104 protein-coding genes, 2 tRNA genes, 1 other RNA gene and 1 riboswitch (1 of these 108 only partly in view) are annotated in these 114045 nt (G+C 57.2%); of the genes, 53 read left to right on the top strand and 54 right to left on the bottom strand.

The features are described from left to right. Positions 1–132: 132 nt before the first annotated feature. Positions 133–209: transfer RNA gene (locus tag HWX89_RS08875), tRNA-Met, on the top strand. A gap of 62 nt (positions 210–271) precedes the next feature. Here the strand turns inward: HWX89_RS08875 and HWX89_RS08880 are convergent. Then, positions 272–1504: an ROK family transcriptional regulator gene (locus HWX89_RS08880; protein WP_138794136.1), complete on the bottom strand. Its 1233-nt coding sequence runs from the start codon at positions 1502–1504 to the stop codon at positions 272–274. A gap of 266 nt (positions 1505–1770) precedes the next feature. On the opposite strand from HWX89_RS08880, the gene HWX89_RS08885 reads away from it, so the two are divergent. The 8 genes from HWX89_RS08885 (at position 1771) to nrdF (ending at position 9818) form a co-directional block, all read left to right on the top strand. Beyond that, the gene (locus HWX89_RS08885; protein ID WP_138794137.1) at positions 1771–2793 is read left to right on the top strand and encodes a sugar ABC transporter substrate-binding protein; all 1023 of its coding nucleotides are present in this window, start codon (positions 1771–1773) and stop codon (positions 2791–2793) included. A gap of 119 nt (positions 2794–2912) precedes the next feature. Beyond that, complete coding sequence (locus HWX89_RS08890) at positions 2913–3995, top strand: ABC transporter permease (RefSeq protein ID WP_138794138.1); 1083 nt, start codon at positions 2913–2915, stop codon at positions 3993–3995. Further along, complete coding sequence (locus tag HWX89_RS08895; RefSeq protein ID WP_138794139.1) at positions 3995–4777, top strand: ATP-binding cassette domain-containing protein; 783 nt, start codon at positions 3995–3997, stop codon at positions 4775–4777. The genes HWX89_RS08890 and HWX89_RS08895 overlap by 1 nt, the downstream gene beginning before the upstream one ends. Further along, the gene (locus HWX89_RS08900) at positions 4774–5403 is read left to right on the top strand and encodes a nucleoside triphosphate hydrolase (RefSeq protein WP_138794140.1); all 630 of its coding nucleotides are present in this window, start codon (positions 4774–4776) and stop codon (positions 5401–5403) included. Before HWX89_RS08895 ends, HWX89_RS08900 begins: the two co-directional genes overlap by 4 nt. A 133-nt stretch (positions 5404–5536) precedes the next feature. After that, positions 5537–5759: riboswitch (cobalamin riboswitch) on the top strand. A 250-nt stretch (positions 5760–6009) separates the two neighbouring features. Next, positions 6010–6231, top strand: a complete 222-nt coding sequence (gene nrdH, locus HWX89_RS08905) for a glutaredoxin-like protein NrdH (protein ID WP_138794141.1) — start codon at positions 6010–6012, stop codon at positions 6229–6231. A 9-nt stretch (positions 6232–6240) separates the two neighbouring features. After that, the gene (gene nrdI, locus HWX89_RS08910) at positions 6241–6639 is read left to right on the top strand and encodes a class Ib ribonucleoside-diphosphate reductase assembly flavoprotein NrdI (RefSeq protein ID WP_138794142.1); all 399 of its coding nucleotides are present in this window, start codon (positions 6241–6243) and stop codon (positions 6637–6639) included. Next, entirely contained in the window at positions 6627–8816 is a 2190-nt protein-coding gene (gene nrdE, locus HWX89_RS08915) for a class 1b ribonucleoside-diphosphate reductase subunit alpha (protein WP_138794143.1), read from the top strand. The genes nrdI and nrdE overlap by 13 nt, the downstream gene beginning before the upstream one ends. Before the next feature lie 15 nt (positions 8817–8831). Further along, positions 8832–9818 (top strand): class 1b ribonucleoside-diphosphate reductase subunit beta, encoded by a 987-nt coding sequence (gene nrdF, locus HWX89_RS08920; protein WP_138794144.1) that lies wholly within the window; start codon positions 8832–8834, stop codon positions 9816–9818. A gap of 89 nt (positions 9819–9907) precedes the next feature. Here nrdF and HWX89_RS08925 read toward each other — a convergent pair whose 3' ends face one another. Beyond that, positions 9908–11014: an alpha/beta hydrolase gene (locus HWX89_RS08925; RefSeq protein WP_138794914.1), complete on the bottom strand. Its 1107-nt coding sequence runs from the start codon at positions 11012–11014 to the stop codon at positions 9908–9910. 156 nt (positions 11015–11170) lie between these two features. On the opposite strand from HWX89_RS08925, the gene recF reads away from it, so the two are divergent. Genes recF through HWX89_RS08940 form a run of 3 tightly spaced genes read left to right on the top strand, consistent with a single transcriptional unit; the run spans position 11171 to position 13554 of the window. Further along, the gene (recF, locus tag HWX89_RS08930; protein WP_138794145.1) at positions 11171–12298 is read left to right on the top strand and encodes a DNA replication/repair protein RecF; all 1128 of its coding nucleotides are present in this window, start codon (positions 11171–11173) and stop codon (positions 12296–12298) included. A gap of 15 nt (positions 12299–12313) precedes the next feature. After that, the gene (locus HWX89_RS08935; protein ID WP_138794146.1) at positions 12314–13081 is read left to right on the top strand and encodes a molybdopterin-synthase adenylyltransferase MoeB; all 768 of its coding nucleotides are present in this window, start codon (positions 12314–12316) and stop codon (positions 13079–13081) included. Continuing rightward, positions 13078–13554, top strand: a complete 477-nt coding sequence (locus tag HWX89_RS08940) for a GNAT family N-acetyltransferase (RefSeq protein WP_138794147.1) — start codon at positions 13078–13080, stop codon at positions 13552–13554. The genes HWX89_RS08935 and HWX89_RS08940 overlap by 4 nt, the downstream gene beginning before the upstream one ends. Before the next feature lie 5 nt (positions 13555–13559). On the opposite strand, the gene HWX89_RS08945 is transcribed toward HWX89_RS08940, so the two are convergent. Continuing rightward, on the bottom strand, positions 13560–14564 hold the full coding sequence (locus HWX89_RS08945; RefSeq protein ID WP_138794148.1) for a 2-hydroxyacid dehydrogenase: 1005 nt from the start codon (positions 14562–14564) through the stop codon (positions 13560–13562). Between the two features lie 173 nt (positions 14565–14737). Between HWX89_RS08945 and HWX89_RS08950 the strand changes: the two genes are divergently transcribed. Beyond that, positions 14738–15280, top strand: coding sequence for an SH3 domain-containing protein (locus HWX89_RS08950; protein ID WP_138794149.1), 543 nt, complete (start codon positions 14738–14740; stop codon positions 15278–15280). Here the strand turns inward: HWX89_RS08950 and HWX89_RS08955 are convergent. Continuing rightward, positions 15273–16265, bottom strand: coding sequence for an adenosine kinase (locus tag HWX89_RS08955; RefSeq protein ID WP_138794150.1), 993 nt, complete (start codon positions 16263–16265; stop codon positions 15273–15275). The genes HWX89_RS08950 and HWX89_RS08955 overlap by 8 nt on opposite strands. A 431-nt stretch (positions 16266–16696) precedes the next feature. Here HWX89_RS08955 and HWX89_RS08960 point away from each other — a divergent pair, with 431 nt between their 5' ends. Beyond that, on the top strand, positions 16697–17641 hold the full coding sequence (locus HWX89_RS08960; RefSeq protein ID WP_138794151.1) for an AEC family transporter: 945 nt from the start codon (positions 16697–16699) through the stop codon (positions 17639–17641). 83 nt (positions 17642–17724) lie between these two features. Here HWX89_RS08960 and HWX89_RS08965 read toward each other — a convergent pair whose 3' ends face one another. From HWX89_RS08965 to rimP, 9 genes are all read right to left on the bottom strand, one after another. Next, positions 17725–18744, bottom strand: a complete 1020-nt coding sequence (locus HWX89_RS08965; RefSeq protein WP_138794152.1) for a class I SAM-dependent methyltransferase — start codon at positions 18742–18744, stop codon at positions 17725–17727. Positions 18745–18820: 76 nt separating this feature from the next. Next, on the bottom strand, positions 18821–20968 hold the full coding sequence (gene pnp, locus HWX89_RS08970) for a polyribonucleotide nucleotidyltransferase (protein ID WP_138794153.1): 2148 nt from the start codon (positions 20966–20968) through the stop codon (positions 18821–18823). A gap of 307 nt (positions 20969–21275) precedes the next feature. Continuing rightward, entirely contained in the window at positions 21276–21545 is a 270-nt protein-coding gene (gene rpsO, locus HWX89_RS08975) for a 30S ribosomal protein S15 (protein ID WP_027674538.1), read from the bottom strand. Between the two features lie 165 nt (positions 21546–21710). Next, entirely contained in the window at positions 21711–22658 is a 948-nt protein-coding gene (gene truB, locus HWX89_RS08980; RefSeq protein ID WP_138794154.1) for a tRNA pseudouridine(55) synthase TruB, read from the bottom strand. A gap of 9 nt (positions 22659–22667) precedes the next feature. Further along, positions 22668–23078, bottom strand: coding sequence for a 30S ribosome-binding factor RbfA (gene rbfA / locus HWX89_RS08985; protein ID WP_138794155.1), 411 nt, complete (start codon positions 23076–23078; stop codon positions 22668–22670). A gap of 274 nt (positions 23079–23352) precedes the next feature. Then, the gene (gene infB / locus HWX89_RS08990) at positions 23353–26106 is read right to left on the bottom strand and encodes a translation initiation factor IF-2 (protein WP_138794156.1); all 2754 of its coding nucleotides are present in this window, start codon (positions 26104–26106) and stop codon (positions 23353–23355) included. 102 nt (positions 26107–26208) lie between these two features. After that, positions 26209–26907 carry an RNA-binding protein gene (locus HWX89_RS08995; protein ID WP_138794157.1) on the bottom strand — a complete coding sequence of 233 codons (699 nt, stop codon included), beginning with the start codon at positions 26905–26907 and terminating at the stop codon, positions 26209–26211. Then, entirely contained in the window at positions 26904–28526 is a 1623-nt protein-coding gene (gene nusA / locus HWX89_RS09000; protein ID WP_138794158.1) for a transcription termination factor NusA, read from the bottom strand. The genes HWX89_RS08995 and nusA overlap by 4 nt, the downstream gene beginning before the upstream one ends. 62 nt (positions 28527–28588) lie before the next feature. Next, positions 28589–29185: a ribosome maturation factor RimP gene (rimP, locus tag HWX89_RS09005; RefSeq protein WP_138794159.1), complete on the bottom strand. Its 597-nt coding sequence runs from the start codon at positions 29183–29185 to the stop codon at positions 28589–28591. Between the two features lie 287 nt (positions 29186–29472). On the opposite strand from rimP, the gene HWX89_RS09010 reads away from it, so the two are divergent. Beyond that, positions 29473–31101 carry an MFS transporter gene (locus tag HWX89_RS09010; RefSeq protein ID WP_138794160.1) on the top strand — a complete coding sequence of 543 codons (1629 nt, stop codon included), beginning with the start codon at positions 29473–29475 and terminating at the stop codon, positions 31099–31101. Positions 31102–31138: 37 nt separating this feature from the next. Here the strand turns inward: HWX89_RS09010 and HWX89_RS09015 are convergent, their stop codons facing one another. Further along, entirely contained in the window at positions 31139–32404 is a 1266-nt protein-coding gene (locus HWX89_RS09015) for a lytic murein transglycosylase (RefSeq protein WP_138794161.1), read from the bottom strand. Between the two features lie 27 nt (positions 32405–32431). Then, entirely contained in the window at positions 32432–33037 is a 606-nt protein-coding gene (recR, locus tag HWX89_RS09020; protein WP_138794162.1) for a recombination mediator RecR, read from the bottom strand. A gap of 57 nt (positions 33038–33094) precedes the next feature. Between recR and HWX89_RS09025 the strand changes: the two genes are divergently transcribed. Continuing rightward, positions 33095–33709, top strand: coding sequence for an MOSC domain-containing protein (locus HWX89_RS09025; protein ID WP_138794163.1), 615 nt, complete (start codon positions 33095–33097; stop codon positions 33707–33709). A gap of 7 nt (positions 33710–33716) precedes the next feature. Here HWX89_RS09025 and HWX89_RS09030 read toward each other — a convergent pair whose 3' ends face one another. The 3 genes from HWX89_RS09030 to ffs form a co-directional block, all read right to left on the bottom strand. Next, entirely contained in the window at positions 33717–34040 is a 324-nt protein-coding gene (locus tag HWX89_RS09030; RefSeq protein ID WP_138794164.1) for a YbaB/EbfC family nucleoid-associated protein, read from the bottom strand. A 27-nt stretch (positions 34041–34067) separates the two neighbouring features. Further along, a complete protein-coding gene (locus tag HWX89_RS09035) occupies positions 34068–35921 on the bottom strand; it encodes a DNA polymerase III subunit gamma/tau (RefSeq protein WP_138794165.1) in 1854 nt (617 codons plus the stop codon). Between the two features lie 86 nt (positions 35922–36007). Then, positions 36008–36104, bottom strand: an RNA gene (gene ffs, locus HWX89_RS09040) — signal recognition particle sRNA small type. A 77-nt stretch (positions 36105–36181) separates the two neighbouring features. On the opposite strand from ffs, the gene HWX89_RS09045 reads away from it, so the two are divergent. Both HWX89_RS09045 and nudC read left to right on the top strand, forming a co-directional pair. Beyond that, a complete protein-coding gene (locus tag HWX89_RS09045) occupies positions 36182–36598 on the top strand; it encodes an HIT domain-containing protein (RefSeq protein WP_178340682.1) in 417 nt (138 codons plus the stop codon). Further along, positions 36598–37560 carry an NAD(+) diphosphatase gene (gene nudC, locus HWX89_RS09050; RefSeq protein ID WP_138794166.1) on the top strand — a complete coding sequence of 321 codons (963 nt, stop codon included), beginning with the start codon at positions 36598–36600 and terminating at the stop codon, positions 37558–37560. The genes HWX89_RS09045 and nudC overlap by 1 nt, the downstream gene beginning before the upstream one ends. Before the next feature lie 59 nt (positions 37561–37619). Here nudC and HWX89_RS09055 read toward each other — a convergent pair whose 3' ends face one another. Both HWX89_RS09055 and HWX89_RS09060 read right to left on the bottom strand, forming a co-directional pair. Beyond that, the gene (locus tag HWX89_RS09055) at positions 37620–38483 is read right to left on the bottom strand and encodes a prephenate dehydratase (protein WP_138794167.1); all 864 of its coding nucleotides are present in this window, start codon (positions 38481–38483) and stop codon (positions 37620–37622) included. A gap of 11 nt (positions 38484–38494) precedes the next feature. Continuing rightward, complete coding sequence (locus HWX89_RS09060; protein WP_138794168.1) at positions 38495–39250, bottom strand: 3-deoxy-manno-octulosonate cytidylyltransferase; 756 nt, start codon at positions 39248–39250, stop codon at positions 38495–38497. A 150-nt stretch (positions 39251–39400) separates the two neighbouring features. Between HWX89_RS09060 and HWX89_RS09065 the strand changes: the two genes are divergently transcribed. Further along, positions 39401–39979 carry a c-type cytochrome gene (locus tag HWX89_RS09065; protein ID WP_138794169.1) on the top strand — a complete coding sequence of 193 codons (579 nt, stop codon included), beginning with the start codon at positions 39401–39403 and terminating at the stop codon, positions 39977–39979. A gap of 75 nt (positions 39980–40054) precedes the next feature. On the opposite strand, the gene HWX89_RS09070 is transcribed toward HWX89_RS09065, so the two are convergent. The 3 genes from HWX89_RS09070 to HWX89_RS09080 all read right to left on the bottom strand — a co-directional run bounded on the left by HWX89_RS09070 (position 40055) and on the right by HWX89_RS09080 (position 43969). Continuing rightward, on the bottom strand, positions 40055–40783 hold the full coding sequence (locus tag HWX89_RS09070; RefSeq protein ID WP_138794170.1) for a sugar transferase: 729 nt from the start codon (positions 40781–40783) through the stop codon (positions 40055–40057). 260 nt (positions 40784–41043) lie between these two features. Then, a complete protein-coding gene (locus HWX89_RS09075; protein ID WP_138794916.1) occupies positions 41044–43362 on the bottom strand; it encodes a transglycosylase domain-containing protein in 2319 nt (772 codons plus the stop codon). A 148-nt stretch (positions 43363–43510) separates the two neighbouring features. Then, positions 43511–43969, bottom strand: coding sequence for a YbaK/EbsC family protein (locus HWX89_RS09080; RefSeq protein WP_138794171.1), 459 nt, complete (start codon positions 43967–43969; stop codon positions 43511–43513). Positions 43970–44448: 479 nt separating this feature from the next. On the opposite strand from HWX89_RS09080, the gene HWX89_RS09085 reads away from it, so the two are divergent. Continuing rightward, positions 44449–44658: a cold-shock protein gene (locus HWX89_RS09085; RefSeq protein WP_138794172.1), complete on the top strand. Its 210-nt coding sequence runs from the start codon at positions 44449–44451 to the stop codon at positions 44656–44658. 430 nt (positions 44659–45088) lie between these two features. On the opposite strand, the gene HWX89_RS09090 is transcribed toward HWX89_RS09085, so the two are convergent. Then, positions 45089–46480, bottom strand: coding sequence for a dipeptidase (locus HWX89_RS09090; RefSeq protein WP_138794173.1), 1392 nt, complete (start codon positions 46478–46480; stop codon positions 45089–45091). A 211-nt stretch (positions 46481–46691) separates the two neighbouring features. Further along, positions 46692–47126: a MarR family winged helix-turn-helix transcriptional regulator gene (locus HWX89_RS09095; protein WP_138794174.1), complete on the bottom strand. Its 435-nt coding sequence runs from the start codon at positions 47124–47126 to the stop codon at positions 46692–46694. A 413-nt stretch (positions 47127–47539) separates the two neighbouring features. Here HWX89_RS09095 and polA point away from each other — a divergent pair, with 413 nt between their 5' ends. The 10 genes from polA to HWX89_RS09145 all read left to right on the top strand — a co-directional run bounded on the left by polA (position 47540) and on the right by HWX89_RS09145 (position 59259). Next, positions 47540–50533, top strand: coding sequence for a DNA polymerase I (gene polA, locus HWX89_RS09100; protein ID WP_138794917.1), 2994 nt, complete (start codon positions 47540–47542; stop codon positions 50531–50533). 130 nt (positions 50534–50663) lie between these two features. Next, a complete protein-coding gene (locus HWX89_RS09105; RefSeq protein WP_138794175.1) occupies positions 50664–51383 on the top strand; it encodes a DUF1868 domain-containing protein in 720 nt (239 codons plus the stop codon). 191 nt (positions 51384–51574) lie between these two features. Further along, complete coding sequence (gene rpmF, locus HWX89_RS09110) at positions 51575–51760, top strand: 50S ribosomal protein L32 (RefSeq protein WP_138794176.1); 186 nt, start codon at positions 51575–51577, stop codon at positions 51758–51760. 150 nt (positions 51761–51910) lie between these two features. Beyond that, positions 51911–53737, top strand: a complete 1827-nt coding sequence (locus HWX89_RS09115) for a sensor histidine kinase (RefSeq protein WP_138794177.1) — start codon at positions 51911–51913, stop codon at positions 53735–53737. Continuing rightward, positions 53734–55080 (top strand): sigma-54-dependent transcriptional regulator, encoded by a 1347-nt coding sequence (locus HWX89_RS09120; RefSeq protein WP_138794178.1) that lies wholly within the window; start codon positions 53734–53736, stop codon positions 55078–55080. Before HWX89_RS09115 ends, HWX89_RS09120 begins: the two co-directional genes overlap by 4 nt. 197 nt (positions 55081–55277) lie before the next feature. Next, entirely contained in the window at positions 55278–56261 is a 984-nt protein-coding gene (locus HWX89_RS09125; RefSeq protein WP_138794179.1) for a tripartite tricarboxylate transporter substrate-binding protein, read from the top strand. A 97-nt stretch (positions 56262–56358) separates the two neighbouring features. After that, complete coding sequence (locus HWX89_RS09130; protein ID WP_138794180.1) at positions 56359–56820, top strand: tripartite tricarboxylate transporter TctB family protein; 462 nt, start codon at positions 56359–56361, stop codon at positions 56818–56820. Between the two features lie 9 nt (positions 56821–56829). Beyond that, on the top strand, positions 56830–58335 hold the full coding sequence (locus HWX89_RS09135) for a tripartite tricarboxylate transporter permease (protein ID WP_138794181.1): 1506 nt from the start codon (positions 56830–56832) through the stop codon (positions 58333–58335). Between the two features lie 144 nt (positions 58336–58479). Then, on the top strand, positions 58480–58692 hold the full coding sequence (locus HWX89_RS09140; protein WP_138794182.1) for a SlyX family protein: 213 nt from the start codon (positions 58480–58482) through the stop codon (positions 58690–58692). Positions 58693–58704: 12 nt separating this feature from the next. After that, positions 58705–59259: a DUF924 family protein gene (locus HWX89_RS09145; protein WP_138794183.1), complete on the top strand. Its 555-nt coding sequence runs from the start codon at positions 58705–58707 to the stop codon at positions 59257–59259. 75 nt (positions 59260–59334) lie between these two features. Here HWX89_RS09145 and dnaJ read toward each other — a convergent pair whose 3' ends face one another. The 3 genes from dnaJ to HWX89_RS09160 form a co-directional block, all read right to left on the bottom strand. Beyond that, positions 59335–60471 (bottom strand): molecular chaperone DnaJ, encoded by a 1137-nt coding sequence (dnaJ, locus tag HWX89_RS09150; protein WP_138794184.1) that lies wholly within the window; start codon positions 60469–60471, stop codon positions 59335–59337. A 90-nt stretch (positions 60472–60561) separates the two neighbouring features. Further along, the gene (gene dnaK / locus HWX89_RS09155; RefSeq protein WP_138794185.1) at positions 60562–62466 is read right to left on the bottom strand and encodes a molecular chaperone DnaK; all 1905 of its coding nucleotides are present in this window, start codon (positions 62464–62466) and stop codon (positions 60562–60564) included. A 329-nt stretch (positions 62467–62795) separates the two neighbouring features. Beyond that, positions 62796–62885 (bottom strand) — tRNA-Ser (locus HWX89_RS09160). Between the two features lie 220 nt (positions 62886–63105). Here HWX89_RS09160 and HWX89_RS09165 point away from each other — a divergent pair. From HWX89_RS09165 to deoA, 10 genes are all read left to right on the top strand, one after another. Further along, positions 63106–63423 (top strand): hypothetical protein, encoded by a 318-nt coding sequence (locus HWX89_RS09165; protein ID WP_138794186.1) that lies wholly within the window; start codon positions 63106–63108, stop codon positions 63421–63423. Between the two features lie 67 nt (positions 63424–63490). Continuing rightward, entirely contained in the window at positions 63491–64141 is a 651-nt protein-coding gene (msrA, locus tag HWX89_RS09170; RefSeq protein WP_138794187.1) for a peptide-methionine (S)-S-oxide reductase MsrA, read from the top strand. 213 nt (positions 64142–64354) lie between these two features. Further along, complete coding sequence (locus HWX89_RS09175; RefSeq protein WP_138794188.1) at positions 64355–65347, top strand: BMP family lipoprotein; 993 nt, start codon at positions 64355–64357, stop codon at positions 65345–65347. Between the two features lie 81 nt (positions 65348–65428). Next, a complete protein-coding gene (locus HWX89_RS09180) occupies positions 65429–66934 on the top strand; it encodes an ABC transporter ATP-binding protein (RefSeq protein ID WP_138794189.1) in 1506 nt (501 codons plus the stop codon). A gap of 7 nt (positions 66935–66941) precedes the next feature. Continuing rightward, positions 66942–68045 (top strand): ABC transporter permease, encoded by a 1104-nt coding sequence (locus HWX89_RS09185; protein ID WP_138794190.1) that lies wholly within the window; start codon positions 66942–66944, stop codon positions 68043–68045. A 6-nt stretch (positions 68046–68051) separates the two neighbouring features. Continuing rightward, on the top strand, positions 68052–69023 hold the full coding sequence (locus HWX89_RS09190; RefSeq protein ID WP_138794191.1) for an ABC transporter permease: 972 nt from the start codon (positions 68052–68054) through the stop codon (positions 69021–69023). 3 nt (positions 69024–69026) lie between these two features. Continuing rightward, the gene (locus HWX89_RS09195; protein ID WP_138794192.1) at positions 69027–69419 is read left to right on the top strand and encodes a cytidine deaminase; all 393 of its coding nucleotides are present in this window, start codon (positions 69027–69029) and stop codon (positions 69417–69419) included. After that, positions 69416–70216 (top strand): purine-nucleoside phosphorylase, encoded by an 801-nt coding sequence (locus tag HWX89_RS09200; RefSeq protein WP_138794193.1) that lies wholly within the window; start codon positions 69416–69418, stop codon positions 70214–70216. The genes HWX89_RS09195 and HWX89_RS09200 overlap by 4 nt, the downstream gene beginning before the upstream one ends. A gap of 2 nt (positions 70217–70218) precedes the next feature. Next, on the top strand, positions 70219–70992 hold the full coding sequence (deoC, locus tag HWX89_RS09205; protein WP_138794194.1) for a deoxyribose-phosphate aldolase: 774 nt from the start codon (positions 70219–70221) through the stop codon (positions 70990–70992). 4 nt (positions 70993–70996) lie between these two features. Then, entirely contained in the window at positions 70997–72307 is a 1311-nt protein-coding gene (gene deoA / locus HWX89_RS09210) for a thymidine phosphorylase (RefSeq protein ID WP_138794195.1), read from the top strand. Here the strand turns inward: deoA and HWX89_RS09215 are convergent. The 9 genes from HWX89_RS09215 to cyoA form a co-directional block, all read right to left on the bottom strand. After that, positions 72300–72809, bottom strand: a complete 510-nt coding sequence (locus HWX89_RS09215; protein ID WP_138794196.1) for a TIGR02281 family clan AA aspartic protease — start codon at positions 72807–72809, stop codon at positions 72300–72302. The genes deoA and HWX89_RS09215 overlap by 8 nt on opposite strands. A 133-nt stretch (positions 72810–72942) precedes the next feature. Further along, a complete protein-coding gene (gene upp / locus HWX89_RS09220; RefSeq protein ID WP_138794197.1) occupies positions 72943–73572 on the bottom strand; it encodes a uracil phosphoribosyltransferase in 630 nt (209 codons plus the stop codon). A gap of 99 nt (positions 73573–73671) precedes the next feature. After that, positions 73672–74649: an adenosine deaminase gene (locus tag HWX89_RS09225; protein WP_138794198.1), complete on the bottom strand. Its 978-nt coding sequence runs from the start codon at positions 74647–74649 to the stop codon at positions 73672–73674. Continuing rightward, the gene (locus HWX89_RS09230; protein ID WP_138794199.1) at positions 74646–75866 is read right to left on the bottom strand and encodes a phosphopentomutase; all 1221 of its coding nucleotides are present in this window, start codon (positions 75864–75866) and stop codon (positions 74646–74648) included. The genes HWX89_RS09225 and HWX89_RS09230 overlap by 4 nt, the downstream gene beginning before the upstream one ends. A 100-nt stretch (positions 75867–75966) precedes the next feature. Next, positions 75967–76734: an SURF1 family protein gene (locus HWX89_RS09235; protein WP_502707590.1), complete on the bottom strand. Its 768-nt coding sequence runs from the start codon at positions 76732–76734 to the stop codon at positions 75967–75969. A gap of 124 nt (positions 76735–76858) precedes the next feature. Further along, positions 76859–77269, bottom strand: coding sequence for a cytochrome o ubiquinol oxidase subunit IV (gene cyoD, locus HWX89_RS09240; protein WP_138794201.1), 411 nt, complete (start codon positions 77267–77269; stop codon positions 76859–76861). Then, the gene (gene cyoC, locus HWX89_RS09245) at positions 77269–77895 is read right to left on the bottom strand and encodes a cytochrome o ubiquinol oxidase subunit III (RefSeq protein WP_138794202.1); all 627 of its coding nucleotides are present in this window, start codon (positions 77893–77895) and stop codon (positions 77269–77271) included. The genes cyoD and cyoC overlap by 1 nt, the downstream gene beginning before the upstream one ends. A 4-nt stretch (positions 77896–77899) precedes the next feature. Next, positions 77900–79903: a cytochrome o ubiquinol oxidase subunit I gene (gene cyoB / locus HWX89_RS09250; protein ID WP_138794203.1), complete on the bottom strand. Its 2004-nt coding sequence runs from the start codon at positions 79901–79903 to the stop codon at positions 77900–77902. A gap of 71 nt (positions 79904–79974) precedes the next feature. After that, the gene (cyoA, locus tag HWX89_RS09255; RefSeq protein WP_178340683.1) at positions 79975–81054 is read right to left on the bottom strand and encodes a ubiquinol oxidase subunit II; all 1080 of its coding nucleotides are present in this window, start codon (positions 81052–81054) and stop codon (positions 79975–79977) included. 297 nt (positions 81055–81351) lie between these two features. On the opposite strand from cyoA, the gene HWX89_RS09260 reads away from it, so the two are divergent. The 3 genes from HWX89_RS09260 to HWX89_RS09270 all read left to right on the top strand — a co-directional run bounded on the left by HWX89_RS09260 (position 81352) and on the right by HWX89_RS09270 (position 90356). Beyond that, a complete protein-coding gene (locus HWX89_RS09260; protein WP_138794204.1) occupies positions 81352–82677 on the top strand; it encodes an MFS transporter in 1326 nt (441 codons plus the stop codon). Positions 82678–83088: 411 nt separating this feature from the next. Beyond that, positions 83089–88593, top strand: coding sequence for a glutamate synthase-related protein (locus HWX89_RS09265; RefSeq protein ID WP_138794205.1), 5505 nt, complete (start codon positions 83089–83091; stop codon positions 88591–88593). Beyond that, positions 88590–90356: a sulfite reductase subunit alpha gene (locus HWX89_RS09270; RefSeq protein ID WP_138794206.1), complete on the top strand. Its 1767-nt coding sequence runs from the start codon at positions 88590–88592 to the stop codon at positions 90354–90356. Before HWX89_RS09265 ends, HWX89_RS09270 begins: the two co-directional genes overlap by 4 nt. Before the next feature lie 25 nt (positions 90357–90381). On the opposite strand, the gene HWX89_RS09275 is transcribed toward HWX89_RS09270, so the two are convergent. The 5 genes from HWX89_RS09275 to fabA all read right to left on the bottom strand — a co-directional run bounded on the left by HWX89_RS09275 (position 90382) and on the right by fabA (position 94395). Then, on the bottom strand, positions 90382–90972 hold the full coding sequence (locus HWX89_RS09275) for a TadE/TadG family type IV pilus assembly protein (protein ID WP_138794207.1): 591 nt from the start codon (positions 90970–90972) through the stop codon (positions 90382–90384). Next, positions 90969–91565, bottom strand: coding sequence for a TadE/TadG family type IV pilus assembly protein (locus tag HWX89_RS09280; RefSeq protein ID WP_138794208.1), 597 nt, complete (start codon positions 91563–91565; stop codon positions 90969–90971). Before HWX89_RS09280 ends, HWX89_RS09275 begins: the two co-directional genes overlap by 4 nt. 202 nt (positions 91566–91767) lie before the next feature. After that, positions 91768–92574 (bottom strand): enoyl-ACP reductase FabI, encoded by an 807-nt coding sequence (fabI, locus tag HWX89_RS09285; RefSeq protein ID WP_138794209.1) that lies wholly within the window; start codon positions 92572–92574, stop codon positions 91768–91770. A 6-nt stretch (positions 92575–92580) separates the two neighbouring features. Next, entirely contained in the window at positions 92581–93804 is a 1224-nt protein-coding gene (gene fabB, locus HWX89_RS09290) for a beta-ketoacyl-ACP synthase I (RefSeq protein WP_138794210.1), read from the bottom strand. A gap of 75 nt (positions 93805–93879) precedes the next feature. Continuing rightward, the gene (gene fabA, locus HWX89_RS09295) at positions 93880–94395 is read right to left on the bottom strand and encodes a 3-hydroxyacyl-[acyl-carrier-protein] dehydratase FabA (protein WP_138794211.1); all 516 of its coding nucleotides are present in this window, start codon (positions 94393–94395) and stop codon (positions 93880–93882) included. Positions 94396–94700: 305 nt separating this feature from the next. On the opposite strand from fabA, the gene irrA reads away from it, so the two are divergent. Further along, the gene (gene irrA, locus HWX89_RS09300; RefSeq protein ID WP_138794212.1) at positions 94701–95120 is read left to right on the top strand and encodes an iron response transcriptional regulator IrrA; all 420 of its coding nucleotides are present in this window, start codon (positions 94701–94703) and stop codon (positions 95118–95120) included. 56 nt (positions 95121–95176) lie between these two features. Here the strand turns inward: irrA and HWX89_RS09305 are convergent, their stop codons facing one another. Continuing rightward, complete coding sequence (locus HWX89_RS09305; RefSeq protein ID WP_138794213.1) at positions 95177–95812, bottom strand: trimeric intracellular cation channel family protein; 636 nt, start codon at positions 95810–95812, stop codon at positions 95177–95179. Positions 95813–95888: 76 nt separating this feature from the next. Between HWX89_RS09305 and HWX89_RS09310 the strand changes: the two genes are divergently transcribed. Then, complete coding sequence (locus tag HWX89_RS09310; protein ID WP_138794919.1) at positions 95889–96407, top strand: hypothetical protein; 519 nt, start codon at positions 95889–95891, stop codon at positions 96405–96407. 10 nt (positions 96408–96417) lie between these two features. On the opposite strand, the gene HWX89_RS09315 is transcribed toward HWX89_RS09310, so the two are convergent. Beyond that, positions 96418–97128, bottom strand: coding sequence for a YoaK family protein (locus tag HWX89_RS09315; protein WP_138794214.1), 711 nt, complete (start codon positions 97126–97128; stop codon positions 96418–96420). 229 nt (positions 97129–97357) lie between these two features. Between HWX89_RS09315 and HWX89_RS09320 the strand changes: the two genes are divergently transcribed. From HWX89_RS09320 to HWX89_RS09355, 8 genes are all read left to right on the top strand, one after another. Beyond that, entirely contained in the window at positions 97358–98299 is a 942-nt protein-coding gene (locus HWX89_RS09320) for an ABC transporter substrate-binding protein (protein WP_178340685.1), read from the top strand. 62 nt (positions 98300–98361) lie between these two features. Beyond that, entirely contained in the window at positions 98362–99135 is a 774-nt protein-coding gene (locus HWX89_RS09325) for an ABC transporter permease (RefSeq protein WP_138794216.1), read from the top strand. Then, on the top strand, positions 99135–99920 hold the full coding sequence (locus HWX89_RS09330) for an ABC transporter ATP-binding protein (protein ID WP_138794217.1): 786 nt from the start codon (positions 99135–99137) through the stop codon (positions 99918–99920). The genes HWX89_RS09325 and HWX89_RS09330 overlap by 1 nt, the downstream gene beginning before the upstream one ends. Positions 99921–99954: 34 nt before the next feature. Beyond that, positions 99955–100692 (top strand): histidine utilization transcriptional repressor HutC, encoded by a 738-nt coding sequence (gene hutC, locus HWX89_RS09335; RefSeq protein WP_138794920.1) that lies wholly within the window; start codon positions 99955–99957, stop codon positions 100690–100692. A gap of 192 nt (positions 100693–100884) precedes the next feature. After that, complete coding sequence (gene exbB / locus HWX89_RS09340; protein ID WP_138794218.1) at positions 100885–102054, top strand: tonB-system energizer ExbB; 1170 nt, start codon at positions 100885–100887, stop codon at positions 102052–102054. A 6-nt stretch (positions 102055–102060) separates the two neighbouring features. Further along, a complete protein-coding gene (gene exbD / locus HWX89_RS09345; RefSeq protein WP_138794219.1) occupies positions 102061–102546 on the top strand; it encodes a TonB system transport protein ExbD in 486 nt (161 codons plus the stop codon). After that, positions 102543–103475: a cell envelope integrity protein TolA gene (gene tolA / locus HWX89_RS09350; protein ID WP_138794220.1), complete on the top strand. Its 933-nt coding sequence runs from the start codon at positions 102543–102545 to the stop codon at positions 103473–103475. The genes exbD and tolA overlap by 4 nt, the downstream gene beginning before the upstream one ends. A 139-nt stretch (positions 103476–103614) precedes the next feature. Next, on the top strand, positions 103615–104604 hold the full coding sequence (locus HWX89_RS09355) for an Ldh family oxidoreductase (RefSeq protein WP_138794221.1): 990 nt from the start codon (positions 103615–103617) through the stop codon (positions 104602–104604). Between the two features lie 288 nt (positions 104605–104892). On the opposite strand, the gene HWX89_RS09360 is transcribed toward HWX89_RS09355, so the two are convergent. From HWX89_RS09360 to HWX89_RS09405, 10 genes are all read right to left on the bottom strand, one after another. Continuing rightward, positions 104893–105138 (bottom strand): helix-turn-helix domain-containing protein, encoded by a 246-nt coding sequence (locus tag HWX89_RS09360; protein ID WP_138794222.1) that lies wholly within the window; start codon positions 105136–105138, stop codon positions 104893–104895. Positions 105139–105494: 356 nt separating this feature from the next. Beyond that, positions 105495–106535 (bottom strand): helix-turn-helix domain-containing protein, encoded by a 1041-nt coding sequence (locus HWX89_RS09365; RefSeq protein ID WP_138794223.1) that lies wholly within the window; start codon positions 106533–106535, stop codon positions 105495–105497. A 56-nt stretch (positions 106536–106591) separates the two neighbouring features. Beyond that, positions 106592–107221, bottom strand: coding sequence for a phosphonate metabolism protein/1,5-bisphosphokinase (PRPP-forming) PhnN (phnN, locus tag HWX89_RS09370; RefSeq protein ID WP_246705142.1), 630 nt, complete (start codon positions 107219–107221; stop codon positions 106592–106594). Beyond that, complete coding sequence (locus HWX89_RS09375) at positions 107221–108357, bottom strand: alpha-D-ribose 1-methylphosphonate 5-triphosphate diphosphatase (RefSeq protein WP_138794224.1); 1137 nt, start codon at positions 108355–108357, stop codon at positions 107221–107223. The genes phnN and HWX89_RS09375 overlap by 1 nt, the downstream gene beginning before the upstream one ends. Further along, positions 108354–109052 (bottom strand): DUF1045 domain-containing protein, encoded by a 699-nt coding sequence (locus tag HWX89_RS09380; RefSeq protein WP_178340686.1) that lies wholly within the window; start codon positions 109050–109052, stop codon positions 108354–108356. The genes HWX89_RS09375 and HWX89_RS09380 overlap by 4 nt, the downstream gene beginning before the upstream one ends. A 127-nt stretch (positions 109053–109179) precedes the next feature. Continuing rightward, positions 109180–110529 carry a phosphonate ABC transporter, permease protein PhnE gene (phnE, locus tag HWX89_RS09385; RefSeq protein WP_138794226.1) on the bottom strand — a complete coding sequence of 450 codons (1350 nt, stop codon included), beginning with the start codon at positions 110527–110529 and terminating at the stop codon, positions 109180–109182. After that, complete coding sequence (gene phnE / locus HWX89_RS09390; RefSeq protein WP_138794922.1) at positions 110529–111515, bottom strand: phosphonate ABC transporter, permease protein PhnE; 987 nt, start codon at positions 111513–111515, stop codon at positions 110529–110531. The genes phnE (HWX89_RS09385) and phnE (HWX89_RS09390) overlap by 1 nt, the downstream gene beginning before the upstream one ends. Before the next feature lie 70 nt (positions 111516–111585). Continuing rightward, positions 111586–112491 carry a phosphonate ABC transporter substrate-binding protein gene (gene phnD, locus HWX89_RS09395; protein ID WP_138794227.1) on the bottom strand — a complete coding sequence of 302 codons (906 nt, stop codon included), beginning with the start codon at positions 112489–112491 and terminating at the stop codon, positions 111586–111588. Positions 112492–112576: 85 nt separating this feature from the next. Then, positions 112577–113437, bottom strand: a complete 861-nt coding sequence (phnC, locus tag HWX89_RS09400; protein WP_138794228.1) for a phosphonate ABC transporter ATP-binding protein — start codon at positions 113435–113437, stop codon at positions 112577–112579. An 81-nt stretch (positions 113438–113518) separates the two neighbouring features. Then, positions 113519–114045: the 3' portion of a DapH/DapD/GlmU-related protein gene (locus HWX89_RS09405; RefSeq protein ID WP_138794229.1), read on the bottom strand. 112 nt of this gene lie beyond the right edge of the window; only the last 527 of its 639 coding nucleotides appear in the window; its start codon lies off the right edge, out of view — the gene reads right to left on this strand; its stop codon occupies positions 113519–113521.

A 114045-nucleotide genomic window follows, 5' to 3' on the forward strand; every position in this document is an offset into this window, starting at 1 on the left:
AAATCTTCTCATCACATAAGGGCCTCAAGCCCATAACAGAGGCCGCACATCGCGGCCTTTTTTGTTATAATATCAACTTCTCAGCAGACAAATCTGCTGAATGAGACTTCGCCAAAGGCAAAGTCATGGTGCCGCGGGGTGGAGCAGCCCGGTAGCTCGTCAGGCTCATAACCTGAAGGCCGCAGGTTCAAATCCTGCCCCCGCAACCAATATCTTTCCACCATACAAAGCTACAGAACAAATTGCCCTCAAAAGACCACCGAAGACCAAATCATCCGCCGGGGTCCTTGAACAAGACATTCTGGTCTATCAAATATCGCGAAAATAACGGCAAACTCGCACCACCAACCGCGCGAGCCTGGCTCCCAACTTCACCCTCGATGATCTCAGGGATCATAACACCCTGAAGATCGTGCAGACCAAGCGCAAGCTGCGTTGCAACCACGATCCGCTTGCGCACCCAGTCCGGAAAACCGCCATCGATGATGACGGAAGAGAAGTCGATGATAGATGCGGCGGCAATCACGGCTTGCGCCAATGCAGCGGCCGTATTCCTGATCCATTGCTCGAGCGGTTCACCAAAATCGATCCATTCATCCGGCGAAAACCACAGCGGTCGCGGATCGATGCCCTCTTCTCGCAACATGTTTTCCAGAACGAAGATCGAGGCGATTTTCAGAAGTTGAACTGGTTTGCCGTCCTGTCCCTGTACCGGCAACGGGCCGATTGCACCGGCAGTCCCGGTCCGCCCGGAAAACAGTGCGGAATTGAGGACGACCCCGCCACCGATAAACGAGCCTATGAAGATATAGAGGAAATCGGGGCAATTCTGACCTGCTCCAAAAACCAGTTCCGCGCCACAGGCACTTGTCGCATCATTCTGGAGGAACACCGGGTAGCTTATGCTTTCAGCGATATCAGCACGAATATCGACGCTGCGCCAACGTTCCATTTCTATTTGAGGCGCGCCCACTTCCTGCGCCCAATTCCAGAGCTCAAAAGGAGCCGCAATGCCCACACCGGCGATTTTCTCGCGCTCTGCGTCGGTCAGTTTTGATTCGATTTCGGCGATGCCTTCGATCACGAAAGGCATGATCCATTCAGGCATCGGGTAAGGATAGGTTCTGTGGAGCTTGAGCTTGATGCGACCAACAAAGTCCATCAGCACCAGATCAACACTGCGGCGGCCGATTTTGACACCGAAGGAAAACACTGCATCAGGATTGAGTCGCATGGGGGTGGACGGCTGCCCCACTTTTCCGCGAAGCCTTTCGCCGCGCACGAGAAGTCCGTCTTTTTCGAGAGACCGCATGATGACCGAGACGGTCTGCGCGGAAAGCCCGCAAAGCCTTGAAATCTCGGCTTTAGAAAGGCTTCCATGCCTGCGGACGAGCGACATCACGAGCCGCTCATTATAGGCACGAACGCCTATCTGATTGGCCCCTCCGCTCGAATCCGTAACGCTGCCCGGAGTTGACAACGCCGGGTCAACAGACTGTCTCATTCACACTTCCTCCCGCCAGCAGAGTTTACGATACACAACACCTGCCGGCCTCCTGGCAAGCCATACATCGCGATGTTTTTGAGTATTGCGACTTTCCTGCTTGCACGGATTTAGAATGCCACACCGAATTAATAATTCAATCGGATTTATTTATTGACAGAGTTTGCCTTTGATGGTTCCATTTGTTTCAGCGATTGTCAGTCTCGGAGGAGACGGGATCGTCGGGCTGCCGCAAAGGCGCCCACTTGTTCATTTGGGAGGATTAAATGAAGACCACTGTTTCCGCTCTTTTGGGCGCGCTTGCGCTTGGCGTTTCTTTTGCCTCGGTCGCATCTGCCGCCGACACGTCGGTGTGCCTCATCACCAAAACGGATACCAACCCCTTCTTCGTTAAGATGAAAGAAGGTGCGACGGCCAAGGCCAAAGAGCTTGGCGTGACCCTGAAGTCCTATGCCGGCAAGATCGATGGTGATTCCGAAAGCCAGGTCGCCGCAATCGAAACCTGCATCGCGGACGGCGCCAAGGGTATTTTGATCACCGCTTCCGATACCAAGGGTATTGTTCCGGCTGTCCAGAAGGCGCGCGATGCCGGCCTGCTGGTAATCGCCCTCGATACACCTCTTGAACCAATTGATGCTGCCGATTCGACCTTTGCAACCGACAACCTTCTGGCTGGCGAATTGATCGGCAAATGGGCCGCCGGTACGCTCGGTGACAAGGCAAAGGATGCGAAGATCGCTTTCTTGAATCTCACCCCCTCTCAGCCCACAGTGGACGTCTTGCGTAACCAGGGCTTCATGAAGGGCTTTGGCATCGACGTGAAGGACATCAACAAGATTGGTGATGAAGACGATCCGCGTATCGTTGGCCATGACGTTACCAACGGCAATGAAGAGGGTGGACGAGCAGCAATGGAAAACATGCTGCAGAAAGATCCGACCCTGAACGTTGTCCACACGATCAATGAACCTGCGGCCGCCGGCGCTTATGAAGCTTTGAAGGCAGTCGGTCGTGAAAAGGATGTGTTGATCGTTTCGGTTGATGGCGGTTGCCCGGGCGTCAAGAACGTCGCCGAAGGTGTGATCGGAGCCACGTCACAGCAATATCCGTTGATGATGGCAGCCCTTGGCGTTGAAGCCGTGAAGAAGTTCGCTGACACGGGTGAAAAGCCAAAGCCTACCGAAGGCAAGAATTTCTTCGATACCGGCGTGACGCTGGTGACCGACAAGCCCGTCAAAGGTCTTGATTCGATCGACACGAAGGACGGCCTGAGCAAGTGCTGGGGTTGATACCCGGATACTGAAATCTGCGAGGGGGCCTCTCGCCCCCTTGTTCAGTCATGAACCCGCCGCATCATGTTCGGGCGAGCGGGACACAAAACAGACGAGCGTGATCGGGAGGAACATTCATGAGCGATCAGCCGGCGCGTGCTCAGCCGCACAATGAATTCGAAAAGGTGCTTTCAGGAAGCTCGACGCAAGTTGCGGCTTTCGATACGCACGACAAAACTCCTCTGGAGAAGCTTCAGCACTTTCTGCATTCCAGTCCGGCGGCCGTGCCGCTGATCGTGCTGGTGATCTCGTTGATTATCTTCGGAGCAATCCTCGGCGGAAAGTTCTTCTCTGCCTTCTCGCTGACCCTCATTCTTCAGCAGGTCGCCATCGTCGGTATCGTCGGCGCTGCGCAATCTCTGGTGATCCTGACCGCCGGTATCGATCTCTCGGTCGGTGCTATCATGGTCTTGTCTTCCGTCGTCATGGGACAATTCGCGTTCCGCTACGGTCTGCCAGCGGAACTCGCCATCCTGTGCGGATTTGCTGTCGGTGCGCTCTGCGGCTTCATCAATGGTCTTCTCGTCTCGAGAATGCGCCTGCCACCCTTTATCGTCACTCTCGGCATGTGGCAGATCGTTCTTGCCAGCAATTTCCTTTACTCCGCCAACGAAACGATCCGGGCACAGGATATCGCGCAACAGGCGCCCATTCTGCAGTTCTTCGGTCAGAACGTTCGCTTCGGCAATGCAGTGTTCACCTATGGTGTTATTGCGATGGTCCTGCTGGTCGCACTCCTCTGGTACGTGCTCAACCACACCGCTTGGGGGCGCCATCTCTACGCCGTTGGCGATGATCCGGATGCTGCCGAGCTTGCCGGTGTCAACGTGAAGCGCATGCTGACAACAGTTTACACTCTCTCAGGCCTCATCTGTGCTTTCGCCGGTTGGGCGCTGATTGGCCGCATCGGCTCCGTTTCTCCGACTGCTGGCCAGTTTGCGAATATTGAATCCATCACAGCGGTGGTGATCGGTGGCCTCTCCCTGTTTGGTGGTCGTGGATCCATACTTGGAATGCTCTTCGGCGCCTTGATTGTCGGTGTCTTCTCGCTCGGCTTGCGTCTCATTGGCACCGATCCACAATGGACCTATCTGTTGATCGGCGTCCTCATCATCCTGGCTGTCGCAATCGACCAGTGGATCAGAAAGGTAGCAGGCTGATGACAAAAGAACCGATACTCACGGCACGCAGCCTCGTTAAGCGTTATGGTCGCGTCACCGCCCTGGATCAGGCTGATTTTGATCTCTATCCGGGTGAAATCCTCGCGGTCATCGGCGATAACGGTGCGGGAAAGTCATCGCTGATCAAGGCTATTTCCGGTGCCATCACGCCGGATGAGGGGGAAATCCAGCTTGAAGGTCAGACCGTGCAGTTCCGCTCGCCCATCGAGGCGCGCAAGGCTGGCATCGAAACGGTCTATCAAAACCTTGCATTGTCCCCCGCCCTTTCCATAGCCGACAATATGTTCCTCGGGCGCGAGATCCGTAAGTCAGGCATTCGTGGAAGCTTGTTTCGCGCGCTGGATCGCCCGGCCATGGAAAAATTCGCGCGTGACAAGCTGTCCGAACTTGGTCTGATGACGATCCAGAATATCAATCAGGCAGTTGAAACGCTGTCTGGTGGTCAGCGGCAGGGGGTTGCGGTGGCGCGCGCAGCCGCTTTTGGTTCGAAGGTTGTCATTCTCGATGAGCCGACGGCCGCCCTCGGCGTCAAGGAAAGTCGCAGAGTGCTGGAACTGATACTCGATGTCCGTTCCAGAGGGCTTCCGATCGTGCTCATTTCACATAATATGCCGCATGTTTTCGAGGTGGCTGATCGCATTCATATTCATCGCCTCGGCCGACGCCTGTGCGTCATCAATCCGAAGGAGTATTCGATGTCTGATGCCGTCGCCTTCATGACGGGCGCCAAAGAGCCGCCGCGGGAAACCCTGGCTGCATGACATTGAAACTTGAAACGATCGTTGAAGAGGTCCTTCAACGGGCCGGAAACAAACCCCGATTTATCGTTGCTATTGCCGGTCCCCCTGGGGCCGGCAAATCGACATTGGCTGAGGCCTTGTGCAGCGCTCTGATCGCGAAAGGCGAGATGGCTGCGGTGTTGCCGATGGACGGCTTCCATATGGACAATGGTATCCTGGAAGAGCGCAGCCTCCTTGCAAGAAAAGGTGCGCCGGAAACCTTTGATGTCCGTGGTTTCCTGGATATCGTTTCCGCCGTTCGCAAAAACGACGAGGAAGTTCTCGTCCCCGTTTTCGATCGCTCTAGGGAAATAGCCATCGCGTCCGCGCGCGCCATCTCACCGGAAACTCGTTTCATTCTGGCGGAAGGTAATTACCTGCTTCTCAATGAGGAGCCATGGACACGGCTGACGGACAGTTTTGATATGAGCGTTTTTGTCGGTCCGTCCGTGGCGGTGCTAGAAGAGCGCCTTCGTAACAGATGGATCGGTTACGGTTTGAACGAAAGCCAGATCGCAGCCAAGCTGTTTGAAAACGATCTTCCGAATGGAAGACGGGTGATCGGATCTTCACGCCCTGCAGATATCCACATCGATATCTGGGAGTGACTGTACTCCCATAAGGGTGGAAGAGCCTGAAATATAGCCTTCATAAGAATTTGCTAACCATAGGGTGAATCTTTTTGATCCACCATGGCGGGGATTTACACGTCTATCCGTTGACGGAAAAGATTCATGATATACTATATGTGGTGTTCAAGGTTCTCTCGATTCGCAAGGATTGGGAGCTAAGACGGGAATTCGGTGCGAGACGCCATGATGGCGAAACAATCCCGAGGCTGCCCCCGCAACTGTAAGCGGTGAGCGTCGTTCCATATTGTGCCACTGGGGTTTACGCTCTGGGAAGGTTGGAGCCGATGTTTAGACCCGCAAGCCAGGAGACCTGCCTTGAGCGTGTACGTCCACGGGCGGGGTGTCCGGAAGGAGGGTGTTGGCGCAAATGACTTGCGCACGCCGTTTTCCTGTATCCCGCAGAGATCAACTTCGGGGTGAAGTCATGCCATCGTATTTTTACAGTTTCCTGCGCTCGTCGGCGTAGGTTTTGGTTCGTCGCGGCATAGCCGCTCCAATTCATCAATGAACCCACCCGCCTGATGGTAATGAGCCGTCGGGACCGTTCGGCTGCGCGTATGAGCAGCTTTGAAAGAGGACACCATGACCGTCACCGTTTACAGCAAACCCGCCTGCGTTCAGTGCACAGCAACCTATCGCGCGCTTGATCGCATCGGAGTCAGCTACGAAATCATCGATATTTCGGAGGATGCGGATGCCCTCGATCACGTCAGGGGGCTGGGTTACATGCAGGTTCCGGTCGTCATTGCTGGCGAGCGCCATTGGGCCGGTTTTCGCCCCGATATGATCAGCGCAATTTCCTGAGAGCGGGCGATGGGACTGATCGTCTATTATTCCAGCCGATCCGAAAACACCCATCGCTTCGTTCAGAAACTGGGTGGCCAGGCGCTCAGGCTACCTATCGGCACCGCTGACGAAACCCTGCTCGTGTCGGAACCCTATGTCCTCGTCACCCCCACCTATGGGGGAGGCGGGACCAAAGGGGCTGTTCCGAAACCCGTAATCCGGTTTCTGAACGAGCCAGCCAATCGAAACCTCATTCGCGGCGTCATTGCTGCGGGAAACACGAATTTTGGCGCGGCATTCGCCTCGGCTGGAGAGATCGTCTCGCGCAAATGCGCGGTTCCCTTTCTCTACCGCTTCGAGCTTCTCGGGACCGAGGAGGATGTCGCCAACGTCACTCATGGATTGGAACGATTTTGGACACGCTGACTTCTGACGTCCTTCGGGACAAGAGCGCAAAACAGCCAGTTTCCGTTACCGCGAAACCGCTGGATACAGCGCTTGATTATCACGCGCTGAATGCCATGCTCAATCTCTACGACGAGAACGGCAAGATCCAGCTCGACAAGGATCGGCAGGCTGCGAAACAGTATTTTTTGCAGCACGTCAATCAGAACACCGTCTTCTTCCATAACCTCAGGGAGAAGCTCGATTATCTCGTGACGGAAGGCTATTACGAGCAGGAGGTGCTCGATCAGTATTCGTTCAACTTCGTCCGCGATCTTTTCGACCACGCCTATGCCAGGAAGTTCCGTTTCCCGACCTTCCTTGGCGCCTTCAAATATTACACCTCCTACACACTGAAGACGTTCGACGGCAAACGTTACCTCGAGCGTTATGAGGACCGCATTTGCATGGTTGCGCTGGCGCTGGCCCGTGGCAACGAGTCGCTGGCTCGCGATATGGTCGATGAGATCATTTCGGGCCGCTTCCAGCCTGCGACCCCAACTTTCCTGAATGCCGGCAAAAAACAGCGTGGCGAACTTGTCTCCTGCTTCCTGTTGCGCATCGAGGACAATATGGAGTCCATCGCGCGCGGCATCAATTCAGCGCTGCAATTGTCGAAACGCGGCGGCGGCGTGGCTTTGTCACTTACCAACCTTCGCGAGGCAGGCGCCCCGATCAAGCAGATCGAGAACCAGTCTTCAGGCGTTATTCCCGTCATGAAGCTTCTGGAGGATTCATTCTCTTATGCGAACCAGCTTGGCGCGCGGCAGGGAGCGGGGGCCGTCTATCTGAACGCCCACCACCCCGATATCATGCGGTTCCTCGACACAAAACGCGAAAACGCCGACGAGAAGATCCGTATCAAGACCCTCTCACTCGGCGTGGTCATACCTGACATCACGTTTGAACTCGCCAAGAACAACGAGGATATGTACCTCTTTTCGCCTTATGACATCGAGCGTGTTTACGGTGTGCCGTTTACCGAAATCTCGGTCACGGAAAAATACCGTGAGATGGTGGCTGACAGTCGCATCAAGAAAAAGAAAATCAAGGCGCGCGACTTCTTCCAGGTGATTGCCGAAATCCAGTTCGAAAGCGGCTACCCCTACATCATGTTCGAAGACACGGTGAACAAGGCGAATCCGATTGCCGGGCGCATCACCATGAGCAACCTCTGCTCGGAGATTTTGCAGGTCAGTGACGCGAGCACTTACAATGCCGATTTGACGTATGATCATCTGGGCAAGGATATTTCGTGCAATCTCGGTTCGTTGAACATTGCCGCTGCGATGGATTCGGGTGATTTCGGCAAGACCATAGAGACATCGATCCGGGCGTTGACCGCCGTCTCTGACATGAGCAACATCACATCCGTCCCTTCTATCGCGAAGGGCAATGCCGACAGCCATGCGATCGGCCTCGGACAGATGAATCTTCATGGCTATCTTGCCCGCGAACGGATTTATTACGGTTCGGAAGAGGGCATAGATTTCACCAACATGTACTTCTACACGGTCACGTATCACGCCATTCGTGCTTCGAACCGGTTGGCAGTGGAGCGCGGCCAGAGCTTCAAGGGTTTTGAAAACTCAAAATATGCGTCCGGCGACTATTTCGACAAATACACGGAAACAGAATGGAAGCCGGCGACCGAAAAAGTGGCAGGTCTGTTCGAAAAGGCTGGTATCGCTATCCCGACGCAGGAAGATTGGCTGGCGCTGAAGCAGGCCGTGATGAGTTCGGGCCTTTATAACCAGAACCTTCAGGCGGTACCGCCTACCGGCTCGATTTCCTACATCAACCACTCGACCTCTTCCATTCACCCGATCGTCTCAAAGATCGAGATTCGCAAAGAGGGCAAGATTGGCCGTGTTTATTACCCGGCTGCCTATCTCTCAGATGACAATCTCGACTATTATCAGGATGCCTATGAGATCGGGCCTGAAAAGATCATCGACACCTATGCGGCAGCAACGCAGCATGTCGATCAGGGGTTGTCGCTGACCCTGTTTTTCCGCGATACAGCGACCACCCGCGACATTAACCGGGCGCAGATCTATGCCTGGAAAAAGGGCATCAAGACAATCTACTACATCCGCCTTCGCCAAATGGCGCTGACCGGCACGGAAGTGCAGGGTTGCGTCTCCTGCACCCTGTGATTTCCGGTGACGAACATGAATATCCAAATCAAGACCAACGCAAAGGCTGCCTCCCGCCTGCGTGCCATCAACTGGAACCGTATTGAAGACGACAAGGACCTTGAGGTCTGGAACCGTCTGACGTCAAATTTCTGGCTGCCAGAAAAGGTGCCGCTGTCCAACGACATTCCCTCATGGGGAACGTTGCGACCTGAAGAGCAGAAGCTGACCATCCGTGTCTTCACCGGTCTCACTTTGCTCGATACCATTCAGAACGGTGTTGGCGCCGTTCGGTTGATGGAGGATGCGGTCACGCAACACGAGGAAGCGGTGCTTTCCAACATTTCATTCATGGAGGCGGTCCATGCCCGCTCCTATTCCTCGATTTTTTCGACGCTTTGCCTGACACCCGACGTTGACGATGCTTACCGCTGGTCTGAGGAAAACGAGTTCCTGCAGCGCAAGTCGGCGCTTATCATGCGGGAGTACGACAGCGGCAACCCGTTGAAAAAGAAGGTCGCGAGCGTCTTTCTTGAGAGCTTCCTGTTCTACTCCGGTTTCTACCTGCCAATGTTCTGGTCAAGCCGTGCCAAACTCACCAACACAGCCGATCTCATCCGTCTCATCATTCGCGATGAGGCTGTTCATGGCTATTACATAGGTTACAAATTCCAGCGCGCGGTGGAAAGGCTGAGTGAGGCTGAGCGGCAGGAGATCAAGGATTTTGCTTTCGACCTGCTGCTGGAACTCTACGACAACGAAGCAAAGTACACGGAAGACCTTTATGATGGCGTCGGGCTATCGGAAGATGTGAAGAAGTTCCTTCACTACAATGCCAATAAGGCCTTGATGAATCTGGGTTACGAAGCCCTGTTTCCTGCCGAGGCGTGCAAGGTCAATCCGGCGATCCTGTCGGCGCTTTCACCCAACGCCGATGAAAACCATGACTTCTTCTCCGGTTCCGGATCGTCTTACGTTATCGGAAAAGCGGTCGCGACAGAGGACGAAGACTGGAATTTCTGAAAAAATTCCGCCGAATTTGTGCTGCGGATTTGCGAAACCGCGATCCGGTTACCCGACTCAATACCGAGTTGGGGCAGGACGAACCCGCATCATTGCGGGTTCACGACCTTGCTTGCCAAATGGAACGGGCTCGAGATTGTCGCACCAATGGCATCGAAAACGAAGGCGCCCGCCCGTCCGATTTCGGAGCCATTTTGCTGCCTGTTGGCCTCCAGTTGTGGGATTAGGGCGGCCAGAGCCGCGTAGCGGTCATGATTAAGCGGATCAGATGCTTCCAGATTGGAAATATCGACAAACTGCACGCCCTCTTTCAGCGCAGCTTCCTGAACCTGCGGATCTTCGACATCCAGGGCGCCGATACGCGTTACGTCGGCACCGAGTATGGAGGATGCCTTGAGTGCTCGGTCGTCCTTGGAAACCAATACTGTCAGGGCTGGATTGAGGCGTCCGACCACCTGGACCTGTTTGCGAAACACGTCAGCGTCGATATCCGGAGCCGCCAGAACGACCTGCAGTTTGGCAATGACATCGTTCCGTCCTTGAAAACGCAACTGACGCAAGGCTTCCATCACCAGCCAACCGCCCATGCTGTGACCGAACACGACGATCTTGCCTTTGGGTGACTGGCGGGCGAGGTCCGTCATAAGTCCTGCCAGCGCATCGCGGGAATAGGTCGCCGATTCCTTGTCGGCGACATAGCCTGTAACATTTGCCTGCGATGGCCAGGAAAATACCAGCGGTACGCCATTGATATCCGCATCGGCAGCCATTTGCGCTGCACGGAACAAGGCTTCCTGATAGCTGTAATTGTAGCCGTGCACGAAAAGACCGATCTGTTTACCTGACTTGGCGATCTGTCCCAGATCAGTATTGAATTCCTGCTCCTTGAGCATGTTGGCGCGGGTCACCACGAAATCCGTTTTGGGATTTGGCTTGCCCCTTGCCCACTCGATTTTTCCCTTTTTGTGGCTGGGCGGAATGGAAATATCGAACCGGGCATAGTTCGGTGCCGTCGCGCGACCTGTACCGAAGCCTTTACCCGCTTCATTTTGATCGCGTGTGCTTGCCACATAAGCGGTGAGGGTTTTCGCACCGTTTGCTTTCGTATCGATCGCCTGCAGGACATCCGCTCCCGGTCGTCCCGCGCAGGAGGAAAGGAGGCTGAGAGCGAGAATAAGCGAGACAACAAGGCGCATGAAAAAGGTAACCGGTAAGATTGAACTGGCCATAAATAAACATCCGCCCGAAAAGTTGCCAGAGCAGAATAATTTCCTTTTGTTTCGTCACCCTTCAGCCAACGAGAAGTGCCCTCCGATCTTGCTATCGCGCGAGGTTCGTTTTAGGCCGTAACCATGACGAACAAGGTCTCTCTGACACGACTGAAACTGACTGACTTCCGCAATTATGCGGCGGCATCTCTTAGCCTCGACGAGCGTCACGTGGTGCTGACGGGCGACAACGGTTCAGGCAAGACCAACCTGCTGGAAGCAGTATCGTTTCTCTCGCCCGGTCGCGGACTGCGTCGTGCAGTCTTGTCGGATGTTACACGAGTTGGCGCGGAGCTATCTGGCTTTTCGATCTTCGCTGACGTCGAGGGAATGGATGGCGAGGTCGCGATTGGTACCGGTGTCGAAGGGGATGGTGACGTCGTTTCTCGGCGTTTGAGGCTCAACGGTACGGCTGTACGATCGGTCGATGAGTTGACGGATCATCTGCGTGTCCTTTGGCTGACACCGGCCATGGACGGCCTCTTTACGGGATCATCTTCGGATCGTCGTCGCTTTCTCGATCGCCTCGTTCTGTCGCTTGATCCGGCACACGGCCGTCGTGCGAGCGATTTCGACAAAGCCATGCGTGGCCGCAATCGCTTGCTGTCCGAAGGGCGCTTCGATCCTGTGTGGCTGGACGGCATTGAAAAGCAGATGGCCGAGCTTGGCATGTCCATGGCGATTGCGCGTCACGAGATGCTGGGGCTTTTGAAGAACCTGATCGACACCCGCAAGGGCGACGCCGCGTTTCCATCTGCCGCGTTGGCGCTGTCCGGTTTCATGGACAACGCGTTTAACCGACCGGCGGTCGATCTGGAAGATGAGTATGCGTCGATGTTGCGTGACGGTCGCTATCGCGACGCTGCCGCAGGCCGCACGCTTGATGGGCCACACCGGGTCGACCTTTTCGTGCGTCACGCGGAAAAGGACATGGAAGCCGAACGTTGTTCGACGGGAGAACAGAAAGCTTTGCTTGTCGGACTGGTATTGGCGCACGCACAGTTGACGGCAAACATGACCGGTTACGCGCCGGTGCTGTTGCTGGATGAAATTGCTGCTCATCTGGACGAGGGTCGGCGTGCGGCTCTGTTCGACCTCATCCACGCTCTTGGCGGTCAGAGTTTCATGACGGGTACGGATACCGGCATGTTTTCGGCACTCGGTGAGCGGGCGCAATTCTTCAACGTTTCGCATGGCAGCATTACTGGCTGAGGATAGGAGCGCGAGATGGAGCCTTTGAGTCCCGAGGAAATCGAACGCTACAAGCGCCATATCCTCTTGCCGGAAATCGGTGGCGTTGGGCAGCAGCGCCTGAAGGCGGCCCGCGCACTGGTTATCGGAGCAGGGGGGCTCGGCGCGCCCGTTCTGCTTTATCTTGCTGCCGCAGGTGTTGGAACGCTCGGCCTGATCGATGACGACGTCGTTTCGTTGTCCAACCTCCAGCGGCAGGTGATCCATGACAGCGGCACGATTGGCGAACTGAAAACGGAGAGTGCACGCAATACCATTGCCCGGCTTAATCCGCATGTCCGCATCCTTGCCTATGAGGACCGTTTCTCCGCTGTCTGGGCAGACACACACCTCAAGGGTTTTGATCTCATCATTGATGGCTCAGACAATTTCGATACGCGGTATGCCGCTGCCGACGCTGCCGAAAGCGCGAGGCGACCATTGGTGACAGGGGCCGTTGGCCGTTTTGACGGATCGGTCACGGTACTGAAACCCTACGAGACCGGGCCCGATGGGCGTTTACTGCCAGGGTACCGAGACCTCTTCCCGGCTCCACCACCGCAAGGCCTCATTCCGAATTGCGCTGAAACAGGCATCGTTGGTGCCCTGACCGGTGTTATCGGGACGATCATGGCTATGGAGGCGGTGAAGGTGATAACGGGCGCTGGTGAACCGCTGATCGGTCGTCTGTTGCTATATGATGCACTTGCCGCCCGTTTTGAAACTGTCCGTTACAAGCGTCGACGCGAAGGGACTACGGCATGATCGAGATTGTTGGGATCGATCAGGAATTTGGACGTGAGCCCGAATTGCTGGCGCTCATCATGGCTTCCTTTGCCTATATGGATGGAGTTATCGATCCGCCATCCTCCGCCCATCGTCTGACACTCGAAAACCTTGCCGAAAAAGTCAAAAACGAAATCGCGTTTGCAGCATTGGAAAATGGCGAAATCCTGGGCTGCATCTTTTGCAAGCCTGAACCGCTTGGCAGTCTTTATGTCGGCAAACTGGCTGTATCGCCGAAATCACAGGGCAAGGGTGTCGGTTACCGGCTGATGTCGAGGGCGGAGACCTTGGCGCGCGAATTGGCGCTCCCGGCATTGCGTCTGGAGACGCGCATTGAGCTTGTCGGCAATCACGCCCGGTTCTCATCCTGGGGCTTCGTCAAAACAGCCGAAAATGCCCATCCCGGCTTTGATCGGATGACCTCGATTGAAATGACCAAGCGACTCGACTGATGCGATCAGTTGCGGCCCGGCAGAACGCGGTTCGGTGGACGGTGACCATCGAACAGGGTGCGAATGTTGATGATGACCTTCTCCCCCATGTCAATGCGGCCTTCGATGGTTGCCGAGCCCATATGCGGTAACAGCACCACCTTGCCCTCCTTGGCGAGCTTGATGAGCTTGGGATTGACGGCAGGCTCATTCGAATAGACGTCCAGGCCGGCGCCGGCGATCTTGCCGTCTCGCAGGCATTGGATCATCGCGGCTTCATCGATGATGTCACCACGGGCTGTGTTGACGATGTAGCTCGTCGGCTGCATCAGCGCCAACCGCCGTGCCGAGATCAGGTGGTAGGTCGCCGGCGTTGCAGGGCAATTGATGGAAACGATATCGACGCGGGCAAGCATCTGGTCAAGACTGTCCCAATAGGTGGCTTCGAGTTCCGCTTCAGTGGCAGGATTGACGCGTTTGCGATTGTGGTAGTGGATGGAGAGCCCGAAGGCTTTTGCGCGTCGGGCAACCGCTGTGCCGATCCGCCCCATGCCGACAATGCCGATCCGTTTGCCGGAAATGCGTCGTCCAAGCATCCAGGTCGGCGACCAGCCCATCCACTCGTCAGCGCCGTTGGCGAGAACGCGCGTGCCTTCGATCATGCGGCGCGGCACAGCCAGCACCAGCGCCATGGTGATGTCGGCCGTGTCTTCGGTGAGCACATTGGGCGTATTCGTGACGGTGATGCCCTTGCGCGCTGCCGCATCCACGTCCACGTGGTCAATACCATTGGAAAAGCTGGCAATCAGCTTCAATTGTGGCCCGGCCTGTTCGATCATTGCAGCGGTAATACGATCGGTAACCGTTGGCACCAGAACGTCCACCCGTTGCATGGCGGCGACGAGTTCCTGTTCGCTACGCAGCGTGTCATCGATGTTCAGTTCGGCGTCGAAAAGCTCTCGCATTCTGGTTTCGACCACATCCGGCAGTTTGCGGGTGAGATAGACGGTTGGTCTCTTCTTGTGAGTCATCGTTAGCCGCTGCCTTGTTCAGAAGTCATTAACCAGAAAGAGCGATAATTTCTCTCACTCAGGGCGTTTCTACCAGACCCACCGGCGAAGACAAACAAAACTCGTGCGGGCGCGAGGCGCTGGAAACGCGTGTCCTGGATATCCTGTGGTTTACGGAAGGCAAGGAAGCGGAAATGGGCATGCGTCGCGTAACTTCTATGGTCTGCATTGCATTATCGCTGGCTTTTCTCGCGGCAACGCCAGCACAGGTCAGCGCTCAAAGTGCTGCGAAGGGCGCAAGCGGTCTGCCGCTGCCGCGTTTCGTCAGCTTGAAGTCGAAGCGCGTCAACATGCGAATCGGCCCCAGCACCGACTACGCCGTCTCCTGGATGTACATGAAGTCCGGCATGCCGGTGGAGATCATTCAGGAGTATGAAAACTGGCGTCGTATCCGCGATGCTGACGGCACGGAAGGCTGGGTCAACCAGGCACTACTTTCCGGCGAGCGGACAGCCGTTGCAGCCCCGTGGATGCGGGGCAAGGGCAAGGACGTATATGTCAACATGCGCCGCGATCCGCAATCGGGCGCAGCCGTTGTTGCAAAGCTCGAGCCTGGCGTTCAGGTCATCATCAAGGAATGCAACGGCGACTGGTGCCGGGCCGAAGCCGGCCAGGCAAATGGTTGGTTATCGCAGGGCGAAATCTGGGGTGCCTATCCGGGCGAAGCCTTCAAATAAGCCCGTGTTTGCTGCCCAGAGCTTTCAATGACGACATCGGCCGCGGTCCGACCTGCTGAATGACGGCGGCGGCGGCGAGGCAGCCGAGTTTGCCGCAATCCTCAAGCGAGCGGTCCTGCGTGTAGCCGAACAGGAAGCCTGCCGCAAAGAGGTCTCCTGCTCCGGTCGTGTCGACAACATCGTGAACGGGGAAGGCATCGACTTTTACCCGTTCGTTGCCACGCAGGATGACGGCGCCATCTTCACTCATCGTCACCGCAGCAATCTTGCAGTCGGCAGCGATCTTCGAAAGTGCCAGCTCGAAGTCGTCGGTTTCATAAAGCGACAGAGCTTCCTGCTTGTTGGCGAATACGATATCCACCGTGCCGGATCGCATCAGATCGAGAAACTCGTCGCGATAGCGTCCAACACAGAAACTGTCCGAGAGCGTCATGGAAACTTCGCGGCCGTTTTCATGGGCGATACGGGCGCAGTCGCGAATGGCGTCCTTGGCGCGCGGCGGGTCCCAGAGGTAACCCTCGAAGTAGGTCACCTTGGAGTCGGCGACGACGTTGGCTTCAACGTCTTCAGGGCCGAGGTCCACACAGGCGCCAAGATAGGTGTTCATGGAACGCTCACCGTCTTCGGTGACAAAGATCATCGAGCGCGCCGTTGGCGGGAAGGTGCCTTCCGGTTTGGTTTCGAAATAGACGCCCTGCGCACGAATATCATGCTGGAAGATTTCACCGAGCTGGTCATTGGCGACCTTGCCGAAATAGGCAGCTTTGCCGCCGAAATTCGCAATGCCGGCCGCCGTATTGCCGGCGCTGCCGCCAGAGGCCTCAAGGGCCGGGCCCATCAGGGAGTAAAGCAATTCGGCCCGCTCGGCATCGATCAGGTTCATCGCGCCCTTGGTAATGCCATTGTCGTTGAGAAAGCGATCATCGCAGCGGGAAATGATGTCGACGATAGCATTGCCGACCGTCAGTACGTCGAATTTCGTCATAGGCCCTTTTCCGGTTCGCACGGGTCCGTGCTGGTGTCCGGAATTTGGTCTTAAACATTTCTCGCGGCAAGAAAAGCCCAAAGCGGGAGCGGGGAGGAATATGCGCCGTGATATTGTCCAATCGGGCGTCATTTGGCTGTAACATGGGCGCGCTATATCGGTGTCAGAGCAAAGGGCGCATATGTGTTCCGAAAGGAAGACATGAGGTCTTCCAGCTCAACCGTTGTTTTCACCACGGATGTACTGGTGGAACATAACGGTCCGAAAAAAGGCGGGGGTGACCCCGCTTTTTCTTTTGGTGCTTTCGCGACACGATGTCGAATGTTGGCCCGGGCCGCAAGATTCCGTCCGACGGACATGTAAGCATTGTCCGCATCGTGAAGATGGGGTAAGCGGGATATCTTCCCAAGGCCGCGAAAGTCTCCCTCCTCATGTCCGCTGTTGCCGCAAACGTTGCCCCTATTTTCATTCTGATCCTGATTGGCTGGTTGACTGTCAAAGCAGGACTGTTCAGAGCGGATGCCGGCGAGATTTTAAGCGACTTCGTGTTCAAGATTGCGGTTCCGACCCTGATCTTCCGGACGCTGGCGGAGGCCAATTTCCACGGGGCGTCGCCATTTCGCCTTTGGATCACCTATTTTGCCGGTGTCGCCATTACATGGACACTCGGCCACATCGTGACCCGCTACGTCTTCAAGCAGGATGTACGCATTGCAGTCATTGCCGGCATTTCTTCGGCTTTTGCCAACAACATCTTTATCGGCCTGCCTTTAGTTGGTCGCTCGGTTGGCGATGAAGGCTTGGTCGCTTTGTCGATCCTGCTTGCCATTCATCTGCCCGTGATGATGATCGCAGGCACCATTCTGATGGAAAATGCCACGCATAAGGCCGTTGGTGGTGAAAAGCGGAGCATGGGCGCTGTCTTCAGGCAGGTTGGACGCAATCTTGTCACCAACCCGCTGGTGATCGGCCTTTGCATCGGCCTTGCAACAAATGTCTCGGGGCTGCCCATACCGTCCGTCATGAAGACGGTTATCGATCAGGTCGCCTCAATGGCGGGCCCGGCAGCACTGATTTCGCTTGGCATGGCACTGACGAAATACACTGTCCGTGGCAATCTGCGGATCGCATTCACGATGACAGTGTTCAAGCTGTTGTTGTTGCCCGCCTGCGTCTGGCTAATGGGGCGCGCACTTGGCCTCAGTCATGAATGGACCGCGGCACTTGTTCTGACCTCTTCGGTGCCGACGGGCGTGAATGCCTGGCTGATCGCCAACCGTTTCGGCATAGGCCACAGCGTCGCGGCCTCCACGATCAGCATATCGACCGCGACGGGCGTTCTGTCCGTGTCGCTTTGGGCCTGGCTGCTGAGCTAAGGAATTTCTGTAAAAATGGAAAGCAAAACAGAGCACGTCCAATCTTAACGAGACGGACGTGCTCTGGTTTTAGGCTGCGCTGATTATTTCTGCGCGCTCAAGATCTTGAAGCGGGCGTTGCGGCACACTTCCTGGCTGTTGCGGAATTCTGCAGCCAGAATCGGCTCGTAGGGCATCCCGCGGTTGGCGACCATCAGAAGCTTGCCGCCACTGCGCAACGCAGCCGCTGCCGCCTTGATAAAGGCCTGGCCAAGTGCTGGTTCGGCTGCCTGACCGGCTGCGTGGAACGGCGGGTTCATGATGATGAGGTCGTATTTTTCCTTCGGCGGCTCGGCGGCGAGATCCTGCCAGAAGAAACGGGCGGTGAGACGCGGATTGTTTTCCAGGAGATTGTTCTTGGCGAATTCGAGGGCATTCCAGTCTGCTTCGAAGAGATCGATGCGCGCCGTGCGTGGCGATTTCTCGGCCAGCATGATCGACAGGTAACCCCAACCGGCGCCAAAATCTGCGGCATTGCCGTCAAAGTCCGTTGGCAGGCGCGAGACGAGAAGTTCCGAACCATCATCGACACGGTCGTGCGAGAACATGCCAGGCATCGCCGTGAAGCGGCCCTCGACGGTGACCGCGCCATGCTTCAGTTTGCCAACCAGAGCTGAAACATCGTCCGGTCTTTTGAACCACAGCGCAACACCGTGGTACTTCGGTGTCGATTCTGCCTCAACACCAAGCTTTGCCAACGTTTTGCGAAGCGTGACGATACCGTCTTCCTTGGAGCCGGCAGCAACGATGATGCCTCCAGTCTTGACCCGGTTCAGCGCCTCGGCCACCCGGTTTTCGTTTTCGCCGCGGTGCTTGCCGCACAGGATGAGTGCTGCATCATAGGTGCCCTCGGGAATATCCGGCGTTACCTCGGCGCTGTGCGCCTGCAGGGTCCGGTAAAGCGGGCGCAGGTTCTGAACCGCAACGATGTCGGCATCGAAACCGGCTGGCCGGGCCGTACCGGCTTCCGCACCGAGAAACAGCACGCGTTCGCCGGATTTCGGCATTTCAAGCATGTCGGCGGCAAAAGGATGAAACAGGGTTTTGACGGCGTCGCGGCTCATCGGAGTTCCTCAAGCGGTAAATAGAAAAAAGGCGCGGGAAATTCCCGCGCCTCGATGTGGGACAGGCGGCGCAGCCTTACTCGGCAGCAGCTTCGCCTTCTTCCTTCTTCTTCTCGACAACGATTTCCTTGCCGGTTGCCTGATCGACAACCTTCATGGAGAGGCGAACCTTGCCGCGCTCGTCAAAGCCCATCAGCTTGACCCAAACCTTGTCGCCTTCCTTGACGACGTCGGAGGTCTTTGCAACGCGCTCGGAAGCGAGCTGCGAGATGTGCACGAGGCCGTCACGGGCGCCGAAGAAGTTGACGAAAGCGCCGAAGTCAGCGGTCTTGACGACCGTGCCTTCGTAGATCTGGCCGACTTCCGGCTCAGCAACGATGGAGTGAATCCACTTGCGGGCCGCTTCGATTTCCTTGCCCGAAGACGAGGCGATCTTGACGGTGCCGTCGTCTTCAATGTTGATCTTGGCGCCGGTCTTTTCAACGATTTCGCGGATGACCTTGCCGCCCGAACCGATGACTTCGCGGATCTTGTCGACCGGAATGTTCATCACTTCGATGCGCGGTGCGAATTCACCGAGCTGGCTGCGGCTCTCGGTGATGGCGTTGGCCATTTCGCCGAGAATGTGCTTGCGGCCGCCCTGAGCCTGCTCAAGTGCGATCTTCATGATCTCTTCGGTGATACCGGCGATCTTGATGTCCATCTGGAGCGAGGTGATACCATCGGCGGTACCGGCAACCTTGAAGTCCATGTCGCCGAGGTGATCTTCATCACCAAGGATATCGGAGAGAACGGCGAAGCGTTCACCTTCGAGGATCAGACCCATGGCGATACCTGCAACCGGCTTGGCAAGCGGAACGCCTGCGTCCATCAGTGCGAGCGAGGTGCCGCAAACCGTTGCCATCGAGGACGAGCCGTTGGACTCGGTGATTTCCGATACGACGCGCAGCGTGTAGGGGAACTGTTCCGCAGTCGGCAGCATCGGGCGGATAGCGCGCCATGCGAGCTTGCCGTGGCCGATTTCGCGACGGCCCGGGGAGCCCATGCGACCAGTTTCACCGACCGAGTAGGGCGGGAAGTTGTAGTGCAGCAGGAAGCGTTCCTTGTACATGCCAGTCAGGCTGTCGATGTACTGTTCGTCTTCACCGGTGCCGAGCGTGGCAACGACGACGGCCTGGGTTTCACCACGGGTGAAAAGCGCAGAACCGTGGGTACGTGGCAGAAGGCCGACTTCCGAAACGATCGGACGAACGGTCGACAGGTCGCGGCCATCGATACGGCTCTTGGTGTCGAGGATGTTCCAGCGAACGATCTTGGCCTGAAGATGCTTGAAGACGGCGCCGATTTCTTCCGCCGTGTACTTGGCTTCGCCTTCTTCCGGAAGGAAGTGAGCCTTGACCTTCGCCTTGACGGCGTCGACAGCGGCGTAACGGGCAGCCTTTTCGGTGATCTTGTAAGCGTCGCGCAGTTCAGCTTCGGCCAGACCGAGCATCTCGTTTTCGAGAGCGGAGAAGTCTTCCGGTTCGAATTCGCGCGGTTCCTTGGCGGCAACTTCAGCGAGCTTGATGATCGCGTCGATGACCGGCTGGAAACCACGGTGACCGAACATGACGGCGCCGAGCATGATGTCTTCGTTCAGTTCCTTGGCTTCTGATTCAACCATCAGAACGGCGTCGGACGTACCGGCAACAACCAGATCGAGGGTGGATTCGTCCATCTCGTCGAGGTGCGGGTTCAGAACATATTCGCCGTTGATGTAGCCGACGCGTGCGCCGCCGATCGGGCCCATGAATGGGATGCCGGAGAGCGTCAGTGCTGCCGAGGTGGCAACCATCGACAGGATATCGGGATCGTTTTCCAGATCGTGCTGGATAACGGTAACAACGACCTGCGTGTCGTTCTTGTAGCCTTCAGGGAAAAGCGGGCGGATCGGACGGTCGATCAGGCGAGAAACCAGAGTTTCGTTTTCGCTCGGACGGCCTTCGCGCTTGAAGTAGCCGCCAGGGATCTTGCCGGCTGCGTAGGTCTTTTCCTGATAGTTGACGGTCAGCGGAAAGAAGTCCTGGCCAGGCTTCGGAGCCTTGGCGGAAACCACGGTCGCGAGAACCATCGTCTCGCCGTAGGTTGCGATGACCGCGCCGTCAGCCTGACGGGCGATCTTGCCGGTCTCCAGCTTCAGCGGGCGGCCTGCCCATTCAATTTCCACGGAGTGTTGATTGAACATATCTTGTCCTTAATCTTGGTTGCCCCTTCGGCAAGATGCCGAAACCGGGCAGCTCTGAGACACAATCACGGGCAAGACAGCGGGAGGCTTTTTGCCGGTGGCCATAACAGCGCGGCATGCCATCTCTGGCCAAAGCGTCCGGCAATCCTGCCCCATGACAGGTCGTCGGTTACAAGGCGGCACCGGCCCATCCGGGCCACCTTAGGTTCGGGACGCTTTTTCAGCGAAGTCCCGGAAAACAAGAAATCCGGAATGATCCGGATAGAAAAACCGGCGGGTATCGTAACGAAAACCCGCCGGAAGAGTTTTAGCGGCGAATGCCGAGGGCGCCAATCAGCTTGGTGTAGCGGGCGTCGTCCTTCTTCTTCAGATAGTCGAGAAGCGAACGGCGGCTCGAAACCAGCGTCAGAAGGCCACGACGGGAGTGGTTGTCCTTCTTGTGGCCCTTGAAGTGTTCCGTCAGGTTGTTGATCCGCTCGGTCAGGATGGCAACCTGAACTTCCGGCGAACCGGTGTCGCCTTCCTTCGTTGCGTATTCCTTGATGAGGGCGGCTTTGCGCTCTGCAGTAATCGACATCGGACGATCCTTTCTATTTTAAGGAAAAACGGGACGCCTAAAGCCGGGATGTCGTCCAGCTCTGGCCATTCAGTAGCGCGGGCAAGCGCCCAAGCTGGCGCTGCCTATAAACCATTATGGGTATAATTGAAAGAGGCGATTGACAGCCGCCCCTTTGCGGGCGTCTCAGCCAAAAACACGTTTCGGGCGGAACTCGCCCTGGGCGATCTCGCCAATGGCGACCAGCTTGCCATGCGCGGTGGCATAGGCTTCCGGATGATCGGCTGGTGCATCACGGCCACGCAGCAGAATGGGATTGCCCATTTTCAACCGGTGGGCCTGATCGTCGTTGATGATCAGGCGGGGCAGGGAGGAAAGCGCTTCGGCCGTATCGATGAGATAGGCATCAAGGGCTTCGAGACGTGCATCGCGATCCTCGAGTGCTTCCAGCTCAACAAGCTTCTCAAGCGGAACCATCATGTCTTCGCCGAATGGCGCAACCATGGTGCGACGCAGCTCGGAAATATGGCCGAAACAGCCGAGATCGCGGCCCATGTCGCGCGCCAGTGCCCGAACATAGGTGCCCTTGCCACATTCGACTTCGAAATGGGCGGTATCGGCATCCGGGCAGGCGAGCAGCGTCAGGCGATGAATCTGGACTTCGCGGGCAGGAATTTCCACGGTCTCGCCCTCGCGCGCGAGATCATAGGCACGCTCGCCGGCAATCTTGATGGCCGAGAACTGCGGCGGCGTCTGCATGATGGTGCCGGTGTAGTTCGGCAGAATATCGCGGATTGCCTGTTCGTTCGGGCGTATATCGGACGTTTCAACGGCTTCGCCCTCAAGGTCATCCGTTGTACGCTCTTCACCCCAGGTAACGGTGAATTCGTATATCTTGCGGCCGTCCATGACGTAAGGGACAGTCTTGGTGGCGTCGCCAAGGGCGATCGGCAGCATGCCTGACGCCAACGGGTCGAGCGTACCGGCGTGGCCGGCCTTTTGGGCATTGAACAGCCACTTGATCTTGGAGACGGCTTCGGTCGAACCGAAATCAAGCGGCTTGTCGAGAATAAGCCAGCCGGAAACCGGGCGGCCCTTTGGTTTACGGGACTGCTGTTTACGTGGTTTGGACATGCTTCAGTTCTATTCTTCGTCTTTGTCTGCAGACGTGCCGAGATCGCGGCTGACTTCTGGCGAGCGCAGAAGTGCATCGATCTTCTGATAATTATCGAAACTCGTATCGTCGCGGAAACGCAGTTCCGGCATGTATTTCATCTGCCGAAGCTGTGGACCAAGGCGGCCGCGGATGAACTTGGCATGACGATTGAGTGCATCGATGGTGCCGGTGTGATCGGCAACGCCGAGTGGCGTTACGTAAGCCGTCGCGATCTTCAAATCGGGCGACATGCGCACTTCCGAGATCGAAATGACGGTCTTTTCAATAAGATCGTCGCGAACTTCGCCGCGTTGCAGGATTTGCGTCACGGCCGCGCGAACCTGTTCGCCGACGCGCAGCATACGCTGCGAAGGAGCCGATGATGTTGCTTTTGCCATTTCTTTTGCCCCTGCACATCGCCCCTCAATCTTTTCTGTCGAGGAGGGTGTGTGCAAATCTAGCGCATAGGTCCGAAAATCGAAATCGATTTTCGATGCGAACGATGCGCAGTTTCAAAGTGTTAGAGCGTCCTGACTGCGTCTGAAACGACCAGCGGCGCTCTGGTGTTACGGCGACCTGTGCACGCTTCGAGTGATTGAGGGCGCTATAAAGAATCGAGCGCCGGCTTGCCGGCGCCCAATTGCGATTTTCATGTACGTTTCAACCGGACGCTTAGAGCGTTCTGGTGATGTGCTCGACGCGGAAGCACTCGATGATATCGCCTGCGCGGATATCTTCGTAGTTCTCGAACGCCATACCGCATTCCTGACCGACCGGCACTTCTGCCACTTCGTCCTTGAAGCGCTTGAGCGTCTTGAGCTTGCCTTCGTGAATGACGACGTTGTCGCGAATGAGACGAACGCCTGCACCACGTTCCACCTTGCCTTCGGTAACGCGGCAACCCGCGACCTTGCCGACCTTGGTGATGTTGAACACTTCCAGGATTTCCGCGTTGCCGAGGAAGGTCTCGCGACGCTCCGGCGACAGCAGGCCGGACATCGCTGCCTTCACGTCATCCACCAGATCGTAGATGATGTTGTAGTAGCGGATCTCGATGCCGGCGCGTTCGGAAGCCGTGCGTGCCTGTGCGTTGGCGCGAACGTTGAAGCCGATGATCGCGGCGTTGGATGCCTCGGCAAGCGAGATATCCGATTCCGTGATGGCGCCAGCGCCCGAGTGAACGATACGAGCGCGGACTTCGTCGGTGCCGAGCTTGTCGAGCGAAGCGATGATGGCTTCGACCGAACCCTGCACGTCTGCCTTGATGACCAGCGGGAATTCCTTCATTCCCGAAGTCTGCAGCTGGCTCATCATCTGTTCCAGCGAACCGCGCTGACCGGTCTGGCGGGCAACAGCCTTGTCGCGTGCCAGACGCTGACGGTACTCGGAAATCTCGCGAGCACGGCTTTCGTTTTCGACAACCGCAAAACGGTCACCTGCAGAGGGCGTACCGGAAAGACCGAGAACTTCGACAGGCATGGCCGGACCGGCTTCCTTGACGTGTTCGCCCTTGTCGTTGACGAGTGCGCGAACGCGGCCCCACTGGTCGCCAGCCACGATGATCTGGCCAGGCTTCAGGGTACCCTTCTGCACGAGAACGGTGGCCACGGCACCACGGCCGCGGTCGAGTTCCGCTTCGATGACGGTACCTTCTGCAGTACGGTTCGGATCTGCCTTGAGGTCGAGAATTTCGGCCTGCAGCAGGATAGCTTCAAGCAGTTTGTCGAGACCAAGCTGCTTCTTGGCGGAGACTTCCACGTCAAGCACTTCACCGCCCATGGATTCCACGAACACTTCGTGCTGCAGAAGCTGCTGGCGAACCTTTTCAGGGTTTGCCTCGTGCTTGTCGATCTTGTTGATCGCCACGATGATCGGCACGTTGGCTGCCTTGGCGTGATTGATCGATTCAATCGTCTGCGGCATCACGCTATCGTCAGCGGCAACCACCAGGATGGCGATATCCGTCGCCTGCGCACCACGAGCACGCATCGCCGTAAAGGCGGCGTGGCCGGGGGTGTCGATGAAGGTGATCTTCTGACCGTTCTTCTCGACCTGATAAGCACCGATATGCTGGGTAATGCCACCGGCTTCGCCAGCAACCACATTTGCCTGACGGATGGCGTCGAGCAGCGATGTCTTGCCGTGGTCGACGTGACCCATGATCGTTACGACCGGCGGACGGGAAACCATCTCGCCTTCATCGTCAACCTTGTTGAAGAGACCTTCTTCAACGTCGGATTCGGAAACGCGCTTGACCGTGTGGCCGAACTCGACTGCGATCAGTTCAGCCAGATCGGCGTCGATCACGTCGCCGGGCTTCATCATCTGACCTTCCTTCATCAGGAACTTGATGACGTCGACGGCACGTTCGGCCATACGCTGCGACAGTTCCTGAATGGTGATGGTCTCAGGCAGGATGACTTCGCGCATGACCTTTTCGCGGGTTTCCTGCATCTGGCTGCGACGGAATTTCTCCTGACGACGGCGCATGGAGGCCATCGAGCGGCCACGCGGTGTGCCGTCTTCTTCCAGATTGGCGGCGGTTACGGTCAGCTTGCCGCGACGGCGCTCTTCTTCCGTCTTGAGACGGGCAGCAGGCTTGGCAGGCGCCGGAGCGACAACCTTGCCACGAACCGGCATGCCGGTGGTGCGGCGTGCACCGCGATCATCATCCTCATCCGAAGTGCGGCGTCCGCGCTGTGCTGCGGCGTCACCGGCAGGAGCCGGACGTGCGGGAGTTGCGGCCGGGCGTGCCGAAGGCTGCGGGCGGGCATCAGCACGCGGTGCAGGCGTTGCGGCCTGAGCGGGCTTTTCTTCGGCAGCAGCAGGCTGATTTTGAGCAACCGGCTGGCTTGCCGCTGCCTTCGCAGCAGCAGCTTCCTCGGCGGCGCGACGTGCTGCCTCTTCCTTCTCGGCTGCAATGCGGCGTTCTTCTTCTACCTTGCGGCGGGCTTCGTCTTCTGCACGCTGCTTGGCTTCCTGAACGTCGCGAGCCTGGGCTTCCATCAAAGCGCGGCGACGCGCTTCCATCTCGCCTGCGGAAAGGTCGTGCAGGACATTGCCGCGCGGCCGTTCAGGCTGACGCTGCTGAGGAGCGGAGGAGCCGGGGCGCTGCTGCGACTGGGAAGAACCCGGACGCTGCTGCTGACCAGATGGCTGATGAACGCGTGGCTGGGGAGCCTGCGGGCGCGGTGCGGCTGCGGCCACGGGAGCTGCTGGCTTGGGCGCCTGAACCGGGGCGTGCGTGCCCTGCTTCTCGTCTTCGGGACGCATGGGGCGGCGTTTACGTGTTTCCACGACAACCGCGTTGGTGCGACCTCGACCCATATCCTGACGAACCGTACCCTGATTCATCCCGCCCGGTTTCAGGGTAAGAGTCTTCTTGGCTGGTGCGTTGAGTGTCTTGTCGTCGTTGTTGTCGGTCATTCCGTTCCCGTTCCTTCGGACGAGAGCCGGATGACGTCCATCAGGTCTCGTCGTTCAATTGCTGCATCGGAACGCGGCGACCGTTCATATTCGGTAACCGCGTCATTGTTCTGTCCGGGCAGCGGCGCGTTCCGCTTCGGGCTGACCGCCGTGGCGGTACTGCTCAAGCATCGTTGCGCGCTTCACTACACCCTCACCCGCCTGTCCCGCAAGCGCGCAGGCATGGATAAAAGCATTCTGGCCCATCAACTCGTCCATTTCGGCGCCACTAAAGAGCCGGAAGGACGGAATTTCTTTCCCGGCATCACTGCCGAGCGTCCAGGCCTTGCGGGCCTGGTCCAGTTTTCTAACGCCATCGGCTGCCGCATCTGTCGCGTGGAACACCGCAATGGCGTTTCCGGAACGAACGGCGGCATCGACTTTCATCGCGCCGCTGATGAACTGGCCAGCCTTGCGAGCCATGGTCATCATTCCTGCAACCTGCTGCGCCATCAGCCTGTCGATCAGAACCAGAAGTTCAGGACCGGCCTTGACGTCGCGTTTAAGAGCCCGTGCGAAAAGCTTTTTCGCGATGGCTTTTTCGATCAGGGCGCGCTCGGCTTTCACCCAGCAGCCGCGCCCCGGCAATTGGCGTTTCAGGTCCGGAACCACACTTCCGTCCGGGCCTGCGACGAAGCGGATCAACTCGTCGGGTGATCCGCTTTGCCGTGTCACAATGCACATACGTCCGTTGACGTTGCCTTCCGGCTGCCCGTCATCTGTCTCGGGCAGCTCATCCGGCTCATGCGCTTGCGATGTCATTCCTGTTCGGCGGTATCCGCCTCCTCGGCAGCATTGGCCTCTTCGGCAGCCTGCTGTTCAGCGGCAAGTTCTTCTTCGGTAATCCAGCCAGCCAGAAGGCGAGCCTGAAGCACCATGTTTTCGGCTTCGACGCGCGATACGTCGAGCTTGGAGAAGATGCCTTCGAATTTCTTGGTCTCGCCGTCCTTGCGTTCGCTCCAGCCGACCAGATCGTCCGCAGCGCAACCTGCGAAATCCTCAATGGACTTGATGCCGTCTTCGCCCAGCGCAACCATCATCTGCGATGTCAGGCCGTCGATCTGGCGCAGTTCGTCCAAAACGCCGAGTTCCTTGCGCTTGGCATCCATTTCAGCTTCCAGGCGCTCGAGATATTCGCGGGCGCGGGTCTGGATTTCGTTGGCGGTGTCTTCATCGAAGCCGTCGATCGAGGCAATTTCATCGAGGTCAACATAGGCCAGTTCTTCGACCTGTGCGAAGCCTTCGGAAGCAAGTACCTGACCGACCATTTCGTCAACGTCGAGAGCTTCCATGAACAGACCGGTGCGCTCGTTGAATTCCTTCTGACGACGCTCGGACTCTTCCTGCTCGGTCATGATGTCGATATCCCAGCCGGTGAGCTGCGATGCCAGACGAACGTTCTGACCACGACGACCGATGGCGAGCGAAAGCTGCTCGTCGGGAACAACCACTTCGATGCGTTCGGCTTCTTCGTCGAGAACGACCTTGGCGACTTCAGCCGGCTGAAGGGCGTTGACGATGAAGGATGCCGGTTCCTGGCTCCACGGAATGATGTCGATCTTTTCGCCCTGCAGCTCGCCAACAACGGCCTGAACGCGCGAACCGCGCATACCGACGCAGGCGCCAACCGGATCGATCGAGGAATCGTTCGAGATCACGGCGATCTTGGCGCGCGAACCCGGGTCTCGGGCAACCGACTTGATCTGGATGATACCGTCGTAGATTTCCGGAACTTCCATGGTGAAGAGCTTCACCATGAACTGCGGATGGGTACGCGAAAGGAAAATCTGCGGGCCGCGCTGTTCGCGACGAACGTCGTAAACATAGGCACGGACGCGATCGCCATAACGCATGTTTTCGCGCGGGATCATCTCGTCACGGCGGATAATGCCTTCACCACGGCCGAGATCGACGATGACGTTACCGTATTCGACGCGCTTGACGGTACCGTTGACGATTTCGCCGATGCGGTCCTTGAATTCGTCATACTGACGATCCCGTTCCGCTTCGCGAACCTTCTGAACGATGACCTGCTTTGCAGACTGTGCGGCAATACGGCCAAAATCCATCGGCGGAAGCGGATCGGCAATGAAGTCGCCGAGCTTTGCATCCGGGTTGCGGTCGCGGGCCAGTTCCAACGGGATCTGCGTGGAATAGTCTTCGGCCTTCTCGACAACTTCCAGAAGACGCTGCAGGCGAATTTCGCCGGTCTTGGAGTTGATGTCGGCGCGAATGTTGGTTTCCGAGCCATAGCGCGAGCGGGCGGCTTTCTGGATAGCGTCGGCCATTGCGGCAAGCACGATTTCTCGGTCGATGACCTTTTCGCGCGCCACAGCATCGGCGATCTGCAGAAGCTCAAGCCGGTTAGCACTCACTGCCATTTTTCTGTCTCCGTAAGTCGCAAGTTGCGTTGGTCGCCCGTTTTTCGGGCTTTACGTTGGAATTAGTCTTCGTCTGTTTCGTCTTGGTCGTTCTGATTTGCGGCGGCGGCCTTGGCCGCTTTGTCTGCCCGCAACGCATCACGAATAAGATCGTCCGTCAGAACGAGCTTCGCATCGGAAAGCGCGCTGAACGGAATAACGACTGTCAGCGCATCGCCATAGGCGATCTGGTCGCGCTCCAGTTTGAAGCCATCGGCGTCGACCTCAATGATCTTGCCGCGAAACCGCTTGCGGTTCTCGACGAGGATCGACGTTTCGGCTTTCACCAGATGGCCTTGCCAACGGGTGAAATCGGATTTGCGGACCATCGGCCGGTCGATACCGGGCGAGGACACTTCGAGATGATACGCTTTATCGACCGGATCTTCCACATCAAGAACCGGTGAAATCGCCATCGAGATGGCTTCACAGTCCTCAACGGTCATCGTGCCGTCCTGCCGTTCGGCCATGATCTGCAGGGTCATGCCGTTCTGGTTGAGGAGCCTGACCCGCACCAAAACATAGCCCATACCGGTCAGAACAGGCTCGACGATCTCGGCAATGCGCTGGTCGACGCCCGTTTCGGTTATCAGTCTTGGTTCGTATTCGGTGTCTGCCATCTGGCCTTCCGGTCTTGAATTTCGGTCCGGGACACTGCGTCCCGCTTTTGGGTTCGCCTAACGAAAAAGAGCGGGGCCTTGCGACCCCACTCTTCATCAAGCGATCAAGAATTTGAACCTGCATATAGACGCTTCAGGGTGCAATTGCAAGGTTTTCCCGATAGCCCGGCCAGTATGCGGAGCGAGGGCACATTTTTGCCATCCTGATCCGCGAAGGGCTGGCATGATTTCCGGCGCCGTCTATAGTCGGCAATCGATAAAGTGCAATTGCTTCATGTGGACCGATCGTGCCCGACCGTAAATCGCCACTCGCGCCTCTAAGGCATTTGACCTACAGACGAATCTGGATAGCAAGTCTTGCTTCGAATTTTGGTGGGTTGATCCAGGCCGTTGGTGCGGCGTGGATGATGACCTCGCTGTCGACGTCCGAAAACATGATCGCTCTGGTGCAGGCATCGACCTCGTTGCCGATCATGCTGTTTTCGCTGGTTTCCGGTGCCCTGGCGGATAGTTTCGATCGTCGCCGTATCATGATTTCCGCACAGCTTCTGATGCTTGCGGCCTCGATACTGCTGACAGTTTTTGCCTGGTCCGGCTGGCTGACCCCCTGGCTGCTGCTGTTCTTTACCTTCCTGATTGGCTGCGGAACGGCTCTCAACAACCCCTCCTGGCAGGCGTCGGTCGGTGAAATGGTGCCGCGCGAAGATCTGCCAGCTGCCGTGACATTGAACAGCGTCGGATTCAACATTACCCGCAGTGTCGGCCCGGCAATTGGTGGTGTCATCGTTGCTGCCGCTGGTGCAGCGGCGGCGTTTTTCGTCAACGCGATGAGTTATTTTGCGTTGATTTACGCTCTGTTTCGCTGGCAGCCGCCGAAAAATCCGTCACCTTTGCCGCGAGAACAGCTTTTGTCGGCGATTTCCGCCGGCATGCGTTATGTCGCCATGTCGCCAAATATCAGTAAGGTGCTGGTGCGTGGTTTTTTATTCGGCCTTTCCGCCAGTGCTATCCTGGCCCTCATGCCGATTGTCGCGCGTGATCTCGTGCAGGGAGGTCCGTTGACGTACGGCGTCATGCTTGGCGCCTTCGGAGTAGGGGCGATTGGTGGTGCCTTGATAAGCGCGCGTCTGCGTGAAGTGTTATCAAGTGAATGGATCGTGCGCGTCGCATTCCTGGGGTTTGCCTTCAGTGCCGGGGTTACTGCAATCAGTACCAGCGCGTTTGTGACGGCCCTGGTTCTGACAGTCGCAGGAGCCTGCTGGGTTCTTGCTTTGTCCCTGTTCAACACCATCGTCCAGCTTTCCACGCCACGCTGGGTAGTGGGCCGCGCCTTGTCGCTTTATCAGACGCTGACCTTCGGTGGTATTGCAGTCGGTAGCTGGTTATGGGGTACCCTCGCCGAACAGGCGGGCATCAGCTATTCGCTTCTCTGTTCGTGCGCCCTGATGCTGCTCGGCGTGGTCGTCGGCTTCAAGCTTGCCATGCCGGCTTTTGCGTCACTCAATCTCGATCCGCTTAATCGGTTTGTCGAACCTCCGCTAAGGCTCGATATCAAACCGCGCAGCGGGCCAATCGCAATCCTGATCGACTATGAGATCGATGATGCGGATCTCGGCGAGTTTTTGCCCGTCATGGCGGAGCGGCGGCGTATCCGTATCCGTGATGGCGCGCGCAACTGGAACCTGATGCGGGATCTGGAAAACCCGGATATCTGGACGGAAAGCTACCATGTGCCGACATGGGTGGAATATGTCCGCCACAATCACCGCCGTACACAGGCGGATGCCGAAACCTGGGATCGATTGCTGGCTCTACACCGTGGCACGACTCGTCCGCGTGTTCACCGCATGATCGAGCGGCAGACCATTCCACCGACCGACGACATTTTTCATAAGCCGCATACCGACGAGCATTAATGGAGGACTGCGCGCTTGCCATCCTCCAGGATTGACGTCATTTCAATTTTGCTTTGAGAGAAGCATCGGGAAAGCAGGTCGGCTGAATGCCATTTTTTGCCTGCCAGTCGCCAAGTGAGCGACGTGTCTTGAAACCTGCCAGCCCATCCACCTTGCCGACGTCGTAGCCTTTCGCAGCAAGGGCTTTCTGCATGGCAAGCACGTCCGAACGCAGCATGGAGCCGACATTGCCCCATTCTCCCTGGAAAGGACCGGCACCATAGGCGATGCGATCGGCAAGATTGCCGATGAACAGGGCGTAGAGATCGGAATTGTTATATTCCTTGATCACGTAGAAATTCGGCGTCACCACAAATTCTGGCCCATGACGCCCTGCCGGCACCAGCATCATTCCATCAGCTGAAAGATCGTTGGACGGAAAAGCCTTTCCAGAAATCCTGCCAATGCCCATTTTCGCCCAGTCTGCGACAGGGCGCGTGAGGTCGGGACCTTCCTGCGCACAGGAAACATTGCCCGGTATGGAAACCTCAAAGCCCCAATCCCGGTTTGTCTGCCAGCCTTTTTGCGAAAGATAGTTGGCTATGGAGGCGAGGGCGTCGGGAACGGAATTCCAGATATCGCGGCGACCATCACCGTCGAAATCAACCGCATATTTCAGATAGCTCGATGGCATGAATTGCGGTTGGCCAAGTGCGCCTGCCCACGAGCCCATCAATCGCGAGGACGCGATGTCGCCACTCTGTACGATCTTCAAGGCATCGATCAATTCGACGCGGAACATGTCCTTACGCGTTGACATATAGGCTTTGGTAGCCAGCACATCGACCACCTGATGAGGCAGCTTGGCGCGTCCGAACCCCGATTCGCGTCCCCAGATCGCCACGATGATGTTACCTGGCACGCCGTATTTCGCTTCGATACGGCGGAGTGTGGTGGCGTGGGTGGCGGCGAGAGAGCGGCCTGTCGCTGCAAGGCCCTGCAGTCGTTTCTCTGAAAAATAGGCGCCCGGCGAGGAAAATTCGGCCTGACTCTGGCTTTGCTCCCTCGGCGGTTTCTGCCCGGGAATGACGAGATCGGGCAGCTTCCAGTTGATGGAGAGGCCACTGAGCGCGGCTTCGAGCGTTTGCTGCGACACACCCGCCTTGCGCGCCTCCGGCCAGATTTCCTTTTTCAGCCAGGCATTGAAATCTTGATTGTAACGTGCTGCGGCAGCACCTGTCGGAACAGCCTGTGCATGAGCACTTGCGACCGTGAGAACGGAAAGCGTGGTGGCCAATGCTGCGACAGAAAATCGGATTCGCATTCGGTCTCCTTTGGAAAGAAGAAAGGCTCAGATTGTGGTGCGCGCTCGAAGCGCCGCGGTCAATGTGCCTTCGTCCAGATAATCGAGTTCGCCACCTACGGGCACGCCATGTGCAAGCCGGGTGATCTTGACGCCGAGATCGGCGAGCCGGTCGGTGATGTAATGGGCAGTCGCCTGGCCTTCGACAGTGGCGTTAACGGCGATGATAAGCTCGCGGATGCCGCCTGCGCTGACACGGTCGATCAGCCCCTTGATGTTCAGATCTTCCGGTCCCACGCCGTCGAGCGGCGACAACGTACCACCCAGCACGTGATAGGCGGTGTTCATGGCACTTGCACGCTCCAAGGCCCACAGATCGGATACGTCTTCGACCACGATTATGATCGATTGGTCGCGCTGAACATCCGAACAAACGGTGCAGGGATCGATAGTATCGACATTGCCGCAGCAGGAGCAGATCTTTACCTTGTCATAGGCCTCGCCCATGGCGTGACCGAGAGGCCCGAGAAGCTGTTCCTTCTTCTTGATGAGGTGCAGGGCAGCTCGCCGCGCCGAGCGGGGACCTAGCCCCGGCACTTTTGCGAGAAGCTGAATGAGTTTTTCGATTTCGGGGCCGGTGACTCGTTTTGCCATAGGCGCTTTCTAGCGCATAAATCGAGAACCGGGAATCACGTGTGCAGGAGGTTTCGCATGAAAATACAGGCAATCTGCCGCGCCGATGCGCAAACCTTGCCCGGAAAAACCACAAAGACGGGCATTTTCAAACACGTCGTGCAAGGGCCTGTCATGATCGATGCCGAGGGCATCGTTGGAGATGCCGTCTGTAACCGCAAACATCACGGCGGACCCGATCAGGCGATCTACGCGATGGGCTCTGCTGATCTCGATTTCTGGTCGCAAAGCCTCGGTTACGTGGTGGAACCCGGCCTGTTCGGTGAGAATCTTGTGGTGGATGGTCTCGACAGCGCGACCCTGCATGTCGGGGACCGGCTTTACGCGACGGAGGTGGCTCTGGAGGTGACGGCGGCCCGTATTCCTTGCGCCACTCTGTCGACCCGTCTCGGTGATCCGGATTTTGCACCCCGTTTTCGCGAAGCCGGACATCCGGGCTTTTATTGTCGTGTGCTGAAAGGCGGTTTCTTGCAGGCGGGAGAAGACCTTGCCTTCGAGGCTTATCGCGGAACGAAACTGCCCATTCCCGTCATTCTTCAGCGTTTTCGTCCGATGCGGCTGACAGAAAAAGAGCGCGCCGATTATCTCGGCACGCCGCTTGCTGAACGCTTTCGCGCAATGCTTGAGGTGTAAGTCTCGCTTAGAAAGGAAACTTCATGCCTGGCGGCAGCGGAAGCCCGGCGGTCAGGCCCGCCATCTTTTCCTGCGCCTGCGCCTCGCCTTTTTCCTTGGCGTCCTTATGGGCGGCGACGATCAGGTCTTCGAGGATTTCAACTTCGTCTTCCTTGAAGAGCGAAGGGTCAACCTTCAGGCCGCGCATCTCGCCCTTACCGTTGAGGATGACGGTGACGAGACCGCCACCGGACTTGCCTTCGATTTCAAGGGCGGCAATTTCTTCCTGCACCTTTTCCATCTTGGCCTGCATTTCCTTGACTTTGCCCATCATGCCCATGATGTCGCGCATGTGCAAAACTCCTGTTCTTGTTGTCTTTTAAAACTCGATGTCGTCGCCGGGCAGAATGTCGCCTTCGCTGGACTCGGCGACAGATGGCGGCGCGATTTCTTCCGCATCGTCCTGCTGAAGGGCGCGAATACGCACGTCGGTGATCTTTGCACCCGGAAACTGTTGCAGGATCGCGGCCACGTCAGGGTCTTGTCGCGCATCCACAAGACGCGCATCGCGGGCGTTGACCTCGGCTTCAACCAGCGTTGGCTGACCCTGTTCTTTGCTCAGGCTGACGATCCAGTGGATGCCGGTCCATTCCTTTAGCTTCACGCCGAGTTCGCCGGGGAGAGACCCCGGCGCACCTTCTCCAAGCCGCATGTCGAGACGGCCGGGTTCCAGTCGCACCAGGCGTACGAAACCGCGCACCTTTGCCTTCATAACCGGATCGCGGTTCTTTCCGCAGAGATCGGCAATATCCTGAAGGGAATTGACCGCAACCTTCGGCTCTGGCCGGTCTTCGGTCTTCGCGACAGCGATCTGCATCTCCTGCGGGCGACTGTCCGGCACAGCACGCAGCATGGCGGTCGGCTGCGCGGATGGTTGCCGCTGCGGTGCGGCATGGGCGGATGCAACGGCCTGCGTTGAGGCATAGGCGCGGGCACCGCCGCCGTTTCCGCCACCATTCGAAATGCTGCCTTCGCCGTTGGAAAGTTCCAGCAGACGGCGCGCGGCATCTTCAGGTGCGGGCAGGTTCGCGGCATGGGCAAGACGGATCAGCACCATTTCTGCGGCACCCGCCGGGCGCGAGGCATTTTCGGTTTCGGGAATACCCTTGAGCAGCATCTGCCAGATGCGCGACAGCGCCGAAACGGCGATGCTTTCGGAAAATTCCGCGCCACGCACGCGCTCGACTTCCGAAAGCGAGGGATCGTCAGCGGCATCCGGCACATATTTCATGCGCGTGACAAGATGGGTGAAATCTGCGAGGTCGTTCAACACTACGACCGGGTTTGCACCCGCTTCGTATTGACCGTTAAATTCTGAAAGGGCGGCCGAGACATCGCCTTTGACGACGTGCTCGAACAGATCAACGATACGTGCCCGGTCGGCAAGGCCAAGCATGCCGCGCACGGCTTCCGTTTCGACACGTCCGCCGCCGTGGGCGATCGCCTGATCGAGCAGCGACAGACCGTCACGCGCGGAGCCTTCCGCAGCGCGAGCAATCATTGCCAAGGCTTGCGGATCGGCTTCGAAGCCTTCTTTGCCGGCGATTGCGGTAAACAATCCGACCAGATCGGCAGCGCTGATTCGGCGCAGGTCGAAACGCTGGCAACGCGACAGAACGGTGATTGGAACCTTGCGAATTTCCGTGGTCGCGAAAATGAACTTCACATGTTCCGGCGGCTCTTCGAGGGTCTTCAGAAGACCGTTGAATGCCTGCGTCGAAAGCATGTGCACTTCGTCGATGATGTAGACCTTGTAACGCGCCGAAACAGGGCGGTACCGAACCTGTTCGATGATCTCGCGGATATCGTCGATACCGGTGTGAGAGGCGGCGTCCATTTCGATGACATCGACATGGCGGCCTTCCATGATCGCCTGGCAATGTTCACCGGGAATGCGCAGATCAATGGTCGGTTTGTCGATCTCGGGCGTCTTGTAGTTCAAGGCACGGGCGAGAATGCGTGCTGTTGTTGTCTTCCCCACACCGCGAACACCGGTCAGCATATAGGCCTGGGCAATGCGGCCGGTTTCGAACGCGTTTGTCAGCGTCCGGACCATCGGCTCCTGGCCGACCATGAGGTCGGAAAAATCTTTCGGGCGGTATTTGCGCGCCAGTACCCGGTATCCAGCTCCGTTTTGGGAAGTGCTTGGGGTGGTGGATACGGTGTCGCTCATTGCCTCGCCAGTTTGTTTTGCCAGTTTGTCTTGGGGCGCGGAACTGGCCCGGCGAAAGCTGAGCACATCATTTTGCAAATAAAAAGGTGGGAGGCTGGCACGGCGACCCGTGCCGGGCTCGTTAGGGCTGCTTCCTTCCGGACCTGACCCGGTTGGCGAGTGGCTCGTCCACCACCAACCTCCCGGCGCCACATATCGGCAATATCGAAAGCAAATGCAAGCCAAGCATTCAAAAAACTGCTATCACAGTGAAAACAAACATGGAGGACGCCTTGGAGACATTCCGCCTGGACGAAAGATTGGCGCGGGACAGCGAGCTTGTGACCCGGCTAGGCCTGTGCGAACTGCGCTTGCAGAACGACAGCCGCTGGCCCTGGCTGGTGCTGGTGCCGCAACGAAACGATGTGAGCGAGCTGTTTGAACTGACGCCGCTCGATCAGGCGATGCTGACCTTCGAAACCAATCTGGTTGCCAATGCTTTGAAGGATGTTACCGAGGCCACCAAGATCAATGTCGGCGCGTTGGGAAATATCGTTCGCCAACTGCACGTCCATATCATTGCCCGTAATGAAGGTGACACCTGCTGGCCAGGGCCCATATGGGGGCATGGCACCGCGGTGCCGTACCCCGCAGAGGAAAAGAAATCTTTCATGCAAAAAATCTCCGGCGCTCTCTAATGATCTCAATGACGATTTTTGAAACCACTGCCCCCCATCCCGAAGCAAGCGCACTGACTGCATTTTCCCAAAACGCGCTTGATCGTTTCGCTGAAAAGAGAACCGAAAACTGTGTTGCCGATGCTCTGAAGATCGACGGCACGCATATTCTCGCCCTCGCTGGTGGTCGTCTTGTGCTGAAGCACGACGAGCAGGTGATCGATCCGCTGTTTTCCGCGTACGAACTGGCCGAGTTGCAGCCGGACTTCGATAACGCAGTTTTGCTGGGGTACCGCGAGACCGGTGAGCCGAGAATTGCTGTTCCGGTTGGTGTCACGGAAGATCGGCTGGCCAGCCATCACAAACTTGCCGATGCGCGCACGCTCTACCGTGACCACCTGCTCGACGAGGAATTGCTGGGCGAGGTTGCTCAGGCCGTCAGCCTGACACACTGGAACGCCCAAAACCGCTTTTGCGGTCGTTGCGGCACGGAAATGGAGCTGCGTATTGGCGGCTACAAGCGCGTCTGCCCAGCCTGCAACAACATGATTTTTCCGCGGACCGATCCCGTCGTTATCATGTTGACGATTGATGTGGAGCGCGACCTTTGCCTGCTGGGACGTGGCGCGCATTTTTCGCCAGGCATGTATTCGTGCCTTGCCGGATTTGTGGAGCCGGGTGAAACAATCGAATCGGCTGTTCGTCGTGAAACGCACGAGGAATCCGGCGTCGCAATCGGTCGTGTGCGCTACCACGCCTCACAACCATGGCCGATGCCGCATTCGCTGATGATCGGTTGCTATGCCGAGGCGCTGTCGTTCGAAATCTCTCGCGATGAAATCGAACTGGAAGACTGCCGCTGGTTCACCCGGCAAGAGGTTGCAGCAATGCTGGAAGCAACGCCGGGTGAGGGCATATCTGGCCCGCACGGCGGTGCCATTGCGCACCGTCTGATGCGCGACTGGGTGGAATGGTCCAAATAACCCTTTGACGTGGTCTTGGACGCTGCGTGTCGACTAGGCGCGCAGCGTCCGTAATTTTCTTAGCTCTGGTTCAGCTTGTCACGCATTGCGTGGCCCTTATAGACGCCGAGGATGCGGACCTTCTCTGAGAAGAAGCGCAATTCGTCCAGCGCGCGACGAACGGCTTCATCATCCGGATGGCCCTCGATATCGGCATAGAACTGCGTCGCCACGAACTTGCCGCCAATCTGGTAGCTCTCGAGCTTCGTCATGTTGATGCCGTTGGTGGCAAACCCGCCCATGGCCTTGTAAAGCGCGGCCGGAATGTTGCGAACGTTGAAAACAAACGTCGTGACAATAACTTCATCCGGTGACGTACGTTTGACCCATTTTTCGTCGCGGGACAGAATAACGAAACGTGTGACGTTGTTTTCCGAATCCTCGACATTTTCTGCAACGATATCGAGACCGTAGAGATCTGCGGCGAGACGCGGTGCAAGTGCTGCCATGCTGCGATCGCCCTGCTCCGAGACGAGCTTGGCGGCGCCTGCCGTATCGCCGGCGACAATGGCTTTCCATCCGTTTGAACGAATGATCTTGCGGCATTGACCGAGCGCATGGATATGGCTGTGGACGGTACGGATTTCACTTCTCTGCACACCCGGCAAAACCATGAGCTGGAAGCGGATCGGCATGAAATATTCGCCGATGATATGGAGGCGGGATTCCGGCAGAAGATGATGGATGTCGGCTACCCGGCCAGCCAGCGTGTTTTCGATCGGGATCATTCCCAGATCCGCATCGCCATTTTCGATGGCGTTGAATGCGTCTTCGAAGGTCGCGCAGGGAAGCGGGTCCATATCCGGAAACATGTCGCGGCACGCCATGTCCGAATTGGCGCCGTAGTCGCCCTGGAAGGCAATGCGTTTTGTGCTCGTTGTCATAGAATGTCCCCTCAGTGGGTTCTGCCTGCAAGGATATGGCGGGCTTTTTCAAGATCCGCTGGCGTGTCGACACCCAGTGGTACCGAGCGCACGATCTCGGCGTCGATCCGCATGCCCGCTTCCAGAGCGCGAAGCTGCTCCAGCTTTTCGCGCTTCTCCAGTGGCGAAGGGGAAAGGCTCACGAATTTTTCGAGCGCCGCCCGGCGATAAGTGTAGAGCCCTATATGATGATAAAGCGGTCCTTCACCATAGGGTGCGGTCGCACGGGTAAAATACAATGCGCGCAGCCGGGTTTCGGACAGCGGGCTGCCCACGACCTTGACCACGTTGGGATTGATTTTTTCTTCCTCGTCGGTGATTTCCACCGTCAGCGTGGCGATATCCACCGACGGGTTTTCCATCGGCCGCAGCGAGGCGTGAATGGTTTCCGCCTCGATGGTTGGCAAATCGCCCTGAATGTTGATGACGTATTCGGCCTTGCCATAGGGATCGGCCTTCTGGAGCGCTTCGAAAATACGATCCGATCCAGACTGGTGGTCATCCCGTGTCATCATCACTTCAAAGCCGGCGTTTTGAACGGCGGCGAACACGTCGTTGTCGTCAACCGCAACCACGATTTTCTCTGCACCGGCTTCGCGTGCACGCAAGGCAACCTGCACGATCATCGGCTTGCCGCCGATATCGGCCAGAGGTTTACCAGGCAGACGTGTGGAGGCCATACGGGCAGGTATGAGCACCACTGCCTTTTCGAAATCTCTATTCTTCATCCGACACCTTCAAATCCCGCCCGAAAAGTGTCAAAACGTCACGGTGTGGGGAGCATTATTCAAGTTGCGCAGGCTGTGCAAAAGCCATAGCTTTCAAGCAATTTCAAGATACCCGGCTTATATCGAGTGGATGCGAGGGAGCGCATATAGATGAATTCATACGTAAACATGGGCGTTGGTGCGTTATTAGGCACCGTTTTCGTCCTCATGTCGGTGTCGATCGCATCCGAGGGCATCTTCCATGCACCGGTGCCGGAGAAGGAAGGTTTTGCCATCGTCGCAGAAACGAGCGGCGGTGAATCAGGCGGCGAGGCAGGAGCGGCCGCTGCGGCAACGCCGATCGCCCAGTTGCTTGCCAATGCGGACGCGGCCAAGGGTGAGACGGTCTTCAAGAAGTGTACGGCCTGTCATACCGGAGAGAGTGGTGGAGCAAACAAGGTCGGCCCCAATCTCTTCGATATCGTCAACAGGCCGATCGCCTCTCATGAAGGTTTCAGTTACTCCGCAGCCATGAAGGATTTCTCGAAGGGTGGTTCGGTTCATTGGGACTACGACCATCTGAGCCACTTCCTCGAAGGCCCGAAAAAGTTCGTTGCTGGCACGGCCATGGGCTTTGCTGGTGTGAAGAAGGAAACGGAACGTGCGGATCTGATCGCTTACCTGCGGACGCTTTCTGCAAATCCTGCACCGCTGCCCGATCCGGCGGCGGCCCCTGCGCCAACCAATTGAGCGTATGGTATTCCAATCAAAAAAGCCCGGAGCGATCCGGGCTTTTTTGTTGTTTGCGCATGAAATAGCCTGGACTTAGAAACCCTTGCCGCCGCGCAGCTCGGATATGACTGTGCCGATCATGATCTTGATATCCAGCCAGACGGAAAAATTGTCGATGTAATAAAGATCGGAGACAATGCGTGCCCGCGCCTTGTCACTGCGATCGGTCGGTCCCCGCAGTCCCCGCATCTGGGCAAGCCCGGTTATGCCGGGGCGCATCCTGTGACGCAGATGGTAATGGGGAACGAGATCCTCATAGAGACGGCCGGCCGCAAGCATGCCGATTGCATGGCAACGAGGTCCGACGAGCGACATGTCACCCTTCAGAACATTCAGCAGTTGCGGCAGTTCATCGATATTCGACCGTCGGAGAATAGCGCCGACGCGGGTCACGCGGGGGTCGTCTTTTACCGTCTGTGCCACGCCACTCGCGTCGCACAAGTCCGTCCTCATCGAACGGAATTTGTAGACGCGTATCCGACGACCGTTCATGCCCCAGCGAATCTGGGAAAACAGGACGGGTCCTTTGCTATCGATCTTGACCAGAGCGGCGACCGTTAAAAGCACCGGCGCAAGTGCCATCAATGCAATCGATGCGCCGGCAATATCGATCGCGCGTTTGGTTGCGAATTGACCGCGTGCCAATGCGGAAAATGTTGATTGGTCTTGAGAAAGTTCTACGTCCGGCTCTTCAAAAGCGATTGCCGATTGTGAAGCCGCGCTCTGGAACGCGGCGCGTGGAGACCCTTTGATACCCAGCATAACAAAGTCCTAAAAAGAAATTTTTGAAATGAAAAAACTGATTTATATGGCGGCATTAATAATTCATTTACTGTAAAAAGTCATCCCGAAATATCTCCGCAAATGCGCAAATGCCGATCTACGGTTAACGTCGGCGCCAACCTGCTTCAGAGCAATCGGAACTATGCTGGAGACTTCTTGCCGTTAAGGAAGGGGCGGACTTTTCAGCGATTGATACACAGAGAAACTGTCAGCCGGCTGTCTATCGATCCTGTGGGCGCTCAATTGCCCATCAGAATGTCGAGGAGTGTGGTCTGTTTCGCGCCGTTTCTTGCTGGCTCCTGACCACCAATATCGGCAGGCGGAACGGGACCACCATTGGCATAGTTCGGCTCCATTCGTTGCCCCGGAATATTGGATGGCGGCATGGGCGCGTCTGTCTGAGGTCGGTCAAGCGCAACCGGGGCGGCTGGATAGGCGTCGGTATTCGACGAGCCTCCGCCAAGCGCGTTGGAAATGATGTCGCCAATCGATGATGGCGCATTTTCCGACGGTGGCTGCTGCATCTCGCCAAGTGGGGGAACGCCGGTTGTGCCGAGGCCGAAAAGTGGTGATGGAGACAGGCCGGAATGTGCAGCCGTCATGAAGTCTTTCCAGGCTCTTGCGGGCAGCCCGCCACCGGTCACCTTTTTCATGGAGGTGCCATCATCGTTGCCGAACCAGACACCGGTTGTCAGATTGCTGGTATAGCCGACGAACAGCGCATCACGAAAAGACTGGGTCGTTCCCGACTTGCCGGCGGCCTGCCATCCCTGCAGCCGCGCAGCTTTTCCCGTTCCCTCGGTGATAACGCGGCTCAGCATGCCGTTCATCGTCGCGGCAATGTCTTCGCTCAGCACGCGCGGCGGATTGTCGTATTTGTTTTCGTAAAGCAACTTGCCGTCGGCATCGGTAATACGTTTGACGATATGCGGGGTGGCTTTGTAGCCGCCGTTCATGAACGGTGCGTAAGACGCAGTCAGCTCCAGAAGTGATACTTCGGATGTTCCGAGCGCAATCGATGCATTGCTCTGCAAATCGGATTCGATACCCATCCGGTGCGCAACCTGCGTCACACGATCGGGGCCGACTTCCATCACCAGTTGGGCGGCGATAGTGTTCAGCGAATTGGCAAGCGCTGTCGCCAGTGTCACTTCACCGCGGTATTTCTTTTCGTAGTTTTCCGGTGTCCAGTTGCCGATCTTGACCGGCGCGTCGTTGCGGATGGAGTAGGGTGTCAGCCCTGATTCGAGCGCCGCTACATAAACGAAGGGTTTGAAGGCTGAGCCAGGTTGCCGTTTCGCCTTCGCAGCACGGTTAAACTGGCTTTCGGCGTAATCGGCCCCGCCAACCACTGCGCGGATGGCTCCGGTTCCATCGATGGAAACCAGAGCTGCCTGGGACGCAGCCTGCTTTTTACCATCCCCCTGAAGAATGTGCGTCAGGGACTTTTCGGCGTCGCGTTCCAGGTCTGGATCGATGGTGGCATCGACAACGATGTCCTGCTTCACGTCGCCGATCAGCATGCGGACTTCGTCGAGAACCATGTCGGCAGCATAATGTTCTGCACCGGACCAGAAGCGTTTCGCTTTGGTTGGGGGCTGCGACATCGCCGTCTTGATCTCGCTGTCGGTGATGAATCCGACATCGCGCATGGATTGAAGCACGACCTGGGCGCGTTCTTCAGCAGCCTGCGGGTCACGGGCAGGGGAGAGGCGCGAAGGTGCCTTGAGGAGGCCGGCCAGCAGGGCTGCTTCACCCAGATTGACGTCACGCGCCGACTTGTTGAAATACCGTCTGGAGGCCGCTTCGACACCATAGGCATTGGAACCGAAATAGACGCGATTGAGATACATCGCGAGAATCTGGTCCTTGGTGTATTTGTGCTCCAGCCAGAACGCCAGAAGCACTTCCTGCACCTTGCGTTCCAATGTCCGGTCGGGAGACAGGAACAGGTTCTTGGCAAGCTGCTGGGTAAGGGTCGAACCGCCCTGGACGGTGCGTCCCGTCAATACGTTGGTGACGATGGCGCGGCCGAGGCCGAGCGGATCAACCCCAAAATGCGAGTAAAAACGCCTGTCTTCGATCGCCATGACCGCTTGCGGAATGTAGGGCGACATATCCTCAAGTGCCAAAGCCTCGCCACCGGTCGTCCCGCGATTGGCAAGAACCGTCCCGTTGACAGAAACGATCTTCACATTCGGCGGACGCTCAGGGATGGACCAGCTTGCAGCACTGGGCATGCGGGCGCCATAATAAAGAACAAGTCCCGCAACACCGATCCCGCCCCATATGCCCAGCACGATGCACCAGTAAACAAGTGAGCGGAACATGCCGGTGATGCCGCGTGTCTCCATGCGTTTTTGTTTCTGACGCTTTTGGCGCGTCTGGCCTTTTGGCGATTTCGGCGGAGGAAGGTCGTCGTCTTTCGCAGCTTTCGCTGCCTGCTTTCGCCCGCCGCTGATGCGGTCACTGGCGTCAAGGCGCAGGTCATCGCCGGAATCGTGAAAATCCCCGAAGGAAGGTTCTACCCGCTCGCGTGATTTGCCTTTACCTGCCATCCAGCCGATATCGCTCCATTCTGATTGCGCGATCGCACGCATGTCCGCCGATTGCAGTATTTATGCGCGCATTATCCTTAATCCGGGATGAAGAGCGTAAATGCGGCAATTTAAGGCGAGGTTAGGTGAAGAAAGGATCACTTCGACGTCATTGGCAGACGTCGATCCATTCTGCTTCTGTCAGTTCGGCAATGGCGTGCGGAGAAATTTTGACGGCTGCATTGGTCGCGCCGGCGGCAGGAACCACTTCGTTGTAGCTTCTCAGCGAGACATCGCAAAACACCGGAATGGGTTCCGGCAGACCGAAAGGGCAGACGCCACCAACGGGATGGCTTGTGACTGATACGACATCTTCCGCATCAAGCATCCGGGGCTTTGCGCCAAACCGGTCTCGAAACTTGCGATTGTCGAGCCGTTTGGTGCCGGCAGCCACGACGAGAAGAATGGTATCTCCTGCCTTCAGGCAGATGGTTTTGGCGATCTGATCGGGATCGACACCATGCGCTTCAGCCGCGAGCGCAACGGTGGCTGAACTGGCTTCCGTTTCGATGACGGTGACGTCAGGAGATTTTTCCGCGAAAAAGGCGCGGACGGATTCAATGGTCATGGCTATTTATTAGGCTGGAAGCATGTAAGCCGCAAGACGCCTGCAGAAAGCCATGCAAAAAACGCAATGCTGCGCTGCGATAGAATGTCTGTTTTTTGGGCTCGAATGTTGTATCTTTCAATCATCGAAGCGACGCACTCCTCCTCCCAGCGTCGCCCGATTGGATTGACAATACTCCTCCTCCCAATTGTCAGTCAGTTTCAAGGACCCGGCGCACCTCCTCCCGCGCCGGGTTTTTGCATTTCTGGCTTCCGAAATTTTCCAGATGACACTAATGGATTGACTGTAGATCACGTCATTTTCAAAGAAACTTGACTTTTTGGGTCTCTCCACCTAGGTGTTCCGACATCGAAATTTGTTTGACGACCAGAGCTTCGGCGCTTCGCGGCGCACACGACGATCTTTCTTTCCTTCAAATTCGACACAAGACCCGCACTGCTTGCAGTGCAAATGCAATTTGCCAACGGAAGGAAATCGTTATGGCGACTGGTACGGTAAAGTGGTTCAACGCAACCAAGGGCTACGGCTTCATTCAGCCTGATGATGGTTCGCAGGACGTATTCGTTCACATCTCTGCAGTTGAGCGCGCTGGTTTGACCGCTCTCAACGACGGTCAGAAGCTGACCTACGAACTGATGCAGGACCGCCGCTCGGGCAAGATGTCTGCAGGCAACCTCGTAGCTGCCTAATAAGGCGTTGTGACCTTCATGGTCGCGCCTGGAAATAAGAAGGCCGGACGTCACGTCCGGCCTTTTTCTTTTGGAGAATTCTTTTCAGAGCGTTCGGCCTTGTAAAAGCCATGTTCCGATACGATATACGGTTCAACAGTGCTTCAGAACTGTCAGGCGGTCGCTGAAAAGTGACGCTGTTGTCGTGTTAACCAAAGATTAACCGAAGCAGTCGATCCTGACCTTGAAGATGCAGCCGACCGATAGTCGGCGCGCTCTGAAGCATCAGACGTTTCAAACGCTTTGACCACGGATGTACTGGCACTGACGTAGAAACGGGTGGAAAGGTCGGGCTTGCCCGGCCTTTTTGTTTTTCTGGCATTAGCACTTAGCAGCCTTGCGGTGGATGTCCGGAAACTGGCCGCGTGATCGCGACCAGTTTCCAACAAGCTTATTTCGCTGCGAGAGCATCCAGAATTCGAACCCAGGAGCGAATGCCCTTGTGATAGGACTGCAGGTCGTACTTCTCGTTCGGAGAGTGAATGCGATCATCCGTCAGACCAAAGCCGACCAGCAGGGAATCCATACCGAGCATCTTCTGGAAATCGCCTACGATCGGGATGGAGCCTCCCATGCCGATAACCACGGCGGGCTTCGGCCATTCGTCAGAAAGCGCGTTCTTCGCCTTGGTCAGGACCGGTGAATCATAGGACAGCTGGATAGCAGGCGACGCGCCATGCTCATGGAATTCAACGGAGCAATCGGCTGGGATTTTCGAGCGCACATAAGCGCGGAAGCTCTCACGGATGGCGGCGGGGTCCTGATGCCCGACAAGACGGAAGGAAATCTTGGCTGATGCTTTCGCGGCGATCACGGTCTTGAAGCCGTCGCCGGTGTAACCGCCGATGATGCCGTTGACTTCCGCTGTCGGCCGCGCCCAGGTCTGTTCCAGCACGGAACGCCCCTTTTCACCGGAAGGGACCGAAAGCCCAACCTCGCCGAGAAAATCTTCCGCCGTACGACCAAGCGTTTCCCAGGAAGCCTTGATGTTCGCCGGCGTCTCTTCGACGCCATTGTAAAAGCCTTCAAGCGTCACACGCCCGGTCTCGTCGTGCAGGCCCGAGAGAATGTCGGTGAGGATGTGGATCGGGTTTGCCGCAGCGCCACCGAAAAGACCTGAATGCAGATCGCGATCCGCTGCCGTGATCACGACTTCCTCGCCAACCAGACCACGAAGCGCTGCCGCAATTGCCGGGGTGTCGCGGTCCCACATGCCGGTGTCACACACCAGGGCATATTCCGCCTTCAGTTCAGCAGCATTGGCTTCCAGGAAGGGTTTCAGCGACGGAGAACCGGATTCTTCCTCACCTTCGAACAGGATGGTCACCCTGACCGGTAGGCCACCATTGACCTCTTTATAGGCGCGGCAGGCTTCCACGAAGGTCATAAGCTGACCCTTGTCATCGGCCGTTCCACGGCCCGTGATGACTTGACGCCCTTCGCCGATATCCTTGATGGCGGGATCGAACGGATCATTTTCCCAAAGATTGAGCGGATCGACAGGCTGCACATCGTAGTGACCATAAAAGAGCACGTGCGGCGCATCTTTCGTTGCTGCATCGTGATGCGCGACGACCATAGGGTGACCGGCCGTGTCGCGGACGGATGCCTCAAAACCGAGTGCAGAAAGCGTTTTGGTCAGCCACTCCGCTGCCTTGCGGCATTCCTGCTTGTAAGCCGGGTCAGTCGAGATCGACGGAATGCGAACAAGCTCAAAGAGCCGCTCCAGGCTGGAAGGGAGGTTGTCATCAACAGTGGAAAGAATTGGAGAAACGTCTGTCATCGCTGATCCTGTCATGTCTGTCATGGTTCCGGCGACGATGCGAGACAACGGCATCACCATTCGCAGGAAACGAGAAGGAAAGCCCTCGTGAATCGCCAGGGCTTCGGCCTGCGGCACGATAGAACATTGGATTGAAAAGTGTAACGCGGTTTTCTGAAAATCAGATCAGCGTGGAAAAACGGTGAGGCAGGCGACCAATTTGCCGAAGCTCCTAACGGGCAGTTTTGGCGCAATCGATCGCCCGACGCATATATTCCACCAGAAGCTGCCGCTCGAACTGCCGGAAGTCCTTCAATAGTGCATCTTCCGTTCCCCTGGATGCGGCAATAGCATTTGCTTCGAGTTCCTTTCCGCGTGGTGTCAGTTCGATGATTTGTGCCCGGCGGTCGGTTGGGTGCGGTTTGCGCACAATCAGGCCGTCACGTTCCATACGCGACAGCGTATTGGCGAGCGTCGCCTGTTCGATGTCGATCCTGTCCAGCAATTGACGTTGGGTGAGGCCTTCTTCATGCCAAAGCTCTACGAGGATTGGAAACTGCCCAGGGGAAAAGCCGAGCGCGGAGGCCCGTTTTTGCAGCGCCATGGTGAATTCGCGCGCCATTTTGGCGGCGAGGTAGATCACCGATTCGTCTCGGGAAAATTCCATTCATGCATCCATGCGAGCAATTGCGACAGGGGTCGCGAGGATTCGATAGCATGATATATATAGCACGGAATGTTGCTGTGGCACGTCCCTGATGCCCAAAATAAAACCGCCATGGCCGGGAGGGGTCGGCCATGGCGGTCATATTGGAGGACAAAGGCCCGGAGAGGGGGAAAGGCCTTTGTCCGGTCTGACGCGGCGGGGGACGAGCCTGCAATCAGACTACGGCGTGATCAGGCGCCGTCCTCTAAGAAATGTGTCTGCAAATGCGGCTTTTCAAGGGAATTCGGATTACAAATCGGTAACGTTAGGGTGAATTTTTGGCCGGGTTCAACATTCTCGCGTTACGTGCTTAGCAGTGCGTTTTAAGAAGTTTCTGTGGACGCCAAAACGACCCCGCGCTATCCATGCTACCCATGAAAAAAGGCGATCATCTCTTCCTCGTTGACGGCTCCGGATTCATCTTCCGGGCGTTCCATGCCATCCCGCCCTTGAACCGCAAGTCGGACGGGTTGCCAGTCAATGCCGTCTCCGGTTTCTGCAACATGTTGTGGAAGCTCCTGAAGGATGCGCGAAACACGGATGTTGGCGTCACCCCGACACACTTCGCGGTCATTTTCGACTACTCGTCGAAGACATTCCGCAACGAACTTTACGATCAGTACAAGGCGAACCGCTCCGCGCCACCTGAAGATCTTGTGCCGCAGTTTGGTCTGATCCGTGAAGCCACACGTGCCTTCAATCTTCCCTGCATTGAGACCGAGGGCTTTGAGGCTGACGACATCATTGCCACCTATGCCCGCCAGGCCGAGGCCATCGGCGCCGACGTCACCATCATTTCATCCGACAAGGATCTGATGCAGCTCGTGACCGCGAACGTGCATATGTACGACGCGATGAAGGACAAGCAGATCGGCATTCCGGATGTCGTTGAGAAATGGGGCGTACCGCCCGAGAAGATGATCGACCTGCAGGCGATGACGGGCGATTCCACCGACAACGTGCCAGGCATCCCCGGCATTGGCCCGAAAACGGCAGCTCAGCTTCTCGAGGAATATGGAGACCTGGACACGCTTTTGTCGCGGGCTGGAGAAATCAAGCAACAAAAGCGTCGGGAAAACATTATCGCCAATGCCGACCTCGCCCGTATTTCCAGGCAGTTGGTGGCGCTTAGAACCGATGTGCCACTCGATCAGTCCCTGGAACAGCTTGTACTCGAGCCTCAGAATGGCCCCAAGCTGATCGCCTTCCTGAAGGCAATGGAATTCACCACCTTGACGCGTCGCGTTGCCGAAGCGACCGACACCGATGCTTCCTCCGTGGACGCTGCCGATGTCGCCGTGCAGCGGGGCGAGGAAGCGCACGGTCCTGACCTCGATAACCCCGCTCCGGCAGAGACCGGGGTGGAAGTTGAGGCGCAACCGTCATCGCCTTCGATACCGGCGAAAAAAGTGGCGGCCGAAGGCAGCGCACCTGCCGAGCTTGCCGAAGCGCGCAGAACTGTTTTTGCCACCGCCAAGATCAATAAGGAAGCGTACACCACCATCCGCGACATTCGTGAGCTTGATCGCTGGATCGCTGCTGCACGTGAGACGGGCCTCGTCGCTTTCGACACCGAAACGACGTCGCTTGACCCCATGCAGGCGGAACTGGTCGGCTTTTCTCTTGCTATTGCAGATAATGGAAAAGACGCATCCGGTGCGGATATTCGCGCCGCCTACGTTCCGCTGACGCACAAGACTGGTTCAGGTGGCGATCTTTTCAGCGACGGCATCAAGCTTGTCGAGGGTCAAATCCCCGCCGCCGAGGCGATGGATCGCCTCAAATCATTGCTGGAAGATCCGTCGGTTCTGAAGATCGCGCAGAACCTGAAATACGATTACCTGCTGATGAAGCGTCATGGCGTCGTCATGCAGAGCTTCGATGATACGATGCTGATCTCCTACGTGCTCGAAGCCGGGAAGGCGACGCATGGTATGGATTCGCTCTCTGAGCGCTGGCTTGGACATACACCCATCGCCTACAAGGATGTCGCGGGTTCCGGCAAGTCCGGCGTGACCTTCGATTTCGTCGACATCGGCAAGGCCACCGCCTATGCGGCGGAAGATGCCGATGTTACGCTGCGGCTCTGGATGGTCCTGAAACCGCGTCTCGTTGCCGAAGGTTTGACCAAGGTTTATGAGCGACTGGAGCGCCCTCTTGTGCCGGTTCTTGCCCATATGGAAGAGCGTGGCATCACCGTTGATCGGCAGATTTTGTCGCGCCTGTCAGGAGAGCTAGCCCAGAAGGCCGCCGCCTTTGAAGAGGAAATCTACGAGCTGGCAGGTGAGCGTTTCAACGTGGGCTCCCCCAAACAGCTCGGCGACATCCTTTTCGGGAAGATGGGATTGCCCGGCGGCTCCAAGACCAAGACTGGGCAGTGGTCGACATCGGCACAGGTTCTGGAAGATCTCGCCGCAGAGGGCGTGGAATTGCCGCGCAAGATCGTGGACTGGCGTCAGCTGACCAAGCTGAAGTCGACCTACACGGATGCGCTGCCCGGATACATCCATCAAGACACCAAGCGTGTGCATACATCCTACGCGCTCGCTTCCACCACCACCGGACGCCTCTCCTCGTCCGAGCCGAACCTGCAGAACATTCCTGTCCGCACCGCGGAAGGGCGCAAGATCCGTACGGCGTTCATCTCCACGCCTGGGCACAAGCTGCTGTCGGCCGACTATAGCCAGATCGAACTGCGTGTCCTGGCGCACGTTGCGGATATTCCCCAGCTCCGCAGCGCCTTTGAAAACGGCATCGATATCCATGCGATGACGGCGTCGGAAATGTTTGGTGTGCCGGTAGAGGATATGCCGTCTGAAGTGCGGCGCCGCGCCAAGGCCATCAACTTTGGCATCATCTACGGTATCTCCGCATTCGGGCTGGCAAACCAGCTCAGCATTGCTCGCTCCGAAGCTGGAGAATACATCAAGAAGTATTTCGAGCGGTTTCCCGGCATTCGCGATTACATGGAGCAGACCAAGGCTTTCGCGCGTGACAACGGTTATGTTGAAACGATTTTTGGACGCCGTGCCTATTACCCCGAGATTCGTTCCTCCAACCCATCGGTGAAGGCGTTCAACGAACGCGCCGCGATCAACGCGCCTATTCAGGGATCTGCGGCCGACATTATTCGTCGAGCGATGGTCCGCATGGATGGTGCGCTGGTCGAGGCTGGTCTTGCCGAGCAGGCGCGGATGTTGCTTCAGGTGCACGACGAACTGATATTCGAGGTCGAAGATCAGGCCGTCGAGGCGACATTGAAGGCGGTTACCCATACGATGGAAAATGCCGCCATGCCGGCGATCTCCATGAAGGTTCCGCTCAAGGTGGATGCGCGCGCCGCCAGCAACTGGGACGAGGCACACTAAGGTCTGAAGGGGAGACCGGCTCACTTGGCGCGAGTGACGCGCCAAGTTCTAACTCCCCACAAACCGCGTTTTCACTGTCATCGAACTGTCGTACGGCGAAGTTACGGAGATTCCCATATTGGGGGGCTTCATGCACGCGCGATTCGTTTCCAGGGAACTCGAACGTCTTTCGACTGCCCGCCATGACGCTCCGCCCCGGCATACGGGCACCCGGTTCAACGCTGAAGGCGAGTTTTTGCCGGAACCCGGCAACACCATCGTTTGCCATCTTGTGCAGGGTTCGGCGTCACAAAGCGCCGTAGTCGCGACCCGGCAACGTTTCCTGGATATGCCGGAAGCCGGTAATCTGGCTTTCACACCCGTCTCCAGCTTTCATATGACGGTGTTCCAGGGGATCATCGAGTACAGGCGCATGTGGCCCTACTGGCCAAAAGAAATGCCGCTGACGGCCTCGATCGACGCCATGACGGAGTATTATCTCGAGCGCCTTTCCGTGTTTTCGGCGCTTCCCCACTTTGCAATGCAGATCACCGGTTTGCGACCGACCGGCCTTGTGTTGAAGGGAAAAACTGCAGAGGATGACCGGGTCGTGGCGCTTTGGCGAAATACGTTTGCCAAAGCCTTTGGATATCGCCATCCGGATCACGACAAATACGAATTCCATCTCACGCTCGCCTACGTCGTGCGCTGGTTCGATCCCGTCTGTCTGCCCCGCTGGCAGGCGATGATGGATGAGGAAGTCGAAAAACTGCGCGATAGTGTTCCTGTGATCGAGCTGCGACCACCTGCTTTCTGTGAATTTCGGGATATGAACCACTTCAAAGAGCTCATCGTCTTCGATAAAGCATGACACGTGATTTGCGGTGCACTTCTTTGGCCGCGCTTCGGATTCTGCTGAATCTGAAAAAATGTGCGTTAGGGCTGGTCAAACCCCGTTTTGGCATGTATAAGCGCGCCAAATTTCCGATATCGAGACACCCGACATTCGGCCTTTGGTTCTGGCCGGTTCCGTTGTTTCGCCGCTAAAGTGGAGTAACAAAAATGGCAGTACCAAAAAGAAAAACAAGCCCGTCCAAGCGCGGTATGCGCCGTTCGGCTGATGGCCTCACGGCTGCGACCTACGTTGAGGACAAGAATTCCGGCGAACTGCGTCGCCCGCACCATATCGATCTGAAGACCGGTATGTACCGTGGCCGTCAGGTTCTGACGCCGAAGGAAAGCGCATAAGCTTTTCAGCTTCTGCAATTCTTTGAAAACCGGCCCTTGTGGCCGGTTTTTGTTTTTGGCGCAGGCCACTCCCTTGGAAAAGTCCCGCACACCTCCTAAAATCCGTTTTGGAGGTCGGGCGTAAAGTCCGAATTGGGAGGGTGGCAGCCGTTGAGATACCGCTGGATACTGGTGGTGCTTGTTTGTCTTGGTTTCGGTTATGGCGCCGTCACCAAAGGCAGCGACATGATTGCTGAACGTTACTTCGGCGAAGTGGCCGATCAGGGCCGCACCACCCTCAGACTTGCTGTGTCCGCCCTCGGTGGGCTTCTCAGTCGCTACGAGCCCTTGCCGGCGCTCATTGCCGATCACGATGATATCGAAGAACTCGTCGCCCATCCTCAGGATCAGGCGTTGCGTCAGCGTGCGAATGTCTACCTCAAGTCCATCAACACCCTGCTGGAATCCTCCGACATCTACATCATGACGCTCGACGGCGAGACGATTGCCGCCAGCAATTATGATGGCCCGGCGAGCTTTGTGGGACAGAACTTCAGCTACCGCCCCTATTTTCAGGATGCGGCCAAGGGTTTGCAGTCCCGCTTCTTCGCGCTCGGCACAACCTCCAACAAGCGCGGATATTATTTTTCGGCTCCCATTCTGTTCGATGAGGACATCAAAGGCGTCATCGTCTTCAAGGTGGATATCGAGGGTATCGAAGCATCCTTCGGTGATGGCGAAAATCGTATTCTCGTGTCCGATCCTGAAGGCATCATCTTCATGACCGGCACGCCGCAATGGCTCTATTCCAGCTTGATGCCCCTCACGCCGGAACGTTTGGCGCGCACCACAACGTCGCGTCGCTACGCCGATGCCGAGTTGAGAGAGTTGCCGTTGCGGACCGGCAGCTTTGGCGAACACCAGCTTTTGGCCATTCGTCAAAATGATGGCGAGAGAGAATACCTGGTTTTGTCGCAGGCGATGGCGGACGCAGGCTGGACCGTAAATGTGTTGATCGATACGGGCTCTTTGCGCACGCAGGTTCAGACAACGATGATTGCCGTCATTCTCTGCCTTTGCCTTGCGGTAGCGCTGCTTGCGGCCATGTTGCAGAGACGTCGGCGTCTACGAGAGCGCCTTGTTCATCAGGCAGAAGCCCAGGCCGAGCTTGAGCGCCGGGTTGAGGAGCGCACCGCAGATCTTGCCCGCGTCAATCGCGAGATTGAACATGAGGTTGCCGAGCGTCGTCAGACCGAGAAGCAGCTCCGAAAGATGCAGAATGATCTCGTTCAGGCTGGCAAGCTTGCCGCCCTTGGCCAGATGTCAGCCGCCCTGTCGCATGAGATCAATCAGCCGCTTGCGGCCGCGAAGAACTACGCTGAAAGCGCGGCACTTCTCGTTGAACGGGGCAGGGTGGGCGAGGTGACTGAAAACCTCAAACGTATTTCGGGACTGATTGATCGCATGGCATCGATCAGTCGGCATCTGCGTAACTTTGCGCGCAAACCCAACGAAAAAACCACAGCTGTCGCCCTGGATGCTGTTCTTCGCGATACGCTTGAAATCGTTGGTGCGCGTTTGAAGGCTGCGGATGCCGTGCTGGACATAGATCTCGGCGACATCCCGCTTGCGGTAAAGGCAGGTCCGGTGCGCTTGCAGCAGGTTCTCGTCAATATCATCTCCAATGCCGCAGATGCGGTCGAGGGAAGAAAGGATCGCAAGATCGCGTTGCAAGCCCGGCTGAACGGTTCAACGGTATCGATCTTCATCCGTGACCATGGACCGGGTGTTCCGCCGGCGATCTCGGAGCGTATCTTCGACCCTTTCTTTACGACGAAGGGCGTGGGGCGCGGTTTGGGGCTTGGACTTTCCATATCGTATAACATCATCAAGGATTTTGGCGGCCAGCTTCGTGTCCGCAACCATGATGGCGGTGGAGCGGAATTTGAAATCACGTTGCCTGCTGCCGTTTCTGCTGTGGAGGTTGCTGCGGAATGAGTGATCCCAGGGTGCTTCTGATCGATGATGAAGAAGAGTTGCGCTTTTCAACTGCGCAAGCGCTGGAACTGTCCGGCTTCCATGTCACCATGCTCGCCAGTGCCGAACACGCGCTGGAGCTGATTGGCTACAGCTTTGACGGCGTTGTCGTGAGCGACATTCGTATGCCCGGTATGGACGGCATGACCCTGTTGCAGAAGGTTCGCGAACTCGATCCGGAAATTCCAGTGATTCTGATGACCGGCCATGGCGATGTGCAGCTTGCCGTCAACGCCATGCGTAACGGTGCCTATGACTTCATCGAGAAACCTTTCACGCCACAGTACCTTGCGGGTGTCATCAAGCGGGCCGAAGATCGGCGCGCACTGGTGCTCGAAAACCGCCGTCTCAAGGCCGTTGCTGGAAAACGTGACGATCTTGAAACCCGCTTGCCGGGCAGAACGCAAGTTATGGTCGATCTGCGCTATCGCATTCGTGCCATCGGCTCGACGGATGCCGATACGCTGATCGTCGGCGATACGGGTGCCGGTAAAGAAGTGGTGGCTCGGGCGCTGCATGACGTCAGCGCCAGAAGCAATCGGCCTTTCGTAGCAATCAATTGCGCCGCCTTGCCGCAAACCCTGATCGAGAGCGAGCTGTTTGGCCATGAAGCGGGCGCCTTTCCAGGTGCGCTTCGCCCCCGTTACGGCAAGTTTGAACATGCACGCGGCGGCACAATCCTTCTCGATGAAATCGGCTCGATGCCCTTCGAGCTGCAGGGGCGCTTCCTGCGTGTGCTGCAGGAGCGGGTGATTACCCGTTTGGGGTCGAATGAAACGGTTGAACTGGATGTGCGCTTTATCGCCACCAGCAAGGTCGACCTGGAACAGGAGGTTGCTGCCGGCCGCTTCCGGCCAGATCTGCTGTATCGTCTCAATGTCGCAACGATGCTCGTTCCATCACTGTCGCAGCGCAGCGCCGATATTCCACTCCTGTTTCTGCACCTCGTGCGCGAGGCTGCGGCACGGTATGGACGAGAAGACATGGATGTTCCGCAGGATCTGCTCTCTACGATTTCCCTGCGGGAGTGGCCTGGGAACGTGCGTGAATTGAGGAATGCTGCAGACCGCTTCGTTTTGGGTCTGGAAAGTGATGCGACCGATGCCGTCATCTCCTATTCGGATGAGGAAAGGGGCGGGCTCGCCGCCAAGGTTGCCGCTTACGAAAAAAGCCTGATCGCCCGGGCGATCGCCGCACACCGTGGCAATCTCAAATCGGTCTACGAGAATCTCGGGATTTCGCGCAAAACGCTCTATGAAAAGATGCAGAAATACGAGCTGCACCGCCACATGACGGAGGTGTGATGGGTGGATTTCCACCCATGCATACGCGCTAATGGGTCGATATCCACCCATTATTGCCCGACCGCGCAACAAAAGCGTGTGACGCGACAACGCCGTCGTTGATGAATGGCCATCCCGGGCCGCAAATGAATCACCCCGGTCGCCATGGAGGAGCATGCGCGGCTGAAGTGGCGAACATTTTCATCCGGGAGGAATCGATGAAAATACTGAAGACAGTCACCGGCTTTGCGGCCGCCGCTGCCGTTTCCCTTTTTGCGCTTGCCGCATCGGCCCAGACCTACCCCGAGCGCAACATCACCATGATCGTGCCGTTCGCAGCCGGTGGTCCGACCGACACAGTTGCCCGTCTCGTGGCTGAATCCATGTCGAAAGATCTCGGCCAGCAGATCATCATTGAAAACGTCGGTGGCGCTGGCGGCACACTTGGCGCCGGACGTGTCGCAGCAGCCGATCCAGACGGTTACACGGTTCTGCTACATCACATCGGCATGGCAACGAGCGCCACGCTTTACCGCAAGCTCGCCTACGATACCTTGAACGCGTTCGAATATGTCGGGCTGGTAACCGAAGTGCCGATGACCATCCTGTCGCGCAAGACGCTCGAGACAAAAGATCTCAAGGGCCTGATCGAATACGCCAAGGCCAACAAGGACAAGGTGACGGTTGCCAATGCCGGTATCGGTGCGGCATCGCATCTGTGCGGCATGCTGTTCATGAGTGCCATCGAGACGCCGCTCGTAACGGTCCCTTACAAGGGAACTGGCCCGGCGATGACGGATCTTCTTGGCGGCCAGGTCGATATCATGTGCGACCAGACCACCAACACCACCAAGCAGATCCAGGGCGGAACGGTGAAGGCTTACGCCGTGACCACCGCAAAGCGTCTGGACGTGCTGCCGGATGTGCCGACCGCAGTCGAAGCAGGTCTGCCCAATTTCGAAGTCGGTATCTGGCACGGCGTCTACACGCCGAAAGGCACCCCGGCCGAAATCAACGAGAAGCTCTCCAAGTCGCTTCAGGTCGCATTGAAAGACCCCAACGTTGCCGCCCGCTTTGCCGAACTTGGCACGACACCTTCGCCGGAAAGCGATGCGACACCGGCAGCCCTCAAGGCGAAGCTTGAAAGCGAAATCGCCCGCTGGAAGCCGGTGATCGAAACCGCTGGCCAATACGCCGATTGATCGCAACGGATCGTGACCGGCGGCATCCGCCGCCGGTCTCTCCACGTTTCGAGAATGCGGGCGGCTTAAGACGCCTTGCTGCGGAGGGGTACATCTTATGAAATCATTTATCGTCGATCCTGCCGAAGCGCTGTGCGGTGCCATCTTCATTGGCCTCGGCATTGCCTTCGCCTGGCAGTCCTATGAACTCGATATCGGTACGGCCTTCCGTATGGGGCCAGGCTATTTCCCGCTGCTGCTGGCACTTGTCCTGGTCGTTCTGGGGGGCGTCATCTTCCTGCGATCCACGCGTGTCAAAGGTGAGGCCATTGGCGCCATCGCCTGGCGTGGCATTTTCTTCATTCTTCCTGCACCCGTATTTTTTGGCTTCACGGTCCGGGGGCTGGGTTTCGTTCCGGCGCTGTTTTTCAGCGCGCTCATCGCGTCATTTGCCTCACATAAGATGAGCCCGTTGATGGCTATCCTTCTTTCAATCGGGATCACCATCTTTTCGGTTGCGGTTTTCAACTATGGTCTTGGCCTGCCGTTCCAGCGCTTTGGCCCCTGGCTCAAATTCTGAGGTCTGCGCATGGAACTGTTCAACAACCTCCTCCTTGGTTTCAGCACAGCCTCGTCCATCGAGAACCTGTTCTTCTGCTTGATTGGCGTATTGCTGGGCACCTTGATCGGCGTTTTGCCCGGCATTGGCGCAACAGCGACCATCGCCATGCTGCTCCCCATTACTTTCCAGCTTGAGCCCGTTTCGTCGCTCATCATGTTGGCGGGCATCTATTATGGCGCGCAATATGGTGGATCAACCACGGCAATCCTCATCAACATGCCGGGTGAATCATCGTCTGCGGTCACTGCTATCGATGGCTACCAGATGGCACGCAAGGGCAAGGCTGGAGCGGCGCTGGCGATTGCCGCGATCGGTTCATTTTTCGCCGGCACGGTGTCCACGTTCCTTGTAGCGATCTTCGCGCCACCGTTGACGGCAATCGCCCTGGAATTTGGCGCAGCGGAGTATTTTTCGCTGATGGTCGTCGGTCTGGTCTCATCGATTGCCCTTGCTCATGGCTCCATCGTCAAGGCACTGGCTATGGTCGTTCTTGGCCTGCTGCTCGGTCTGGTCGGCACGGATATCTACAGTGGTGCGCCGCGATTCACCCTTGGCATTCGCGAATATGCCGATGGCCTTAATTTTGTTGCCGTGGCAGTGGGGGTCTTCGGTATCGCCGAAATCCTTCGCAACCTTGAGAACGAACATTCGCGTTCGGTTCTGATGGCCAAGGTCAGTGGTTTGCTGCCGACAAAGGAAGACTTCAAAAAGATCATCGGTCCTGTGCTGCGTGGCACGGCGATCGGTTCCGCTCTTGGCATCTTGCCCGGCGGTGGTGCAATTCTGGCAGCCTTCGCATCCTACACGGTTGAGAAGCGTGTCTCGAAGACACCGGAGGAGTTCGGTCACGGTGCCGTTGCTGGTGTCGCAGGTCCTGAATCCGCCAACAATGCCGGCGCTCAGACGTCGTTCATTCCACTCCTGACGCTTGGTATTCCTGCCAATCCGGTTATGGCGCTGATGATTGGCGCCATGATCATTCAGGGCATCGTGCCCGGTCCGAATGTCGCAACGGAGCAGCCTGCGCTGTTCTGGGGCATCATCGCCTCGATGTGGATCGGCAATCTGATGCTCGTCATCCTGAACCTGCCGTTGATCGGTCTCTGGGTGAAACTTCTGACGGTGCCCTATTACGTGCTTTTCCCGATCATCATGGCGTTCTGCGCCATCGGGGTCTACAGCGTCAATTCCAACGTATACGATCTATATGCTGTCGCCTTCTTCGGCTTCATCGGATACGTGCTGGTAAAACTGCGCTGCGAACCTGCGCCATTGTTGTTGGGATTTGTCCTGGGCCCGCTTCTGGAAGAGAACCTGCGTCGCGCCATGATCCTGTCACGTGGTGATCCCTCCACTTTTGTCACCCGTCCGATCAGTGCAACCTTGCTGTTCATTGCGTTCGTTGTGTTGGTCGTGGTGTTCCTGCCAAGCGTCAAGAAGAAGCGCGAGGAAGTCTTCCAGGAGGAAAGCTGAGCCATAGCGACTGAAATGAAAGCCGATGAGGGTAACCTCATCGGCTTTTTTATTTTCTCGCTGTCAAATCCAGTTCAGCCATTCGAGGTTATGATTGACTTTGATGATCGCAATGCCAAGGAAGGGGAGGAAAGAGAGGTCGACATGACGTCAAACACCGAAAATCGCATCCTCGCGCTTGAGGAAACGATCGCACACCAGACGAAGACCATTGAGGAATTGTCCGATCAGCTTGCTGAGCAGTGGAAGGTTGTCGAACAGACCCGCGCCAAGCTGGACCGGCTGACAGAGAGGTTTTTGAGCCTTGAGGAACAGTCGCTGGAGGCGCCCGCCATCACCCGGCCACCGCATTACTGAGTGGGAGAGATGATGCGCAGTTTTAAAAACGCAGCGGTGGCAGGAGAGATTGTCGCGTTCTGGAAAGATGCGGGGCCGGACAAATGGTTCGACAAGGATGCGTCTTTCGACAACCATTTTCACGATCGCTTTCGTGACGCGCACTTTGCTGCTGCACGGCGTGAACTGGATGACTGGTTGGAGACAGCGGATAGCAGCCTCGCTCTCATGCTTCTTCTCGATCAGTTCCCGCGCAACTGTTTTCGCGCTACGGCGCATATGTATGCGACAGACCCGCTGGCGCGTGTTTATGCCGATGAAGCAATACAACGTGGCCACGATCTGGCTGTGGGCGAAGACATCAGGGTTTTCTTTTATCTGCCTTTCTCGCATTCCGAGAATCTGCAAGATCAGGAGCGTGCTTGCCGATTGAACCAACCGCTGGGTGGCCTTTATCTGCATCACGCCGAACAGCACCGGGATATCGTCAAGCGTTTCGGGCGTTTTCCCCATCGCAACGACATCATGCTGCGCGAAACGACGCCACAGGAGCAGGACTTTCTGGACGAGGGCGGATTTTCCGGCTGATCCAGAACGCACCTGGACATAAAAAAAACCGCCATCCCGAAAGATGGCGGCTTTTTATGTTTGTTCTCTCGACGGTCAGCCGTCGAAAAACTCCTTCATACGAGCGAAGAAACCGGCGGATTCCGGGTTGTTCTCTTTGGAGGAGAGTTGCTCGAACTCCTGCAGCAATTCGCGCTGGCGCTTGCTGAGCTTCTGCGGTGTTTCGATCTGGATCTGGATATAGAGATCGCCCGTCTGCGCCGAACGCAGCACTGGCATACCCTTACCCTTCAACCTGAACTGTTTGCCGGCCTGTGTGCCTTCCGGAACCGTCACTCGGGACTTGCTTCCATCAAGCGTCGTCACATCGAAAGTGCCGCCCAGTGCCGCCGTCGTCATGGAGATCGGCACGACACAGTAAAGATCGGCGCCATCGCGCTGGAAGAATTCATGCGGACGCACAGACAGGAAGATGTAGAGATCTCCCGCTGGGCCACCACGCATCCCGGCTTCACCTTCGCCCTGCAGGCGAATGCGCGTGCCGTCTTCAATGCCCGACGGAATGTTGACGGAGAGAGAGCGTTCTTCCGTTACGCGTCCCTGACCATGGCACTTCGTGCAAGGATCGGAAATCGTCTGCCCACGACCATGGCAGGTCGGGCAGGTGCGTTCGACGGAGAAGAAACCCTGTGCTGCGCGGACACGACCGGAGCCCTGGCAGGTGCCGCAGGTCTTTGGTTGCGTGCCGGGCTTTGCCCCGGAGCCGGAACAGACATCGCAGGTGATCGAAGTCGGCACCCGAATCTGAGCGGTCTTGCCGGTGAAGGCTTCTTCCAGCGAGATTTCCATATTGTAGCGCAGATCGGCGCCACGTTCGCGTCCGCCGGAGGACCGACGTGCACGGCCGCCGCCCATCATCTCGCCGAAGATATCTTCGAAGATGTCGGAGAAGCCGCCAGCACCCATGCCGCCGCCGCCGAAGCCGCCGCCACCGCCCATACCGCCGTTTTCGAAAGCAGCGTGGCCGAAACGGTCGTAGGCCGCCCGCTTCTGCGGGTCCTTCAACGTCTCATAGGCCTCGTTGATTTCCTTGAATTTCCGTTCGGAATCGGCGTCGTCCGGGTTCTTGTCCGGATGGTATTTCATAGCGAGCTTGCGGAAGGCGCTTTTCAGCTCTTTTTCGTCCGCGGTCTTGCTGACGCCAAGTGTTTCGTAAAAGTCTGCTTTCGCCATTAAGGTAACAAGCCCCGAAAATGGATTTCCGGCTGCCCTTTGGCAGCCGGATTTCTTTCATGCATCGGTAGGAGACCGGAAGTCGCGCAATTAAGCGGACTTCTTGTCGTCCTTGATTTCTTCGTAGTCGGCATCAACGACATCATCCTTGCCGCCTTCAGCAGAAGCATCGCCTGCTTCAGCCTGCTGGGCTTCGTAGATGGCCTGACCGAGCTTCATGGAGACTTCCATGAGGGTCTGCGTCTTGGCCTGGATGTCGTCGGCATCCGGCTCAGATGCTTCTACAGCCGTCTTCAGGCTTTCGATGGCATCTTCGATCGCCTTGCGGTCGGTCTCGGAAACCTTGTCGCCATATTCCTTCACCGACTTCTCGGTGGAGTGAATGAGGCTTTCCGCCTGGTTCTTGGCTTCCACGCCGGCACGACGCTTCTTGTCGGCTTCAGCATTGGCTTCCGCGTCCTTGACCATCTTTTCGATATCTGCGTCAGACAGACCACCGGAAGCCTGGATACGGATCTGCTGTTCCTTGCCCGTGCCCTTGTCCTTGGCCGAAACCTGAACAATACCGTTGGCGTCGATATCGAAGGTGACTTCGATCTGCGGAACGCCACGCGGTGCCGGGGGCAGGCCGACGAGGTCGAACTGACCGAGCAGCTTGTTGTCCTGCGCCATTTCGCGCTCGCCCTGCGAAACGCGGATGGTTACAGCCGACTGGTTGTCTTCGGCGGTCGAGAAGGTCTGGCTCTTTTTCGTCGGGATCGTCGTGTTGCGATCGATCAGACGGGTGAAGACACCGCCCAGCGTTTCGATGCCGAGAGACAGCGGGGTTACGTCGAGCAGAAGAACGTCCTTGACGTCGCCCTGCAGAACGCCGGCCTGGATGGCTGCACCCATGGCAACAACTTCGTCCGGGTTAACGCCCTTGTGCGGCTCTTTGCCGAACAGCTGCTTCACGACTTCTTGAACCTTCGGCATACGGCTCATACCACCGACGAGAACGACTTCATCGATCTCGGAAGCGGATACACCAGCATCCTTGAGGGCTGCCTTGCACGGTGCAACAGTGCGCTGAACCAGGTCATCGACCAGGCTTTCGAACTTGGCGCGCGTCAGTTTCAGCGTAAGGTGCTTCGGACCGGAAGCATCAGCCGTGATGAACGGCAGGTTGATTTCGGTCTGCTGCGAAGACGACAGTTCGATCTTTGCCTTTTCAGCAGCTTCCTTGAGACGCTGCAGAGCGAGCTTGTCGTTCTTCAGGTCGATGCCGTTGTCCTTCTTGAACTCGGCTGCGAGGTACTCGACCAGGCGCATGTCGAAGTCTTCACCGCCGAGGAAAGTGTCGCCGTTGGTGGACTTCACTTCAAAAACGCCGTCGCCGATTTCGAGGATCGAGATATCGAAGGTGCCGCCGCCAAGGTCGTAAACCGCAATGGTCTTGCCGTCCTTCTTGTCGAGGCCGTAAGCGAGCGCGGCTGCAGTCGGCTCGTTGATGATACGCAGAACTTCAAGACCAGCGATGCGGCCAGCATCCTTGGTCGCCTGACGCTGCGCGTCGTTGAAGTATGCCGGAACGGTGATGACCGCCTTTTCGACCTTTTCGCCGAGGTAGGCTTCAGCCGTTTCCTTCATCTTCTGAAGGATCATCGCAGAAACCTGCGACGGGGAATAAGGCTTGTCCTGAGACTTTACCCATGCGTCACCATTGTCACCCTTGACGATCTCGAAGGGGACAAGACCCTTGTCCTTCTCGACGGTCGGGTCATCGTAGCGGCGGCCGATGAGGCGCTTCACTGCAAACAGGGTGTTGGTGGGGTTGGTGACCGCCTGGCGCTTGGCCGGCTGGCCGACAAGGCGTTCGCCGTCGTCGGAAAATGCCACCATGGACGGCGTCGTACGTGCGCCTTCCGCGTTTTCAATTACTTTCGTGTCCTTGCCGTCCATCACTGCGACGCAGGAGTTGGTCGTGCCAAGGTCGATACCGATTACTTTTGCCATGCTCTTCTCTCCTTGAAGCGAACCGTCGGAACCCCGGAAGGCATTCCACTGACGATTCCTTGACTTGGATTTGCAACATTCGCTGCAGTTCTGCGGCGTATATAAGGAGCGATTTTTACTGCTGCAAGGCGCAAGAGAGAATGGAACGTAGCAAATAATGCATGATTTTGTTCCGGCGGAAGTCTTTTCGTGAACTCTTGCGCAACCCTGAGATTGCAGGCCTTTTCAAAAGCGGTTCACGGCAGACCCGGCGCACCATAATACAGATGTGGAGTAGCTCCCAGAAGCCGAAGCAATCGCACAATTAGGGATGTTGGTTTTTAGAGAAATGGCGGACAGGGTGGGATTCGAACCCACGGTACGCTTTCACGCACACACGCGTTCCAGGCGTGCGCCTTAAACCACTCGGCCACCTGTCCTTTTGGAAATCTGCATGTTTGGGTGAATGCAAATCACTGGAACGGCGCGATATATACCGATGAATTCGCAGGGATCAACCTGAATCTGACAGTTTTTTGAATTGTCGGCAATTTCCTGCGTTTCGACTTGATTGCAAAGCGGTTTTTACGCCTTTATCGCTACATTCTGTGTTTCATTATGTGGCGGTCGAACCGAAATGGCCGAGCAAAGGTGTTCCCAATGAAAGCTTTTTTGCGATTTTTGAGCTTTCTTTTCCTCGCTGCAGCGATCGTTCAGGGTGTGTTTGATTCGATCCGTTCTGTTTCCACGTCCTCAATCAACGTCACCGGCATCCTTTCGCTTTGGGGCTACGCGTTTCCTGCGTCCCGCGCCATGGTGGAAACGGGAGTGGCACACTATATTCATCCCGAGGCGTGGCGCTGGATCGAAAACGCACTCGTGATGTTGCCTGCTTTTGCCATGCTTCTGGCTTTGTCTCTTCTTTGCTGGATGCTGGGTTACAAAAAGCACAGACTGTCGCGATTCCAGGCGATTTGATCGAAAACGTCCGCAGACATTATGAAACCCTGAGATCGGCTCGTTAGGGCTGAAAAGGAGGACGACAATGTTCCTGTTTGACACCTTTGAAAAGAAAACGACGATGCCCACGGCGCAATCCGCTCTGCCGGGCCGTGACGAAGCGCTTGTCGTGCCGGAAAATCATTTCGTGAACGGCAGGCCGTTGAAAGGGCCATATCCAGATGGTCTGGAAATCATCTATCTCGGTATGGGGTGTTTCTGGGGCGCGGAGCGTCTGTTCTGGAAAACGCCTGGCGTGTGGGTGACGGCGGTCGGTTATGCGGGTGGCTTCACGCGTAACCCCACCTATCAGGAAACCACGACGGGTCAGACCGGACACGCTGAGGTCGTCAAAGTCGTCTATGATCCCGCCCAGATTTCACTTTCCGCGCTGCTGAAGATCTTTTTCGAAGAGCATGATCCGACACAGGGTATGCGTCAGGGCAACGATATCGGCACCACCTATCGGTCCGTCATCTACGCAACGACGGAAGGTCAGCTTCAGCAGGCGCAGAAGGTGCGTGATACCTTCCAGCAATCTCTGGATAAAGCTGGGCATGGTCGCACGATCACCACCGAAATCGAGGAGCTTGATACGTTTTACTACGCGGAAGACTATCACCAGCAGTATCTCGCCAAGAATCCAGGTGGCTACTGCGGACTGCGGGGAACAGGCGTAACCTGTAATATTGATTAGATTTTTCGCAATCTGCTCCGGTGGAAAGATCAAAAAAACGCCAGTTTAAAGTTTTTCCACCGGGTCAAAAAAACCGAGTGAATTTTTCGTTGAGCCATGCAAGGATGCGTGCCAAGCACAACCGGAGACACGGTTGGCGGTTCCGCAGACATTCCCGGTTAACGGGTATGCGGGAGGACCCTATAATATCAATTGCAACAACAGGGCTGCAAAATGAAAAAATCGCTTCTGACCCTTTTCGCCATGGCGGCAATGTCGGCCTCCGCACTCGCTGCGGATATCAAGCCGGCTCTGGTCTATGGCACGGGTGGCAAGTTCGACAAGTCCTTCAACGAAGCTGCTGCGGTTGGCGCTGAAAAGTTCAAGGCGGAAACAGGCATCGAGTTCCGCGATTTCGAACCCACCAGCGACACCCAGGGCGAACAGGCTATCCGCAACTTCGCCAGCAAGGGCTTTAACCCGGTCATCGCCGTATCCTTCGCCTGGACGTCGGCAATGGAAAAAGTTGCAGCCGAGTTTCCGGACACCAAGTTTGTAATCGTCGACTCCGTCGTTGACCTGCCGAACGTGCGTTCGGTCGTCTACAAGGAGCACGAAGGCTCCTACCTCGTCGGCCTTTTGGCTGGCATGGCCTCCAAGACCGGTAAGGTCGGCTTCGTTGGCGGCATGGACATTCCGTTGATCCGCAAGTTCGCCTGCGGTTACGTACAGGGCGCCAAGGCGGCCAACGACAAGATCGAGGTCTTCCAGAACATGACCGGTACGACGGGTGCTGCCTGGAACGACCCGGTTCGCGGCGGTGAACTGACCAAGAACCAGATCGACCAGGGCGCTGACGTGATTTACGCGGCGGCCGGCGCAACGGGCCTTGGCGTGCTGCAGACCGCTGCCGACAACAAGAAATTCTCGATCGGTGTCGATTCCAACCAGAACCACCTGCATCCGGGTTCCGTCCTGACCTCCATGGTCAAGCGCGTCGATCTGGCTGTCTACAATGCCTACAAGGACGCCAAGGAAGACAAGTTCACGCCTGGCGTCATTGCTCTTGGCATCAAGGAAGACGGCGTTGCCTATGCGCTGGACGACAACAACAAGTCTCTGATCACCCCGGAGATGGTCACTGCGGTCGACAAGGCCAAGGCTGACATCATTGCCGGCACGATCAAGGTTCACGATTATATGTCGGATAACTCTTGCCCGAAATGACGTGATATCTGTTGGGGCGCACGGTGCTTGTCACCTTGCGCCCTTTTCATATCCAGTCTTCGGAGACGTGTCGGTTTAAGTATGGACCCAGCAATCGAACTCGTGGGCATCGATAAGAAATTCGGTGCCGTTCACGCAAACAAGAATATCAATTTGACGGTCGCCAAGGGTACGATCCACGGCATCATCGGGGAAAACGGTGCCGGGAAATCGACATTGATGTCGATTCTCTACGGATTTTATCATGCGGACTCAGGGGAAATCCGCGTCAACGGCGCGCCTGTAGCCATTCGTGACAGCCAGGCTGCGATCAGCGCGGGTATCGGCATGGTGCATCAGCATTTCATGCTGGTCGAGAATTTCACGGTGCTTGAGAACGTCATGCTGGGCGCAGAGGGCGGAGCCTTGCTCGCCAAAGGCACGGCTGCGTCCCGAAAGGAGCTGAAGCGTCTCGAGGACGACTACGGTCTCGAGGTCGATCCCGACGCTGTGATCGAAGAACTGCCGGTCGGTCTGCAGCAGCGCGTCGAAATATTGAAAGCGATGTACCGCGGTGCTGAAATCCTGATTCTGGATGAGCCGACAGGTGTTTTGACACCTGCCGAAGCAGACCACCTTTTCAAGATTCTTGGTGTGCTCCGGGATCAGGGAAAGACCGTCATCCTGATCACCCACAAACTGCGCGAGATCATGGCTATTACCGATTCCGTTTCGGTCATGCGCCGCGGCGAGATGGTTGCGACGCGCAAGACCTCGGAAACCACGGTTGAGGAACTGGCCGAACTGATGGTCGGTCGCCGCGTCCTGTTGCGAGTGGAAAAAGGCGAAGCGAAGCCTGGCGACGTGCTGTTGTCGGTTCGCAACCTCACCGTCAAGGACAGCCGTGGTGTCACCATGGTGGATGACGTGTCGTTTGACATCCGTGGTGGAGAAATCGTTGGCATTGCCGGCGTTGCGGGCAACGGGCAATCCGAACTGCTCGAGGCCATTGCAGGCATTCGCAAACCCCATTCCGGCGAAATTTTCGTGGAAGGGCAGAAGGTGGATCGTGTCGATCCCGCCTTGATGCGCAAGCTCGGCCTTGCCCACATTCCCGAAGATCGACACCACATGGGCCTGGTGCTGCGGTTTGAGGAGTACGAGAACTCGATTCTCGGTTATCACCGCGATGAACTCTACGGCAAAGGCCCATTCCTCAATCCCGAGGCGATCCGCAAGGATGCCGTCGAAAAGATCGAAAAATACGATATCCGTCCACCTAATCCGCGTCTGAAGACCGCCAATTTTTCTGGCGGCAATCAGCAGAAGATCGTTGTCGCCCGCGAAATCGAGCGTGATCCGAAAATGCTGATTATCGGCCAGCCGACGCGCGGGGTCGATATCGGTGCGATCGAATTCATCCATCGCCGCATCGTTGAAATGCGGGATGCCGGAAAGGCAATCCTGCTCGTTTCAGTGGAGCTCGATGAGATCCGGTCGCTTTCTGACAGGATTCTGGTGATGTTTGCCGGTCGTATCGTCGGAGAAAAAACGGCGGAAGCCGAAGAACAGGCGCTGGGCCTCATGATGGCCGGTATCGCTGCATGAGGCATGAATGAGCACTGCTTCCGTCCCCCTACCAAATTGGATCACCTACGGTCTTTTGCCGCTGCTGAACGTCGTGACGGCGTTTGTCATCTCCGGCCTCGTCGTCTGGTCGATCGGTGAAAATCCGTTTGCGGCACTGCGTCTTTTGATTGAAGGCGCTCTCGGCCGTGGCGATGCCATCGGGTTCACCCTGTTTTATACGACAAGTTTCATTTTTACCGGCCTTTCGGTTGCCGTGGCGTTCCATTCCGGCCTGTTCAATATCGGTGCGGAAGGGCAGGCTTATGTCGGCGGCCTTGGTGCTGCGCTGGTTGCCCTGACACTTGACCGTTATGTGCCCTGGTACGTGACCATGCCCTTCGCCGTTATCGGTGCGGCTGTCTTCGGCGCCGCCTGGGCGTTCATTCCGGCCTGGCTGCAGGCAAAACGCGGCAGCCACGTCGTGATCACCACGATCATGTTCAACTTCATTGCTGCGGCGCTGATGGTGTACCTGCTCGTCAACGTGCTGATCGTTCCTGGCAAGATGGCGCCGGAAACACGTACCTTCCTGCCCGGCGGTCAGTTGCCGAAAATGGACTGGCTGATGGCGCTTTTCGGTCTGAAACTGGGGCCGGCACCCTTCAACGTGTCGTTCATCATCGCGCTTGTCATGTGTTTCGTGGTCTGGGTACTGATCTGGCGCACCAAACTCGGTTATGAAATGCGTACCCTCGGCATTAGCCGCTCTGCAGCGGTTTACGCCGGTATTCCCTATGCGCGCACAGTCATCATCGCCATGCTCCTGTCGGGCGGTCTGGCGGGCATGATGGCGCTGAACCCTGTCATGGGCGCTTCCGCGCGCTTGCAGGTCGAATTCGTCGGCGGCGCGGGCTTCGTGGGTATCGCCGTGTCCCTCATGGGACGAAGCCATCCGCTTGGCATCGTGTTTTCCGCATTGCTGTTTGGGATTCTCTATCAGGGCGGAGCCGATCTTTCGTTTGAAATGCCCAACATTACCCGTGAGATGATCGTGGTCATCCAGGGTCTGGTGATCCTGTTTGCCGGGGCTCTGGAATATATGTACCGGCCTGCGATCGTTCGCGTCTATCAGCGTCTGGTAAAGGGGTAATCCGAGATGGACTTCTTCGATATTCTGGTCAGCATTCTCGGATCGACCGTCCGCCTGACCATTCCTTTGCTCTTTACCGCGCTTGCCGGCCTGTTTTCGGAAAGGGCGGGTGTTTTCGATATCGGCCTTGAGGGCAAGATGCTTGCGGCAGCTTTTGCTTCCGCATGCGTCGCCTATCTTACCGCGAACCCCTGGGCGGGTTTGCTGGCCGGCATCACCGTGTCGATCCTTTTCTCGCTCATTCACGGTTTTGCCGTCATCACCAATCGTGGCAATCAGATCGTCTCCGGTGTTGCGCTCAACTTCATCGCAGCCGGTCTGACGGTGGTTCTTGGTCAGGCCTGGTTCAGTCAGGGTGGTCGTACACCGCAACTGACCTCAGAGGGACGTTTCACGCCAATCATCCTGCCCGGTGCCGACGCCATGCGCGAGGTGCCTTTTATTGGACCGCTTTATGCCAATGTCATTTCCGGCAACAACATCCTGACCTATCTGGCATTTCTCGCGGTGCCTCTGTCCTGGTGGGTGCTTTACCGCACACGCTTTGGCTTGCGTCTGCGCGCCGTCGGTGAGAACCCTGGCGCGGTCGATACCGCTGGCATTTCCGTTCCGTGGATGCGGTTCCGTGCCGTCATTGTTGCAGGTTTTCTGTGCGGCTTTTCCGGCGCCTATCTTGCCGTGGCGCAATCGGCTTCCTTCATCGCCAACATGTCTGCGGGCAAGGGATATATCGCGCTTGCAGCGCTGATTTTCGCGAAATGGAAGCCGGTTCCAGTCATGTTTGCCTGCCTGCTGTTTGGTTTCCTCGATGCCTTCGCGAATTTCATGCAGGGCAAATCCGTACCGGGCATCGGCGAAGTGCCTGTGCAGATCTTCCAGGCCATGCCCTATATTCTGACCTGCATCCTGTTGGCGGGTTTCATCGGTGTTGCCAAGCCTCCGAAGGCTGGTGGCGTCGCCTACTCGAAGGAGCGTTGATCCATGTCTCGGGAATTGTTCGAAGCGGCAAGAGACGCGATGGCGCTCGCCCATGCACCCTATTCGAAGTTTCCGGTCGGTGCGGCGATCCGCGCCGAAGACGGCAAGATCTACAAGGGCGCCAACATCGAGAACCTTTCCTTCCCGCAAGGGTGGTGCGCTGAACCGACGGCCATTGGCGCTATGGTGATGGGCGGTGCAAAACAGATCAAGGAAATCGCCGTGATCGCGGAAAAGCTGGCTCTTTGCCCACCTTGCGGTGGCTGCCGCCAGAAGATCGCCGAATTCGCGACTTCCGAAACCAAGGTTTACCTCTGCGATGAAACAGGCGTGCAGAAGGTCGTGACCATGGATGAGCTTTTGCCGTTGTCCTTCAAGACCGAGTTGCTCGGATGACGGACACGCTGATCGACATCCTGGTGGACCGACTGAACGGCCTCATGCCGCGTATCGCCATCGTGCTCGGCTCCGGTCTCGGCTCGCTTGTGGAAGAGGTCGAAGAGGCTATCCGTGTTCCTTATGTCGAATTGCCGGGATTTCCGGCAAGCGGTGTTTCGGGTCATGCGGGTGAACTGGTGGCAGGTTATCTTGGCGGCGAACCGGTCATCATGCTGTCCGGTCGCGTGCACTATTATGAAAAGGGCGATCCGGCCGCGATGCGGATAGTGATCGAAACGCTTGCCGGGTTGGGCGTACAATCGCTGATCCTGACCAACTCCGCCGGCTCGGTTCGAGAAGATATGCCGCCGGGGTCTGTCATGCAGATCACCGACCACATCAACTATTCCGGCATGAACCCGCTGATTGGAGAAGAAAGCGATCGTCGCTTTGTCGGCATGACGACGGCCTATGACGCCGATCTGGTTCTGGCGATGCGCAACGCTGCCATTCGCTCGACCGTGCCGTTGTTCGGCGGTGTCTACATGTGGTTTTCGGGGCCGAGCTTCGAGACGCCGGCAGAAATTCGCATGGCGCGTCTGTTGGGAGCGGATGCGGTTGGCATGTCGACGGTGCCGGAAGTCATCCTCGCACGCTTTTTCGGGATGCGCGTTGCTGCCGCATCCGTTATTACCAATTACGGTGCCGGCATGACCGGTGCCGAACTGAGCCATGAGGAAACCAAGGACATGGCTCCGGTGGGCGGCAAACGACTTGCCGCCATCCTGAAGGAAATGATTGCAGGAGGAGCATGATCATGGAACTCCAGCGTCCGCGAGAAGCGGCTGCCCTCACTCTGTCCTTGCTGGACCTGACCAACCTGAAAGAAGATTGCACGCCGGAGCAGATTGCCACTTTGTGCCAGAGAGCGCACAGCGAGTATGGGAATACGGCCGCGATCTGCATCTGGCCACGTTTTGTGGCGCAGGCCAGGGCAGCTTTTGGAAAAGATCACGCGATCAAGATCGCCACTGTCATCAATTTCCCGTCTGGCGATCTCGAGATCGCCACCGTCGTGGCCGAAACCGAGATGGCCATTCGCGATGGAGCCGATGAGATCGACCTCGTCATTCCCTACAAGAAGTTCATAGCCGGCGATGAAGCCGCTGTGTCAACGATGATTGCGGCTGTGCGCAAGGCGTGTGTCGCACCGGTCCAGCTCAAGGTCATTCTTGAAACCGGGGAGTTGAAGGACAAGGCGCTGATCCGCCGTGCCTCGGAAATTGCCATCGCGGAAGGTGCTGATTTCATCAAGACATCGACCGGCAAAGTGTCGGTCAATGCAACGCTGGAAGCAGCCGATATCATGCTGCAGGCAATTCGAGACAGCAAACAGAAGGTTGGTTTCAAGCCTGCCGGCGGTATTGGCACGGTGGCGGATGCAACGCTGTATCTCAGGCTGGCGGAAACCATCATGGCGCCGAACTGGGCCATGCCTTCGACCTTTCGTTTTGGTGCCTCAAGCCTGCTGGACGATGTGCTGAACGTGCTGGCCGGTGGTGAACCCGCCAAGGCCGCCAGCGGATATTGACCCCTTGATCCCCCAGGAAATCATCCGCCGCAAGCGTGACGGGTTGCACCTCGATCCGGAGGAGATTTCCGGATTCGTCGAGGCCCTGTCATCGGGGCAGATTTCCGAAGGCCAGGCCGCAGCTTTTGCCATGGCAGTTTTCTTTCGTGGCATGAGCCGCGACGAAACAGTCGCATTGACGCTTGCCATGCGTGACAGTGGCGATGTTCTCTCCTGGAATGAGGTTGGCAAGCCCATTGCGGATAAACATTCGACCGGCGGCGTCGGTGACAATGTCTCATTGATGCTGGCCCCGATTGTGGCCGCCTGTGGGTTGGCGGTTCCGATGATCTCCGGCAGGGGACTTGGGCACACGGGTGGCACGCTCGATAAGCTTGAGGCCATTCCCGGCTACAACGTCATGCCGGATGAGATGCTCTTTCGAAAGGCCGTGCGTGACGCAGGCTGCGCGATCATTGGTCAGACCGGTGATCTTGCTCCGGCCGACAAGCGCCTTTACGCCATTCGTGATGTGACCGCTACAGTCGATTCCATTCCGTTGATCACCGCGTCCATTCTGTCGAAAAAGCTCGCCGCCGGTCTGGAAACACTTGTTCTTGACGTCAAGGTTGGCAATGGCGCTTTCATGCAGGATATGGAGGAGGCACGCAGCCTGGCGCGTTCGCTGGTCGACGTCGCGAATGGTGCGGGTCTGCCGACCGCTGCTTTGATCACCGACATGAACCAGCCACTTGGCGATGCTGCCGGAAATGCGGTCGAAATCCTCAATTGCCTGGACTTTCTTCATGGACGGAAGGCGGGAACCCGTCTTGAGGACGTTGTCATGTGTTTCGCCGCGGAAATGCTGGTGCAGAGCGGGGTAGTCGGGACGCTTGAGGATGGCAGAGCGAAGGCTGCCGAGGCTTTGGCTTCCGGCCAGGCGGTGGAGGCTTTTGCGCGCATGGTCACAGCGCTCGGTGGTCCTGTCGACTTCGTGCAACGACCGGCGCAATACCTGCCCGCAGCGCCTGTCGTCGTGCCCGTTCCTGCCGGCCAAAGCGGTTGGTTGACGTCCTGTGGGACGCGCGACGTGGGCATGATCGTTGTGGAACTTGGTGGCGGGCGGCGCAAACCGTCGGACACCGTTGATCCTTCCGTGGGCCTATCCGGAATTTTGCCGTTGGGGACCAGGGTGGAGAAGGGTGAACCCATCGCCTTCGTCCATGCCGCATCACAGGACGCCGCTGCACGCGCAGTCGACAGAGTGCTGGAAAGCTATACGGTCGATACCGTCACGGCCGATATCGCTCCGGTCATATGCGAGCGGATCACCTGACGAGCCGCAGTTCGTCTCCGGCAACCTTGAACGACGAGAGTTGCCTCAGAAAGCTCATGCCAATCAGCGTTTTGCCGAGTGCATTGTCCTTCAGCACAATTGCATCGACGTTTTGAACACGGATCGCGCCGATTTCCACCCGGTCCAGCCTGATGTAAGCGGCTTTGGTTTTGCCGTTGGCTGTCGAGATCGGATATTTGAAATCGAGACTGTTTACACCGAAACCGAGGCGCCGCGCAGTTGATTCATTGATCGCGACCGTTGATGCACCGGTATCGACAAGACCATCGAACGGTTTGCCATTGAGACGGAAAGCGGCATTGAAGTGGCCGTTTGCATCCGCTTTGAGGGTGACAGTGCCAAGCGATACCGGCTGGGCTTTCACCGGCGCCGCTTTTTCAGCTTCGGGAGCAGGGCGCGTGTGAAATTTTTCTATGAGTGCAGGGATCTGCGTTGCACTGACCGAGAGGCTGACAAGAAGGAAAATCGTACGCGCCAGCAAGGATATGCTCCCGAAATGGATTGAACCAAAATGAGCATAAACCGCAAAACACCGAAAAATCCTGAATCAAGAACGCCATTTGCCAGATGTCATCCGGCAAATGGCGTTGATGGTTAAGGTTCGGTGGACGGAATTACTTCGTTCCGTACATCCGGTCGCCCGCGTCACCAAGACCCGGAACGATGTAGCCCTGCTCGTTCAGGTGGCTGTCGATGGACGCAGTAAAGATCGGCACATCGGGATGCGCTTCGCGAAAGTTCTTGATGCCTTCGGGTGCAGCAAGCAGACACAGGAAACGAATGTTCTTTGCGCCGCGTTCTTTCAGTTTCTCGACTGCGGCAATCGACGAGTTGCCCGTTGCCAGCATGGGGTCGACAACGATGATCAGGCGCGCGTCGAGGCTCTCTGGTGCCTTGAAGTAATATTCGACAGCTTCCAGCGTTTCATGGTCGCGATAGACCCCAATATGGGAAACGCGGGCAGAAGGAACCAGCTCCAGCATGCCTTCCAGAAGACCGTTTCCGGCGCGCAGGATCGATGCGAAAACCAGCTTCTTGCCCTCGAGCACGGGTGCTTCAATGGTTTCCAGCGGCGTATCGATGGTCTCCGTCGTCATTTCCAGATCGCGCGTGACTTCGTAGCAGAGCAGCGTTGAGATTTCGCGCAGCAGACGGCGGAAACCGGCCGTGGACGTTTCCTTCTTGCGCATGATGGTGAGTTTGTGCCGCACCAGCGGATGATCGATTACTGTAACGCCGTCCATGAAAACTGGCCTTCCCTCGTTTCTTTGATACTTTTGTCATTCACCGAAAGCGTCGCTTTCGCAAGTGTTTCAGGGTGTTTTTGTCCCGATTGCTTTTCCTTAAACCGAATCCAGTTTTGCCAGCAGCCGTTCCCGTGTCGGTTCGTCGACAAAGGCGCATTGAAGCGCCGTTCTGGTCATGTCGTTGATCTCTGCATCGCTGAACCCGAACGTCGTCGAGGCGAGTTCGTATTCCCGCACAAGCGATGTGAAGAAGAACGGCGGATCGTCGGAATTGATGCAGACCCGCACGCCGGCGTCGCGCAACCGCTTGAGCGGATGCTGGTCAAAATCCGGATAGACATTGAGCGCGATGTTGGAACCGGGGCAAACTTCCAGAACGGTGCCGCTATCGGCAAGTCTCGACACCAGAGATGCGTCTTCAATGGCGCGAACACCATGGCCGATGCGTGCGGGTTTGACGAGATCGAGAGCATCGCTCACGCTGAACGGTCCGCAGACTTCGCCTGCATGGATCGTCAACCCAAGGCCAGCGTCACGGGCGATATCGAAGGCGCGTGCATAATCGGCGACACGGCCCATGCGTTCTTCGCCGGCCATGTTGAAGCCGGTGACGAGGGGATGTGCCGTTCTGGCGGCATATTCAGCTGCGGCAATAACGCGGTCGGGACCGAAATGTCGTTCACCGGTGACGATGATGCGTGCTTCGATGCCGGTCTTTTCCTTGGCAACGCGAATGCCTTCCGCGATGCCCTGGAGGTAGGCATCGGCGCCAAGGCCAATACGATCGCCATGATCGGGCGAGATGATCAGTTCGCTGTAGATGGTATTGGCAGCGGCAAGCTCGGTGAGATAGGCCTCCGTCAGGACCGCATAGTCCTCATCTGTCTTGAAGACCTGCGCGACGGCATCGTAGCAGCGAATGAACTCGGCGAAATCGGTCCAGACATATTTTCCGTCACGCAGAAAGCTGCTGCTGTCGATACCGTATTTTTGCGCCTGCACCGCAACAAGGTCAGGCGGTGCCGCACCTTCGAGATGGCAATGGATTTCCGCTTTCAGCAAATGGGATGTCAAATGAAGCTCCTGCCGTGTGCGCCGACATCTATTCCAAGGTGGCGGGCAATGCTTTCACCAATATCGGCGTAAGAGGGTCGAATACCGAGATCACGAGACCGTATGCCTGGTCCGAATGCCATGATCGGCACGCGTTCTCGGGTGTGATCCGTACCGCGCCATGTCGGGTCGCAGCCATGGTCGGCGGTAAGAAAGGCAATGTCTCCCGGCTTCATCTTGCGATGAATTTCGGGAATGCGTGCATCGAAGGCTTCGAGCGCTGCGGCATAACCTGCCACATCGCGTCGATGGCCGTAGATCATGTCGAAATCGACGAAATTGGTGAAGACCAGATCTCCGTCTTCGGCCTCGTCTATCGCCTGCAGGGTCGCATCCATCAGCGCCGCATTGCCATTGGCCTTGATGACGCGAGATATGCCCTGATGTGCGTAGATGTCGCCGATCTTGCCGATGGCGTGAACCTTGCGTCCTGCTTCGACCAGTCTGTCCAGAAGGGTCGGCTCCGGTGGAAGAACGGAAAAGTCCCGGCGGTTTCCGGTGCGCTCGAACGTCGCGACCGTCTCACCAACGAAAGGACGGGCAATGACGCGGCCAATATTCAGCGGGTCGACGAGTTTGCGAACGATCTGGCAGAATGCAAGAAGCCGCTCCAGCCCGAAATGGGTTTCGTGAGCTGCAATCTGAAACACCGAGTCGGAGGAGGTGTAGCAGATGGGTTTGCCCGTACGGATATGCTCCTCGCCGAAACGGGCGATGATCTCCGTTCCTGACGCATGGCAATTGCCAAGAATGCCCGGAACATTGCCTTCTTCGCAGATCGCTGCAACGAGTTCGGCGGAAAAGGCGTCACCCTCCGTCGGAAAGTAGCCCCACTCGAACCGGACGGGTGTACCGGCAATCTCCCAATGACCTGACGGCGTATCCTTGCCCTTAGAAACCTCGCTGGCGCAACCATGCAGGCCGTATATACGTTCCGGCAACTCCATGCCTGCGGGCATGTCGCCACTTGCCAGTTCCGCAATGTTGAGGAGACCGAGCGATGTCATGTTCGGCAATTTCAGGGGGCCAGCGCGCAAGCCCGGGCGATCTGCAGCGCCCGCCGCGCAGAACTCTGCAATGTGGCCCAAAGTGTTGGAACCAAGATCGCCATAATGGTCCGCATCCGGTGCGCCGCCCACACCGAAGGAATCAAGAACCAGAAGAAACGCACGTGCCATGTGTCACCACAAAAAGCGCGGCACGATCTGCCGCGACCCAAAACGACTTATATAGAGCACTGGAAGGTGAACTGTGAAACGCTTTATTGGTCGGCGTCCGTCAGTCGTTCTGTGAGGGCTGTTTCGGCGCATTGAGATTGCGGGTCACATACCAGCCTGCAACGACCACCATCGCAGCCAGTATGTACCAGGTGATTGCGTAGGAGAGATGGCTGTTGGGGAAGGTCAGCATGGTCTTGCCACCGATTGGCAGACCACCGGGATTGGCTGTTGCATCCGCATCGACGTAGAAGGGGGCGGCATGCGCTAGACCCTTGGTTGAGGTGATTTCGGCAACGTTGCGCGAATACCAGCGATTATTAGCAGGATCGTTGGTTCTGAGGAAAAGGCCCCCGGTTTCGGGTGCACGCATCAGTCCCACCACGTCGACAGGACCCGTGATCTCACCTTCGGCGCGCGTGGATGGATCGCGTTTATCCGAGGGAACAAAGCCGCGGTTGACGATGACAAGCGATCCGTCATCGCGCTGCAAGGGGGTCAGAACCCAGTATCCGGGACCCAGATCCGACACCGTATAGACCTGCACCTCTTCCTGATGGAGATAGGTGCCGGTGAGGCGGACACGGCGATATTCATATTGGGCTGGATCGGCAAGGGCGGCCCAATCGTTCTCGGCGGGTGCGTCAACCGGCGTGGCATGAGCCCGCTCCTCAACGCGTGCGATGAGATCGAGCTTCCAGGACAGGCGCTTCACCTGCCACGTGCCGAGCGCCAGCAGGCAGCCTGTGAGAATGACGGTCAGGAAAATCACGACAATTGCCGCAGGACGAATCCGTCGGGAAGGGGTCGGGTTTGTCAGGCTGTTCATTGGAGCTATATCCTGCTCAACACATAACCCCATGAATCCGCTCTCCGATTCATGGGGTTATGGGTCTTCCGGAGAGGCAGCCCGCAAGCAATGCGGGCTGCGAATGGTACGCTATCCAGGCCCGTCAGGGCAGGTTACGCATCTGTTCCATGGTCATCGTCGGCATCATGTTCTTGTTCATGTTGTACATGACCCAGAGCGAGCCCACGAGCGTGATCATGACAACGACCAGCGTGAACAGCAGCGACATGAAGATCCAGCCGCCCTGCGACTTTGTGTTCATGTGCAGGAAGTAGATCATGTGCACGAAAACCTGGATGACACCGAGGACCATGATGATGAGCACGGTCGTTGTGCGGTTTTCAATGACATCGCCCATGACCAGCCAGAACGGGATAGCCGTCAGGATGACCGAGAGGATGAAGCCGATCATGTAGCTCTTGAAGGAGCCATGATCTTCTCCACTGGCGTGGTGATGATCGTGACCGTGATCATGCGAATGACCGTGGTCGTGCGTGTGTGTGTTCGAACCCATCACAGAACTCCAACCAGATAGACGAAGGAAAAGACGCCGATCCAGATGACGTCGAGGAAGTGCCAGAACATCGAAAGGCACGTCAGGCGGCGCATGTTTGCTTCATGCAGGCCGAACTTCTTGACCTGCACCATCAACGTCACGAGCCAGATCACGCCGAAGGTAACGTGCAGACCGTGCGTGCCGACCAGCGCGAAGAACGCCGACAGGAAGGCAGAACGCTGCGGACCAGCACCTTCATGGATCAGGTGGTGGAATTCGTAGAGTTCGAGACCAAGGAATGCCAGGCCGAACACACCGGTGATCGCAAGCCAGATCAGCGTCGTGTTGATGTTCTTCTTCTGGGCCTCCAGCATGGCGAAGCCATAGGTGATGGAGGAGAACAGCAGGAAGCCGGTGTTGATTGCGACCAGCTTGAGATCAAAGAGATCCGCACCGGACGGACCGGCCGCATAACTGCGACCGACCACGGCATAGGTTGCGAAGAGCGTTGCAAAGATAAGGCAGTCGCTCATCAGGTACAGCCAGAAACCCAGCGAAGTGCCGTTTTCCGGATGGTGGTCTTCCTTCAGGTAGAAGACCGGCTTTTCCGCGCCATTGGCGCTTTGGGCAGGTGCTTGAGACATTCTGTTACGCCTGATTTGCAAGCAGCTTCGTACGTTCTGCTTCGACTTCCGTTACATCCGATGCCGGAATGTAATAGTCGCGATTGTAGTTGAAGGTGTGGGCGATCGAGACCGCGATGATAGCAAGCAGGCTCAATGCAGCCAGCCACCAGATGTGCCAGACCAGAGCGAAGCCAAGCGCGACGTTGATGGCGCTGATGATGACGCCCGCACCGGTGTTCTTCGGCATGTGGATGGGGATGAAGCCTTCCAGCGGACGCTCTGCACCGCGCTTCTTCATGTCTGCCCAGGCATCGACGTCATGCACGACCGGCGTGAAGGCGAAGTTGTAGGCAGGCGGCGGAGAAGAGGTCGACCATTCCAGCGTACGGCCGTCGTAGGGATCGCCGGTGACGTCGCGTAGCTGCTCGCGCTTCAGGAAGCTGACGATAAGCTGGATGACGAAGCTGGCAATACCGAGTGCGATGAGGCCCGCGCCGAAGGCAGCGATTACGAACCAAATCTGCAGCGACGTGTCTTCGAACTGGCTGAGGCGGCGGGTAACACCCATCAGGCCGAGTACGTAAAGCGGCATGAAGGCGAAGTAGAAACCGACGAACCAGAACCAGAAGGACAGCTTGCCCCAGAACGGGTCAAGGCGATAACCGAAGGCCTTGGGGAACCAGTAGACGATGCCGGCCAGCACGCCGAAGACCACGCCGCCGATGATGGTGTTGTGGAAGTGGGCGATGAGGAACAGCGAGTTGTGCAGCACGAAGTCAGCCGGAGGAACAGCCAGCAGAACGCCAGTCATACCGCCGATGACGAAGGTGATCATGAAGCCGACGGCCCACAGCATGGGGACATCGAACTTGATGCGGCCCTTGTACATCGTGAACAGCCAGTTGAAGATCTTCGCACCGGTCGGGATCGAGATGATCATCGTCGTGATGCCGAAGAAGGCGTTGACGCTTGCACCCGAACCCATCGTGAAGAAGTGGTGCAGCCAGACGACGTAGGCGAGAATGGTGATGACCACCGTCGCGTAAACCATCGAGGCATAACCGAACAGACGCTTCTGCGAGAAGGTCGATACGATTTCCGAGAAGATACCGAAAGCAGGCAGAACCAGGATGTAAACTTCCGGGTGACCCCAGATCCAGATGAGGTTGACGTACATCATCGGGTTGCCGCCGAGATCGTTGGTGAAGAAGTTCGTACCAACGTAACGGTCAAGCGTGAGCAGGGCGAGTGTGCCGGTCAGGATCGGGAACGATGCCACGATCAGGATGTTCGAACACAGCGACGTCCAGACGAAGATCGGCAGGCGCATCATGGTCATGCCGGGAGCGCGCATCTTGATGATCGTCACGATCAGGTTGATACCCGATAGCGTCGTACCCACACCGGCGATCTGCAGACCCCAGATGTAATAGTCCATGCCAACACTCGGACTTCCCTGAATGCCGGAAAGCGGCGGGTAGGCCAGCCAGCCGGTCTGGGCGTATTCACCGATGAACAGCGAGATCATGGTGATCACCGCGCCGGCCGTCGTCATCCAGAACGAGAAGTTGTTGAGGAACGGGAAGGAAACGTCACGTGCACCGATCTGGAGCGGAATGACGTAGTTCATCAGACCCGTGATCATCGGCATTGCCATGAAGAAGATCATGATCACGCCGTGAGCGGTGAAAATCTGGTCGTAGTGGTGAGGCGGCAGATAGCCTTCCGATCCGCCAGAGGCAATTGCCTGCTGGAGACGCATCATGAGCGCGTCGGCAAAGCCGCGCAGCAGCATGATCAGAGCCAGAATGATGTACATGATACCGATCTTCTTGTGATCGATGCTCGTGAACCATTCCTTCCAGAGATAGCCCCACAGGCGGAAGTAGGTAAGGGCGCCAACGACGGCAAGACCGCCCAGCACCACTGCCGCAAATGTGACGATCAGGATGGGCTCGTGAAGCGGGATGGACTCCCAGGTTAGTCGCCCGAATAGGAACGACGTTTGATCGGAGTTGACGACCATTTTAGCCTCTTGGATTCAAAAACGTAAATTCGGCGCGGACAAGCCGCGCCGCAGAAAGCCGGGACGTTTCGTCAGCCAGCGACTTGTTTCGTTTCCGGCAGTGCAGCGGGTTCGAAAGTCTGACCCGAGATGACAGCCGGAGTGGATTGTGGGCCACTCGCCACGCCGTAAGGCGACAGCGGGGTGCAGACCACGGAATTCAGTGCCTTGGCGATATCGATGCCTTCCTTGCCACCGCCGCCATTGGCGTCGATGTGCATCATGTCGCGCATGCAGAGCTTGTTCGGTTCGACGCAGCGGTTGAGGATCGCGTCGTAAAGTTCCGGATCGACATTGGCGAAGTACTGCACAGGCTCGCGCTCGGAAGGCTTGGCGAAGTCCAGATACTCCATGCGGCCGAATGGCTTGCCGCCATCCTTGATCTTGGCGACCCACTGGTCGAAGCCTTGCTGGCTCAGACCATGGAACTTGAAGCGCATGTGCGAGAAGCCCGGGCCGGAGAAGTTGGCAGAAAAGCCGTCATAAACGCCTTCCTTGTTGATCACTGCGTGCAGCTTGGTCTGCATGCCGCCCATGGCGTAGATCTGGCCAGCCAGAGCCGGAACGAAGAACGAGTTCATCGCCGTTGTGCCGGTGATCTTGAAGTTGATCGGAACATCAACCGGGGCTGCGAACTCGTTGACGCTGCCGATGCCGAGTTCCGGATAGAAGAACAGCCACTTCCAGTCCATTGCCACCACTTCAACGGTGATCGGCTTGACCTCTGCCGTGACCTGACGGTTTTCGTCGATGCGGTCGATCGGGCGATAAGGGTCGAGACGGTGGGTCGCGATCCAGGTCACGGTGCCGAGCATCAGAATGATGGCGACAGGGGCAGACCAGATGATCATTTCCAGACGTGTCGAATGATGCCACTCAGGATCGTAATCCGTGGACTTGGCTGACTCGCGGTATTTCCACGCGAAAAACAGCGTCAGTGCCAGAACCGGAACGATGATCAGCAACATCAGAACGGTGGACGTGATGATGAGGTCGGCCTGCTGGCGGGCGACATCCCCCGAAGGGTTCATCACGACGAGGTTACAGCCGCTGAGCAGCAGCAGCGACGACAGGCCCCCAAGGGCCGTGGAGAATTTCTTGATCGTGCGCACGTTCTTAAACTCGATTATTTCATTGTGTGTCGGGGTTAGTTGCCAAACGTCATTTAATAAATGCGTAATTTTGTCGCGGCGCAGCGATTTTTCGCGGCGCAGCAAGAAAAGCATGGAACCCTTTCGGACGCGGATGTCGGGGGGATTATCGCATAGAGCCCTATTGGGGCAAGCCCTCTTGGGGGATTCTGTTTGACGGCCTTCAACCCCTGTGTGACAATCCGTCGCATGTAACGTGAACGGAAGAGGAGCCGTTGGCGTTACCGACATAGTTCGCGATACGCAGGAGGGAATATCATGAGTTATATCGATACGGCCTCATCCTATAATGGGCCGAATGGATCACACGGACAGACCGCGCCTGTTGCCGTTGATCCGGATCGCATCACAATCGCAGTCATTCTGGCGCGGATGACCGAGTTTTTCGACTTCTTCGTTTATGCTCTCGCATCTGCACTCGTCTTTCCGTACGTGTTTTTCTCTTTTGCGGACCCGCTGACGGCAACCCTCTATTCCTTCGCGGTCTTTTCACTGGCCTTTATCGCAAGGCCGATCGGCTCCCTCGTTTTCCTGCAGATCGATCGAAAGTTTGGCCGTGCCGTCAAGTTGACAGCCGCGCTGTTCACGCTCTGTGGTTCCACCATGGCGATCAGCTTCCTTCCCTCTTTCGCGGAAGCGGGCATTATCGCGCCCGTCTTGCTGGCAGTCTTCCGTTTCGGTCAGGGTCTCGGTCTTGGCGGTGCGTGGGACGGGCTGGTATCGTTGCTGGCAATGAATGCGCCGGCCAAGCAGCGCGGATGGTACGCAATGATGCCGCAGATTGGTGCGGCCATGGGCTTCGGCCTCGCCAGCGCATTCTTCATCATCTTCGTGACGCAGCTTTCCACCCCGGAATTCCTGGCGTGGGGCTGGCGTTTCCCGTTCTTTGTGGCGCTTGCACTCAATGTATTGGCGCTGTTTGCGCGTCTTCGCATGATTGTTACACCTGAATTCCAGGCCATGCTCGAGCAGCATGAACTTGAACCGAAGCCGATGTTCGAAATGTTGCGCAACCAGTCACGCGTCGTTTTCACCGGTGCTTTCGTGCCGCTGGCAAGCTTCGCGCTGTTCCACCTGGTCACGGTTTTCCCGATTAGCTGGGTGACGCTCAACACAAATCAGCGACTGTCGGACTTCCTGTTTGTGCAATTCGTCAGCGCCATTATCGGTGGCGGCATGATTGTGCTTTCGGGTGTCCTCGCGGATCGCATCGGTCGCCGCAAGCTTTTGGGTATCGCGGCGGTGCTGATCGGTATCTTCAGTTTCATCGCGCCGGTATTGCTTGGCGCAGGTGATATCGGCCGGTACCTCTTCGTACTGATCGGTTTCTCGCTTCTCGGTCTTTCTTTCGGCCAGGCGGGCGGGGCTCTGGCATCCCGGTTCAGCCGTGAATACCGCTATACGGGCGCATCTCTGACCTCCGATATTTCCTGGCTCATCGGCGCCGGCTTCGCGCCACTCGTCGCTCTGGGATTTTCGTCCAAATTCGGTCTCTTTGCAGTGGGGCTTTACCTGCTGTCAGGCGCGATCTGTACCCTCGTGGCGCTGCTTTTCAGCCGCACCCTGGACATGCCATCGGAGTAGCCAGGGCAATTTAAAAATATCTTCAGCGCAAGCGCCGTGGAATCCTGTCGGATTTCGCGGCGTATTTGTTTTTTTATTGCGCCAGGGTCATTTTAATCTTGACTACATGCATCATGAAATATTATGTAAGCAATACTGACGTAATTTGGCGCCTTGACGCCGTTAAATAGTCATCAGGAATGGCGATGCGAACGACGAAAACGATTATTTGCGACAAAGCGGCATCGGCCGCCGCGCTGATTGGCGCTCGCATTGTGACCGTTCGCATTATCAAACGCCGCTAAGCAGAAAACCAAGAGGAGCAGCCAGGTCGCCTGCGGCTCCGCCCGCAGAGTGGATGGCTGTGTCAGCAGCACTTTTGGGGGGAAAAGGGCGACGACGCAGAGGAATGCGCAACGAGAGGAGACGTCCGTGACAACGACTGAGCAGAGCACCGGCCTTTACGATGCAGCTTTTGAAAAAAGCAGCTGTGGCGTTGGTTTCATTACGCGCAAGGACGCAGTTCAAACGCATGACGTCCTCAAGCGTGGTCATGAAGCGCTCTGTGCGGTGCCGCATCGCGGCGGCATGTCGGCGGAAGGTGTGGGGGACGGCGCCGGCATCTCGGTGGATCTGTCTCTTTCCTTCTTTCGGACGCTGACGGACAATCAGACGCTTGCTGCAGGTCGCTTTGGTGTCGGCAACTTCTTCCTGCCGCAAAACCCGGCATTTCATGAGCGTGCCATCGGCATCATCGGTGACGCATTGGCCGAACAGGGCTTTTCCGTGTTGCTGGTCCGCGATGTTCCCGTCGACAATTCGGCGATACGCCCCGCCGCAGTGCGTTATCAATTGCCTATCCGCCAATGGGTGTTTTCGGCGCCGGCAGACTGTAAAAGCCTCGGCGAGTTCGATTGGCGCATCCACAAGGCGTTGCTGGCGATCGAAGCGGTTGCCTACACGGTGCCGGAGCTGGCAGGTTTTTACCCACTGTCGCTGAGCGCTCGCACGCAGGTTTTCAAGGGGCGCCTCAACTCCAATGAGGTCATGCCCTATTTCTGTGACCTGGTGGACCCGCGCCACGAAGTGCACACGATGTATTTCCATACGCGCTTCTCCACCAACACCGACCCGCACCCTTCCATGGCTCAGCCTTTCCGGTTTATGGCGCATAACGGTGAACTGAACACCGACAAGAAGAACCGGCTTTCGGAAGCGGCAGTCGCTCTGGCGCGCAATGCCAGCATCATCCGGCCGAAAGGCCAGTCTGATAGCTGCCGTCTTGACCAGACCTTGCAGGCCCGCGTCATGGAAGATGGCCTCGATCTCGTGACGGCTGTTGTCTCGATGATGCCACCAGCCTGGGAGAACGACGAGACCCTGTCATCTGCAGTCAAAGCGATGCTGGAGTATTTCTCGCTTTATGAAGAAAAGAACGATGGTCCGGCAGCGCTGATCTTTGGTGATGGCACCATCATCGGCGCCCGCCTTGACCGGCTTGGTTTGCGGCCGCTCCGGACGGTGGAGACGGAGGATTACCTCTGTGTGATGTCCGAAGCAGGTCAGATCGCGTTCCCTGCGGAAAGCGTCATCCGTCGTGGCCGTATCGAGGCGGGCGGCATGCTCTATTATGATCATGCCGAGGGTCGTGCCTGGTCGACGGTGGAAGCGCTCGAGATGCTGGCCTCTCGTCGGGATTACACGTCCTTGCTGCGGCAGGCGCGTGTCATGCTCGAGGAATTGCCGGAAGTTCCCGCAGAAAAGCAGGGTTCGCCGCTGCGTTATAATGGTGATCTGGAGCGCCACCAGCGTTACGTCGCCTATTCCCACAATCAGGAAAGCTTCAAGTTCCTGATGGACCCGATGCTGGCTTCCGGCGCTGAAAAGATTTCGGCGATGGGCTACGGCAACGCCATCAACGCCCTGTCCGACCAGGAGGGCGGGGTCGCCAAGTATTTCTCTCAACGCTTTGCGCAGGTGACCAATCCACCGCTCGACAGCATCCGTGAGGCGGATGGCATGACGCTGCGCGTCGCGCTGGGCGCCAAGCCGAACAGCGGTGCAAAGACAGCACGCCAGATCGTCGTCCGTTCTCCGATCCTGACGCATCTCGATATGCTGCGTATTCGTGAACAGGAAGAAACGCCGGTTCGGCGTTTCGAGATGCTTTATACGCCGGTCTTCACCGAAGCGCGGGCGAATGAAGCCGCGCTGAAGCAGGCGATTGATGGCCTTTGCAACGAGATTGCAGGTTTTGCTGCAGCAGAAGGTGGTATCGCTGTCGTGACCGACCGTCATGTAGCGGCAGACCGTGCGGCCCTGCCAATGATCATGGTCGTTTCGGCCATCAATCAGAAAATGATCGAGGAAGGGTTGCGCCTACGCGTCTCGCTGATTGTCGAGAGCGGTCAGTTTTCGTCATCGCATCACATCGCTGCAGCCCTCGGCTTCGGTGCTTCCGCCGTCTATCCGCTCGGCGTGCAGTTCCGCGCCGAAGAAAAGTTTGGCGGGGAGGCCGACAAGGCGTTCAAGCGTTTCGCCAAGGCGGCGGAAAAGTCTCTGATGAAAACAATGGGCAAGGTCGGACTTTGCACGGCGGAAAGTTACATCGGTGGCGAATTCTTCGAGCCAAACTTCCTTGATACCGAAGACCCGGTGCTGAAGCGCTATTTCCCCAACGTGAAGACGCCTGTTGGCGGTGTCAATTTCGCTGTTATCGCACAGGCCGTTGCCGACTGGCACAAAAAGGCGCTGACGGTGAAGAGTGAAAACGATATCCCGCTGCTCGGTCTCTTCAAGGAGCGTGCCGAAGGTGCGGGTCACTCATACGGCACCACTGCCGTTCGTGGTTTCGTTGACATGACGGAAGAAAAGATCGGTTTTGACAACGGAACCGACAATGAAGACATGCTGCGTCTTCTGCCACTCAACCGGCTGGAAGATGCCTTTGGCCTGAACGACGCTGCCTATTACCACAACAGCTTCGACCGGCTGACCCCTGAGGCGATCGACAAATTCGAAGTCACGCCTGGATACCGTGCCTTCGCCCGCATGATGATGGAAGAAAGAGCACGCCGCCCCGCCGCCTTGCGCGACGTTCTGGAGTTGCCGGCCGATGTGACCTTCGCAGGTTCGGCCGAAGAGTTTCGTCGTGAAATGGGGCGGTTCTCGCGACATGGCAATAATAGCTTCATGGTCCGGGGCCTGCTGTCCGATCGTATCAATGACGATACGTTCCGTCTGCAACTGACCGGTACGCAGGGTCATAATCTGGCGCGGCTTGCCGCTCTCGGACAGTCGCTGGTTGACCGTTTCGGCCAGGACATTTCCGGTCATTGGCTGGAAAGCGGTGCCCTTGCCGTACAGGCAAAGGGTGAGGCGCTCGCCTACCTGTCGCTCATCCGCACTGCGCCGGACAGCATTCCGCTTGGTTCCGTCCAGAAGGCAAGCGAGATCACGGCGACACTCGCTTCCGGCGCCATGAGTCATGGTGCGCTGGTCGCTGCCGCACACGAGGCAGTGGCGCACGGCACCAATATGGTCGGCGGCATGTCAAATTCCGGTGAGGGCGGCGAGCACATCTCCCGCTATGGCACCATTCGTGCCTCGCGCATCAAGCAGTTTGCCTCTGGCCGCTTTGGTGTCTGGGCCGGCTATCTTGCCGATCCGATGCTGGAAGAAATCGAAATCAAGATTGGCCAGGGTGCCAAGCCGGGTGAGGGCGGCCAGTTGCCATCGCCCAAGGTGACTGTGGAGATCGCTGCTGCACGTGGCGGCACGCCGGGGGTCGAGCTGGTGTCGCCACCGCCGCACCACGACACCTATTCGATCGAGGACCTGGCTCAACTCATTCATGATGCCAAGGCGGCGCGTGTTCGCGTCATCGTCAAGCTAGTATCCTCGGAAGGTATCGGCACGATTGCGGTGGGTGTGGCGAAGGCTGGCGCTGATGTCATCAACGTCGCCGGTAACACCGGTGGTACGGGCGCTGCGGCCGTGACCAGCCTCAAATATACGGGCCGCGCTGCGGAAATCGGCATTGCCGAAGTCCATCAGGCACTTTGCGCCAACGGCCTGCGCGCCAAGGTCCTGCTGCGTTGTTCCGGCGCGCATCAGACGGCAAGCGACGTGGTGAAGTCGGCACTACTCGGTGGTGACAGCTTCGAGTTCGGCACCACAGCGCTGATGATGCTGAAATGCGTCATGGCCAAGAACTGCAACATCAAGTGCCCGGCAGGACTGACCACAAACCAGGAAGCTTTTAACGGCGACCCGCGAGCTCTGGCGCAATATCTGATGAACATTGCCCATGAAACACGCGAGATTCTCTCGGCACTTGGCCTGCCGTCGCTGCGGGAAGCCCGTGGCCGTTCGGATCTCTTGCACCTTCTCGATCACCCCGCCAGCGTCGGGCAGCTCGATCTGCGCGCCATGCTGACTGTGGTCGATGAGGTGATGATCGACGAGCCGGTCTACATGGAAAAGGACTTTGCGCTCGATGACGCGTTTGTCGAACTGGTGCGCTCTGCGCTGATCGACAGCAAGCGCGAAACCATCGAGCTTGGTGGCAACCGTTTCCTCAACAACTGCAACAAGAGCGTCGGTGGCCAGCTTGCCATCGATATCGAACGGCTGCTCAACCATGAACTGACGGAAGAGCAGGTCGCTGGTTTGCCTTCTGTCCGCCAGGACGAGCGCGGTCGTCGCTTCCTTGAGGCCGGTTCGGTTCGGATCGACACATCGGGGTCTGCCGGTCAGTCGTTCGGCGCATTCTGCAATGACGGCATGGTGATGGTGCACACCGGCACCTGCAATGACGGCGTGGGCAAGAGCGCTTGCGGCGGAACCATTGTGGTGCGCTCACCGGGCGGCGGGTCTGAAGAGGCAGGCGGCAACGTGCTGGTCGGCAATTTTGCGCTTTTCGGCGCGACCGGCGGCCGCACCTTTGTCGAAGGGCAGGCGGGTGACCGTTTTGCTGTTCGTAACTCGGGCGCAACGGCTGTTGTTGAGGGCGTGGGCGATTTCGCCTGCGAATACATGACCAATGGCGCGGTGCTGAACCTTGGAAGTTTCGGCAAGGGTTTCGGCAACGGCATGAGCGGTGGTTTCGTCTATCAGTACGACCCCTATGGTGATCTTCCAAAGAAGGTCAGCCACGATTCCATTTTGCTGGGATCGATCACCGGTGATGACGAACAGGCTGCCATCCATCATCAGGCTGTCCACAGCCTTTTGACCTGGCATGTGGCGGAAACCGGTTCTGCCAAGGCAGCATGGTTGCTGGAAAACTGGGAAAGCGAAAAGCACAATTTCGTCTATGGCATGCCTCGTGCGCTTCTTCTTTATCAGGACAGCGACGAAATCCTGAAAGCAAAGCCACGCAAGGAATTGCTGGAAGAGCTGGCGACGGCGCTTGCTGCTCATCAGGTACGCAAGTTCAAGCTGGCCTACCGTGATCGCAAGGCAGTCCTGAACGGGACTGTTCCGGGTTATGGCGAAACCGACACGGAAGACATGTTTGCGCTTCTCAACAACTACACGGTATTGAGCATGGCGCAGGCCATTGCCATGCAGCGTGTACCGATGGCCAGCGGCCCGTCTGATCCTGCTATTGCGAAGGCCGTACGCAATCTGATCCTTACCGAAGACTACGCGCTGATGCAGCGGTTGTTGAAGTATGCCCGAGACGCTCTTTCGGATCACACCGATGAGCAGCTTGCCGTGATGATCGCTGCCAAGCGACTGGACGATTACAAGCAGGCCTTGGCACGCCGGAATATCTGGTCCGTGGATAGCCCCGGCACCTACGGCTGGATCATTCAGCAGAACAGGAAAAACATCGAAAAGATCGGGCGCCTGCCAGGCTACGAAGAACTCTTCGCCGCCCGTGCCATTCCCGACCTTGCAATTGCATCCAGCCAGAACAGGGCAGCGTGATGAAAATACCCTATATCCCCGAAGATGCCCCGTTCAATGGCGATCAGCGCGCATGGCTTGCCGGCTTTCTGGCCGGTCTGCATTCGCGCACTGCGTTGAGTGGGGACGCCGCGGTTTCCGCCGCTGCACCAAAGGCTGCTCAAGCTGTTCTGAACGTGCTGTTCGGAACACAAACCGGCAATGCCGAAGCCCTGGCGATGGATATTGCTGCAGCGGCGCGGAAACAGGGCATACAGCCTGTGGTCGCCGGTCTCGACGATGTGACGATGGAGACCCTCGCGACCATGAAGCGGGTCATCGTCGTAACCTCTACCTATGGTGAAGGCGAGATGCCGGACAATGCGCAACTTTTCTGGGATGCGCTGTCGGCCGAGGCTGCACCGCGTCTGGAAGGCATGAACTTCGCGGTTCTGGCCCTCGGCGATACTGGATACGATGGCTTCTGCCAGGCGGGCAAGCTCATCGACACACGGCTGGAACAATTGGGCGGCAAGCGCATGCAGACCCGCCTTGATTGCGATATCGATTTCGAGGATGCGGCTGCAAGCTGGATCGGCGAAACTCTGCCACTGGCCGTTGCCATTGAAGGTGGTGCAGTCTCCGTTGCCGTGGAACCAGCAGCGGACGCGCCTGAGAAGGCAAAACAGGGCTGGAATCGCAAGAACCCCTATTCGGCACGTCTGAGTGTCAACCGCAATCTCTCCGGCACGTCTTCGTCCAAGGAAATTCGCCACTACGAATTTGATCTGGGTGAGAGCGGACTTCAGTACGAGGCGGGTGATGCGCTGGGTGTGGTGCCCGTCAACAATCCGAAGCTGGTCGAAGCTTTGGTAGAAAAGCTTGGCGCCACAGCCGATACCGTTGTTGCTGGATTTGACCAGCCGGTTGGAGACCTTCTTCTCAAGACGCTCGAAATCTCGACGCCTTCCCGTGATTTCGTCACGGAGGTTGCGAAACGTTCAGGCCACGAGGAACTGAGTCATATCCTTCTGAATGGTGATCGCGAGCAACTTGCGGCGTTTCTCTGGAGCAAGGATATTCTTGATCTGATCTCGCTTGGCGACAAGCAGCTTTTCGAAGTGGAGGAGTTTATAAAGCTTCTGAAGCCACTGCAGCACCGAGCCTATTCCATATCGTCGAGCCCCTTGATGGCTGGAAACAGCGTTCATCTGACCGTCGCAAGCGTGCGCTATCGCGCCGAGGGGCGTGATCGCGGTGGTGTCTGCTCAACCTATCTGGCGGATCGTGTGGCAGCCGACCAGAACGCCGGTATTTTCGTGTCGCAGAACAAGGCATTTCGCGTTCCACAAAACGACGATGCGCCGATGATCATGATTGGTCCCGGCACCGGAATTGCGCCTTTCCGTGCTTTCCTTCAGGAGCGCCAGGCACGCGGCGCGAAGGGCCGCAACTGGCTGTTCTTCGGCGACCAGCACCGCCAGGCGGATTTCATCTATGAAGACGAACTCGGTGACATGAGCAGGGCGGGCGTGCTGACACGCCTTGATCTCGCATTTTCCCGCGACCAGGCGGAAAAGATCTACGTCCAGACCCGCATGAAGGAAAATGGCAAGGCGCTCTATCAATGGCTGGAAGAGGGTGGGCATTTTTATGTCTGCGGCGATGCAACGCGCATGGCGCGTGACGTCGACGATGCCCTGCATGCGATCGTTGCCAGCGAGGCAGGGATCTCGGCGGAAGCCGCGGGTGACTATGTCAATCGCCTGAAACGGGAAAAACGATATCTGCGAGACGTCTACTGAGGCGGGGCCGAGGCAGGTGCCTGCCTCAGCAGTCCGAGCAGGTGATTTCCTGATCGCGTTGTTTGAAGAAATATTCGCGCTTGATGGTAAATGCCTGGACGCTCGAGGACAGGCTCGACATGAACATCAGCAGATTGTGTGGCAGCGAAAACTCGACGTGAACCAGGAAGGTGTTCGCTGCCACAAGCCCTTTCGGTACTGTGACGCTTGATCCCTTTGCATAGGGGGCCAGGTTGTCCTGATCCCAGGACCAGGCGATTTTGGCCTGGCTTTTATCGTCGATCTTGATGCCGCTGATCTTGAGCTTCAGTCCGCTGGTGCTGTAGGGCGCGAAGATTGCCGCCGTGACGTCCTTCGTTGTTTGAAGATAGGCTTTGTCGACGGAGCTCTTCTTTGAAACCAGATCATTGATTGTCGCAGTGGCATGGCTCGCGCGTTTGTACGCGCTATAGCCAAGTGTCAGCTCGAAGGATGTAAGGTAAAGGGCAACGAGGATCGGGAAAATGATCGCGAACTCGACCGCGCCAACTCCGCGTCGGTCTCGCGCAAATCGGGCGAAGACCGCCGGAAGCCGAAATTTGCTCAACGTGGGGAGAGACACCTTGCGACGGATCATGGGCTGCCACTCGTGATGTATTTTTCATTCATGTAGGCGTCCGTCGCCACGATCAGGAAATGTGATGGCATCGAGCCGTCGGCGGGCCGGACCTTTGTCAGATAGGGGCGGATGATATCGGCCACGACACGCCAGCGATAATAGACCCGCAGCATGTTGATTGTTTCCGGGCCGCCTGGCTTGAAGCCGAATTGGCTTTTGTCGAGATCGTAATATTGACCATTGGCTTTGAGCGCAATGGTGGTCGGAATATCCTTGAATGTCGCGAATGACCGCAGATCGATATAGAGTTTCTGCTCCTGTTTGATCTCGTCTGCGGAACAGGTCATCATGATCGAAATTTCCTTGCAGAAACTCTGGCGGAAATCCTCTTTGGTAATGGTACTGCTGATCTGACCGGTGCGCAGGCGCCTTGCCATAGTGTCTGTCGCATTGACGATGACCTGTTCGGCCATCAATGCAATGAAGGTTTCGATGATCGCGAAGACAACGAGAAAATAGGGGATCGCAAGGATCGCAAACTCGATCGCCGCGGCTCCATCGCGCGAGACACGGAGTTTTCTCAGCAATGCTGTGAGAGGGGCCAGTCGCATGGGGCGATGTCGATCTTCATGAAATGCGGCAAACACCCGCGCTACTCAAATTCATTACAGACCATAACCAGCCGATGTTTAAATTGTCTTACCTCGAAAAGTTGCAGTTTAACCGGGGTTCATCGTTGTTACTATGGTTATGAAAAGCATAAAGCCCGGCGCATGACCGGGCTTTGCTATATTAGATTTGAAGAATGTGCCGTTATTCAGCGTCAGCCTTCGACAAAACTTCGAGCGTCGGTGTAGACGTGATGTTGAAGCCGCAATCGACATAGTGGCACTCGCCGGTTACACCGCGTGACAGGCCAGAGAGCAGATAAAGCGCCGATCCGCCAATATCGTCGATATCGGCCGTCCGCCGTAGCGGAGCATTTTTCTGGTTCCACGAATAGATGGCGCGTGCGTCGGAAATGCCGGCGCCTGCCAGTGTACGAACCGGACCTGCAGAGATTGCGTTGACGCGAATGTCGCGTGGACCGAAGTCGGCTGCGAGATAACGAACGGATGCTTCAAGCGCTGCCTTGGCAACCCCCATGACGTTGTAGTTCGGGATGACACGCTGCGAACCGTTATAGGTCAGCGTCAGCATCGAGCCGCCATTGGTCATCAGTTCAGCGGCGCGCTTGGCAATTTCCGTAAACGAGAAACAGGAAATGACCATCGTGCGGCTGAAGTTCTCGCGCGTGGTATCGGCGTAGAGGCCCTTCAGCTCGTTCTTGTCGGAAAAGCCGATGGCATGAACGACAAAATCGAGCGAACCCCATTTTTCGCGGATCGCCGCAAAAAGCGCGTCGACGGAAGCGATATCTTCGACATCGCAAGGAACGATGAAATCAGAACCCAGTTCGGCAGCGAGTGGCTTGACGCGCTTTCCGAGAGCCTCCCCCTGATAGGTGAAGGCCAGTTCTGCGCCTTGGGCGGCGAGAGCCTTGGAAATGCCCCAGGCAATAGAATGGTTGTTTGCGACGCCCATGATGAGGCCGCGTTTTCCCTGCATGATGCCATTCATGGGCAATTATCCGTTATAACGCTGGAATACGAGCGTAGCGTTGGTTCCGCCGAAGCCGAAGGAGTTGGAAAGGATCGTGTCGATCTTGGCGTTGTCGATGCGGCTGCGAACGATTGGAACGCCGTCGAATTCTGCGTCGAGTTCGGAAATGTGCGCGCTCTCGCCGATGAAGCGTTCCTGCATCATCAGGAGACCATAGATGGATTCCTGCACGCCCGCTGCGCCGAGCGAGTGACCCGTCAGCGACTTGGTGGACTGGATGTGCGGGATCTTGTCACCGAAGACTTCGCGGATAGCACCGATTTCCTTGCTATCGCCGACCGGCGTGGAGGTGCCGTGCGTATTGATGTAGTCGACATCGCCCTTCACGGTGGAGAGCGCCTGGCGCATGCAGCGGATTGCGCCTTCGCCTGACGGAGCAACCATGTCGTAGCCGTCAGACGTTGCGCCGTAGCCAACGATTTCAGCATAGATCTTGGCGCCACGCGCCTTGGCATGCTCCAGCTCTTCCAGAACGAGAACACCAGCGCCACCGGCGATAACGAAACCGTCACGGTTGGCGTCATAGGCACGCGAGGCGGTCGCCGGCGTGTCATTGTACTTCGAGGACATGGCGCCCATGGCGTCGAACAGGTTCGACATGGACCAGTCGAGATCTTCGTGGCCGCCGGCAAACATGATGTCCTGCTTGCCCCACTGGATCATTTCGGCAGCGTTGCCGATGCAGTGCGCCGAGGTCGAGCAGGCCGACGAGATCGAATAGTTGACACCGTGGATCTTGAACCAGGTCGCAAGCGTTGCCGAAGCCGTAGAAGACATGGCTTTCGGAACGGCGAACGGGCCGATGCGCTTCGGGCTGGTGTTCTTCAGTGTAATGTCGGCGGCTTCAACGATCGTACGGGTGGACGGGCCGCCCGATCCCATGATGATACCGGTGCGCTCGTTGCCGCTGATGTCGCTTTCTTCCAGACCGGAATCGGCGATTGCCTGCTTCATTGCAACGTGGTTCCACGCTCCACCCTGGGAGAGGAAGCGCATTGCGCGGCGATCAACCAGATCGGTCGGATCGAGAGACGGCTTGCCCCACACCTGGCACTTGAAGCCGTGCTCGGCAAAATCAGGGGAGAAGGAGATGCCGGATTTGGCGTCGCGCAGCGATGCGGTGACTTCAGCGGCATCACCGCCGATAGAGGAAACAATACCGAGGCCGGTGACAACAACTCGTCTCATGAAAGGGACCTTTTCTTAAGATTTCGGCTGGACGGGGAACGCTGGCCGGACTTGCCGGGGCAGGCGTTGTCAGTCTCAGGCGGTCTTTTCCTTCGACAAACCTACACGAAGGTCCGTCGCCTGATAAATGGTTTCGCCATCGGCCTTCAGCCAGCCATCAGCGGTGCCGAGGACAAGGCGTCCGCGCATGACGCGCTTGAAGTCGATGCCGTATTGCAGAAGCTTGGTGTGCGGGCGCACCATGCCTTTGAACTTCACCTCACCGGTGGAAAGCGCCATGCCGCGGCCTTCTTCACCCAACCAGCCGAGGAAGAAGCCGGTTAGCTGCCACATGCCGTCAAGGCCAAGGCAGCCGGGCATGATCGGGTTTCCCTGGAAATGGCAGGGGAAATACCAATCGTCTTCGCGCACATCGTATTCAGCACGGATGTAGCCTTTGTCGAATGCGCCGCCGGTTTCGGAAATTTCGGTAATGCGGTGAACCATCAGCATGGGAGGCAGAGGAAGCTGTGCATTGCCGGGGCCGAACAGTTCGCCGCGACCGCACGCCAGGATTTCCTCGTAGTTGTAGCTCGATTGCCTCGTTGCCATGGTGTTTCCGTTTCCCCGTATACTGGTGTTGATCGACTTCTGTAGAGCAAGTTAGGTTCAAATTGAAGCGCTGCAAGGGCAACGACCCACTCTGGTTCCTGATGACTTGTCGCTAAAGACCGCCTTTACATGGCGCCCGCATACAGGAAGCGTAAGGGCGGAACCAGAGGAAATTTGCAAATATGCCCTGTTTGCCGCCATTTGCCGCGCTTACGAAGCTTTGAAACTATTGAAAGCAACGGGCGCAAAAGATATATGCTAGTGTAATTGTCCGGGTTTTAACCCCACGTTTGGAATGGGATTGCATGGCATTTGACGCGACATTGGACATCGGAACGAGGCTGCGGCGCTGTGGGTTGCGCCCGACGCGGCAACGCGTGGCTTTGGGCGATCTTCTCTTCGCGAAGGGTGATCGCCACCTGACCGTCGAGGAATTGCACGATGAGGCGGTCTGTGCCGGCGTTCCCGTGTCATTGGCTACGGTCTACAACACGCTGCACCAGTTCACCGAAGCCGGTCTCATCCGGGTTCTGGCGGTAGAAGGCGCGCGAACCTATTTCGATACCAACGTGTCCGATCACCACCACTTTTTTGTTGAAGGGGAAAACGAGGTTCTCGATATTCCCATCAACAACATTCAGATCGACAATCTTCCCGAAGCGCCCGATGGTATGGAAATCGCGCATGTGGACGTGATTATCCGCCTGCGCCGCAAACGAGGCTAAGCAAGACAAGCAATACGGCGCCTTCGGGCGCCTTTTTTGTTTGGGATGGGGCTTTACTAAAGAATATCTTCCGGCCGTCTTCCGGGCCGGGTTTTGTAAGGTGGGAAGGTCCATCCGAAAATCAGTGCGCCTGAACGAATGCCGAAGGCCGCCAACAGGCCGAGGCCGGATGCGAGGTAGAGTGGGGCGCCGAAAAAATAGGCTGCTGTGAAAATTGACGATCCCGCAAGGGCGCAGCTGACATAGACCTCGGGACGCAGCAGGGCCGATGGCTCCCCCGCCAGAATATCGCGAAGAACGCCACCGAATGTTGCCGTCAAAACGCCGGTGACGATCGCGACGGTTGCCGATCCCGTTGCTGCCAACCCCTTCGCCGCACCCATGACGCTATAGGCGGACAAGCCTACCGCATCGAGCCAGAGCAGCAGCTTATAGCGTGACTCAAGCAGATGCGCGGTGAAAAAGACCAGCACTGCGATCGATACGCACACCAGGATGTACGTCGGGTTGACCACCCAGAAAACCGGCGCTCGCCCCAGTACGAGGTCGCGAACCGTTCCGCCACCGATACCCGTCGCTGCGGCAAAGAACAGAAAGCCGATCAGGTCGAGCTGTTTGCGGGACGCCGCAAGCGCACCCGTGGCCGCAAAGACCGCAACCCCGGCATAATCGAGAAAACCGAGAAGTGTCATGAATTGGTTCCCCCGAAAAACAAAGCGTCATCGCGTCAGTGTCGCGCAAGCACAGCTCTTTAAGGTCGCCGACCGGATGATTGCAACATCCATAGCCGAAACGAATGCAAAGGAAAATGCCGTGCGGAAAACCATTGTCGCAGCCCTTCACGCACTGGTTCTAGTCATTTTTCCGGTCACATTGTCGGCGCAGCAGCAACTCGTCAGCGATCCCGAAATTTACGAGAAAGACCACTTCAACCAGACCTGCAAGGCAGCGACATACGGGGAGGGGTTCGTTACAAGACTCGACATCAACAATGATGGCTTGATGGATGCTGTCGTCAATCACGGTGTGCTGGGTTGTGACGGAGAGCAGGGCAAGAGTTGTGATGAGGATGGTTGCCCCTACAACTTCTATGTTCAGGTGAAGGAGGGCGGATATCTGATGATCGCAACAGCGCGGATCTATGACTACGAATTCGTCAAGCGCTTCGGCAACATGGTCTTCGCTCTCAAAATGCATCCGCGTTATTGCGAGCGTACCGACAAGGAGCCCTGCCTCATGACCGTCCGGGTACGGGGAACGAAGTTCGTTACCATCTCACGGAAGTAACATCCTATTCTCAAGACGGCATGCGCTTGATCGTTACCCGTTGATTGTAGCGGTCCCGAAGTGATCGAGGAAGAAAGAGGGTTGCGGCGGCCGTGGCGTAGATCGCCGCAGTGACAACCCATAATGCGGCAGATTGCAGAGCGCCGCCCAGGATCGCACCGCAGAGAGCCCCAATCACCATACCGAGCCACGGCACGATCTGGATATTCCAGTCAAAGCTGCGGTCGCCAAGTATGAAGCGGCCAATGCCTCGGCCAAAGCGAGAAAGGGCACCCGTCACATAGGTGAGGCCGATTGGCAGGCCCTCAATGTGTTCGACAGCGGCGTTGACCATGCCCATGGCAAAAACGATCAGGTAAAACTGTATGGCTGCTGTGTCCTCTCCGCCAAGCAAGGCGGCGATCGCGATCAGAGAGCCGACCGCGAACAAGACCGCAAACAGGCGGCGGGCGAAGCTGTGCGCAATGATGATGCCGCCCGCATTGCCGGCGATGAAGGCGATAACCGCAAGGAGCAGTTTCGCAGCGTGGCCATAGGCGCCGGTACCGGCTGAGACAGCCGCCCGTGTTGTGTTGCCCGTCATGAACGACACGAAGTCACCGGAAATACGAAGCCCGACGGCGTCGGTCATTCCGGCGATAAACGATATGGCGGCGACCAGCGCAATACCCGTTCCGGTACGTCTGGTTCTGATGATGTTGCGGCGTCTCTGTCTGGTCATGGAAAAGCTCGACATCGATAAAGAGGGTTGTTGGGCCCGGTCAGCGGAATGAGCAAAGAAAAATGATGAAGGCGCTTATTTGTAGGGCGTCTGGTGCCGATACGGCAACAATATCTCAACGCTCGGTGTGATTTATTTTGTCTAGACAAGTGAGAAAACCACCCCTACCATGCCTCAAATAAGGCGTTTAAAAATATCGCTCAAAAATAAAGCAACAGGGGACTTCATAATGAGGAAAAATCGGGTGTTTGCCGCAGCCGTAGTGCTGCTTTCGTCCACTGCCGCGCATGCGGAAACGTCTGTCTCAATCGGTATGTCGGGCTGGACGGGTTTCGCGCCGCTGACACTTGCCAAGGCAGCGGGCATCTTTGAGAAGAATGGGCTCAAGGTCGATATCAAGAAAATACCGCAAGCCAGCCGTCACCTCGCATTGGCATCCGGCGATATCCAGTGTGCCGCAACAACCGTTGAGACGTGGGTTGCCTGGAATGCCAATGGTGTGAAGTCCACGCAGATCTTCCAGATGGACAAGTCGCACGGTGCCGATGGCATGGTGGTTCGTAGCGACGTGTCCAAGATCGCTGATCTCAAGGGCAAAACTGTCGCCGCATCCGCACCTGGCACATCTCCCTATTTCTTCCTCGCCTGGATACTCAAGGAAAATGGTCTGACGCTGAAAGACGTCAAGGTCGTCAATCTTGAGCCGGGTCCGGCAGCACAGGCGTTTGTCGCCGGTCAGAATGATGCCGCCATGACATATGAGCCGTATCTCTCCACTGTTCGCGCTGCACCGGATCAGGGAAAGATCATTGCTACGACGCTCGATTATCCGGCGGTGATGGATACGTTCGGATGCACACCGGCTTTCCTGAAGGAAAACCCCGAAGCAGCCAAGGCGCTGGCCAAGAGCTATTTCGAGGCCCTTGAACTCATCAAGGCCGACCCGCAGAAGTCCTATGAGACGATGGGGGCGGACGTAAAGCAGTCCGGCGAGGCCTTCGCCGGTTCGGCGAAGTTCCTGGAATGGCAGGACAAGGCCGCCAACCAGAAATTCTTCGAAGGCGAGTTCAAGACCTTCTCGGAGAAAGCGGCAGACCTCCTGCTGGAGATCGGCGTGATCAAGTCGAAGCCGGATATCTCGACCCTCGCGGATACGTCTTTCATCAAGTAAAGCATCAGCATCAAGGGCGCGGTGGCGAAAAGCACCGCGCCCGTTTTTAGCTAGGCGCCAATATGCACCCTCTTCAACCGATCGGAAACGGAGCGAGGATAAGCCTCGGCATCCTGTTCTTCGTGCTGTTTTTCCTCGCCTGGGGCATCGCGACCTTGGGTGGTTTTGTGTCCCCCACCTTCCTTGCCGATCCGATCACTATGCTGAAGGATGGCATATACCTGCTGACGGATCAGGGGTTCGCGGCCGATATCGGTATGACAGTTTGGCGTGTCGTCGGTGGATTTGTCATGGCCTCGCTTGTGGCTGTGCCGCTTGGCATCGCCATGGGAGCCTACAAGCCGGTTGAAGCCCTGCTTGAACCGTTTGTTTCTTTTGCGCGCTATCTGCCTGCCTCTGCTTTCGTCCCGCTTCTGATCCTGTGGGCAGGGATTGGCGAGATGCAGAAACTGCTGGTGATTTTTATCGGTGCCGTATTCCAGATCGTGCTGATGGTGTCCGTGGCCGTTGCAGGGACAAGGCGCGATCTGGTCGAGGCCGCCTATACGCTTGGTGCCAGAGACAGAGGCGTGGTGCGCCGTGTTCTCATTCCGGCAAATGCGCCCGATATTGCAGAAATTCTCCGCCTCGTGCTGGGCTGGGCCTGGACCTACGTGATTGTCGCGGAACTGATCGGTGCGTCCTCCGGTATCGGTTACATGATTATCAACAGCCAGGCGTTGATGGCGACGGGCCAGATTATCTTTGGCATCATCGTCATTGGCATCATCGGGCTGATTTCGGATTTCGCTTTCAAGTTCTTGAACCGGAAGCTTTTTGCATGGAGGCTCGCCTGATGAGTGAACTCGTCGTCAAAGGCGTCAGCCGCACATTTCCCGGCGTCCGTGGCGGTCAGCCCACCCTTGCGCTGCAGCCGACGGATCTGGACATCCCCCGCAACGACTTTGTCACGATCCTTGGCCCGTCAGGGTGCGGCAAGTCGACCCTGCTGCGCATCATCGCCGGGCTGGATCGACCCACGACGGGCAAGGTTCTGTTGTCTGGTCAGGAAGTGAAAGGCCCAGGCGCCGATCGCGGCATGGTCTTCCAGTCCTACACCCTTTTTCCTTGGTTGACGGTGCGTGAGAACGTTGCTTTCGGCTTGAGGGAGCGCGGCGTCGCCGAAAAGGAAAAATGGGAGATCGTCGATAGCTACATCGCCAAGGTCGGTTTGCGCGGGTTTGAGAACCATTGGCCTAAACAGCTTTCGGGCGGTATGCAGCAGCGCACCGCCATTGCCCGTGCGCTGGCGAACGGCCCGAAGATCCTGCTTCTTGACGAGCCATTCGGTGCTCTCGACAACCAGACACGAGGTTTGATGCAGGAGCTTCTGCTCGGCATTTGGGAGCGCGAGCAGAAAACCGTCATCTTCGTGACCCACGACATCGAGGAGGCCGTCTTCATGGCGTCGCGCGTCGTCACGATGTCGGCGCGTCCCGGTCGTATCAAGTCCATCACGCCGGTCAACCTGCCTCATCCACGCCATTACACCATCAAGGCAAGCCCTGAGTTTTCTCAGTTGCGCGCCGTGCTTACCGAGGAAATTCGCGGTGAAGCCATTGCTGCGGCAGCGCATGGATAGCTGACGTATCGGGCTTGGAGGAAAGACCATGGGAATGGTGAGCGCAAAGGCCGGTCTTCAGGAAAAGTCGTTGCACGAGCGGATACGCAATGATGTCGAGCGCCGGATTGTGACCGGCGAATGGCCACCCGGTCATCGCATTCCGTTCGAACACGAGATCACGCGCCAATATGATTGTTCACGCATGACGGTGAACAAGGCATTGGGTGAACTCGTACAGCGTGGGCTTATCGAGCGTCGTCGTCGTCTCGGGACATTCGTCAAGCAGCCGCAGGTGCAGTCTGCCGTGCTTGAAATCCACGATATAGAGCGTGAAGTACATGCGCTCGGTCTGACTTACGGTTACAGGCTGGATAAACGCCTGCTTCGCACTGCTGATGAGAAGGACAGGCTGGCGATGGAGTTACCTGTCGGTGCGCCTGTCGTCGAATTGACCTGTACGCATTTTGCCGGTGGCGTTCCGTTTTGTCTGGAAGAGCGCGTCATCAATATCGGCGCGGTTCCGGAAACGGAGTTTGCTGATTTTTCCGAGATCGGGCCTGGAAGCTGGCTTTTGAAAATGGTGCCATGGAGCGCGGCTGAACATCGGATAAGCGCTGTCGCTATTGACCGGCGCAGCGCCGCCGCACTTGATATTCCAGCCGGGGCTGCCTGTCTTGTCATTCAGCGTCGTACATGGCATGGGTCGGAATACATAACCCATGTTCAAGTCACATATCCTGGCGAGCGGCATACACTAGTTGCCCAATTTTCTCCGTCCCAGAAGACTTGAAAGAGCAATAGTGGTCACTTTTTTGTAAAGATCAGTTTACGGTTGCGCTTTTGGCAATATAATAGTTGTCAAAAGAACTCATGTTTATTATCGGAACATCGTGCATGCACGACGTCATCCGTTATGACCCGGTTTTGAAAAACTGGCCAAATTTTCGGATGGGTTCATCGACGGAAATCCGGGATAAAATTCATGTCAGTTCAGACCTCCACTTCCTCCGCGCTCACCAAAACGGCAACCAGAGAGCGGCGCATCGCAAAAGTTGCAGTGATCGCGTTGCTGACCGGCCTTCACGCTGGTTCGGTTTTTGCGCAGGCTGTGCCCGGAACGTCGACAGAAACTGCCCCGCAGCAGACGAACCCAGCCACGCAGACGCCTGCGGCCAACCAGGCACCAACCGCTACACCCGTAACTCCTGCGCCGGCGCAAACGCCAGCACCGGTAGCACAGCAGACGCAGCCACCCGTTGAGGCGACGCAGCCTCCGGCTGCTGCGCCAGGTGAGCCGGCGCCTCCCGTTCCCGCGCCGACCAATGAAACTGTCGCTCCGCAGCCGCAAGGCGAGACAACGGCACCTGCAGCCGCCACTGAGAACTCGACGGTACTGGAGCCTATTGCCGACCCGGCACAGCGTGCAGACATTCCGCACAACCTGTCGCCCTGGGGCATGTTCATGGCCGCCGATTGGGTCGTTAAGGGTGTGATGATCGGACTTGCCTTCGCCTCGCTTGTGACGTGGACCGTTTGGGTCGCCAAGTCGATCGAGCTTGCTGGCGCACGTGTTCGCGCCGGCAAGACGCTCAAGGTGATCCGTAAAGCCAAGTCGCTGGTCGAGGCAACGGAAGCCGTCGAGAAACGAGGCGGTCCTGCTGCGCTCATGCTACGCATGGCCAGCCACGAGATGCACCTCTCGGACGCCGTTGTTGATCATACCGATGGTGGCGGCATCAAAGAGCGCGTCTCGTCTGCGCTGTCACGCATCGAAACCCATGCCGGTCGCCGTATGGCGCGTGGAACGGGCGTTCTGGCAACGATTGGCTCCACCGCTCCGTTTGTCGGTCTGTTCGGTACAGTCTGGGGCATCATGAATTCGTTCATCAGCATTTCCGAAACGCAGACGACCAACCTTGCCGTTGTCGCTCCCGGTATTGCTGAAGCGCTGCTCGCAACCGCCATCGGTCTGGTTGCGGCTATTCCCGCTGTTGTTATCTACAACGTCTTCGCCCGCTCGATCACCGGCTATCGCCATTTGCTGGCGGATGCTGCAGCAGGCGTAGAACGTCTTGTCAGCCGCGATCTCGATTTCCGTCGCATCCCGCCGGGCAGCAGCAGCAAGCCCGCTGTATCTCTGGTCGGACGGTGATCGGTCATGGCTGGCGGCATTCGCGAAAACAGCGGAGACGACCTCTCCGAAAACCATGAGATCAACGTTACGCCGTTCATCGACGTCATGCTGGTTCTGCTCATCATCTTCATGGTTGCCGCACCTTTGGCGACCGTGGATGTAAATGTTGATCTGCCTGCATCGACCGCCAAGCCGGCCGAACGCCCGGATGAACCGCTTTATCTCACCGTCAAGGACGATCTGTCTCTCAATCTGGGTAACGATCCTGTGGCGCGTGAAGCCCTGGCGGCTGCCATAGACCAGCAGACTGGTGGCAAGAAAGACACGCGTATCTTCCTGCGGGCCGACAAGGCGGTGGATTACGGGCATTTCATGGAAATCATGAACCTTCTTCGCGACGCCGGATACCTCAAGATCGCGCTAGTTGGTTTGGAGGGTGCCGCTGCCGCTTCGCAAGCTCCCGCCGCAGCTCAACCACCGGCGCCCACCACGCAGGGAACAGCACCATGACCGAAAACGGTTACCCGCAGTCCAAGCATTCCCGTATCGGGGAATTGGCGCTGTGGACCGTCGCGGCGCTGGTTATGTTCGGCGTCCACGCCGGTTTCGCATATTACTTGATGTTGGAGCCCGTTGAGCCGGAGTCGGACGGTTCTCCGCCCGCTGCAATCATGATCGAAATGGCCGCCATTCCTGAAGCGGTGAATACCGAAGAAACCACCCAGGCACAGGACACGGAAGACGCTGAAGAGGTGAAAACCGACAACAGTCAGCCGGTGGAAGAGGTTACTCCTGAAGAGCCCCCACCGCCGCCACCTGAGCCGGTTGCTGAAACCCCGCCGCCAGAGCCGGTGACACCGCCTGAACCGGTCGAAGAAGAAGTGGCCGAGCCTGAGGAGATTCCGGAACCTGTCGAAGAGATCGATCCGGTGCAGGAAGAAATGATGGCGGCACTCGAGAATGTCGAGGTGCCTCTGCCCGTCATGCGGCCTCCGCCGCCGCCGGTGGAAAAGAAGGTCGAAAAGAAAGAGCCGGTAGAGAAGAAAAAGGTCGAGCGCGAGCGTCCGAAGCCGCAGCAGGCATCGCAACTGCGGGAAACCGCGAAAGCCGAAGCGCAACAGTCGGACAGAACGGCCGCATCTCGTAATACCGGCGGACTGTTCTCGTCTTCCAACGTCTCTCCTGCAAAATGGGGTGCGCGGGTCCGTTCGCACATTGAACGTCGTAAGCCGCGTTCGCTGAGAGGCGGATCGATGACAGCGCTTGTCCGTTTTCGTGTGAATGATGCAGGCTCCATCAGTGGTGTGAGCGTCATACAGTCGACCGGTGACTCCTCGATCGACCAACAGATTGCTGCATGGGTTCAGAACGCTTCGCCAGTGCCGGCGCCTCCGCCGGATGCGGGTAAGACAGTCACGGTGCCGATCAGCATTCGATAAGCAAAATGGCCGGGCTCTCCCGGCCTTTTTTGTATCGACAATATCGACGTCCCCGCCTGTCTCCGGCGTCGAAATGGATTTCGCTCATTGTCTTGATGGTGTAGGTCTTGTCGTCTCCCAGAAACAAGGCATCCCACACATGAAACTATCCATTGCAGAGGCGGAGGATTTTGTATCCTCCATCTTCGAGCGCAACGGCGTTTTGCCTGAAAATGCACGCTCGGTCGCGCGCGCACTCGTTGCCTCCGAGGCCGCTGGACAGGGCGGTCACGGGTTTCGTCGCATTCCTGCCTATGTAAAACAGGCCCGGTCCGGCAAAGTCGATGGCAAGGTGCGTCCTTCCTTCGAGCGGACAAGACCGGGCGTTCTCGCTGTCGACGCCGGTTATGGTTACGCCTATCCGGCGATTGATCTGACCGTTGGCGAATTGCCGGAAATCGCACGACAACAGGGCATCGCGCTGGCGGTCATCGGTCGCTCGCATCATGCGGGGGTCATGGCGCTGACGGTGGAGCGTTTTGCCGAAATGGGCCTGGTTGCCCTGATGTTTGCCAATGCACCGGCTTCCATGGCCCCGTGGGGTGGGACGAAACCTCTTTACGGGACGAACCCGATCGCTTTTGCGACGCCCGTCAAGGATGCCGATCCGCTGGTGATCGATCTCGCCTTGTCCAAGGTTGCGCGTGGAAAGATCATGGCGGCCCGTCAAAAGGGCGAGACCATTCCCGGCGACTGGGCCTTCGATCGCGACGGTCGTCCAACCACCGATGCCGAAGAGGCAATGGCCGGAACCATGGCGCCAGCCGGAGAGGCGAAAGGCGCCGCGCTTGCCTTGATGGTCGAAATCATGGCCGCCGCCCTGACAGGCGGTAACTTCGCTTTTGAGGCGTCCTCGCTGTTCGACGACAAGGGCAATCCCCCATCGCTTGGCCACACCATCATCGCAATCGACCCATCCTCTACCGGCACGGCTCTTTTCACTGACAGGTTGGCCACGATTGTCGGAGAAATTGAAAGCCAGGAGAATGTCCGGCTGCCTGGACGAAGAAGCCAGGGTATACGCCGCAATTCGCTGGAAAGCGGCATTTCGATCGACAGCGATATCCTTGCGGAAATACAGGCACTTTGAAAAAAGAAAGCCCGGCGGATCAAAAAGATCCGCCGGGTTAAACCGCTCGCGCCTCGACGCAGACAGGAAATCATTTCCTGGCCATTTTCTGGTCCGCCATCCGTTCGTTCCAGAGCTCAACACCGAAAAGTTGAGCGCAGATCCCTGTGCCTGATGCTCAAAACAAACTGTCTGAGAGCGTCAGTGCCAGTTCCGTGCTTTTTCCGTGGCTCTGGGCGACAGGATCATGACGCATCAAGTCATCAAGCAGTTTTCACGTTCACGCAAAGGGGACGAATTGCGCGAACGTCAGATATCGCGGTCAATCAGGCCGCGCAGCAGCGCGGTACTGACGGCATTGAGAAGGTTGGCGGCGCCAAGCTTTGCGCGTGCGCCGTCCAAAACACCCCTGATGTCTTTTTCGTCATGTCCTGTAGTGGCCGCGATTCGGGAGGGATGCTGTCCCTGAGCGATCAACCCAAGATATTCTCGCTCCATATCGGAAAGGACGATCTCGGACGGATGATCGTATCCATGCTGCACTTGCGAAGACATGTTCGTTCTTTTCTTTTTTGGGAACCGGCTCTTTGAAGGGAACCGGGCATTGTCTTTTGCGCCCGCGAACAACAGAAAACACTCCGTCGTCAGAAGCCTGAAACTGCTCCCGTCGGTTCGTCTGCATCTGGGCCTGGGTCATAAAATAACGGTTTGCACCGTCAAAACCCCGGAGGCGGCGCCGTTGCCGGGTCCGGAAGATGGCCGCTATTAAGCGATATCGAAAATGAAGGAAATAACTTTAGATGCCACACGTCATGGTTTTGTTGTTACATTTTGGGGCAATTCGAGTTTTTCCGGGATTTTTTGGTGATGTTTTCTTCTTTGATCGGAAATATAATTGCGAAAATACCGCCTTATTCGGCGTAATGATATGTATATCTCTTACGGATCTCGGTCGGTGTTGCGCCGAACCATCTTGAAACAGAGCGCGAAAAGGCGCCTGGGGTAGAGTATCCCAGCCTGTAGCCAATATCGGAAACCGGCAGATCGCTCTCAATGAGAAGTCTGTAGCCGGCATCTTTACGGATCGTATCCTTGATCTCGTTGAGGTTGGTTCCAAGTTCCGTCAGCCTGCGCTGAAAGCTGCGTTCTGACAGATTGAAATAGGGCGCAATCTCCGTCAGCGACAGTTCCGCGTCGGTAAGCCGCATTTGCAGGTAGCGTTTCACCTGATCGATAAACTGGGTGGCTTCCACCGATGTTTCCGGCCGCAGCATTCGGCACTGCAAGCTCATCAACTCGAACAGCCGCGTATCGGCATGAGGATTGGCAATATCGAGCAATGCGGCCGGCACACGCAGCGTGTTGATCGCTTGTGAAAAGCCTATCCGCCGCGTCAGCCGATCTTTAAACAGTTGGATATTCTGCGGTTTTGGCCGTTCCAGGCCAATTTCGATCTGGTTGGTCCGCTCAGCCAGAATATCGCGTAGCCGCTCAAAAAGAATACCTAACGCCAGATCCACATATTGGTCACGTCTGGCAATAACCGGGGCAAACGTCCATGACAACGACGTGTGGTGCTCATCCATCGTCATCGTGAAATGGCTTGTATTGGTTGCGTAATAAACGTGATCTTGAAGAAATTGCAGAAACGACCGCACGTCTGGAGCACTCATCAGGCCATACCCAAAAGCCCCTGAAGCCCCGGCCGGAAACACAGACGCACATTGCAGGCCAAAGGCGTCGTCAGCGGAAATCACCGCACAGGTTTCCAGAAGACGGCAAAGCTTGTCGAGACTTATGCGTTCGGTCAGACTACCGAACTGGTTGGAATCGATGCCCAGAGCCCCGCAGATGGGGACGATATCAATACCGCGCGATCGCGCATAACCGCTCACACCGGCAGCGAGACCGGCCACGACCGTTATGTCGTCGTTGAGATGTTTTCCCGGCATCGGTCGTCTGGCGCATAATGTTGAGTATTTGTCGTCAGATGCTAAGCCGGGAACAATTATTTGTCGAGCGATGTGCTGCGCAAAGTTTCACGCATACAAGTCGAATAGCTTTGCTTCAGGACGGTGATGATGGTTTGACCGGCCTCGTCGATTGAGCCGCTATTGTCCACTGTCGTGACGTCGAAATCGCCAAGCACACTGAGTGTGCTGCGTTCCAGCCGCTTGAGGATATCCTCCTTGGTTTCGCGTCCACGCAACTCAAGCCGTTTCGCCAGAACATCCGGCCTTGCAACGACATTGACCACCTTGAGCTTGGGAAAAACCGTCTGGAATTGCGGCAAAGCGGACCGGGAGCCATTGGCGATCACCACGTTCCCCGCATCGAGATGATCGTAAACACTTGCCGGTATCCCGTACTTCAATCCATGCGCCTGCCAGTAGACGGCAAAAGCGCCTTGTTGCTGGCGCTGATCGAATTCCTCGGTGGAAACGGAGTCGTGGCTTTCGCCCCCTGCGTCTCCGCTGCGTGTGATCACGCGTCTTGTGAAATGGAAGCATGCCTTGTCCGCAAGGTGTCTTGCGGCATAATCCATCAGCGTGTCTTTGCCGGCACCGCTTGGACCGACAACCACGATCATGACGCCGGATGCAGAATGCTGAGTGCGCGCGCTACGATCTGCCTCCATCATGCGACACGTCTGCCTTGGCGCCAAACGGAACGAACGACCGGAACGCCGTGTTCGCGATGAACTCTGACGAGGTCTGCCCGCAGGCCGGTCTTGATGCGGCCGCGATCATCGAGACCAACCGTCCGAGCTGGCGTCGCCGTCACCATCGCCAAGGCTTGCGGCAAGGTGATGCCTTCCACCTGATCGGCAAGCAGGAATGGCGCATAGAGCAGGCTGAACGGCACGTAGTCGGACGACAGAACGTCCAGAACGCCAAGCTCCGCGAGATCGCGGGCAGCGATGTTACCGGAATGGGACTTGCCGCGAACGATATTCGGCGCGCCCATCAAGACGCTCATGCCGGCGCTGTGGGATGCGCGTGCGGCTTCGACGCTGGTGGGAAATTCTGCAAGCTTTACGCCGTGCCCGATCGCTTCGCCGACATGTGCTTCAGTCGCATCGTCGTGGCTGGCAACGGTTATGCCACGTTCCGCACAGTTTGCTGCCAGATAGTCGCGATGCTTGGCAGAATAGGCGGCAGAGGCAGCAACACGTCGCTTGACGAATTCGGCGAACGCATCATCGCTCAGTCCGCGCTTCTTTTGATAATAGAAGCTGTACTGTTCCATCGACTGGAACTGGCGCTGTCCTGGAGAATGATCCATCAGCGAGATCAATCGCACGCGCGGGTCTGTCTCGAAATCCTCGAAATGGTCAAGGACGTCGGAAGAGGCGACTTCACAGCGCAGGTGCAGAAGGTGATCGGCGCGCAGACGGTTCTGGTCGGACGCCGCTGCAATGGCATCGGCCATTTCGCGCATTTCGCCCTTTTTAAAACCACCGTCTTCATCAGAGCCAAGCCGCAGGCAGTCGAAAACCGTGGTGATACCGGACGATGCGACCTGTGCATCATGCGCCTGAATGGCGGCGATCTTGTCCCAGGTTACGCCAGGGCGCGGCGAATAATGTTGTTCCAGATGGTCCGTGTGCAACTCGACCAGTCCCGGGATCAGAAAGTCACCGCCAAAATCTTCACCGTGGGCCGATGGCCCCTCGCTGATATCCGCAATCTTCCCGTCGCGGATGAGAACGGAACCCGAGACAACATCGTCCTCCAGGACGATTCGGGCGTTGGAAAGAACGTGTTCGGTCATGGCGTGGCATCTTTCTTTGGCTGATGGCCGAGCGGCAACCAGCGATGGACGGCAAAAGGAGCGCCGCGGGTTTCTTCGGCGAACAGGGCAATGCCGGAAACGCTGAGCGGACGGTCTGTAAATTCGGAGAACTCGCTGGTGAGGATATCGCGCAGGCCCGTCGCCTCGCTGTCATCGACACGACCAGTCAGCGTCATGTGAAAACGGAAATCGTCCATGACATAGGGATAACCCCACAAAGAAAGATTTTGCCGCTGGCTTTCCGTCAGACTCTGTGGCCGACGGCGTGCGATATCGCTTTCGGAAAGTGGAGCACGGAACCTGTCGAAATGATCGACGATCTCGGCGGCAAAGTCCTGCAGCGGTTGGTAGGTGCGGTCGGGAACAAGCGCGAAAAAAGGTCCGAGCGCGTCGACCACCACACGCGGGATGTCGAAGGCCGACTGGCTTGCGGCAAAGTCGTCAAATGCAGAGAGGAGGTCAGCCTCGCTGTATTTTTCCGACAGCTCGAACGGAGCTTTCAAGGTGGCGTGGAAGCCATAGCGTCGCGGTTCCGCGGTTACGTCGGCAAAGGTGCTATGGTCGTCATGCAACGTCCCGGAGAAGGCATCGCGTCCCAGCCAGCGCGACGCCGCTTCAGTCAACGGATGATCTTTAGCCGGGGAAAAATAGATGGCGTAACGCACGTTCAGCACTCTTCAATGTCATGGAAACCGGGAGCGAAAAGCTATTTGGCGTGACTCGCCCGCTCCCCGCAAGGTCAGGAATGCGGGGTAAATTGTTTCCATGACAGAATGATGATGAAGGCGATAAAAATCGCCGTCAGTGGTGCTGTTTTCCGATCAGTCTGGACCGCAGTGCATTCGAGATATTATCGAACACGAAAACCACCGTCAGGATGAGCAAGACCATGTAAGCAACCTTGTCCCAGTCCGCGTTGGTCCCCATGGCCTCAAGAAGTTTCAGACCGATACCACCCGCGCCAACCGCACCGATAATCGTTGCTGAGCGCGTGTTGCTCTCCCAGAAATACAGCGACTGGGAAATGAACACCGGCAGAACCTGTGGCAACACGCCAAAGCGATTGACGGCGAGCGGCGATGCGCCAACGGATTTGACGCCTTCGCGCTGTTTGTCGTCGACGTTTTCCAGCGCTTCCGCATAGACCTTTCCGAGCGCACCGGTGTCGGTGAAGAAGATCGCCGCGATCCCGGGGATTGGTCCAGGGCCAAAGCTGCGTGTAAAGAACAACGCCCAGATCAGCATGTCGATCGAACGTAGGAAATCGAACAGCCGCTTCATGCCCCAGTTCGCCGCTTTGTTGGCGGTGATGTTGCGCGCGGCGATGAAAGCCAGCGGCAGGGCAACGACCGTACCGAACAGAGTGCCGACAAAGGCCATGACCAATGTCTGCATCAGTTTCGACAGAATATCCGCATGCTGCCAGACGCCGTTTTCAAGAAAATCATCGACCATATGGCCGATGTTAGAGCGCGCCGGATCAAGTCTCTCGCCCCAGAGAGCCAGAGCAGCCAGTTCGCCATAGCCCTTACCCCAGAACTCCGAGCGTGTGTCGAACCAGAAGTTGGCCCAGCCGAGGAACCGGCGCTGGACATAAACCTGGCTTGTGCGGATTTCTGCCTGACCGGCAAAGCCGTAGTGGACGATGACCTTGCTGCCGTCCTGCTGGATTGCGGCGGGAGCATCCGAAGGTACCTGGGCCGTATCGTCATTGATGGACACCGGATAGCTTTTGCCATCGATGAAGACATCGACCTGTGTTGGCGTGATATCGAGGCGGTTGTCTTCTCCACCATAGCTCACTCTATAGCCACCGTTGGCCATCGGCTGCAGCCAGCTAATGTTTGCATCGGCGGGGTACTGCCCACGGCTCGACCATTGCGGTACCACCTTGCCATCGTCGAAACGCAGGCGCGGCTGCGCCCGCCACGAATACCAGTCCTGGATATAGGTAGAAGCGCGGTCCCAGCGACCCTGCATGAAGGTGGGGCCGACATTGAAAAAGAAAAAGCAGGCGACGAGATAGGCGAAGACGACTGTTATACCGGTCAGAAGACCGTAGCGTTGCATGAAGCTGCGTTTGAAAACTTCCGGATGGGCAGAGGTCAGTCGCTCGCGTTCGCCAGCGTTGAGAACGAAACTGGACGACATCAGGCAGCTCCCCGTCCGAATTCAAAGGATTGATGTCCGATCAGTCTGCGGCGAAGCCAGGCGGAAAACTGGTCCACGGCAATGATCGTCACAAGCAGAAGAAGGATGATGGCATAGGTCTTGGCGGCATGATCGCGGCCGATGGCAAGACGAAAGACCTCGCCGATACCGCCGCCACCGACAGCGCCGATGATGGTGGAAGCACGCACGTTGATTTCGGCGCGCAGCAGCGCATAGGAAACGAAGTTCGGCAGCACCTGTGGCACAATCGCGAAACGAACGCGCTCCAGCCAGTTGGCGCCAGCCGCGCGCAATCCCTCATCCGGTTTCATGTCGGCGTTCTCGACCACCTCGAAGAACAGCTTGCCGAGCGCGCCGATCGTGTGAACGGAAATGGCAATGATTGCGGCAATAGGGCCGATCGAAAGGATGGCGGTAAGCAGCCCCGCGATGACGATTTCGGGGAAGGCACGAAGGATTTCCATTGTCCGTCGAACCACCCAGCGCACCAGGCCCGCGCCGACGAGATTGGTGGAGGCAAAAAAGCAGAGCACGAAAGCGAAAGCCGTGCCGATGATGGTTGAAACGAGCGCAATATTGAGCGTGATGATAAGTTGGTAGATGAAATGCGGAATGTAGAAGCTGCCGCTGATATAGACGCGATCCGCCGTATAATCGTATTTCAGCGATCCATCTGCATAAGGAGATGGCAGGTCGAACATGGCGCGAAAGACTTCAAGCGGACTGTCCGGCACGAAGGTCTTCAGGAAATCGAAAAAGTAAGGCAGGCGTTCGAAAAACTTGCCCGAATTGGCGTCATTGGCAAAGTTCAGGGATGCGCCGAGAATGATCAGAAACACCACCAGAGAGATGATGGTATAGATGCGTCGGGTGGCAAGTTGCCGCTGATAATGTCGCATCACGGTGGCGGACGATGCGCTCAATCCCCCGTTTTGCAGGTCGCCATGTTGCAGGGTCGTCGCCATACCGCTTTCCTTCTTGGCAAAAGCGGCAGTGCTTTTTGGCACCGCCGCTTCCGAAATGGTGTCGTGATAATCAGCCGCCGATAACGGACTTACGAGCGTCGATGATCGTCTGGTAGAAGGACGGATCGACCTTTACATAGCCGGTGTTCTGACCCTGGCTGAAGCCCTGGAAGCAGGCGAGATCCTTCTTTGGAAGTTCCATGAAGAAGTCTTCAACCTTCTGCTTCATGGCATCGCCCAGCTTGTTGGTAACCATCAGCGGGCCGTTCGGGATCAGCGGCGACTTCCAGACTTCAACGATATCGTCGATGTCGAGGTTGCCCTTGGCGACCATCTGGTGAAGGTTGCCGGCAGAATAGCCCTCTTCCCACTTGCCAACGCCCGAACCGAAGGTGGTGCCGACATCGAACTTCTTGTCGAGGACGGCGAGAACGAGGTTCTCGTGGCCGCCACCGAAACCGGTTTCGGAGAAGTATTCCTTGATCGATCCACCGATTTCCTTCGGCAGCGCGACGTTAGGAACGAGGTAGCCCGAGGTCGAGTCGGGATCGGCGAAGCCGAGCTTCTTACCCTTGGCATCGGCAAGCGTCTTGATGCCGCTGTCCTTGCGGGCAACCATGATCGTGTAATAGCCGGTGGCACCGTCAGAGCCAGCCGTGGTCAGGATAGGGTCAACGGCGTTGGGGTCGGTCAGAGCGATCTTGGCATAGGACGACGCGCCCATGGAAGCAATGTCGATCGTGCCGCCGAGCAGACCCTGGATAACGCCGTTGTAGTCCGGCGACGGGAAGATCTGTACTTCGGAAACGCCGGTTGCTGCCTTCAGGCCATCGGCAACGCACTTCGTGTTGCGGATCTGGTCGGCTTCGTTTTCGGAACCGTCGAGACCGATGCGCAGAACCTTGACGTCCTGAGCCATTGCGGAGCCGGCCAGAACGCAAACTGCGACCGCCGAAAGAAGGGCTTTCTTCAACATGGTTTTCTCCTCATGTCCGGCGAACCGGGGTTTGTTTATTGTGAAAGTGGCCCCTTTACGCGGGCGCAAACGATCCTCAGCGGTCTTAAAGCCCGGCCATAGCCAGCGGTTCAGGACCGGCAGATTGCTGCGACGCGCGGGCTGGAAGCTGCGCGCCGGGAATGTTGATGCTTGTCGACGTCATGGTTTCATCGATGCCGGCACCTTGCGAGTCCGTGCCGTAGATCGCCTTGACCGCAGTGGCTGTCAGCTCTGACGGTGTGCCGTCGAAAACGACGCGGCCACCCGACATGCCGATGATGCGTTCGCAGTAATTGCGCGCCGTATCCAATGTGTGCAGGTTGGTGATGACGGTAATGCCTTCGCGCTCGTTGATGTCGCGCAGCGCGTCCATCACGATCTTGGCATTCAAGGGATCAAGAGACGCGATCGGCTCGTCGGCGAGAACCATTTTCGGCGACTGCATAAGGGCGCGGGCGATTGCCACACGCTGCTGCTGACCACCGGAAAGGGTGCCGGCGGCCTGCATGGCGACGTGCTCGATCCCGAGGCGCTCGAGGGCCGCGATCGCCATCAGGCGCTCGTCGTGCGTGAAGATGTTCAAGAGGCTGAGTGCCGTCGAACGATGGTTTAGACGACCGAGCATCACATTGGTGAGAACGTCGAGACGCGGTACCAGATTGAACTGCTGGAAGATCATGGCGCAATCGCGCTGCCAGTTGCGCAGGGCAGCACCTTTCAGCGCGGACACTTCCAGGTCGTTGAAATGGATCGAGCCTGCGGAAGGATCGACGAGCCGATTGATCATGCGCAGAAGGGTTGATTTGCCAGCGCCTGAACGTCCGATCACGCCGACCATCTGGCCCTGCGGGATATCGATATTCACGGCATCGACGGCAGTGTGGTTGCCGAAACGGCGCGTGACTTGCTTCAGGTGAAAGCTCATTTCCCCGTCCAATCTTTTTTTGACGGGGATCGACCTAACAGCGCTCCGTGAAGTCCGAATGTCAGTTTAATGAAGAAAATATTACACGGAAGGCCGAGATACCTGGCCGCTATACTTCGAAACGAATGCTTCGGCACCCAGTGCGCGGAAATCATCGAGTGCCGACCGGAGGGTGGCATGGTCCCAGTCCCACCACGCCAGACGGTCCATGCGGGTACCGAGTTCGGCCGTGAAACGTTCGCGGATCAACTTTGCCGGCACGCCGCCAACGATCGTATAGGGGGCAACATCTTTCGATACCACAGCACCGGCTCCGATGACTGCACCGTTTCCAACCGTGACGCCTGGCAGGATTGTGACGCCGTGGCCGATCCATACATCGTGTCCGATCCACACCCGTCGCGCGCGCCTGGCATCGAAGAAGTCGTGCTCGTTTTCCGCGTCATCCCAGTAATTGGCGGCGCGATAGGTAAAATGGTGCAATGTTGCCCGTTCTACCGGGTGATTGGTGGCGTTGATGCGCACTGACGCTGCGATATTGACGAACTTGCCGATTGTCGCGCACCACACCGAACCGTCCTGCATGATGTAGGAATAGTCACCCATCT

This window comes from Rhizobium sp. RM, from assembly GCF_013390595.1.
In the GTDB taxonomy this organism is placed as follows: domain Bacteria; phylum Pseudomonadota; class Alphaproteobacteria; order Rhizobiales; family Rhizobiaceae; genus Agrobacterium.

Bases quoted from the DNA above. Each gene is read 5' to 3' on its own strand.
- truB (WP_138794154.1), bottom strand. From the start codon at position 22,658: ATGTCCAAACCACGTAAACAGCAGTCCCGTAAACCAAAGGGCCGCCCG.
- HWX89_RS09195 (WP_138794192.1), top strand. From the start codon at position 69,027: ATGTCTCGGGAATTGTTCGAAGCGGCAAGAGACGCGATGGCGCTCGCC.
- rimP (WP_138794159.1), bottom strand. From the start codon at position 29,185: ATGGCAGACACCGAATACGAACCAAGACTGATAACCGAAACGGGCGTC.
- HWX89_RS09200 (WP_138794193.1), top strand. From the start codon at position 69,416: ATGACGGACACGCTGATCGACATCCTGGTGGACCGACTGAACGGCCTC.
- HWX89_RS08885 (WP_138794137.1), top strand. From the start codon at position 1,771: ATGAAGACCACTGTTTCCGCTCTTTTGGGCGCGCTTGCGCTTGGCGTT.
- HWX89_RS09135 (WP_138794181.1), top strand. From the start codon at position 56,830: ATGGAACTGTTCAACAACCTCCTCCTTGGTTTCAGCACAGCCTCGTCC.
- HWX89_RS09180 (WP_138794189.1), top strand. From the start codon at position 65,429: ATGGACCCAGCAATCGAACTCGTGGGCATCGATAAGAAATTCGGTGCC.
- HWX89_RS09070 (WP_138794170.1), bottom strand. From the start codon at position 40,783: ATGCTGGGTATCAAAGGGTCTCCACGCGCCGCGTTCCAGAGCGCGGCT.
- HWX89_RS09045 (WP_178340682.1), top strand. From the start codon at position 36,182: ATGGAGGACGCCTTGGAGACATTCCGCCTGGACGAAAGATTGGCGCGG.
- upp (WP_138794197.1), bottom strand. From the start codon at position 73,572: ATGGACGGCGTTACAGTAATCGATCATCCGCTGGTGCGGCACAAACTC.
- HWX89_RS09035 (WP_138794165.1), bottom strand. From the start codon at position 35,921: ATGAGCGACACCGTATCCACCACCCCAAGCACTTCCCAAAACGGAGCT.
- exbB (WP_138794218.1), top strand. From the start codon at position 100,885: ATGTCAGTTCAGACCTCCACTTCCTCCGCGCTCACCAAAACGGCAACC.
- phnE (WP_138794922.1), bottom strand. From the start codon at position 111,515: ATGGCGACGACCCTGCAACATGGCGACCTGCAAAACGGGGGATTGAGC.
- nrdF (WP_138794144.1), top strand. From the start codon at position 8,832: ATGAATATCCAAATCAAGACCAACGCAAAGGCTGCCTCCCGCCTGCGT.
- HWX89_RS08955 (WP_138794150.1), bottom strand. From the start codon at position 16,265: ATGACGAAATTCGACGTACTGACGGTCGGCAATGCTATCGTCGACATC.
- cyoC (WP_138794202.1), bottom strand. From the start codon at position 77,895: ATGTCTCAAGCACCTGCCCAAAGCGCCAATGGCGCGGAAAAGCCGGTC.
- HWX89_RS09065 (WP_138794169.1), top strand. From the start codon at position 39,401: ATGAATTCATACGTAAACATGGGCGTTGGTGCGTTATTAGGCACCGTT.
- fabA (WP_138794211.1), bottom strand. From the start codon at position 94,395: ATGGCAACGAGGCAATCGAGCTACAACTACGAGGAAATCCTGGCGTGC.
- HWX89_RS09275 (WP_138794207.1), bottom strand. From the start codon at position 90,972: ATGATCCGTCGCAAGGTGTCTCTCCCCACGTTGAGCAAATTTCGGCTT.
- recR (WP_138794162.1), bottom strand. From the start codon at position 33,037: ATGGCAAAACGAGTCACCGGCCCCGAAATCGAAAAACTCATTCAGCTT.
- cyoB (WP_138794203.1), bottom strand. From the start codon at position 79,903: ATGGTCGTCAACTCCGATCAAACGTCGTTCCTATTCGGGCGACTAACC.
- nrdI (WP_138794142.1), top strand. From the start codon at position 6,241: ATGGGACTGATCGTCTATTATTCCAGCCGATCCGAAAACACCCATCGC.
- recF (WP_138794145.1), top strand. From the start codon at position 11,171: ATGACGAACAAGGTCTCTCTGACACGACTGAAACTGACTGACTTCCGC.
- HWX89_RS08890 (WP_138794138.1), top strand. From the start codon at position 2,913: ATGAGCGATCAGCCGGCGCGTGCTCAGCCGCACAATGAATTCGAAAAG.
- deoC (WP_138794194.1), top strand. From the start codon at position 70,219: ATGGAACTCCAGCGTCCGCGAGAAGCGGCTGCCCTCACTCTGTCCTTG.
- HWX89_RS09125 (WP_138794179.1), top strand. From the start codon at position 55,278: ATGAAAATACTGAAGACAGTCACCGGCTTTGCGGCCGCCGCTGCCGTT.
- HWX89_RS09235 (WP_502707590.1), bottom strand. From the start codon at position 76,734: ATGAACAGCCTGACAAACCCGACCCCTTCCCGACGGATTCGTCCTGCG.
- HWX89_RS09055 (WP_138794167.1), bottom strand. From the start codon at position 38,483: ATGACAACGAGCACAAAACGCATTGCCTTCCAGGGCGACTACGGCGCC.
- HWX89_RS09165 (WP_138794186.1), top strand. From the start codon at position 63,106: ATGAAAGCTTTTTTGCGATTTTTGAGCTTTCTTTTCCTCGCTGCAGCG.
- HWX89_RS08895 (WP_138794139.1), top strand. From the start codon at position 3,995: ATGACAAAAGAACCGATACTCACGGCACGCAGCCTCGTTAAGCGTTAT.
- polA (WP_138794917.1), top strand. From the start codon at position 47,540: ATGAAAAAAGGCGATCATCTCTTCCTCGTTGACGGCTCCGGATTCATC.
- HWX89_RS09190 (WP_138794191.1), top strand. From the start codon at position 68,052: ATGGACTTCTTCGATATTCTGGTCAGCATTCTCGGATCGACCGTCCGC.
- HWX89_RS09305 (WP_138794213.1), bottom strand. From the start codon at position 95,812: ATGACACTTCTCGGTTTTCTCGATTATGCCGGGGTTGCGGTCTTTGCG.
- HWX89_RS08950 (WP_138794149.1), top strand. From the start codon at position 14,738: ATGGGCATGCGTCGCGTAACTTCTATGGTCTGCATTGCATTATCGCTG.
- nrdH (WP_138794141.1), top strand. From the start codon at position 6,010: ATGACCGTCACCGTTTACAGCAAACCCGCCTGCGTTCAGTGCACAGCA.
- HWX89_RS09320 (WP_178340685.1), top strand. From the start codon at position 97,358: ATGAGGAAAAATCGGGTGTTTGCCGCAGCCGTAGTGCTGCTTTCGTCC.
- exbD (WP_138794219.1), top strand. From the start codon at position 102,061: ATGGCTGGCGGCATTCGCGAAAACAGCGGAGACGACCTCTCCGAAAAC.
- infB (WP_138794156.1), bottom strand. From the start codon at position 26,106: ATGACCGACAACAACGACGACAAGACACTCAACGCACCAGCCAAGAAG.
- hutC (WP_138794920.1), top strand. From the start codon at position 99,955: ATGGTGAGCGCAAAGGCCGGTCTTCAGGAAAAGTCGTTGCACGAGCGG.
- HWX89_RS08880 (WP_138794136.1), bottom strand. From the start codon at position 1,504: ATGAGACAGTCTGTTGACCCGGCGTTGTCAACTCCGGGCAGCGTTACG.
- HWX89_RS09030 (WP_138794164.1), bottom strand. From the start codon at position 34,040: ATGCGCGACATCATGGGCATGATGGGCAAAGTCAAGGAAATGCAGGCC.
- HWX89_RS08940 (WP_138794147.1), top strand. From the start codon at position 13,078: ATGATCGAGATTGTTGGGATCGATCAGGAATTTGGACGTGAGCCCGAA.
- HWX89_RS09060 (WP_138794168.1), bottom strand. From the start codon at position 39,250: ATGAAGAATAGAGATTTCGAAAAGGCAGTGGTGCTCATACCTGCCCGT.
- HWX89_RS09325 (WP_138794216.1), top strand. From the start codon at position 98,362: ATGCACCCTCTTCAACCGATCGGAAACGGAGCGAGGATAAGCCTCGGC.
- rpmF (WP_138794176.1), top strand. From the start codon at position 51,575: ATGGCAGTACCAAAAAGAAAAACAAGCCCGTCCAAGCGCGGTATGCGC.
- HWX89_RS09140 (WP_138794182.1), top strand. From the start codon at position 58,480: ATGACGTCAAACACCGAAAATCGCATCCTCGCGCTTGAGGAAACGATC.
- nusA (WP_138794158.1), bottom strand. From the start codon at position 28,526: ATGGCAGTGAGTGCTAACCGGCTTGAGCTTCTGCAGATCGCCGATGCT.
- phnC (WP_138794228.1), bottom strand. From the start codon at position 113,437: ATGAGCTTTCACCTGAAGCAAGTCACGCGCCGTTTCGGCAACCACACT.
- fabI (WP_138794209.1), bottom strand. From the start codon at position 92,574: ATGAATGGCATCATGCAGGGAAAACGCGGCCTCATCATGGGCGTCGCA.
- HWX89_RS09130 (WP_138794180.1), top strand. From the start codon at position 56,359: ATGAAATCATTTATCGTCGATCCTGCCGAAGCGCTGTGCGGTGCCATC.
- HWX89_RS09280 (WP_138794208.1), bottom strand. From the start codon at position 91,565: ATGCGACTGGCCCCTCTCACAGCATTGCTGAGAAAACTCCGTGTCTCG.
- irrA (WP_138794212.1), top strand. From the start codon at position 94,701: ATGGCATTTGACGCGACATTGGACATCGGAACGAGGCTGCGGCGCTGT.
- msrA (WP_138794187.1), top strand. From the start codon at position 63,491: ATGTTCCTGTTTGACACCTTTGAAAAGAAAACGACGATGCCCACGGCG.
- phnD (WP_138794227.1), bottom strand. From the start codon at position 112,491: ATGTTGAAGAAAGCCCTTCTTTCGGCGGTCGCAGTTTGCGTTCTGGCC.
- dnaK (WP_138794185.1), bottom strand. From the start codon at position 62,466: ATGGCAAAAGTAATCGGTATCGACCTTGGCACGACCAACTCCTGCGTC.
- HWX89_RS08900 (WP_138794140.1), top strand. From the start codon at position 4,774: ATGACATTGAAACTTGAAACGATCGTTGAAGAGGTCCTTCAACGGGCC.
- HWX89_RS09080 (WP_138794171.1), bottom strand. From the start codon at position 43,969: ATGACCATTGAATCCGTCCGCGCCTTTTTCGCGGAAAAATCTCCTGAC.
- phnE (WP_138794226.1), bottom strand. From the start codon at position 110,529: ATGTCGTCCAGTTTCGTTCTCAACGCTGGCGAACGCGAGCGACTGACC.
- HWX89_RS09230 (WP_138794199.1), bottom strand. From the start codon at position 75,866: ATGGCACGTGCGTTTCTTCTGGTTCTTGATTCCTTCGGTGTGGGCGGC.
- HWX89_RS09330 (WP_138794217.1), top strand. From the start codon at position 99,135: ATGAGTGAACTCGTCGTCAAAGGCGTCAGCCGCACATTTCCCGGCGTC.
- HWX89_RS09315 (WP_138794214.1), bottom strand. From the start codon at position 97,128: ATGACCAGACAGAGACGCCGCAACATCATCAGAACCAGACGTACCGGA.
- HWX89_RS09015 (WP_138794161.1), bottom strand. From the start codon at position 32,404: ATGCGAATCCGATTTTCTGTCGCAGCATTGGCCACCACGCTTTCCGTT.
- rpsO (WP_027674538.1), bottom strand. From the start codon at position 21,545: ATGTCGATTACTGCAGAGCGCAAAGCCGCCCTCATCAAGGAATACGCA.
- HWX89_RS09145 (WP_138794183.1), top strand. From the start codon at position 58,705: ATGCGCAGTTTTAAAAACGCAGCGGTGGCAGGAGAGATTGTCGCGTTC.
- HWX89_RS09025 (WP_138794163.1), top strand. From the start codon at position 33,095: ATGAAAATACAGGCAATCTGCCGCGCCGATGCGCAAACCTTGCCCGGA.
- HWX89_RS09085 (WP_138794172.1), top strand. From the start codon at position 44,449: ATGGCGACTGGTACGGTAAAGTGGTTCAACGCAACCAAGGGCTACGGC.
- phnN (WP_246705142.1), bottom strand. From the start codon at position 107,221: ATGGAGGCAGATCGTAGCGCGCGCACTCAGCATTCTGCATCCGGCGTC.
- HWX89_RS09105 (WP_138794175.1), top strand. From the start codon at position 50,664: ATGCACGCGCGATTCGTTTCCAGGGAACTCGAACGTCTTTCGACTGCC.
- HWX89_RS09120 (WP_138794178.1), top strand. From the start codon at position 53,734: ATGAGTGATCCCAGGGTGCTTCTGATCGATGATGAAGAAGAGTTGCGC.
- HWX89_RS09095 (WP_138794174.1), bottom strand. From the start codon at position 47,126: ATGGAATTTTCCCGAGACGAATCGGTGATCTACCTCGCCGCCAAAATG.
- HWX89_RS09090 (WP_138794173.1), bottom strand. From the start codon at position 46,480: ATGACAGACGTTTCTCCAATTCTTTCCACTGTTGATGACAACCTCCCT.
- dnaJ (WP_138794184.1), bottom strand. From the start codon at position 60,471: ATGGCGAAAGCAGACTTTTACGAAACACTTGGCGTCAGCAAGACCGCG.
- HWX89_RS09260 (WP_138794204.1), top strand. From the start codon at position 81,352: ATGAGTTATATCGATACGGCCTCATCCTATAATGGGCCGAATGGATCA.
- pnp (WP_138794153.1), bottom strand. From the start codon at position 20,968: ATGTTCAATCAACACTCCGTGGAAATTGAATGGGCAGGCCGCCCGCTG.
- HWX89_RS08925 (WP_138794914.1), bottom strand. From the start codon at position 11,014: ATGCGCCTTGTTGTCTCGCTTATTCTCGCTCTCAGCCTCCTTTCCTCC.
- nudC (WP_138794166.1), top strand. From the start codon at position 36,598: ATGATCTCAATGACGATTTTTGAAACCACTGCCCCCCATCCCGAAGCA.
- tolA (WP_138794220.1), top strand. From the start codon at position 102,543: ATGACCGAAAACGGTTACCCGCAGTCCAAGCATTCCCGTATCGGGGAA.
- rbfA (WP_138794155.1), bottom strand. From the start codon at position 23,078: ATGGCAAAAGCAACATCATCGGCTCCTTCGCAGCGTATGCTGCGCGTC.
- HWX89_RS09360 (WP_138794222.1), bottom strand. From the start codon at position 105,138: ATGTCTTCGCAAGTGCAGCATGGATACGATCATCCGTCCGAGATCGTC.
- HWX89_RS08965 (WP_138794152.1), bottom strand. From the start codon at position 18,744: ATGAGCCGCGACGCCGTCAAAACCCTGTTTCATCCTTTTGCCGCCGAC.
- HWX89_RS08945 (WP_138794148.1), bottom strand. From the start codon at position 14,564: ATGACTCACAAGAAGAGACCAACCGTCTATCTCACCCGCAAACTGCCG.
- HWX89_RS09355 (WP_138794221.1), top strand. From the start codon at position 103,615: ATGAAACTATCCATTGCAGAGGCGGAGGATTTTGTATCCTCCATCTTC.
- HWX89_RS08935 (WP_138794146.1), top strand. From the start codon at position 12,314: ATGGAGCCTTTGAGTCCCGAGGAAATCGAACGCTACAAGCGCCATATC.
- HWX89_RS09075 (WP_138794916.1), bottom strand. From the start codon at position 43,362: ATGGCAGGTAAAGGCAAATCACGCGAGCGGGTAGAACCTTCCTTCGGG.
- HWX89_RS09365 (WP_138794223.1), bottom strand. From the start codon at position 106,535: ATGCCGGGAAAACATCTCAACGACGACATAACGGTCGTGGCCGGTCTC.
- HWX89_RS09375 (WP_138794224.1), bottom strand. From the start codon at position 108,357: ATGACCGAACACGTTCTTTCCAACGCCCGAATCGTCCTGGAGGACGAT.
- fabB (WP_138794210.1), bottom strand. From the start codon at position 93,804: ATGAGACGAGTTGTTGTCACCGGCCTCGGTATTGTTTCCTCTATCGGC.
- HWX89_RS08960 (WP_138794151.1), top strand. From the start codon at position 16,697: ATGTCCGCTGTTGCCGCAAACGTTGCCCCTATTTTCATTCTGATCCTG.
- HWX89_RS08995 (WP_138794157.1), bottom strand. From the start codon at position 26,907: ATGACATCGCAAGCGCATGAGCCGGATGAGCTGCCCGAGACAGATGAC.
- cyoD (WP_138794201.1), bottom strand. From the start codon at position 77,269: ATGGGTTCGAACACACACACGCACGACCACGGTCATTCGCATGATCAC.
- HWX89_RS09175 (WP_138794188.1), top strand. From the start codon at position 64,355: ATGAAAAAATCGCTTCTGACCCTTTTCGCCATGGCGGCAATGTCGGCC.
- HWX89_RS09310 (WP_138794919.1), top strand. From the start codon at position 95,889: ATGATTGCAACATCCATAGCCGAAACGAATGCAAAGGAAAATGCCGTG.
- HWX89_RS09185 (WP_138794190.1), top strand. From the start codon at position 66,942: ATGAGCACTGCTTCCGTCCCCCTACCAAATTGGATCACCTACGGTCTT.